The sequence below is a fragment of the Mesorhizobium sp. M0195 genome (assembly GCF_040322115.1).
Classification (GTDB): Bacteria; Pseudomonadota; Alphaproteobacteria; order Rhizobiales; family Rhizobiaceae; genus Mesorhizobium.
Window position 1 is genome coordinate 114,364 of sequence record NZ_JAMYSV010000002.1, and the last position, 114,658, is coordinate 229,021.

A 114,658-nucleotide genomic window follows, 5' to 3' on the forward strand; every position below is an offset into this window, starting at 1 on the left:
TGCCGGCCGGATCATAGGCCTTGATTGCAGCGCCGGCATCCTTGAGGGCCTGGATGATGGCCAATGAGGGCGCATCGCGCATATCGTCGGTGTTCGGCTTGAACGTAAGGCCCAGGATACCGATGGTCTTGCCGCGAACCGAGCCGCCGCAGGCCTCGACCACCTTGCGCGCCATGGCCCGTTTGCGCTGGTCATTTATCGAGACCGTCGTTTCAATGAGCCGCACCGGGCTTGCCGCGTCCTGCGCGGTCTTGACCAGTGCCAGCGTATCTTTCGGGAAACAGGAACCGCCATAGCCCGGCCCGGCATGAAGGAACTTTGCGCCGATGCGGTTGTCCATGCCGATGCCCCGCGCGACGTCCTGCACATCGGCTCCCAACCGCTCGCAGAGATCGGCTATTTCGTTGATGAAGGTGATCTTCATGGCCAGAAACGCGTTGCCGGCGTATTTCGTAAGCTCAGCCGTACGCCGGCTCGTGTAGAATATCGGCGCGACATTCAGCGAGAGCGGGCGATAGATCTCGCCCATGACGGCTTTGGCCCGTTCGGCATCGGTGCCGACAATGATGCGGTCGGGCCGCTTGAAATCCTCGATCGCCGATCCTTCGCGAAGAAATTCCGGATTGGAGACCACCGCAAAATCGGCGGTGGGATTTTGCTCGCGGATGATGCGTTCCACCTCATCGCCGGTCCCGACGGGAACGGTCGATTTCGTCACCACGACCGTAAACCCCTTGAGCGCGCGACCAACTTCGGCGGCCGCGTCATAGACGAAGGACAGGTCGGCATGGCCATCGCCACGCCGTGAAGGCGTGCCCACGGCAATGAAGACGACATCCGATTGAGAAACAGCATCCGCCAGATTGTCGTCGAAACGCAAGCGGCCTTGCGCAGTGTTGGTGGTGACGAGGTCGTCAAGCCCTGGCTCGTAGATCGGTATCTTGCCGAGTTTGAGCATGGCAAGCTTTTCCGCATCCCGGTCGACGCAGCAGACCTGATGGCCAAAGTCGGCGAAACAGGCGCCCGAGACGAGCCCTACATAGCCGGCACCAATCATTGTTATTCGCATACCGCGCACCCTCAATCAGCGCCGACGAGACGATCTCGCCACACAGCGCCTAGTCCCACCGAAGAACGGCTACCGCACTCCCGGGTGAAAAACCCGAGAGCCGATCCTACAACAATTTGCATCGCCTCGCCGCACCTCGGTGCTTACGGCTATGCGATGGCGACGAGATCCCTGGTATCCAGATCGACAGGTATCTCGCCATTGATGATGGCAACCAGAACCCGAGCTCTTCCGGCTGGATCGAGCCGGTCAAGGCGACCGATCATTTCTGCGAAAGGGCCGGAAAGGATCCGAACCGAAGCGCCGGCTGCGAGGCCGCCGCTGAAATCAAGCAGGCCATGCCTGCCGGTCAATGCAATGAAGCGCTCTACCAGACCGGAGGGGACAGGCAAAGGCCGGTCCCCCTGCATGACGAGGGAGCGCACACCGAACGTTCCGTTGATCGAGCGCCAACGTTGCAGCGCGACGTCAAGGGCGATGAACATGTAACCGGGGAAATAAGCCGCAACTCGTGTTTCGAGCCGCCTGGCATGACGCACGGTTTTCTCGCAGCGAGGCACAAAGGGCTGGAACCCCTGGATCCGGAGATGCCGCTCGGCAACGTGCTCCTTTCCGGGAAAGACGCTGGCCGCATACCAGCGGGTTGCCGGCGCGGCGGTCGGCTCAGGCGACGGGATTGTTGCCTTGCTCGTTGTTTTTTCCGCGCTACTCACGTGTCTCCCTTCGGCGGTCGGCGGCATGATCTCAGCTCAACGGTTACGACAGTGTGTGGATACCAGCAAACAACCAAGCCACTAGAGTCAAGGCGGTTGGGTTAAGAATTTCCTACACATTGCCCAGAAATTTAGCTGTGCCTAAATAATCACCGAGCCGCTTTCTTTTTCAGCTGGCTGAGATGCTATGTCGAGCAATTTATTTCCATACGGAAGTGCTTGGTTACGCTGGTCGTGACGAATCGCCCGTTGGTTCTGGTACTTAGTCCGTCGACTTGAAGCTAATGTGACGGATGGCGTCGCGCACAAGCCTGCCGCCAGCGACAAAGATCCTGCACGGCCGCACCAACTACGGCGAAAACCATTCGGCAGATTTTCGCGCAGAACGGGTCACCATCGAGTCATGGGGCTTCAGGCAATAACATGGCGACAGCGATGCAACATGCAGGTCCGTTTTTGACTTAAGTTCCGCTCGACCGGCTTCACGAACGCTTCAGCAGCGACCAGACAGCTGGCACCAGGCTCGCGGCCAGCGCAACCTTGATCAGATCACCGACGATAAAGGGCACCACCCCGAACTGCCAGGATTTTTCCGGGCCGATCAACAGCGCCAGCCAGGCAAAGCCCATTGCCATCATGACGATCTCGGCCACCAGCATGGCATTGAAGAGCTTGATAGGATGGCGATCCCAGCCACGGTCGGCAGCCCAGCCGACGATCGCCGCCATGACGACGAAGCCGGCTAGATAACCGCCGGTCGAACCCAGCATGTAAGCGATGCCGATGCCTTTTTCCGGCGTGCTCTGGAAGACCGGAAAGCCCATCGCGCCCTCAGCCATGTAGAGAAGCAGCGTTGCGACGCCGAGGCGCATGCCGAAGGAGGCAGCGATCAGGAAGACGGCGAGCGTCTGCATTGAGATATCGACCGGACCGAGCATGACCTTGGTCTTGGCCGACAAGACCAGCAGCAGCGTTCCGGCGAACGCCAGCAGAAGCTGTCCCGCCAGGCGGGCTGCGCCCTTTTCGGGCAAAGCGAGAGAAATGAGCGGACGCATCGTCGTTGCAATTGCCATGGTCTTCCCCGTTCCGGATTGCCGCCGAACGCGGCCTTGCGTTTTCCTATATTGGCTTCCGTGCTAAGCGGCAATCGGTTTTGCCCTCGCCCCAAAAAAGGTCGCGACGTTCGCATGGCACTGAAATTCGACACACACTTCGACCCTGCCTACGGCCAGGGCGTAGCCGTTGCACCCGACGTCCTTCGGATCACCGCCAGGAACCCAAGCCCGTTCACCTTTCACGGAACCAACAGCTATATCGTCGGACGTGAGACACTGGCGGTGATCGATCCCGGACCGGATGACGAGGCACATCTTAGAACACTGCTCGAAGCGATCGGGACCAGGCCGGTCAGCCATATCTTCGTCAGCCACACGCATCGCGACCATTCGCCGCTGGCGGCGCGGCTGAAGCAGCATACGGGTGCGGCGGTTCTGGCGGAAGGCCGACATCGTCCGGCGCGGCCGTTGCGTACCGGCGAGGTCAGTCCGCTCGATGCCAGCGCCGACACCGACTTTGCTCCTGGCATCGCGCTGCCAGACGATATGGTGATCGACGGCGACGGCTGGGCGATCCGGACGGTGCTGACGCCCGGCCATACCGCCAACCACGCAGCCTTTGCGCTGGAGGGAACCGGCATCCTTTTCTCGGCCGACCACGTCATGGCGTGGGCAACCACGATCGTCGCGCCGCCGGACGGCGCGATGGCGGACTACATGACATCGCTCGACCGGCTGATCGAACGCGACGACCGGCTGCTGCTGCCCGGCCATGGCGGGCCGGTGACCGAGCCGCGCAACTTCATGCGCGGATTGAAAACGCATCGCAAAATGCGCGAACGGGCAATTCTGGAGCGGATCAACAGCGGCGACCGGGCAATCAAGGACATGGTGGAGGTGATCTATCGAGACACCGACCCGCGCCTGCATGGCGCGGCCGGCCTGTCGGTACTTGCCCATCTGGAAGACCTGGTGGCGCGCGGCCTGGTCCACACCGACGGCGCGCCGGCTATCGACGGCATCTATTCGCCGGTAAAGTAGTACCCTCCCGATATCATTCCGCCGGCGCCACGCCCACCTGGCCGGCGACTTCCTGGTCGAGTTCGGCAAGGAAGTCCGTGATGCGCGCTGCATTGTCGCCAAGATCATGGCGGCCGTAACGCGAGGCCGAGCGCATATCGACGATGACCACGTCGCCGTCGTCGGTCACGCGGATGGCGACATCGGCGGGAAGGCCGAGCAGCAAGCTCTTGGCCAGCGCATCGACCGTCACGTCGCTTTGCCCTGCTGCGTCGGGAAATGGCGCCGTGAGCTGCCAGCCACGTCGATCGAGCACGGTTTTGACCGCCTCCAGAACGCGATCGAAAGGCAAGGTGTAGCTGCGTCCGGTAACAAGCGGATAAGCTTCGATTTGCAAGCGCTGCTCGCCGGGTGTCGGCGGCAAAAGCTCGTTCATGTCCTTTGTCCGGGTAGAAATATCGAGCGCCGGCGGGTCGTCCAGATCCGTCGAGATGTCGCGCAGCGGCGGATAAGTCGCCGCCCAATAGGCCGCGACGCCGTACGGGACGAGCACCAGAAGCGCCAGCAAGGCCCCGGCGGTCAGGTCCTGGCCGCCTCGATCGCCGAAATTCCACAGTCGCGCAAAGGCAAACCCGGCGAACAAAAGCGCAAATGCGGCCAGCAGGGCGACAATGCAAAGCACCCACAGGAATGCGGGCGTCTCGACGAGGTCATAGCGGTGGCCGATGAGAGCGGTCAGCAGCAGGATCGCCGAAAACACGCCGGCGCGCCGCGACCAACCGGCAGCCCTCGACGTTTGTCGCTCGGAAATTCCCGTCATTGTTTTCCGCGCTGCCCCAACCCGAACCAAGGCATAGTGCCTTTCAGCGGCGGCTTGAAGGCGCAAAGACGCCGCATCTCCGGTTAATCCGTCGGCAGGTGATAATCCCGGAACTGCTGGCGCAAGGTAATCTTCTGGATCTTGCCGGCAGCGGTGTGTGGGATTTCGCCGACAAAGGCGACGTCGTCCGGCATCCACCACTTCGCCACCTTGCCGTCCATGAAGGCGAGAATGTCGGTCTTGGTCGGCTCCCTGCCCGGCTTGCGGACGATTACGAGCAAAGGCCGCTCGCCCCATTTCGAATGCGGAATGCCGATGGCGGCGGCCTCCGCCACATCGGGATGGCCGACCGCGACGTTCTCGAGCTCTATGGTCGAGATCCATTCGCCGCCCGACTTGATCACGTCCTTGGCGCGGTCGGTGATCTGCATATAGCCGCCGGGATCGATGTGCGCGACGTCACCGGTATCGAACCAGCCGTCTTGATCGAACTGTTCGGATCCGGTGCCGCCATAATAGGCGCGCGCGACGGCCGGCCCGCGGACCTTGAGCCGGCCGAAGGTCTTGCCGTCCCATGGCAGTTCGTTGCCGGCATCGTCCGTCACCTTCATTTCGATGCCGAACGGTGTAAAGCCTTGTTTCTGCTGGACGCCGAGGCGGGCCTCGCCCTTCAGCCCGGCGTAATCCGGCTTCAGGGTGCACAGCGTGCCGAGGGGCGACATCTCGGTCATGCCCCAGGCGTGGACGACCTGGACATCGTAATTGTCCTGGAACTTCGTCGTGATCGCGCGTGGACAGGACGCGCCGCCTATGACGACTTTCTGGAGATAGGGAAGTTTCTTGCCGGTCTCTTCCAGATACTGGAGGAGCATCATCCATACCGTCGGCACGGCGGCGCTGAAGGTCACCTGCTCGGTGTCGAGCAGCTCGTAGAGCGAAGCGCCATCCATCTTGCAGCCCGGCATGACCAGCTTGGCGCCAATCATCGGCGCGCTCTGGGCAAGGCCCCAGGCGTTGGCGTGAAACATCGGCACGACCGGCAGTATGGTATCGCGCGACGACAGGCCCATAGCATCGGGCATGGCGGCGATCATGGCGTGCAGCACGTTCGAACGATGGCTGTAGAGGACACCCTTCGGGTCGCCCGTCGTGCCCGAGGTGTAGCACATGCCGGCGGCGGTGTTTTCATCGAATGTCTTCCAGGCGAAGTTGCCGTCGGCTTGAGCAAGCCATTCTTCGTAGGCAACCACATTGGGCAACGCTGTCTTCGGCAAATGCACCTTGTCGGTCAGCACAATAACCTGCTTCAGCGACTTGACCGCACCGGCGATCTTTTCGAGCAGCGGCAGGAAGGTCAGGTCGACAAAAACTGCCTTGTCCTCCGCATTGTTCATGATCCAGGTGATCTGCTCGGGAAAGAGCCGCGGGTTGAGCGTGTGATAGATCGCGCCGACACCCATGATGCCGTACCAGGCCTCGATGTGGCGCGCGGTGTTCCAGGCCAGGGTTGCGATGCGGTCGCCAAGCCCGAAACCATCACGATCGAGCCGCTCGGCGACCTTCAGGGCACGATGATGTATTTCGGCATATGTGCTGCGCACGATCGGCCCCTCGATCGAGCGCGACACGATCTCGCGTCTGCCGTGCTGCCTCTCGGCGTTGTCGATCAGCTTATGGCAAAGCAGCGGCCATTCCTGCATCAACCCGAGCATCTTGTTCCTCCCGTTATTTTTTGCGCCATTGTGAGACGAACCGGCGGATTGTCCAGCGGTGACCGGGCTAGAGCGGTGCATAGGGCGAAATGAGGCCGAATTCGCCACAATCCGGCCATGCTCGGCGTTAACGTTGATTAACGGGCGGGGCGCGATTGGCTAATAAAGAGGTGTCGCATGGACGCGCAGCTCGACGACGAAGCCCTCGAAGATACGCTTGCCGAAAGTCTGGCCGATCTGGTGGCAGCCGATGTGGCGCCGGCCGATCTGGTGCCCGACGCCAAAACCGTTTCCGAAGATGAATTCGTCGAGGTCGTCGGTGGCGCCCTCGAAGCGGTCGGCGGCACGCTCTTGTTCAAGATGTGCATCGAGAACGAGGGCGAAGCCCAGCACGTTGCCGCCGCATCGGTCGGCGATGGCGGCAATCGCCAGTTCCTGCTGCTCACCTTGCCGACCAGCGGTGGTTCGCTGAAGGTCGAGACCACCTCGAAAAGCACCAATCCGGTGGCCGGCATTGCCGCCGCCTATGCCGGGCTGATGGACGCCTTCCAGGCCGCCGCCTGAGTTTTCCGCGAAGCGGACGAAAGAGGCGAGACTTCCCCTCACGGGCGACACCCGCCTGGTGGCAGGCAGCTCTTGCGCGAGGCTCTTGCCAGACACATCTTGGGTTAGGCAAGGAGATCCGACATGGACCAGATCGCAAACCCGGCACCAGGCTTTCAGCGCAATCCGGGCAAGGTCATCACCGTCGAGCCTTATAAGGGCACCGTGACGGTGCGCGCCGGCGATGACGTCATCGCTTCGTCCAGCAAGGTCAAGGTGCTGACCGAATCGCCCTACCCTCCGGTTTTCTACATTCCGTTCGACGACATCGACTTCAACCAGCTTGGCAAAACCGAACACTCGACCCATTGCCCCTACAAGGGCGATGCCAGCTATTGGAGCGTGCTGCCCGCCGGCGATGCCGGCGAGGATGCGATGTGGGCCTATGAGCGGCCGTTCGACGAGATGTCAGACATTCGCGATCACGGCGCGTTCTATCCAAACAAGGTGACGATCGAGGCCACGCCCGGCTGATCAGTCGGTGGTGCCTTCATCGCCGATGCCGTCGGCATCGTCGAGCCGCACGAAGGTGAGGCCCTTCGCCTTCAGCGCCAGGAGGCCTTGCACCACGCCTTCGCCGGCCGCATGGGTTGGCTGGTTGATGTGAGCGATGATGACGTCGCCGTCCTTTGCCGCGGCAATGCGCCGGGCGGTCTCTTTTGCACCGAGCAATGAGCCGCCGTCGCCGTTGATCGAGAATCCGGCGATCTTGAAGCCAAGCTTGCGGATCATTGCGATTGCCGACGGGCTGTATTCAGCGGTTGCGCCGCGAAACCATTTCGGCGCCGGTTCGCCGGTCACGGCAAGAGCGGCAGCACCCGATTCGACCTCGGCCAGCACGGCCTCCGGGCTGCCGGCACTGCGAATGCCGTAGATCCTTTGCGGCGTGTCGACGGCCGGAACATGGCGGCCGCCATGGTTTTCCAATTCAAACAGTTCAGGATGCGCCCGCATGATCTCGACGGCGGCGGCGTTGTGCTTCAGCCAGATGCCGGTGACGAAAATGGTGGCGGGAATCTTGTTTTCCACCAGCGCCGAGAGAATCCTTGTATCGGTCCGCCCGCCGCAGGCATCGAGCGTCAGCGCGACGCGGCCGCTGCCCGCCTCGGCCTTGATGTGCAGCGTCGGTTCGACGAGCAACTGGGCGTTGCCGGGAGAGGCAGCCCACAGCGATATTGCAATGGCGCAAAAATGCTTTTGGAACAGGCGCATTGATTATTCCCAGGTCGCCGGATCAAAGTTGAAGGGCGACCCCAAGACCGGCATCAAGGCGGAAATCCGGACGATGCCCCTGCAAAAGCGTCGGCAGCGGCAATTTGACCCCCAGCCTGACCTTTGGCAAGCACGAGGTCACAATGCGTGCTCGACGTCCTTAACCGTACGTGAAAGGATCGCGCGCACCGCGTCGACAACCGCTTTGACCTCTAGTCGCCAGACGCAGCAAGCCTTGCTCGGATCGGGACGGCGGCACAGGTCCCTGGCTATGCACTCGCAAGGCATGGAGGGCCGCAGCGTATCACTGGCCACGCCGACAGGACCCCAGACGGCGGGGTCGGTCAGGCCGAAGAGGCCGACAACCGGCGTTCCCGCGGCGGCGGCCATGTGCATCGGGCCACTCTCGTTCCCCAGAAACAGGCGTGCCTGGCCGAGGACCGCCAGCAGCGTTGCCAGCGACAGCGCCCCGACCACGTTGACGACCGGCGAAGCGGCCTTGGCGACGATGCGCTCGGCGGATGCCCGTTCACCGGGGCCGCCGACAAGCAGGAAGTCCAACCCGGTCTGTCGCGAGAGCTCGTCGATCGCCAGCGCAAAACGTTCCGGTTGCCATTGCCGGCCCCGGAAGCTCGCTCCCGCATGAACGGCTATGAAGGCATTACGCCGGAGATGATGCCGGTCGAGAAGCGCCATTGCCTTGGCGGTCTCCAGCGGCAGCGGCTCAATCTTTGGGACCGGCGCGCGCAACTCCACGCCGAGTGCCTCAAGCGGCGAAAGATAGCGGTAGAGATAATGCTGACCACCAAAGCCAAACGGCTTGGCCAGGACGTTGGCGGGCTGGCGTTCCATCCAGCGCAACGGTTTTTCGGGAGGATCATATCCGACGCGGGTCTTGGCGTTGACGAGCCTGACGATGATGCGTGAGGTTTTGGAATCGGCCAGGTCGATGGTCAGGTCAAACCGGAGCCGGCGCAGAGCGCGCACCATCGCGTAAAGCTCGCGACCACGCTCCAGTGGGGTGCCACGCATCCGGGCGCGCCGGAACGCCACCACGTCCGAGGCGATGCCATGAGCCGTCAGGAAACTGGCAAAGCTCGCCTCGCAAAGGAACACGATCCTGGCCTTTGGATATTCGAGGCGCAGGTTTCTGGCGAGCGCCGAGGCGAGGACAAGATCGCCGATGAATTTCGTCTGGAGGATGAGAATCGAGCGGACGTGCGTGGGCTGGTTCTGCAACATCTGTTTCTGGCACCAGGGCGGGTTCGGGAGCCGGAAACTGGGCAGAAACGATGTCGGGATTTGGAGCCGTCACGCGCACGTTCGCGTGAATTTGGTTACAAATCGGTAAGGTCGGATGCTGGGTGGATTCCAACGCGTACCGCGGCCGTCTTTGCAGCCTGCGCGGCACACCTGTTCCAGATTGAGCAGATCAAAGTCGACGCGGCGATCCCAAAAAGCGCCATCAAAGCGCAAGGTCACAGTGCGTGCTTCGCGTCTGTAACGGCACGTGAAGGAGTCACGTCCACTGTACCAGCAACCGGTTGATCTCGAGCAGTCAAATGCAAGATTGGTCAGACCCGTCTTCACGACAGACTACTGCCACCTGGCTTCCGCCGTCGTGTGCGCCTCCTAGGAATCATGCTGTAATGACCCACTAGTTTACCGAGAGTTGCCCTGTGGCCTTTCCTGGCCTTGAGACGTCGACCACCAGACAAAATAAAGCGAACCCATCTTCATCACAGGCACGCGGCGGTCGCGTTCCCGGGCTCGCAACTCACGATAGGTCTTCATCTTCAGAGTGCCGCCAAGCAACCTGATACGCACTGCCATCGGTCCAACTCCCGTTGTGCAACGCAGCAATAGTGTGCAATGCGGTAAGTAGAGACCTTCCGTTACGGAAGAGTCAACAGCAGCATCATCGACTTATTTTGCGAGCTCGCCTGCGGAGGCTGAGCGGAGCCTTCCCAGGTGCATGCCAGGTCGGAAGAATTGGGACGTCACCCCGGCGGCTGATCGTCAATCAGTCGCTGGCGGTTCGACCACCAAGTGAAATAGATCCGACCGATCTTGACGACAGGTATGCGGCGGGCGCGCTCGCGATCGCGCAATTCGCGGTACACTTTCACCTTCAGCGTACCGCCCGGCATTCTGATACGTACTGCCATCGGTCCCCGCCTGATTGTGCAATGCAGCATCAAGACCTTCCATCGCGGAAGAGTCAACGCCTGCGCGCTGACTATTTCTGGGATTGTCGAGCGGTCTCGGAAGTTTGGCGCGCACGGCGGTTCCTGATCCAGCACCGAGGCATCAGTGCCGGGTCGGGATCGTCGGGTGCCCGGGCTATTTCCTGGGCGAGGACTTGTTGGGCGACGATGGGCGATCGGACATGCCGCTCGGCCACCAGATGACGAAATAATTGCCGACCTGCCAAACCGGCACCTCGCGCTTCTGCTCGCGCCGCCGCAGCTCGTCGCGTTTCTTGATCTTCAAAGTCCCGCCCGGAAGCCTGATTCTTATCGTCACCTGTCCTCCCGTACCCCCCAAGGTACGAACGATAGACTGGAACAGTTTCATCCCGGCTAAGGAATTTTTCGTCCAGGCCAAGCAATTCCGGGTCCGACAGACGCCGGACGCCGGAACGGGAGCGAGATCGCCGGAACCGGCTTCATTTGAAGAAGTCCGCAATGCCGTTGATGGCCAGCACCGCATAGACGATCGGTCCGGCGACAAATGCACAATAGAGGCAGAGGATCGCCGCCAGCACCAGCAGCAGCGGCTTGTCGCGACCGACGGCGCGGAGCTCGGACTTCAACGTCCAGCGCGCCGCAGCCGTTTGTTCATCATCAGACATGCTCACCATCCCGCGCCCATTTCACACGGCGGGTCGAAAACATCAACCTGCGCTTGCTGCGCGGAGCAATCTTCAAGCCCCCAGCTTCGCGGTCTGTACCGCCGCCTGCGCGGCGGCCAGCCTGGCTATCGGCACCCGGTAGGGCGAGCACGAGACGTAGTCGAGGCCGACCTTCTCGCAGAAATGGATCGAGGCCGGGTCGCCGCCATGTTCGCCGCAAATGCCGAGCTTGATGTCGGGCCGCGTCGTCCTGCCCTTCTCGGCCGCCATCCGTACCAGTTCGCCGACGCCCTCTATGTCGAGCGACACGAACGGATCCTGCTCGATGATGCCTTTTTGCCGGTAGGTCTCTAGGAACGAGGCCGCGTCGTCGCGCGAGATGCCGAAGGTGGTCTGGGTCAGATCGTTGGTGCCGAAAGAGAAGAATTCGGCCGCCTCGGCAATGACATGAGCGCGGATCGCGGCGCGCGGCAGTTCGATCATCGTGCCGGTAAGATAGGTGATCTTGACGCCGGTTTCCTCCATCACGCTCTTGGCGACGACATCGATGCGGGCCTTGACGAATTCGAGCTCCTTCGCCAGCCCGACCAGCGGCACCATGATCTCTGGGACCACCAACGCGCCGGCCTTCCTGCCGGCCTCGACCGCTGCCTCGAAAATGGCGCGCGCCTGCATCTCGGCGATTTCGGGATAGGAGACGGCAAGCCGGCAGCCGCGATGGCCGAGCATCGGATTGAACTCGTGCAGCGCTTCGGTGCGCCGCCTGAGCTTGTCCGGCGATACGTTCATGGCAGCGGCGACCTCGGCCACCTCCTCCTCGGTCTTCGGCAGGAATTCGTGCAGCGGCGGATCGAGCAGGCGGATCGTTACTGGCAGGCCGGCCATGATCTCGAACAGTTCGAGGAAATCGGAGCGCTGCATCGGCAACAGCTTGGCCAGCGCCGTTCGACGGTCCTTTTCCGTATCGGCCAGGATCATCTCGCGCATAGCAACGATGCGGTCGCCGTCGAAAAACATGTGCTCGGTGCGGCAAAGCCCGATGCCTTCGGCGCCGAAGGAGCGCGCCATGCGCGCATCGAGCGGCGTCTCGGCGTTTGTGCGCACCTTCATGCGGCGCGCGCCGTCGGCCCATTCCATGATGGCGGCGAAATCGCCCGAGAGTTCCGGCTGCAGCATCGGTACGGCGCCCTTCAGCACCTGGCCGTTGCCGCCGTCGATGGTGATGACGTCGCCCTTGCGGAAGGTCGCGCCCATCGCCATCAGCGTGCCGGCCTTGTAGTCGACGCGCAGCGAGCCGGCGCCCGATACACAAGGCTTGCCCATGCCGCGCGCCACAACGGCGGCGTGGCTGGTCATGCCGCCGCGCGTCGTCAGGACGCCTTCGGCCGCATGCATGCCGTGGATGTCTTCGGGGCTGGTCTCGATGCGCACCAGGATCGCCTTTCGGCCTTGTGTCTTGGCCTCCTCGGCGTCGTTCGAGGAAAACACGACCTCGCCGGTCGCAGCGCCCGGAGAGGCCGGCAGGCCGACGCCGATCACATCGCGCGCCGCCTTCGGATCAATCGTCGGATGCAGCAATTGGTCGAGCGAGGCCGGATCAATGCGAGCGACGGCCTCCTCGTTCGAAATCAGTCCATCCCTGGCCATGTCGACGGCAATCTTTAGCGCGGCCTTGGCGGTGCGTTTGCCGGATCTGGTCTGCAGCATCCACAATTTGCCGCGCTCGATGGTGAATTCGAGATCCTGCATGTCGCGGTAGTGCTTTTCCAGGCGGTCGGAGACGCTGACGAAAGCCTGGAAGGCCTCCGGCATCAGCTTCTGCAGCGACGGCTTGTCGGAGCCGGCGGCAATGCGTGCCGCCTCGGTGATGTTCTGCGGCGTGCGGATGCCGGCGACGACATCCTCGCCCTGGGCGTTGACCAGGAACTCGCCATAGAGCTGCTTTTCGCCGGTCGACGGATTGCGGGTGAAGGCAACGCCGGTGGCCGAGGTGTCGCCCATATTGCCGAAGACCATGGCCTGGACGTTGACTGCCGTGCCCCAGCTTTCGGGAATGTCGTGCAGGCGCCGGTAGGTGATCGCGCGGTTGTTCATCCAGCTGGAAAACACCGCGCCGATGGCGCCCCAGAGCTGCTCGTGCGGATCCTGCGGAAAGGGTTTACCAAGCTCCTCCTCGACTTTGGCCTTGTAGAGCGCGATCACGCCTTGCCATTCGATAGCTGTCAGCTCGGTGTCGAGCTCATAGCCGAGCCCGCCCTTCTGGTCTTCGAGGATTTCCTCGAAGACCTCATGGTCGAGGCCCATGACGACGTCGGAATACATCTGGATGAAACGGCGGTAACTGTCATAGGCGAACCGCGCATCGCCTGAATCGGCGGCCAGTGCTTCCACGGTTTCGTCGTTGAGGCCGAGATTGAGCACGGTGTCCATCATGCCGGGCATCGAAGCGCGGGCACCGGAGCGCACCGACACCAAAAGCAGTTTCGATGGATCGCCGAAACGGCGCCCGGTCAGCCGGCCGATATGGTCGAGGGCGACCGCAACGTCCGCTTCCAGCGAAGCCGGATAGACGTGGCCATTGGCGTAATAGGCGTTGCAGACCTCGGTGGTGATGGTGAACCCCGGTGGCACCGGCAGGCCCAGGCTGCACATTTCGGCAAGATTGGCGCCCTTGCCGCCGAGCAGATTGCGGTCGCCGGCACGGCCTTCCGCGGCGCCGTCGCCAAAGGTGTAGACCCACTTGGTCATGCTTGCTCCCCGGTTCCAGGAGATTGGAAATACAGACAAATCGAGCGATATGATGCTGCAGTGCGAAAGGCAAGGCATCGGCCAAGCCGGCCGGCCTCTACAATCGATTAAGGAAAAGCGGCACAGAAAAGACTTGCTTTTGGAAAGCTTTGTTGTAGAACATAACGAGAACAAAAGGCAGAACGATGAGAATGGCCGGAAAGCTCGATTATCTGCAAATGCCGGCGACAGGCGGAACGCTGGACAGCGTGAAGGCCTTCTACAGCGCAGCCTTCTCATGGTCGTTCACCGATTACGGGCCGACCTATTCAGCTTTTGCCGAAGGGCTGGACGGCGGTTTTCAGGCGGATGGCCAAGATGCGCCGGCCAAGCCGCTGCCCGTGATCTATTCCGAAAGGCTGGAGGAAACACTAAGCGCCGTCGAGAATGCCGGCGGCACCGTCGTCAAGACGATCTTTTCATTCCCCGGCGGCAGGCGGTTCCATTTCGTCGATCCGGCCGGCAATGAAATGGCGGTTTGGGGTGAATAGGTCCGTTCAAAGTGACGACTGCAAAACTGGCGGGTCGGTCGCGCATAGTCGATATGTCGGCATTGAGCTTTCTCGCGGCTCGTCCTATAAGGCCGCGCGCACAGCGGGCACGCTCCGGCTGTTGGGGCGTCGCCAAGTGGTAAGGCATCGGTTTTTGGTACCGACATTCCCAGGTTCGAATCCTGGCGCCCCAGCCAAGCGTACGGGGGTCCGATCCGCAGACATCGAGCAAAATGGCGTTTGCGCCCGCTGGCGTCGGTTGGCGAGCTTTTGAGGCTCAGGCTAAGCTATGATAAGGGGTGATTAGTAGGGCGAGTTGACTGCAAGAAGAGGGGAACGTTTGAGCCGCATTTTGGTAACGGTCATCGCAGCAATCTGCTTCACAATATCGACTGCTTCAGCCGGGCAGGGAGAGCAGCAAAACATCAATTACTTGGCACGTATGTCAGGTAGCAAATTGCATCGGGCTGCAGCAATTTCAGGTAACATCTATGGCGTATTGAAAAGGTGCCCGGCGCTGAGACCAAGCGAAAGTGGAAAAGCCATGATGGCTGTCTCCATCCTTTTGTACGACGGGCTAGATAAACACTTGGTGCCTAATCCGGCTAAATTCGAGAGGGCTATCCGCGTGTTTGAAGGCGCTTGCCGTAAGGCTGCTCTGAGTAAGGTTGCTTGCCAGGCCGCGAAGGCCAAGGACCCAGATAGTTACCGGTAAATGTCTGCCTTGGGGCCAAGAAAGGGCCAGGAGCGCCTAACCTACGCTTGGATTTACCGTGTGCAGGCGCGCAGGAAATACGGTGAATTACGTGAATTAGGTGACAGTGCACTCTTACCAAGACCCAGTTCCTCGTCGAGCATTGCCGTGTCACCGACGTCCTGACTTTCGATGCCTCCTGGCTGAAGGCTTCGCCGACAGATCGGCAAAGCCCGTCAAACCACAAATGAGGTAGGCGGCGAAGAACTAATGCGCTGTCACCGTAATTTCCCCGTGCCGTCGGGAGACGCAGAATCAAGCGTGCAGATAAGCAACCAAGGCCGAGTTCGATGAGGCTGGAGTTATATGGTAAAGCCGTCAGCGGTCGGTCCACCAACCGCTGGCGCGGGCGGCATCGAAGCACACTTTCCTAGGCTGGGGGCTTTTGAGCGCGGCTTTCAGAGCGGCAACGCCACGATTGTACTCTTTCGTTTTGTCATACTTCCCATCCTCAACAAGAAAGTCGCCAAAACGTCTGTCGTTATAGATCGATTGAGAGCAAAACAAATAAGCCGCCATCTGATATCCATGATCGAAGGCAACCGAGTTGGCGCGGGCGGCGGTTGGAACGAACGAGTTTGCGCAAATCACCATTGCCGCGACCGGCATCATGCGTACGCAAGACAATTTCATTGTTGTTGCCCTCTCCCAAGACGCAACGAACCTGCCGAAGTTTTTGCCTTGGTGCAAGACCGTCATGAAATCGTCCTCGAAGGAACTCGTGCTCCACATCCTTCTGTGCAAGCAGTCGCAGATCTCAACCGGCCGTGGCGTCAATAGCTGGTGAACCTGGCAAGATGCGCCGGATGAGGCAATCAGGTTCGAACGCCCGCGATCCTGCCTCTGCAGAATTTCCGGGTTTAAGTCTTATTGCTGCGGCGTGATCGCAAAGCCCGGAAGACCGGTGAAGTTCGCAACACGTCAAATTCTCGGCGACACTCTGACGTTACAGCCCGCCTGTATGCACCCCGCAATGGCTCAGATCTGTCTCGGTTCGGTCCACTCGGCGCCCAAAGAGGCGAAGTTTCCGGATCGAGGCGCATGGGCCACTGCGCCAGGACAGAGCGATCCGATCCGTGTCATACCGTCAGAGGCAAGACACTCGCAATTGGGGGAACAGATGAAGGAAGAGAACGACGTTGAGAGGCTGGTACGCACGCTGCGTGCTCGAGCACCTGATGACGCGGCGGTATTGCTGGCCCGAGAGTCTCCCGAGTTCATCCGGGACACACTAAAGTTGTTGCCAGACCGGCACGCCCGCAAGGTGGCGGAGCATTTGCCGCCGCATATGCGGCCCGTCAAGCCTCATGGCGATGGCAAGGACGTCGCGGTCCCCGAGTCGCTCATCGAACTGACGGACCCGATTCCCGCCAGCGTTCCCGTCGGCACGACAGTAGCCGCCGCAGTGCAGGCCGTCAGACGCACCCCGGTGCCGACCGAGCTCACTTATCTCTACATCACCGACCAGGGCGATAAACTGGTTGGCCTCGTGGTCCTGCGCGATCTGATGCTGAGCGAAGCGGACGCCACGGTGGATCAGATCATGCTGCCGAAGCCGTTCGCCCTCCCCGCCGATCTCTCTTTGAGCGACGCATGCAAGGCGGCGGTACGCCGTCACTACCCTGTCTATCCCGTGGTGGACGCGGAGAACCGGCTGCTCGGGCAGGTCCGCGGCTGGCGGCTGTTCGAGCAGCAAATCATCGAGATTTCCGCCCAGTCGGGCCAGATGGTGGGTGTCCAGAAGGAGGAGCGTTCTTTTACGCCCCTGTTTTCAGCCTTCTTGAAGCGGCATCCGTGGCTGCAGCTCAACCTACTGACGGCCTTCATGGCCGCTTTCGTGGTCAGCTCGTTCACAGGCACGATCGAGAAGATCGTCGCCCTGGCGGCATTCCTCCCGGTCTTGGCCGGGCAGAGCGGAAACACCGGCTGCCAGGCACTGGCTATGACGCTGCGTGGCCTTGCCCTTGGCGATGTGGACAAACGATCGAAGCTGCACCTGGTGATGAGGGAGGGCGCGCTCGGGATCGCCAACGGTGTGCTCGTCGGTCTTGTGGCGGCTGCGGCGATGTGGTTCTACGCCTCGCGGCAACCGGAGTCGGCGGCCCAGGCGCCCATGCTGGCACTCGTGATCCTGCTCGCCATGTCCGGATCGTGCCTCATGTCCGGAATCTCCGGCGTGCTGATCCCGCTGGGCCTGCGCCGGGTCGGCGCCGATCCGGCGGTCGCTTCGGCGATCTTTCTCACCACCGTGACCGACATTGTAGGCATGGGCCTGATGCTGGGGCTGGCCACTATGCTCGTGCTGTAGCAAGGCGCGTCCGGTGACGCGTCCCTGGTAGATGGGGTTCCTAGGCTGACCTCGTCGGCGGTCAACGAAATTTCGAAGGCCAGGCGTAATCGCGCAGGCCGTTGCGAGAAGCATCGCCCTGCGGCTTTCCGACCGCTTGCGTAACGCCACGGAAGACCTTTTGGATGAGCTATACGTGTCAGGCGGCGGCCAGATACGCGCAGAATCGTGCAAACAATATTAATCTTGTCGACTGTGCGATCCATCATTGATGATAATTTGAGTTAGTTGCCACCGGTGCCGAATACTTCAATCCTTTACAGCAACGCTTAGAGTATATTTGGTCAGCCGTCGCAGCAGGGGCACGAATGAACCCGATAGTTTGTTGCGCGGCTGCAACAGCTGTTGAAAACTCGGACGATTTCGTCAAAGTTCAGTCGCCTTTTTTCTTGTGGTCGTGCTAAGTCCTTCGCACTGGTCGGGTTTGGGGTGGTTCTCGGCATGCAATCTTCGTTTCGAACAATCGTCGGCTGCGCCGCGGCGCTGCTTTGTGGCGGCGCATTGCCGGCCGGCGCGCAGGGTCTTTTTTCGGCCTATGACGATGCTTTTTCAGCCCGCATCGGCAGTCCGTCGGACAACGGAACGCTCGCCCAATTCGTCACGGTTGCCGTCAACGCGGGACAATATGATCAGGCGATCTCCTCGATCGAGCAGTATCTGATCAAATATCCCCGCGACGCGCGCGCCCGGCTGGCGGCCAGCCGTTTGTACTATCATGTCGGCTCCTATGAATTGGCCCGGCGGCAGGTGCAGTACGGCATCGAGGTTGGGGGGCTGTCCGCGGCTGAGCAGCAGGAAGCTGCTCGCCTGCTTGCCCGCATCGAGCGCGCGTTGCGTGGCGTCACCTGGGAACTCGCCCTGACCGGCGGCGTGTTCAGCGCATTCACCGATTTTGAGCCGGGTGGGGCGCAGGACGACGACAGCTTCGTCTCGCCCTATGGGCGGGCGGAAGGCTTTGTGCGATGGGACCTCGGCACGCCAAGTGCCGACGCCCTCGTCCTTTCGGGTTCGTTGACGGCGACGCAGCGCTTTTTCACGGAAGACCTGTCGGTTCCGGGCAGCAAGGAGACTTTTGTCCACGGCAACGCCGCTATCACCTGGGACAAGGGGCTGCCCAATAGTGGGATCGATTCGCTGCGCCTGTTACTTTCGGCGTTTACCGTTACAGATCGTTTCGACAGCGACATCCAAGAAACCGGCATCGGCCTCAGTGGACGCTTTCTTGTGCGCCCGACCGTCGAGACGACGCTTTTTGCAGGCGGCGGCTACATCGATCTAAGCGCCTCGCAAGGCATTTTCGCCGATAGCAGGGTTTTCTATGAGGCAGGCGGCAGCTACCGCTTCCGCAATGGCCAGGCGCTCGGACTGCGCTTTGTCGGCTCGAATGACTTCGCCTCCGGATCTGGCGAAATCGGACACAGCTACACGGGCGAGATCCGCTATGGCGGCCTGTTGATGACCGTACCGGATCTTTTCGCATGGTCGCACCAGGTCGCGTTCTCGGCCGGCCACAGCAACACTCCCGATCTGTCCGTTGGCATCGGCACAAATATCAAGAGCGACTTCTGGCGCATTGCCTCGGAAAGCGATTTTCAGCTGACGGAGTCGCAGAAGATCAGCGTCGATCTCGCCTATCGCGAAACCAACTTCGACATCGCCAACCGCGACCGGAAATCGTTCGAAATGCTCATGAGCTACACGTTGACGCTCAATTGAAAGAGGCCGCGATGAGGACCCCGTACCGTCAGATCGCCATTTTTGTCGCCTGCCTTGCCATCGCGGCACCATCCGCCGCTGAAACGATCGGGTCGATGACGGCCTACCAGACCAACATCGTCCGCAACAACGGCGGGACAATGAACGTCGGTGCCGGCGTGGAACTCGGCGATCAGTTGCGCAGCGATCCCACTGGTCTTGGAATGCTGGTGTTCCGGGACGAATCGAGCGCCAAGATTGGTCCGAACACCAGCCTGACGATCGATGAATTCGTCTACAATCCGGGCTCCGGATCTGGAAAAATCGACATCGGGATGAACAGCGGCCTGGCCCGTTTTTATGGCGGCCAGGTTTCGAAAGGCGGCGTCATGCAGGTTGCGACGCCGCATATGGTGCTCGGGGCCAGAGGCGGCATCATCGAAGTGCTGGTGGCAGCCGGCCAGACCGTCGGCATACTGCGCGCCGGCCGCATGACCTGCACGATCAATGGCAAACGGCTGGTCATCACAAACCCGGGCTACGCCTGCACATCGGACGATGGCAAGCTGCTGACCGGCTACGGCGGCATCGACACCTTCCCGATATTGGACAGCATCGACCGGATAGCCGGCACCGGCCTGCCAGGCGCACCGGGTCCTGGATTGGATGTAAGCGCGATTTGTGCGTCGGCACTCGGCGGCTCGCTCAAAGTCTGCGAGTCCACCGACGGCGCATTGCCCGGAGTGGTCATGGAGTTCCCCGACAGCCTAACGCCACCTGTGGGCGGCGGGGTGAAGGATGATGGCGAGTGTGAGGGTGAAGGTTGCTGCTACTACTGCAATTAGGCCTGGCCGCACGACATGAGCCTCTTGGTCGGTTGGCGCTGGGCTGATTGGCGGCAAGCTGGCAGGCGCAAAATATCCGGTCTCCTGGTCGTGCTCTTGCTGCTCGCTTGCCATTTGGCTTTCGACGGGCCGCTGTCGCGCCTGCGCGAGCGTACCTACGACTTCTACCAGTTTCTCGCCCCGCGCCAGGCGACCAGCAATCCTGTCGTGATCGTCTCGATAGACGACGCCAGCCTCAAGGCACATGGGCGATGGCCCTGGAACCGTGGCCTCCTGGCCGATCTGGTCGATGGCATCACCGCATCCGGCGCCTCGGTGATCGGGCTTGCGCTGGTGCTGCCCGAGGCCGACACCTCGCCTGAGGGCATCGCCGGAGACAAGCGCCTGGCAGCGGCGCTGGCCAAAAACCGAACGGCGCTTGCCGTCAGCCTGGGCAACGAGGCGACAGTTTCAGAAGCAGAGCCCAAGGCCGGCTGGTCGATCGTCGGGCAAGTACCCGACACACTTCCCGGCTTCACCGGCCTGACCGGCTCGCTTGCCCAATTCTCGAACGCCGCCGCGGGCCTCGGCGTCATTCGCACCTTGCCCGATCCCGACGGCGTACTGCGCCATGTGCCGCTGCTGTGGCTTCGCAATACCGCTCAAGGCGTGCAGTTGTGGCCGTCCTTCGCACTCGAGCTCCTGCGCCTTTATGCCGGGCAGGACGGCTACATAGCCCGTTTGAATGCCGCCGGGTTCGATGCACTCAGGATGGCCGGTGCCATCGTGCCGCTCGAGCCGGAGGGGAGCATCCGCCTCTGGGAAACCACCACCGATACGCCACGCATATCTGCCAGCACTATCCTTTCGGGCGACAGTGATCAGCGGCTGCGGGATGCCATTGTCATTGTCGATCTGTCGGCCGTGGGACTGACGCAGTACCTGCCCACCCCGACACGTCCAGCGCGACCAGGCGCGGACATCCACGCCGATGCAATCGGCCAGTTGCTTGCCGGGCGCTACCTGGCGGAGCCAATGCACGCGCGCACGGTGGAGCGGCTCTGGTTTGTCCTCACTGCCATCATGTTCATCGGGCTTTCCGGAATGCTCGCCGAACGTGTCGTGCTTGGTGCCCTGGCTCTCGCGCTGCTGGCCGTCACGCCGTTCGTGTTCGGTGCTCTCGAATATAATATGCAGGGTACACTCTATGACCCGCTGCAGCCGGCGCTTGCGACGATCCTGGTAGCCGGCTTCGAAGGCTATGTCCTCTACAGGCGCAGCGAGCAGCGCCGGTCCACCCTGGCACGGCAGTTCTCCCAGTATCTGTCGCCTTCCGTGGTGCAGCGCCTCGCAAGCTCGGACACCGAAGCCATCCTGTCCGGCGAGAAGCGCGAGATCACAATCCTGCTCAGCGACATACGCGGTTTCACGACGATGAGCGAACAACTCGATACCCAGGAAATCGCAAAGGTGGTCAACCACTTCCTCGGCATTGCGACCGATGAGATCCTCAAGCGCGACGGCACCATCGACAAATTTATGGGCGATGCCGTGCTGGCCTTCTGGAACGCGCCGCTTGATCAGCCGGATCATCGCGAGCGCGCGCTCGACGCGGGGCTAGCCCTGATAGAACGGGTAAAGCGCGAAGACGCTGCTTTCACCGCCGACGGCCACCCCTCTATCGCAATCGGCGTCGCCATCGAGACCGGCATCTGCTCGGTAGGCAATTTCGGCTCCGAACGGCGCTTCGACTACACCGCGATCGGCTCGCCGGTGAACCGCACCGCACGGCTCGAATCGACGACCAAGAAGCTGCGCATCCCCCTGGTGCTTGGTCCCGGCTTTGCGAAGGGAGCATCGATGCCAGTTGTCCAGGCGGGCGCCTTTGAGCTCCAGGGTTTCAAGGGCGAGGTCCCGGTTTTCACCGTTCCGGAGATGCGCAAAGGCATGAGCCGCGAACAAGCGATTCAGAATGGCGAGCAATCTGGCGGCCCAGCCCTGGTGGACGGTTCACCGCTGTCCCCAAAAACAGCTCCTGATCCTGCACCCGGAAACTGATCGTCTCCAGCGGTGCGTGGGGTGCCGCCCACTCATGACCTGACTACCCGCTTCGGGAGGCCTCGCAAATTTGCGTGGCCTCCCCGGTTCGTCATTCGCCGCGCATGGTTGCCTGGAAGGCCGGTAGGTGCTTCTTCTGCGCCTCGAGCATTCTCTCGCGATAGACGCCATAAATGACGTCGGTGTCGTGCAGTGTGACGCCGGCAATCGTCGGCGAGGCGAAGACCGGCAGCTCGATGCCGCGCTTCGAAAGCGCCTCGGCGGTGCGGGCGATCAACTCATGCGCCAGGATCATCGCAAGCACGGTCGACGAACCGGAGACCGGCCGGCTCCAGCCCTCGACCGGCACGATGGCATCCTCGATCGGCGAGCAGGTGTCGATGACAAGGTCGGCGGCATCGGCAAGCCGCTTGCCGGAAGAGTGCGTCGCCGGCTTGTCGAGATTGTTCTTGCTGGTCACCGCAACGACAAAGATGCCGCGTTTTTTCGCGTAAAGCGCGGTGTCGATGCCGGACGAATTGCGGCCGCTGTGGCCGAAGATGATGATCGAATCGCCTTTGTTGAGCGGCTGGTGATCTAGGAATTTCTCGGCGTATTTCTCGGTCCGCTCCAGCCACAGAAGTTCGCGCACGCCGCCGGCGCCGAGCACATTATGCCACATGACACGCGGGTCGGTCAGCGGATTGAAGCCGACATAGCTGCCGTAGCGCGGAAACACTTCCTGAACCGGCAACACCGAGTGGCCAGAGCCGTAGAGATGAACCAAGCCACCGCTCTCGAGTGTGTCGGCAAAGCGGCTGGCCGCCTCACCAAAAGCTTCGGCATTGGCTTTCGAGGCCTGTTCGATGAGGGCGGCAAGGCGAGGTATGTAAAGATCGGACACGTCGGTACTCCTGTTATGGGTCGGCTTGGGTATGGCTCAGCTTCTTGCGGTTGGCGCGGCGCGACCGGCACGCAGCGTCGAGCGGATTTCGTAGCGGTCGCCACGCATGACCGAGACGGTGAATTCGAACGGGCCGCGCTCGTCGGTGGTGATGCGCTCGACCACGAAAGCGGGACTCCCCGCGGGCAGATCGAGCAACTCGGCATCCGCCGCCCCGACCGCACCGACACGGTAGTTTTCGCGTGCCGCGACCGGCACGATGCCGTAATGGCGCTCCAGCGCTTCGTAGAGCGAGCCCTGCAGCAGGCCGGCATCGAGAAAGCCGGGCACGCGCGCGGCCGAGAGCTGCGCCGTCTGGATACCGATCGGCTCGTTGTTGCCGAGCCTGAGCCGGCGGACGCGCACCACCGGGTCGCCTTCCTCGATCTCCAGCGCTCCGGCCGCGGCGGCATTGGCGGTGGTCAGGCTGCAGTCGAGCAAGCGCGAGCCCGCGACCACGCCCATATTGCCCATTTCCTGCGTGAAGCTGGTCAGTTCGCGGGTGCCGGCGACCAGCGTGGTGGAGCGCACGAAGGTGCCACGGCCATGTTCGCGCCTGAGCAGCCCGTGCTCCTCCAGATTGCGCAGCGCGTGGCGCAGCGTGATGCGGCTCACCCCGAACAGGGCGCACAGTCTGTCTTCGGCCGGAATCTGGTCGCCGGTTGCCCACTCGCCACTCTTGACGATGGCGCGGATGGCCTCTTCCACCTGATACCAGAGCGGCTCGGGCCTTCGGCGATCGGGTTGCTGGAAGCTCGGCTCGCTCATCTTATCTGCCTCCACTGTGCTCCGGCGAGACCGGCCAGAGAGGCGCCGACGAGACCGGCGCGGGAGCCGAATTCGCCGGACCGCAGAACGACGCCGCGCAGATGCGGCGGCAGCTGACGCCGCAATGCCGCAAGCAGCGGCGGCCCTATCACGTCCAGCGCATCGGCAAGGCCGCCGGAAATCAGGACTGCCTGGGGATCGAGCAGCGCGACCGCACCCGCAAGGGCGGTGCCCAGCCGGCGCGCCGGCAGCTCCAATACGTCAAGGGCGGCCGTCTTGCCAGCCCGGGCCGCCTCGACCAGCCTGCCGCCATTGGCCAGCCCGATCTGGCGTGCCGCGGCGTCGAACGCCCGCCCGGAAGCGAAGCGCTCCAGCCAGCCGCTGCGGTCCTCGCCTTCATCCTCGATCTCGGCGCAGGCCCAGCCGAATGAGCAGGCGCCGCCACGTGCGCCGGCGACGATGCGGTTGTTGGCCAGAACGGCGGAGCCGATGCCGGTGCCGATCGCCAGCAGGATGGCATCGGACAGGCCCTTTGCAGCACCTTCGACCGCTTCGGCCAGCATGGCCATCTGTGCGTCATTGCCAACGGACAAGCGCAGACGAGGAAACAACGCCGCGATGTCGACACCGTCGAGATAGGACAGGTTCGGAACCCAGTGACAGACCGAGCCTTCGACAAGCCCCGGCACCGCCAGGCCAAGGGCGTCGACCGGACCGGCCTCGGCGCGCAACGCGCCGATACGGGCGACGAAGGCATCAAGGCTTGCCGGCGCAGGCTCGCGGCTGAGCATCTCCAGCCAGCGAACATCGCCGGTATGGATTGCGGCGCGCAAATTGGTGCCGCCAAGATCGATGGCCAGAACGCGTGTCATCGAGAGCGGCTCCGATTGGCAGCCGCCCGGTCCTCGGCGCGCCAGTTCCTCACGGTGTCGTCGGCTCTGGTCGGCAGTGCGATACAGACCCCGGTGCACGCGACGGCGAAGCCGCCGATCAGGCTGGGCGCAGCGCGTCGATGAACCATGATCCGTCTCTCATTCGACATCGGCTTCCTTTGCGGCGGGGTAAGTGTCATTATAACGACATGACTTTGTTCGCAAGAGCTCTTGCGGCACGTTTGGGCATTTCCGGCAGTGATAAACAACCCTAGCTATCGCAGCTAATTATCTGTTTTCAATGACATATCTCTCCCTCACAGGCCAGATAAGAAATCGCCCACGGCGCCGGCCAGGAACTCTCCGCGAAGATAGCCCTTGCATCGTTGCTTCAAGTTGTCATAACGTCGTTCATATCGCTGTGCGCCTACGCGGAGGATCCCGGATGTCTTTGGCTTGGATTTCGAAACTGGCATTGGCTGCAGGGCTACTAGCCTCGCCCACCGCTGGATGGGCGCAATCGGTCAGCATCTCCTATCTGACCCACTGGTCGCCCGAAACGGTCGCTTTGCTGGACGCCGCGGCCAAGGACTACGCCAAGAGCAATCCGGATGTGACCGTCACCATCCGCGCCGTCCCCTTCGGCGACCTCCTGACGACACTGCGTTCCCAGGGCGGCAGTTCCGATGGGCCGACGATCGGCGGCATCTACGATTTGTGGCTGCCCGAACTGGCGCGAGACAAGCTGGTCGCGCCGGCCCCCGATACGGTTGCCGGCGAGGTCAAGAGTGCGTGGCCGGCCGGTGTCGTCAGTGCGGCCTCTGTCGGCGGCACGCTCTACGGCATTCCAAACGAGATCGACGTCTATGCGTTGAACTACAACAAGGAGCTGTTTAAGCAGGCCGGCATTACGGCCGCACCGAAGACCTGGTCCGAATTGAAGGATGCCGCCCAGAAGCTGACCCGGAAAGACGCCGGCCAGCAAGGTTTCGGCATGATCAACTCCTGGGCGGCTGGCGTCGTCCACCCGTTCGCCTCGCTGCTGGTCTCCAATGGCGGCGAGCTGGTCAAGGACGGCAAACCGATGCTCAACAGTCCTCAAGCCGGCGAGACTTTCCAGCTCTACGAGGATCTGATCAAGTCGGGCGCCAGCGATCCGGCGATGGCCACCGCCGACGCCAACACCACCGGCCCCTTCCTAGACAATTTCGTCTCCGGCAAGACCGGCATGATCATCATGGCCAACTGGTGGGAAAGCGCATTGAAGAGCGGCATGGGCGACAAGTTCTCCAATATCGCCACCGCACCCATCCCGGTCGGCCCGAGCGGCGACAAACCGCACTCGATCTCTTATTCGTGGATGACCGTCGTCAACGCCAATGCCGGTCAGGCCGAGCAAAAAGCGGCATGGGATTTCCTGGCATGGCTGAACAGTCCGAAGTCCGGCAAGAACGGCGCCTCGGCAATGTCGGATATTCTGATGTCGATGGGCATCCTGCCGACGCGGACCTCCGACATCGAAGCCCACAAGGACAAGCTCGGTTCCGAGTTCCTGTCCGGCTATGTCAGCGTGCTTGCCGACGCCAAGCCCTTCCCTGTCGTCCCGGGAGGGCAGGAGTTCAGCGAATCGCTCCAGCAGACGCTCGAGGCGTTGCAGTATGGGCAGCTCTCGGCCAAGGATGCGCAGGCGAACGCGCAGGCCGATGCCGTCTCGATCCTGGAGCGTGCCGCCAAATAGCGAAGGCGCCGTTTCGTGAGCCCGACGCTTTGGAAGCAGAGCGATGATCAAGACCTATCGTGCCTCGGCGGGCATCATGCTGGCGCCCGCCGTGACATTGATCGGCGTTTTCATCCTGCTGCCGATGCTGCTCACCATCTGGCTGTCATTCCAGGACTGGTCGACGCAAACACCTTTTTCCAGTGCGAGCTTCATCGGCTTCGACAATTTTCGCGCAATATTCGGACCGACCTCGGTCGGGCGGGATTTCAAGCGAGCACTGCTCAACACGGCGATCTACACGGCATTGTCGATGATGCTCATCCTGCCCCTTTCGGTAGTGTTCGGCTTGTTGGTCCACCAGAGCGATGTCGCAGGCGGCGCGGCGCTGCGGACCGTGTTGTTTTCCACCTACATGGTGCCGATGATCGCCGTGACGCTGGTCTGGTCGAAGCTTTATTCGCCGAGCGAAGGGCCCCTCAACCAGATACTCGGCCTGGCCGGTATCGGCCCGCAACCGTGGCTGTCCTCGCCAAGATCGGCGTTGATCTCGATCGTCGTGCTCAATGTTTGGCAGCAGATCGGCTATTTTACGGTGCTGGCGGTTGCCGGGCTGACCCAGATCCCGGGCAGTCTTTATGAGGCGGCGACTCTGGACGGCGCCAACCGGCGCGAACAGTTCCGCTTCATCACCTTGCCACTACTGCGGCGCACGCTTCTGTTCAGCGCCGTCATCGCCATCATCAACGCCGTGCAGGTATTCGAGCCGGTCGCGCTGATCACCCAAGGCGGGCCGGTCGGCTCGACCAACGTGCTGACCTATCACATCCGCCGTGTCGGCATCGAGCGCGCGCAAGGCGGATTGGGCTCGGCCATGGCGGTGATGCTGATGTTGGCGCTGATCGTCGTTGTGTGCGCGCTGTTTGCATTTGCCAACCGGAAGGATGACCAATGAGCGCGCGGGGCCGCTCAGGATCGAGCCTGTGGGCGCGCAAACGCCTGGCGGGCCGCAGAGCCCTGCTCGCCACGCTGATGCTGCTGGTTGCCGTGGCCTCCGCCTTCCCGCTCTTGTGGATGGTACTCTCCAGCCTGAAGACGCCGGCCGAAACCATGCAGGTGCCGCCGGTGTGGATACCGCGCACGCCGAGCCTCGAAGCCTATGAGAAAGTCTCCGGCGTCATCAATGTCGGCCGCTCGATGTGGAATTCGCTGGTGATCGCCTCGATCACCACCGCAGGCATTCTGGTCACCAGCATGATGGCTGGCTACGCCTTCGCCAAGCACCACTTTCCCGGTCGCTCGCTGCTGTTTTCCGTGCTGATCGCCACCATGTTTCTGCCGCCGATCGTCACGCTGATCCCGTTGTACCGGCTCGTCGGATCGATCGGCCTGAATGCCAGCCTTGCCGGCATCATCGTGCCCAATCTCGCCAATGCCTTCGGCATCTTTCTGATGCGCCAGTTCATCGCCGGCGTGCCGGACGATTTGATCGACGCGGCACGGATGGATGGGGCGTCGGAACTTGTGATCCTGTTCAAGATCGTCGCGCCGAGCGTGGCGCCCGCGATCGCAGCATTGGCGCTGTTTGCCTTCGTCTATCATTGGAACAGCTATCTCTGGCCGCTGACGGTTCTACAGGGTAATGCACACGACTATCCGATCGTCATCAGCCTCAGCCGCCTGCTCAGCTACAACAGAGGCGCCCTCAATACTGGACTGGTGATGGCCGGCGCCACACTTGCTGTGCTGCCTCCATTGGTGCTGTTCGTTTTCCTGCAGCGCTTCTTCGTGGATTCGATCGTCGGTTCGGCGATCAAGGGATAGCGTCGGCGGCACTGCCGGCATCCGCCCGGCTGTCATTGGGACGCGCTGGTGCGCATAACGGAGCTACGCTGATAGCCGCGTTCTGAAGCTATCTGTTTATCGGCGAATCCGACGCGAATTCCCCCGCTGCCTACCTTTATCCAGCGCAGCCCCCTCAAGGGGTTCTGTGATGATATTGGTTATGCTTCTATATATGTAACTGTGCTCATCACCCAAGGAGCGGGATATTGCCACTTGCTACAACCACTTCGTTAGGTGGCGTCGGGCTGGTGTCTGGGGCCGTATCATAGACGCGCTTGCCGCTGGGCGGTCCGGCGGCGGCGGTATCGCTCGCCCTGGCTTCGGGTAGAGGCTTCGATCTGACCATGCAGTACGCCGCTCTCATGCTGATATAGCTGGAAGCGGCCGATGTCCTTCGCCACCGGCATGGCCGTTTGGCCACGCGACCGCACTACGCCGCGTCTGTCATGGGAGTGAACGCCTTCCGGCATCCGCGCCCAAAGCAGTTGCTTACGGCGGTGGCCGAGGCGCCAGTTACCGTATCTTGTCGGTAAAGCGACGTTGCGCTCTCTGCTTCCACATCCGGGTATGCCGAAAAGTCCGTCGGTCAAAAGTCGACCAGCGGCGTGTCAACGATCTGGTGCTCGAACAGCGCCCAGAACGGCGATCCCTGGGATTCGGAGTACCAATGCTCAAAAATCGCAAGGGCCTCGCCGATATTGGTGGCGGGTTCGACGTCGGGCAACTTCGCGGCCTGGAACAACGCAAGCGCAACCGGGCCAAAATGCGTGATCGCTTCCGTGCGCGCCTCGCTGTCCGCATTCCAGCCGAGCCGCAAGCGCAAGACGGCCAAAGCGCTGGCCACAGCGATCTCCTCACTTTCGGCCGAGGCCACGGCGTCGGAGATATCCTGCATGAGGTTGAGCCGCCTGAAGGCGAAAGCGCGCTCCTGTTCCAGAACCGCGATCTGATTGGCCGCTTGTCGCCTGAAGCTTGCCTCGGTTGTCCTGGCGGTCTCAGCCGTCGTTTTCAGGTCATTCAGAAAGGAAGCCGTCGGGTTCATCTTGGCTCACTAGGATGGCGGAAGAGAGTGGGAGTCGAACCCACCAGAGACCGACTCGCGGCCCCTCCCGGATTTGAAGTCCGGACGCCCCACCGGGGACGATGCTCCTCCAGAAATTTGCGCCATCGGCGGCTCACCCTCGCCTGTCAGGCGGAACAGGTCCAGCCTGCGCCTGTTCAGACGGCGCAAGTCTCCCCGCCGCAGCGTCACGCCGTGCCGATCGAGAAATTCGAGGATATGGATGGCGACCTTGCGTCCGCTGCCCACGCGATCGCGAAATTGAGCAGCGGTGAACTGCCCTGTGGGCATCGACGCAGCGAGGTCGCGCGCGATCTCGACGATTTGCGCCAATGCCTCGCGCTGGAAGAAGTCGTCATGAGCGACCTCGTGGACCTTCCCCATGCGGCCGGCAAGCTTCAGAAGCCGGCGGATTTCGGTGTCCGGCGAGCCCAGCACCTCGGCAATATCCCACACCCTCGGCGGATGGAATCGTTCGGGTCCGCCAATGAGAGGCTGGATCTGTAGCCAGAGATTTTCATCCTTTGCCGTCAAGTGCGCCTCATGACCGGGTAGTCGCACCCAGGCGCCGTCCAAGGCAACTTCTCCAGCGTGCGAAAGGCTCCGCAGAACTGCTATGAAAGAGGAGGCCGGCAGACGTGGATCAAGCCCAATACGCAGTCTCTCCATTCCTACGCCGGGCAAATCCGGATTGTCGGCATGGAAGGTCCCCAGGGTCGCGGCCAAGTCGCGCTTAAATCGCAACCAGCGCTCCGGCGACAGCACGAGAAGCATTTCTCCGACCTTAAAACGGATAAGCCCGAGTTCATCGATCAGGCCTTCCATCTCGCAGTCACTAAGCGCCCTGTCGCGCGCAAAAGCCTTCAGGTCGAAATAGTGGGGGGGCGCATCAAGGAGTGCGGCGGCGGCCAGTTCGGGCGCCAATAGCGCATGGGCATCGAGTTGGATCAGCCGTTCCGGCGCGCGGCGTTTGCGGCTGGGCGCCCGCAGATCGAGAAAATGTCCGCCGCCGATGGTTCGCTGCGCGGAGGTGTCGCGCACCACGTAAACGTCGCCGGCAGCAGCCGCGATCGGACTGTCCAGCACCAATTGAACATTGGCCGTGCCGCCAGGCCCGATCGGTTCGTCTCCGAGGAGTACGATGCGTGCCCCGACCTCCGTCGCGGCATGGTGGAGCCGCACCGGAAACCATTGGCCGATCGGCTTGCGTTCCCCCGGCAGAACGCGAAGGCTTGCATCGATCCGGTCCGACGGCGCGTGAAGCTCCGGATCGACAATCACGTCGCCGCGCCGGATCGCCTCCTTGAAAACCCTTTCGCCGGTCAGATTGAGCGCGCAGCGGTCTCCTACCCGACCGCGTTCGGCCGGCCGGTTCTGGGCGTGGATCGATCGAGCCCGCGCAAGCAATCCTGACGGGCTTACGACCACGTTGTCGCCAACACCGAGAGAACCCGAAAGCACGGTGCCCGTCACGACGGTGCCCACGCCGCGCAGCGTGAACGAGCGGTCCACCGCTAATCGAAAACGGCCCGAAACTGCACGCCGGGCAAGATGCGACGCCTCCTCGAACAAGAGATACCTGAGTTCATCGATACCTTCGCCTGTAACGACCGAGACGGGAATCAGGTGGGCCTCGGCAAGCATCGTCCCGGCAAGCACCGAGCGGATATCGTTCGTCACCGCAGTACGGCGCTCGGGACCGGCCAGATCGCATTTCGTGAGCAGGACGGCGCCGCGCTTGACACCGAGCAGATCGACGATGGCGAGATGCTCCCGGGTTTGCGGCATCACGCCGTCGTCGGCGGCCACCACCAGCAACACGAAGTCGATGCCGCTGGCGCCGGCCAGCATCGTGTGTACGAAGCGCTCGTGCCCGGGAACATCGACGAAACCGATGCTGTCCCCACCCGGCACCGGCAAATAGGCGAAGCCGAGATCGATCGTCATGCCGCGTGTCTTTTCCTCCTGCAAACGATCGGTGTCTATACCGGTCAGCGCATGCACCAGCGCAGTTTTGCCATGGTCGACATGTCCCGCCGTGCCAACGATCATGATGATGCGGCCTCCGGCCACGGCGCGGCGGCGCGACGCTCGGCCTCGGCGGCATCGCCCGCGCTCAATTCGGCCCGCACCGCAGCCAGATAGCGGCCGGCAAGGGCGCTGCCGCCTGCCTGGGCACGCAGGAGCCAAACCAGCGCCTCGACCGCGTCAGCCGGCACGCCCGAGCCAAGATGGCAGGCGGCACCGAGCATTGCCTGCCCTTCGGCGTCTCCTCGCATGGCAGCACGGCGCCACCAGCGGACAGCCTCGTGGGGATCGCGCGGCACGCCGAGCGCATTGTGATAAAGCATGCCGATCCGGGTCATCGCGGATGCGATGCCTTGATCGGCCGCGGCAAGCGCCCAGCGTCGCGCCTCGCCGACATCGGGAAGCATCACTTCGCCCTCCAGCAGCATCCAGCTCAGCATATCCTGCGCCGGTCCGTCGCCAGTTTCCGCTGCGGCCCGATAGAGCTCGGCCGCCCGGCGAAGGTCCTGCTCGACGCCTTCGCCGCGGAAATAAAGCGACGCCAAATTCCTTTGCCCGACAGGATCCCCTGCCTCGGCGGCGAGCGCCAGCCAGCGAAAGGCCATTTCCGCATCACGCTTGACGCCGAGCCCTTCGGCGAAGCAGGCGCCGATATCGTTCTGAGCGCGGGCAACGCCCCGGTGAGCGAGCGGCTCCCATATGGAGAGAGCCACGGCATGGTCGCCTCGCCGCGCGGCTTCGAGGGCCTCGGTCATGCGTGCGGCCACAGGCGTCTCGGCTGGGCGGCGCGCAAGGCGATCAAGCCAGCGCATCGGTTCCTCCCGGATTTAAGCCGGCAAGATTGGCGATGAAGTTCGCCTCGTCTTCCAGACAGCGCAAATCGAGCACGAGCGCCTGGTTTTCGATGCGCCCGATCACGGGGACGCCCAGCCCACGCAGCGCAGCCGCAAGCGCTTCGAGCGCCCGGCCGCTCCCTGAGCGCGACTTGAGTGCAAGCCCGGCGCTTGGCACAGTTTCGAGCGGGAGCGCGCCGGATCCGACTTGGCTCCGGCACTCCACCGTGTCGACCGCAAAGGCTTCGCCCACGGCGTCAGCAACAAGGGGAGCAAGGCGCTTTGCCTGCGCTGCAATCTCCCTCACCGAGCGCGAGAGCAGCCTTAGCGTCGGCAGGCGCTCGGCCAGGCGGTCTGGGTCGCGGTAGAGCTTCAACGTCGCTTCGAGCGCGGCCAAACGAAGCTTGTCGACCCTGAGCGCCCGCTTCATCGGGTTGCGGCGGATCGCTGCGAGCAGGTCCCTGCAGCCGACGATGAAACCCGCCTGCGGACCGCCGAGCAGCTTGTCGCCGGAGAATGTGACGAGATCGGCGCCGTCGGCGACCGCCTCGCGCACGGTCGGCTCGCGCCCAAGGCCGTAGCGGGCTAGATCGACCAGCGTGCCCGAACCGAGATCATGGACCAGCGGCATCCCATGCGCCTTGGCGATTGCAGCGAGCTCGGGGGCCCGGATCTCTGCCGTGAATCCTTCGACCCGGTAGTTCGATGTGTGCACCTTGAGGATGAGCCCGGTCTCCGGGCCGATCGCCGTGACATAGTCTTTGCGATGGGTGCGGTTGGTGGTGCCGACCTCGACAAGCCTGGCGCCGGCGCGCGTCATGATCTCGGGCATTCGGAAAGAGCCGCCGATCTCGATCAACTCGCCCCGCGAAACGATCGCTTCGCGACCGAGCGCCAGCGTGTTGAGTACGAGAAGGACGGCGGCCGCGTTGTTGTTGACGACGGTTGCATCCTCGGCTCCGGTCAGCTCGCAAACGAGCGATCGAAGATGATCGTCCCGTTCGCCGCGCCCGCCGTTCTCGACATCGAATTCGAGAGCCACCGCTTCGCTCATTGCCAGCCGAACAGCATCGACCGCCTCCTTCGCAAGGAGGGCACGTCCCAGATTGGTATGCAGCACCGTTCCGGTCAGGTTGAAAACGGGGCGCAGGGAAGGTCGTTCGCCATCCCTGAGCTGCAAAAGTGCGTCGCCGGCAAGATCGTTTGCCTCCGGCACGATCGCTCCGGCATTGCGGGAGGCCATTCGCGCATCGGCGACGGCTCGGCGAATGGCCTCCGTCGCGGCCTGCCGTCCGAAGCGCTCGATTGCGGCCACCGCCAGCGGGGTCCTCAGCACTTGGTCGACCGACGGAAGATTGCGTAAAGGGTTTGCGGATGAAGCAGTCATCGTATTGTCAGTAGCCAACCAGGAACGGATTGAACGATCCGCGGCGATGGCCACCCTCGCGGACGAGCAGGTCGAGGCCGAGCGTCGCCACGTCGTCGGCGACCGGATCGAGAGCCGGATCCTTGTGCTGGGATAGGATCTTTACATAGCTGCCGCATGCATCGCAGGTCTCGGCTTTGACCGTGCCAGAGCCTCCCTCGATTTCCTGATAGCCTATCCCCTTGGTCGAGCCGCACAGCGTACATTTGATGCGGACGTGGTTCCACAATGTTCCACACAGCGCGCAGGCGCAGAACCGCGCCCCGTGTGCGCCGTGCCAACCGACGATGATCGAGGATACGGGCGGCCCACCGCAGGCCGGACAGGCGCCGTCGGCAACCGGAACCAGCTTCGAGCTGTCGAGACATGCCGCGAGGCGGGCGAAGTGAACCTGCAGCGCGGCCGCGACATAGACATGCTCGGCAAGCGCGTTCATTGGGATCGCATCGGTGAGCACATTGCGCACCATGGATTCGACCCCGAACGCATCGATATTCGCGAGCCTGTCCAAGGCGGCTGCGGCCGCCTCGGGTTTTTCGATCGTGGCTGCCACTTCGAACAGGCGGCCGAGCGTCATTGCAAGGGCGACATCCGAAGTGAATTGGTTGCGATCGAGCGGCGGCATACTGAAGGTTCGTGCGCGCTCGCGCGCCTCCGCGGTCGGCAATTCGACATCCGGCAATCCGTCCTGGATGCGGTGCTGCGCATCCGCCAGTGCAGCGAGGAAGCGGAGATAGGGGCCGAGCTGGTGGTCATCCGCCAACACATTCAATCGCTCTGAGCGGCGAATGAACAAGGTCCGCGGATCAGGCAGGCGCGCAAAGGGTGGGGCCGAGACCTCGCCGATTACAGTCGGGTCAGGGCGTGACGGATCTTGTTGCTTTGGCATTTCAACCTCACGAACCTCACGGGCCACGTGGTCGGCTTGATACTGCTCCAGAGCAATTCCACGAAAAGTATAACGGCTTTCCGTCCGGAATTGCGTAAAAATAATGCCCGCTCATTCGGCGGGATTCGATCCCGAACGTCCGTCCGGTTTGCGTGCGATCAGTTCACGCAGCCATTTGCGATGATGCCGCCAAGCCCAGCCGCCGGTCACCCGTCCGCGCGTCATGGCTGGAATGGTGCCGCGTACCCAGATGGCCGAATAGAAATGGATAATCCACACGCCGATGATCGCCACGGCAGCGATCGAATGAACAAGCAGCGCCACCCGCTGCTGACTGATCGTGGTGTAAGCGGCGAAATATTGTTGCCAGATGACAATGCCGCTCGAAATCAGGATGATGATGAGGATCGACATTGACCAGAAGACGAGCTTCTGGCCGGCATTGTACTTGCCGACTTCGGGGACGTTGTCCTCGTGATTGGACAATACGTCACGGAAACGTGCGAGCCACGTTCCGTCCTCGGGCCTCCACAAATTGGCCTTCCAGAACCGAAGGAAAAGCCCAAGGAAGCTGAAGAAGAGCAAGACGCCGATCCACGGGTGAATGAAGCGCGTGAACTGGCCGCCGCCAAACAGCCCCGACAGGAAGAACAGGCTCGGGTGAAACATGGCAAGGCCGGACAAGGCGAGCAGGATCAGGCTGGCCGCCGTGATCCAATGGTTGATCCGCGCGCCAACCGTGTAGCGGTCCACGATCACTGGCTTGCCGGGATGTACCTGCTCGTTCGGCTTCACGTCATACGCGGCCATCGTAGTCGCCTTCCGTCAGCTCTTCGGCATGCTCCTCATCCGTCTCGGAGACCCTGTTCGGTCCCATGACCAGATGGTGAAGCAGGCCGACGCCGGCCGCCACGCCGAGAATGGTGAGGCCGGCATATTTGGTCACGCCCTTCCACGCCTCCACGAGCGGGCTGATCTTCGGCTCCTTCGGCAGACCAGAATAGAGTTCCGGCTGGTCGGCATGGTGCAGCACATACATCACATGCGTCCCTCCGACGCCGGGCGGATCGTAGAGGCCGGCATTCGAATAGCCGCGCGATTTCAGGTCCTTGATGCGGCCGTCGGCGTGCTGTTTCATCTCGTCTTTCGTGCCGAACACGATCGCCTGGGTCGGGCAGGCCTTGGCGCAGGCTGGTCCTTGGCCGACAGCCACGCGGTCGGAGCAGAGCGTGCATTTGTAGGCCGTGTGATCGACTTTGGAGATGCGCGGAATGTTGAACGGGCAACCCTTGATGCAATAGCCGCAGCCGATGCAGTTCTCATGGACGAAATCGACGATGCCGTTCGAATACTGCACTATGGCGCCCGGCGCCGGACAAGCCTTGAGGCAGCCCGGGTCAGCGCAGTGCATACAGCCATCCTTGCGGATCAGCCATTCGAGTTCGTTCGTCTCGGGATTGTCCCATTCGCTGTAGCGCATCAGCGTGAACATGTCCGGCGTGAGATCGGCAGGATTCTCATAGACGCCGGCATTGAAGCCGATCTCCGGATGCGTGTCGTTCCACTCGATGCAGGCCGTCTGACACGCCTTGCAGCCGATGCATTTCGAAACATCGATGAGCTTGGCGACCTCCGTCAAGTGCTGCTCGGGTGCGGGAACCCTCGAGGCAGAGCGGCGGATGAGGTCCTTGTCGGAAAAACGCGGTGCGGTATCTGTCGTCGAAGGATTTGGAAGTGGAGGAAACATCGCTTACGCCTCCTACGCTACCGGCCCGGCGATGGGCTCGATGTTGACAAGGAACGCCTTGTATTCCGGCGTCTCGATGTTGGCGTCGCCGACAAAGGGGGTGAGCATGTTCGGGCCAAAGCCTTTCTTCGCCGCTCCCGTGAAGCCCCAGTGCAGCGGTATCCCGACGATGTGGACGGTCTTGCCATCGCAGGTGAGCGGCCTGATCCGCTTGGTCACCATGGCCTTCGCCACAACGGAACCGCGTTTCGACCAGACGCGCACCCAGCCGCCTTTGGTGATCCCCTTCTCGGCCGCAAGCTGTTCCGAAATTTCCACGAAAAACTCCGGCTGCATCACCGCATTGGTGATGACGTGCTTGGTCCAGAAGTGGAAATGCTCGGTCAGTCGGTAGGAGGTCGCCGCGTAGGGGAACTCCTGCGAAGCCGATTCGGCGAACTGGGCCATATCGCCTTCGAACACCCGCGCTGCGGGGTTGCCGCGGACTTTGGGAGCTATCGGGTTCGCGATGGGCGACTCGAATGGCTCGTAATGCGCCGGGAATGGTCCGTCGCGCATCATGCCCCGGGTAAAGAGGCGCGAGACGCCTTCCGGATTCATGATGAACGGGCCTACTTGATCGGGCTTTGCCGTTGGCAAGATGTCGGGGACATCGTAGCCCGACCATTTCGTGCCGTCCCATTCGATCACCTTGCGGCTTGGATCCCAAGCCTTTCCGGCGAGGTCAGCCGACGCCCTGTTGTAGAGAATGCGGCGGTTGGCGGGCCATGAGAACGCCCATTTGGAATAGGCGCCGGTTTCGTCAGGATCGGTGGTGTCCCGCCTGGCCATGTTGTTGCCGTTTTCGTTGAAGCAGCCGGAATAGATCCAGCAGCCGCAGGAGGTGGAGCCGTCGTCGCGCAGCGCGGCGAAGCCCGGCAAGAGCTTTCCGGCCTCGGCCAGCACCTTTGTCGGGTCGGCCGTATCGGTTACCCTGGCGAGCGCCCTGCCATTGATCTCCTGGGCGAGCTCCTCGGCCTTCGGATCGCCGGGATCGGCATAAGGCCAATTGAGCTTGACGATCGGATCGGCGAAGGCACCACCTTCCTTGGTGTAGAGCTCCTTCAGGCGCAAATAGAGCTGCGCCATGATCCAGGTATCGCGTTTGGCCTCGCCGGGGGGCGTGCCGCCGGCCCAATGCCACTGCAGCCAGCGCCCCGAATTGACCAGCGAGCCGTCATCCTCGGCGAAGCAGGTGGAGGGAAGCTGGTAGACTTCCGTCTGAATCTGCGACGGATCGACATCGTTGTACGGCCCGTGGTTCTCCCAGAACCGGCCCGTCTCCGTGTCCAACGGATCCATGATGACGAGGTATTTGAGCTTCGAGAGGGACTCGATCACCTTCTTCTTGTTCGGAGCTGCCTGTAGTGGGTTGAAGCCCTGGCAGAAATAGCCGTTCATCTTGCCCTGGTGCATAAGCTCGAAAGCCCGCAGCAGATCGTAGCCCGGCAGGTCGAGCTTCGGCAGGAAGTCATAGGCGAAATCGTTCTCCGGTGTTGCGGCATTGCCCCACATCGACTTTTGGAAGCTTACGAAGAACTTCCTGTAGTTCTGCCAGTAGCTCATCTGGTTCGGCCGGAGCGGCTTGAAGCCCCGGGTCGACATGTAGGCTGCCAGATCGACCTCCTTCTCAGTCGGCAGCGTCAGATAGCCGGGCAGCAGGTTCGACATCAGCCCGAGGTCGGTCAGCCCCTGGATGTTGGAGTGACCGCGAAGCGCGTTCATGCCGCCGCCGCGTATACCGATGTTGCCGAGAACAAGCTGCAGCATCGCCATGGCGCGGATGTTCTGCGAGCCCTTCGAGTGTTGCGTCCAGCCGAGTGCGTACATCGAGGTCATCGCCTTGGTCGGAGACGACGTCTCGGCGACCATCGCGGCCACCTTCAGGAACCGGTCCTTCGGTGTCCCGCAGATGCGCTCGACCATCTCCGGCGTGTAGACCGCGACATGCTTCTTGAGCAGATTCCAGACGCAGCGGGGATTGGCCAATGTCGCGTCGACAACGGCAAAGCCGTCCGAGCCTATGTCATAGTCCCAACTGGACTTGTCATAGTCTCGCTTCGCCTCGTTATAGCCCGAGAAGAGGCCATCCTGATAGGTGAAGCCCTCCTTGACAACATATGTCGCGTTGGTGAAGGCCTTCAGATAGTCCCATTGCACCTTGTCGTTCTGGATGCAGTAGTTGATCAGCCCGAGCAGGAAGGCGATGTCCGTTCCCTGGCGGATCGGCGCGTAAAGATCCGATACCGAAGCCGAGCGCGTGAAGCGCGGGTCGATGACGATGAGCTTGGCGCCGCGGTTGGCCTTCGCCTCCGTGACCCATTTGAAGCCGCAAGGATGCGCTTCGGCGGCATTGCCGCCCATGATGACGACGAGATCCGTGTTCCTGATGTCGGTCCAGGAATTCGTCATTGCGCCGCGGCCGAATGTTGGGGCGAGACTCGCCACCGTCGGGCCGTGTCAGACACGTGCCTGGTTGTCGAACACCAGCATGCCCGCGCTGCGGACCACCTTGTAGGTCGCGAACGCGGTTTCATTGGTCGAAGCCGAGGCGGCGAGGAAGCCGGTGGTGATCCACCGGTTGACCGTCACGCCGTCATTGTTTGTCGCGACGAAGTTCTTGTCGCGATCGTCCTTCATCAGGCGGGCGATGCGGCTGAGTGCGTCTTCCCAGCTTATCGGCTCGAACTTGTCCGAGCCCGGTTTGCGGATCATCGGATGTTGCAGACGGGTCGGCGACTTGACAAATCCGAGCAGGGCCGACCCTTTGGGGCACAAGGTGCCGCGATTGGTCGGATGATCAGTGTCACCCTCGATATGGGTGATCTCGGCTGGCTCGCCCTTTCTGAGATCACCCTTCGAATACAAGATTATGCCGCAAGCCACCGAGCAGTATGGACAGGTATTGCGTGTTTCGATGGTGTTCGCGAGCTTGAAGGACCGTATGGCCGCCGCGTGTGCGGCCTCGCTATCGCCGAAGCCGAGGGCTCCGAGCGTAGTACCGGCGAGACCCGCGCCTGCTGTTTGCAGGAACGCGCGTCGAGAAAGATCGATGTTCATGGTTTCCTCCCGAAGCCGATGCCCCACAAGGCAACTCGAACCAACGGTTCAATCCGGGTAACTAGTCTCGGACCAAATAAAATCAATGCCAAAGAACGAGGTGCGTACGGTGCAGCAAAAGTGCCCTCCGAACGGCCTTCGCAGCAGGTTCGTGCCCGCAAATCGGCACTGTGTATTATTGTCGAATTTCTTGTCTTGTTTTCGTGACCGCGACTGCGATTGACGAAAACGAACGTATTATCATAAAGTAAAGCGTGGCGATGAAACAGCTCCCGCGGGTCGGGGCGCCTTTCGATCTATACCCAATGACGGCGGTGCCTCGCACGCTGGATACGGTCCTTGCCTTTCCTAACTCAACAAAATCCGCTGAGAGTAAGCGTGCTCCAAACGTGCCGTGCGTCGGGCGATCGTATTTTCCATTCCGGTTGACTTTGATCCCTACTAAAGCGTGGCAGCAGAGGAGGCTCGACGACCATGGCAATCGCCCTCTCGCCTGAAGTCACGGAAGCGCCCGTTGTGCGCCTGACCAGCCTCGCCCATGGCGGCGGTTGCGGCTGCAAGCTGGCGCCGTCAGTGCTGCAGCAGCTTCTCGCCGATCCGGCGGCTGCCAGTCCCTATCATCAGCTTCTCGTCGGCACGGAGACCGGCGACGATGCGGCAGTCTGGCAGCTCGACGGCGCGACTTGCGTCATTGCGACCACCGACTTCTTCATGCCGATGGTAGATAACCCCTACGATTTCGGCCGGATTGCCGCAACCAACGCCCTGTCCGATATCTATGCGATGGGTGGCCGGCCGATCATGGCGTTGGCTATACTCGGCATGCCTCTCGACAAGATCCCGACGCTCATGGTCCGCGAAATCCTGAAAGGTGGCGAAGCTGTCTGCGCCAACGCCGGAATCCCGGTTGCCGGCGGCCATTCAATCGACTCGCCGGAGCCGATTTACGGCCTTGCAGTCATCGGCACATGCCGACCCGAGGATATCCGACGCAATTCTGATACCAGGCCAGGCGACACCTTGATCCTGACGAAAGGGCTCGGTGTCGGCATCTATTCCGCCGCCATCAAGATGCAGGCGCTTTCCGAGAGCGGCTATCGCGAAATGATCGCCTCCACCACCCTTCTCAACCGGATCGGAGCGGAGCTGGCGCAGGACGCGAGCGTCCACGCGGTCACCGACGTGACCGGATTTGGCTTGCTCGGACATGCCCTCGAGATGGCACGCGGTTCCGGGTGCACGCTGATAATTTGCAGCCGCGACGTGCCGCTGTTTTCCGAGGCTGCCTCGCTCGCGGTCGACGGCCACGTTACCGGCGCATCCTGGCGCAACTGGGCGAGTTATGGCGACGCGGTAAGCTTACCTCCCGGCATGCCCGAGTGGCGACGCCACCTTCTCACGGACCCACAGACTTCGGGCGGGTTGCTGGTTGCTTGCGAGACCGACTGCGCAGCCGCGCTCGTCGAGAGGATCGTCGCGGACGGCTACCCTTCGGCTCGCATCATCGGCCATGCCAGGCCCGGCGCGCCGACAATAGTAGTAGAGGCCTGAACGAATCGGCGAACCTCGTGGCGACCATGCTATAAAGCATTGATAAATAATGGTAATGGTGGGCCCGGACGACGTTTGGGGCTTCGCGGCATTCAATTCCAATGTTTTTCGATGTTTTGTCCTATCTACGGCGCTAGATTCCACCCGATCAAACGCCTCGCTCACCGTTAACGGAAAAGAGAGGGCCATGATGTGTTTCAGTCTCAAGTTGGAAGGTCGCATGGCGCATTGACGATACTTTGCGACGAGCAAGGAGGGGTCTCGATTTGGAGCTGGAGGCGGATTGGCAGCTTCGAGGCTCGGATTATCAGAAGCGGGCCTTCAGTAATCACGTGTCTTCCTGTTATTATGGACACGAGGAGATGCCCCCTGTGAGCGAGAACCGCAAGTTAGCCGCGATCCTGGCCGCCGACGTGGTCGGGTACAGCCGGCTGGCGAGCGCGGATGAAGACCGTACTTTGGCCAGGTTGCGGGCACCGCGCAGCGACCTGATCGACCCGACCGTCGCTGTCCACAATGGACGCGTGATCAAGCACACAGGCGATAGCGCATTGGTCGGGTTCCGCAGTGTGGTAGTGGTGCACTAACAACCGCTACGGATGAGGACGGACAAGCAGTGTGCTGGAAGGCGTCAGGCCTCTGTTCACCTGCCAAGCACAGCTCGCACATTCCACGGTGGTTTCAGGCTTTGTCGATAGCCTTGAGGAGCCGCGCACGCCTTATATCTCGCCGAAGCACCTGTCGCAGGCACTGGGTGTGAAGGTGGCCAACCTGGCCCAGTTGACGGTGTCCACCGCAACACGCTCCGTAACCCGTCATCGGAGCGCCTGCAGGGTCGGACGCGCGAGATGGTGAAAGTGATCTCGGCCGCGACGGAACTCACTGGCGACGTCGACTCGCGCTAGGGAAGCTGGTTTATGATCCGTACACTTTTAGACGATTGACCGAAGTACACCGCCGTCGACGCGCAGACCGGCGCCACTCGTCGCTGACGCTTGCTCCGAACAAACGTAAACAACCATGTTGGCAACTTCTTCGGTCGTCGCAAATCGATTGATCAGTGTTGTCGGGCGCATCGTCGTCAAGAACACTTGCTCCGCTTCCTCTTGGCTGATGCCTTGCGAGTGCGCCAGCTCACTCATCATATTCGACAGGATTTCGGACCTCGTTGGGCCGGGGAGGACCGCGTTAACTGTCACACCCGTTCCGGCGACCGCTTCGGCAAGCCCCCTCGAAATAGCGAGTTGCGCCGTCTTGGTCATGCCATAGTCGATCATCTCTTTCGGGACGTTGAGTGCGGATTCGCTGCTGATGAATACGACCCGTCCCCAACCCCGCGCTGTCATCTTCGGCACATAGTGGCGTGCGGCGCGAACACCGCTCATGACGTTGAGCTGGAAGAGGCTCAGCCAGTCGTCATCGGCGAGATCGAAGAAAGTCTTCGGGCGCGCTGTGCCCACATTGTTGACGAGGATATCCGCATCAGGCGCCTGTGCGAACAGAGCTCCGGCCCCTTCGGCTGTCTCCAGATCAGCCGTAACGCCCGTCAGATCAGCCTGTGGGAAAAGCTCGCGAATCTCGCGAAGCGCTGTGGCGACGCGTTCCTCGCCGCGGCCGTTGATCACAACCGAAGCGCCCGCGCGCGCCAGTCCTTCGGCGATGGCGCGACCGATGCCCGCCGTGGAACCCGTTACAACGGCCTTGCGGCCCTTAAGATCGATATTCATGAGTCTATTCCTTCAATTTCGGACTGCGACAGCGACGGCTGTTTTACTTGATGTGTGAGGCAGTGCGTTCGGTTGCGACCTTGGCGAGATCCTCAAGGAGCTTCTCGTGCGTGCGCCAAAAAACGTCGGGGGCCTTCTTGGCCACTTCGATCCAGAACGGGCCCTGCATCGTCTCCTCGGTCCAGAGGTGGCATCCATTCGCCGTGGGTGTGATAATCCATGCGTGATAGGCCTTCGAAGTCACCGCCGCCTTGGGGTAGCCGCCCCACGCGATGCGCGTCATGGGCTCGAACTCCTGCACTGACGCGAAGACGTCCTGGCCGGCCAGGTTGGTTTCGAACCGTGTGCCAAGGCGAAGCGATTCGTGCCCATCAAGCAACTGCACGTGTTCGACGCCCGGGTAGAAGCCAGGCCAAGCGGCGGGATCTACGAGCAACGACCAGATCGTTTCAGCAGAGGCCGCGACCTCAAGTTCGTTGGTGAAATGGATCGGGGATCGGCTGGGCGTCAGGTCTGCCGGCCATTTGATTGCCTCGAACATGTTGTTCTCCGTGTTGGGACAAAAGCGAGAAAAGTGCCGTACCTGCCTGCGCGAAGTGGTCGACCGATGCCGACATTAGCGGCGGCCCCTCAGCGCCAGCGGCCCGGGCTCACACCTGCGCGAAGCCCCCGTCGACGGTCAGCTCGATGCCGGTCACGAACGAACTGTCGTCGGACGCAAGGTAGAGCGCGGCCGCAGCGATATCGTTGGCTTGACCGTTCCTGCCCAGCGGCGTGTCGAGGGCAGTGTGCGCGAAAAAGGCATCGCTCTGCTCCTGGGACAGCCCGGCATTTATGCCGATGGGCGTTTCGGTGTTCCCGGGGGCGAGCGCGTTTACGCGGATATGGCGTGCTTTCAGATCCGAGGTGAGGGTCCGCGCGAGGGAGCGGACCGCAGCCTTGCTGGCCGAGTAGACGCTGAAAGCCGGAGCGCCCTTCGAGCCCGACACGGACGACGTGAGAATGATCGAGGCGCCGTCGCGGAGCACCGGCAACAGCGTTTGCACGGTGAAGAATGTTCCCTTCAAATTGGTCGTGACGGTTCGATCGAACGCTTCTTCGCTCACTTCGCCGACCGGCGCGAACGTAGCGACGCCGGCATTGGCAAACAGGACGTCGGCGAAGCGGTAGGTCTTGGCGACGTGGTCGCGAAGAGCAGCGAGATCCGCCATCTTCGTGATGTTGGCGAGGACCGGATCCAGGCCCCGCCCCAACGCCTGCGCGGCACGTCGAACCTTCTCGCCGTGCTGGTCCACCATCACGACTACTGCGCCCTCGGCCGCAAACCGCTTCGCGGTGGCAAGGCCGATGCCGCTTGCCGCACCGGTAACAACGGCTATTCGCCCATCAAGTCGGCCCATTCCGGTTTTCCTTTTTTGTCCAGGGTCGACGATCATCTCGCCCCCTCGCAAGCAAATGGGATCGAACGCGCTCAGGCGGGATTGACGATTTCTCGACAGCGGCTGTGCGTTGGCGCACCGCCTGTTCCCAGGGGATGGTGTTCGGCACTGGCTGCGAATGCCGCAGAATAGCCGATTGCCGAGGTCTGGGAGCTGCAGCGAAACTAGAATTGTGGGGTCGACGAGAGATTCGCACCATTCATGCTATTTAATACGTGTTTCAACACCGCAGCTTGCGGTGCAAGGTTGCACCACATGATCGACTGGGACGACGTTCGCTACTTTCTTGTCATATCGCGCGAAGGCTCGGTTCGGGCCGCCGCCGAGCGCCTCAAGGTAAACCACTCGACTGTGCTGCGACGCATTGCCCAACTGGAACAGCGCCTCGGCGCGTACCTGTTCGAGAAGCTGCCCTCAGGCTATCGTCTCACGGATGCGGGTGAGGGAGTCCTCGAGTTCGCTGTCCCTGGCCACGGATGTCGACCTCCACTGGGACGCCGAGGCGCGACCAATCCGTGAATGGTGCGCCGATGCACAGCCGCTGTCGAGAAATCGCCAATCCCGGTTGAGGCTCCACGACCTTAGCTAAGCTCCAGAACGTACCGGCAATTCGCCGATCTGGAGATATGAAATGACTTACGCAATCATAGGCGCCGGGGCCGTCGGTCAGGCGCTCGCGAAAATGTTCGCCCGCAAGGATATCGAAGTGGCCATAGCAAGCACACGTGCGCCCAAGGCGCTCGCGCCGCTCGCAACGGCCACCGGAACCACGGTCATCCCCAGCTCCCTGAACGAAGCGATCAAGGCCGACATTATCCTGCTGGCTGTTCCGTTCTGGGCGCACGGGGAGGTTGCGAACACTGCCAAGGACTGGCGGGGCAAGATCATTATCGATGTGACGAACGCCTACGGCGTCTCACCAAGCGATTTGGGCAGCCTCCCGTCTTCGGCCGTGGTCGCCAAGGCGTTTGGCGCTGCCGCGCTTGTCAAGGCGTTCAACCACCTGCCTGCAGGCGTCCTTGCTCAGGAGCCCTCCATCGACGGCTGGCGGCGAGTAGTTTTTCTCTCCGGCGACAATGACAGCGCCCTTCCGGTGGTGTCCACGCTGGTCGAGCAACTCGGCTATGCACCGGTCAACCTTGGAAGGCTCGCAGAGGGTGGGCTGCTCATTCAGGCGCGAGGAAACACCTGGGCGCCTTTAATTTTCAAAGATCTCTTCAAGAAGCAGGCTTGAGCCATGTATGATCGTGTAATATGGCCTGACCATTTCGACCCGAAGATTTCGTCGATCTACGCACTCAATGACATTGACGTGAAAGCCCCGCCTGAAGTGGTGTGGGAGCTGCTGATCGACGCCGAGAACTGGTCGAGCTACTTTCCTCCTGAGGATCAGGTCAAGATCCTGACCGGTGAGCCTAAACTGGCGCTCGGAACCAGATTCAGTCGGGTGACGGTTGGATTTCCGATGAGCCTTGTCGTGACGGAGTGCGAGCCCGGCCACAGGCTCGCGTGGAAAACGGTGGTCGACGGCGACGAGACCGGCTCGACCGCCTATCACGGTTGGGTCATCACTTCCACAGACACGGGTTGCCATGTGCTGACGGAAGAGACGCAGCAGGGCCCTTGGTTCCTCGACGTGCTCGGACACAAGCACCCCGGTGGGCTCTACCGCTATCATCAGCAGTGGGTCGAAGACCTTGCTCGCGCTGCCGAGGCGGAAGTGGCGAGAACTGCACGCTAATTCCGCATCTGCATCTTCTTCGCTCGCGGCTGATTTTAGGGCCTCCGCCTTAGGAACATCCCCGCGATAAGAAGCGGTCACGTGCTTACATGACACGCTCTCTATTGGCGAATGCCCGCTTCGCCAAGGCAGGCGCGCAAGTTGCGGATGTCACGGCTTTGGCACGAACTCGAGCAACGGCGCGTAGGGCGGCCCCACAAGCGGTGGATAGCGGCGGTAGGTGTTGTAGACCGCTCCGCCCTCCATCGCGAAGACGCTCCACCCTGCGCTCACCGACACGGCCGACTGGAGGTCCGGCGCGCCGACGTCGTCGCGGTAGTCCTGCAGCCATTGAGGTGCCTCGCGGAGCAGCTGCTCCATGTCGAACTCGTCGCGGACGATTCCGAACATCTCCTCCCGGCGGAACGCGAAGCCGTAGTCGAACAGGAAGTCGTCGCCGTAGCCCGACACGTAGGGCATCGTCCACCCGCGCTGTGCCTTAGTCGCCACCAGCTTCTCCAGCGGCGCCCGCGACATCGCGATGAGCGTCACGTCGCGGTTGTTCATGTGCGTGACCATGCCGCCCAGCCCATCGCCAACCGAGGTGCAGCCCGGGCACGCCACCTTCCAGTCCTCCCCGTACATCAGGTGGTAGATGAGGAGCTGCGAGCGGCCATCGAACAGCTCCGGCAAGGACTTGGGCCCGTCGACGGTGGCGAAGGTGTAGTGCTTTTCGACCGGGACCCAGGGCAACTCCCGCCGCTGCTTGGTGACACGCTGTTCGTGCGCTGCCAGCTCCTGCTCGGCCGCCAGCAGCTCCTTGCGGGCGACCTGCCACTCCTGCTCAGTTGCGACCTTCATCCGACCTCCCTATGTTTCGACCTCGTCCTTGTTGAAACCGCGCAAGGACCGAAAACCTCATCGGCACCTCGAAGTCGATGGCCTCCGCGACCCATCCGTTCGAGGCGCAGAACGGACAGGGCGAGCGGACGGTAACCCGGCTCGCCCGGCGGGCACAAGAGCAGCACCGTCTGGTTGTCCCGAAGCGGTCGTGCCTGGATGTGGTGCTCATGACCGTCGCGCCAACGGCGCCGGGCACCATCGCCATGCCGTACAGCATTAGCGCCGAGAATCCGAACATGCCGACAGCGCTATCACCGTCACCAGGAACCAATCGTGCAGGGAGAGGTTGCCGATGTCGCGCCAATCGTCCGCGATGAACGGGAACAGCGCCAATACACCGATCGCGACACGGAGAGTCTAAGCGACGAAGACCGGCATGGCCGAGGCAATTATCTTGCTGAGGGTATCTTGCTGATGGGAGTAGACGAGGAGAGAGGAACCGCCCTCTCTCCCCGAGTTCTTACGGACGAACGCTGATGACTGTCTTTCCCGTGCGTCGCTCGGTTGAGTTGAAGGTGGCGACGGCATCATCCATGCTCGAGACCTTGCCGATGTTCGTCCGCAGTCGTCCATCCCGGATCCGCTGAACGATCTCACAAAGCTGGGCTAGCCTCGACGACGAAGTCAACCGTCAGGCCATCTGCAGGTCGAATATCCGTTGGTCCGACGACTGTCACAAGCGTTCCTCCGGCCCGGACCAGCGTTGCGGACCGTTTCTGAATATCGCCGCCGATGACATCGAAAACCAGATCGACACCGCCGACCTCTTCCAAGGTGTCATTCCCGAGATCGATGAATTCATTTGCACCGAAGTCGAGCGCCTTCTGGCGGTCGGCGGCGCGTCCGGTGCCGATGACATAAGCTCCGGCCTCCCTTGCAAGCTGCGCCACCATCGAACCGACGGCACCGGCCGCGCCATGCACGAGAACGCTCTGCCCCGCCCGAAGGCGGCCGTGCTGGAACAGTCCCTGCCACGCGGTCAGGCCGGAGATCGGCAAGCTTGCGCCAACCGTGAAGTCGACGTCGCCGGGCAGCGGTGCGAGATTGCGTGCCTCCATGGCGACATACTCGGCGAGCGTGCCGTCGCGATGCCAGTCGGCGAGGCCGAACACCCGCTGACCGATCGAAAGCCCCGTGGTGCCGTAGCCGAGGGCCGTGACCACACCGGCCAGCTCATGGCCGAGGATCGACGGCGTCCGGTCATGGAAGGCCCGATCGGCCCAGGTCGAAGGCCACTCCAGTTCGGTGTTGACGAATCCCGCCGCATGAACTTGTACGACGACATCGTTTATTGCCGCCTGTGGTTCGGGCCGCTGCCCCAGCTTCATTCCGGCCGTTCCTGCAGCCTGGTCCGTCACTACGATCGCTTTCATGGGAATTGTCTCCTCAGTGATTTGTTGGTTCGGGGTAAATTGCTGGCGTGGAAGGTCTTTTCGATCTCTCACGCAGTTAGACTAGGTCCCCATAAAGGTATGTCATCACGCCGAGCCGCAGCACGCCCTCGTTGCCGGTCGAGTAATACCGCTACTTCAGCGTCGCCGACAGGATTCCAATGACGGTCTCATCGGTATCGGCGAGCCGCGAATCCATGCTAAGCCGCCGCCCTGTATGAAAGGACGACATCTGTGAGCGAACTGACCGTGGCCGAGGCGACCGAAAGTATCTATGCCTCGCTCCGGGCGGGCAATGCCGACATCGACGCAGGTATCGCGACGCTCAAGGCAGCGCTCACACGAGAGGGGATAAAACAGGCGGTGTTCGATCCGACCAAGTTGGCGCAGAACAATCGCTCGGGCCGCAAGTTGATGCAGGCTTATTTTCGGCAGCGCGGCGTGAGCGTGAGGTTTTCGGACCAATAAAACCGAGCGCGGGCGATCTCAGGCGCGCCGTTGGGAGTGATGGCCAATCCGGCGATTTGCCAACTGTAGTCGGGACTGCGCCGCTTACCAGCCATGAGACCGTGCGCCGCTGCACGCTCACAGATGGACCCTCGCAATCCTGAAGCCGGAGGGACCAGCAAGAGCGCCGAGCAGCAGAGGCGCTCGGCCGAAGCGTCTCTCCAGCTGTCGTGCATCAAACTATTGCAAGACGTTCAAATTTGACCTTCCGCATTCATGCTCTGTCGAGCGTATCTCTTAGAGGCGCTTAAACCTTCTGCGCCGTAGGTTTTTGTCGGGCTGAATCGCCGTCAGCGACGATGACGACGAAATAGGAGAACGCAAATGGCTCGCAATCACGTTGAACGTCTTAGAGAATTCAGGGAAATTCTGGTCGCGACTCGACGCGAAGGAGTCCGTAACGTGCACCATACTCGCGACGCAATGCGGGCAAGTGGCTTTCAAATTGGCGACAGCGACGGCTCCAGCTATGGAGTCGAGCTGAAGGTCCTCCAAGAGGAAATCGAGGCAGTCGATCGCGCCATCGAAGACGAGAAGCGGTTGGCCTTGACACTCGAGAGCGCGGCCCAATCCCGCCGGCCGATTAAGCCGAGGGTCGTGAAAGGAACATAGAATCAGGTACGAATCGCTCCTGCTCGTTCGAACCTGTCCAGCATCTTCGCGCGCGCCGGCATGGCCCACACGCCACGTTTGGAAGGCGCGAGGCCGCTCCGTCGCACATCCGCTGTTTGTTCCTGCACGGTGAAGCGCCAATGGGCTCGTAAAAAACAGGGACGTTGCGAATCCTCAATCAGTCTGCGGTCAGCACGACCTTGACACTTTGAGCGCGGTCGGCGCCAAGTCGGAAGGCATCGGGGGCGGAGGAAAGCGTGCGCTCCGCCGTCACCAGCCTCAGGACGTCCACCCCCCGCGACACAATGAGGTCGACTGCGCGACCGAACTCGCTGCCGAAGCGGAAGGTGCCTTTGAGTTCGATCTCTTTGGCCATCACCGCATTGGCGGGCAGCGGGATCTGGCCACCGGGAAGATTGCCGACCTGGACCACCGTGCCGCCGCGCCGGACGCTGGCGATTGCCGCGGCAAGGCCTGCGGCAGTGCCTGAAATCTCGAACGCCACATCAAGCGAACCGCCGGCCGCGAGCGACTGGATCTCGGCGTCCCCGCTGGCAAGGTCGATCGTCCTGTCGGCGCCCAACCTGCGGGCGAAGGCGAGCGGCGCGGCGGCGATATCGACGACGGTCAGTTCAGCGCAGCCGGCAAGCCTGGCCGCGAGCATGGTCAAGAGGCCAATGGGACCGGCACCGAACAGGACGACGTTGCGGCCCCTGATGTCGCCGGCCCGCGCGACGGCGTGCAGGCTGACCGCCAGCGGTTCGGCAAGTGCGGCCGCCTGGTAGGCCACATCAGATGGAACCTTGAAACATTGCGCGGGCGTGACGTCGAACAGACTGGCGAAGCCGCCCTGCATATGCGGCGTCTTCGATGCCGAGCCCATGAAGTAGATGTTTTCGCAGAGATTGGCGCGGCCTTCCAGGCATCGCGCGCAATGCCCGCACCAGCGTGACGGATTGACCGCGACGTGGTCGCCGACGCCCAGGCCGGGTGCCGCGCCGTTGATCTGGACGATTTCGCCGGAGATTTCATGGCCGAGGACAAGCGGCGAGGTCACAACGAAGTCGCCGGTGCGGGCATGGCGGAAATAATGCAGGTCGGAGCCGCAGATGCCCCCGGCCCCGAAGCGCACACGCACCATGCCTGGTGCGAGCGGTTCGAGCGGATGCTCCACGACGCGCAGGTCCTGCGGGCCGAACAGCGTTGCGGCGATCACCTGGCCACTCACCGGATCAAGCCCATCTCGGTCGGCAGCCAAAGCGTGATGGCGGGTATGAAGGTGATCAGAAGCAGCGCCACGATAAGCGGCACCAGCCACGGCAGGATCGCCATGGTGGTGCGCTCGACCGAGAGCTTGGCGACGCGTGACAGCACGAACAGCACCATGCCGAGCGGCGGGTGCAAAAGCCCGATCATCAGATTGAGCGTCATAATCAGCCCGAAATGCACCGGGTTGATGCCGTAGACGGCGGCGACCGGCAGCAGGATCGGCACCAGAATCGTGATCGCGGCGATCGTATCGAGGAAGCAGCCGACCACCAGCATCAGGATGTTGACCAGGATCAGGAAGACCCACTTGTTTTCGGTGAGGGCGAAAATGAAGTTCGAAAACAGCTGTGCCGCCTGGCTGACGGTAAGCAGCCAGGCGAAGATCGATGCGGCGGTAACGATGAACAGTACGGAGGCGGTCGTCTCGATCGTGTCGAAGCTGGCCTTGGCAAGCAAACGCAGCGTCATCGTGCGGTAGCGCACCAGCCCGAGGAAAAGCGACCAGATCACAGCCGCCATTGCCGCCTCGGTCGGCGTGAACCAGCCCATCGTCATGCCGCCGATCAGGATGACCGGCGTCATCAGCGCCATGACCGCGGAGAAATCGAAATACCAGTCCGCGGCGATCAGCAGCAGCAGCGCGATGCCGACCGCGACGTTGATCGACAGGCCAAGCTGCACAAGCACGTAACAGCCAATCGGAAAGGCAGCCACCACCAGCACCTCGCCCGCCGCTTCGGCGAGCCGCCGAAGCTCGAACGGCGTGTCGGAGCCCCAGCCGCGATTGTAGGCAAAGATGGCAACCGTAATCATCATCAGCATGGTCATGACCACGCCGGGCAGGATGCCGGCCATGAACAGCGCACCGATCGAGACATTGGCCATCATGCCGTAGATGACGAAGGGCAGCGAGGGCGGAAAGATCGGCCCGAGAGTGGCGGAAGCGGCGGTGACGCCAACCGCGGCGTCGATCGGATAGCCGTGGTCCTTCATCGCCTTGATCTCGATGGTGCCGATACCGGCGGCGTCGGCGAGCGCGGTACCCGACATGCCGGAAAAGATCACCGATCCGATGATGTTGACCTGCGCCAGGCCGCCTTTCATCCAGCCGACCAGGGCAAGGGCGAAGGAATAGATGCGCCCGGTGACGCCGGCGATGTTCATGAGGTTGCCGGCCAGGATGAAGAAGGGCACGGCGAGCAGCGGGAAGCTCTCGACCCCGGCGATCATGCGCTGGGCCGCGATGATGTCGGGCGCGACGCCGTAGATGACGAGGTAAAGGATCGACGCGGCCGCCATCGAAACGGCGACCGGCACGCCGATGAGCATCAGGACAAGAAAGCCCCCGACCAGAAGCAGCATCGCTCAGACCCCCGCCGTCTCGAACGCACCAGGACGCTCGAGCACCGAATAGCCGCGCCGGTAATTGCCGATAAAGACCTGGATCGAGCGCAGAAGCATCAGCACGAAGCCGGCCAATACGGCGTAGAAGAACCAGCGCCGCGGCAGGTTGACGGTGACCATGCGCTCATGCGCCACGATCGTGACATAGCGCCACATCAGCCAGGATCCGTAGGCGAAGAATGCGATGCGGATAATATCGACGGCGAGAGCCAGCCAGCGGCCGACGCGCTCCGGCAGATAGTGGTAAAGCACGTCGACGTGGATATGGCGCGAAAGGCGCACGCACATGGCGGCGCCGAGAAAGACAACGACGACGAGCGCGTTGATGGCGATCTCCTCGGTCCACGCAAAGCTGTTGTTCAGCGCATAACGGGTGAAGAACTGCAGGAAGACACAGACGACCATGCCCCAGAACACGGCAAGCGTGACCCAGTCCTCGATGCCGTGGTCCGACAGGTCGACGCGCATCGGCACCTCCTCGAAGGCGTGCGCAATCTCTTCGACGGTGATCTCGGTGTGGTGTTCCTCGGCCATTGGCGCGCACTCCCGAAGCTGGTGGATCGTCAAGGATTGGAAGGCCGTCCGGCGCAATTTGAAGCCCGACGGATAGGCAGGTTAAAGCGGCGAATCCGATTGCCGCTTTAACCTCTTGATTGAGCATCCAGTTTCCGATGCTCTACTTGATAGCGCGGATCGCTTCCCAATCGGCCTTGTTGTACCCGAACTCCTCGAAGGTGACCTTCTCCAATACATTCTTCTCGAAGTCGGCACGGTCGACATCCGTTACGGTGATGCCGCGGTCCTTGAATACCTGCACCAGTTCCTTTTCGCGGGCGACGATCTTCGCCGTGGCGCGGGCGGCAGCCTCCTGCATCACCTCGGTAAAGATCTTCTTGTCCTCGTCGGACAGCGAGGCCCAGCGCGACGCCGATATGATGGTGTTGAGATGATCGACGATATGGCCAGTTAGCACGATATTCTTCTGCACCTCGTAGAATTTCTTCGCCTCGATGGTGGTCAGCGGGTTCTCCTGGGCCTCGACCGTGCCGTTCTGCAGAGCCAGATAGACCTCGGCGAAGGCAATCGGCGCCGTGTTGGCCCCGCAGGCACGCGGCATGGCCAGATAGGCCGGCACGTCGGGAACGCGCATCTTCAAGCCCTGCATGTCGGAGCACTTGGCGATCGGCCGGTTCGAGGTGGTCTGCCGCGTCCCGTAATAGGTGGTGGCGACGATGTGATTGCCGGTCTTGTCCTCATAGCCCTTGGTCAGGGCCTTGTAGACGTCGCTTTTGGTGTATTTCAGCAGATGGTCGGCATCGCGGAAAGTGTACGGGAAATAGGTGACGCCGATCGGTGGATATTCGCGCGCCGCGAAGCTCGATCCGGAAATGATGATATCGACGGTGCCGAGCATCAGGCCCTGGTTGATGTCTGCTTCCTTGCCAAGCTGCGAGGCCGGATAGACGTCGATGGCATAGCGGCCCTGGGTGCGCTTCTTGATTTCGTCGGCAGCCCACACGGATTCGGTGTGGAAGGGCTCCGTCGTCTCGTAGACATGTGCCCATTTCAGGACCGTTTCCGCCGAGGCCGACGCCATGGGTATGGCAATTGCGGCGATCGCACCGAGCAGAACTGCGTATTTTCTCAGCATCTAATTCCTCCCTGGTTGAACTTGACGGCCGGATCTCCCCCAGGCCAACTGCTATTCCGCAACCTCCTTGGCTGCGGCTCTCTCATCGAAATTGCGTGAGAATCTGATTTGCGACTGGCGCAGATGCTGCTGCATGGCGGCCTTGGCCCGCTCGGGGTCGCGCGCGGCAATTGCATCGCGCACGGCACGATGTTCCCTTGCCGCGACCTGCCAGGAATCGCTGGTCTCGAAATAGATCGACAGGCGTTCGAAGTACGGGTTCATGCGCTGGTCGAAAAGCTCGCCGATGAAGCGCACCAGCACCGCGTTCTCGAGAATGCCGGCGACAGCGGTATGGAATTCCCGGTCGAGCGTAATGGTCATCTTGTTGGGGTGACGCATGGCCTCCATCCGGCGCAGCACGTCGTCGAGCCGTTCGATGTCTGCAGGCCGGACATGGACGGCCGCTTCGGCAGCGATCGCGCCTTCGACGAATTCGCGCGCGCGCAACAGCTCGAACGGGCCTTCCTCGACTTCGGGTTCGGAGGCGGCGGCGCTCGGCGGATCGGTGACGTAGATACCCGAGCCGACGCGGATGCGTATGCGGCCTTCGACCTCCAACGCTATCAGCGCTTCACGGACCGTCGGGCGGGAAATTCCGAGCTGGTCGGCCAGATCCCGCTCGGTCGGCAGACGGTCGCCGACGGAAAACTCGCCGGCATCGATCAGCTGCCTGAGCTGATCGGCGACCTGTCGGTATAGCCGGCGAGGTTCAACAGCCTGGATCGGCATGCGCGTCTAATTCCCCTCCCCGGCCGCCCTGGTACATTGGTCTGACCCATTGACCGCAGCCTAAACTGACGACCAAGAGAGTCAAGCTGGATAAGCAGACAGAAGAAGAAGGCGCCCTGCCCCATCTATCCGGTGCACCTATGTGGCGGGGCCCGCGCAGCGGAAGGCGGCGCATTGCGACGCATTGCATGCGTCAGCGTCGTCCTCCTCGAATGACCAGGACGTTTCCGGCGGCGACGAGGACGAGCCCGATGATCGCGTACGCAGTCCAGGCATAGCCTTCCAGCGCCGTGGAGATCAAAAGCGCAAAGACGGGAAATATGACGGTCGCATAGCCGGCGCGGGCGCCGCCAATGCGTCCGAGCAGCGTCAGGTAGGCGGCGAAAGCCACGACCGTCGATATGACGGCGAGGAAGACCAGCGAGCCGATATAAGAGGCGGTCGTCGCGAACACGAACGGCTCACCTAGCAGGAAGGCCAGGAACGCCGACCAGCAAGTGCCATAAAGCATGCCCCAGGCGCTCGTTGAAACGAGCGGCAGTCCGCGGCGCTGGTTTGCGACGGAGACGAGATTGCCGGCGCAGAAGCTCAGGGTGCCGCAGAGGCACAGAAGAAGGCCCACCAACGTGCCGCCGGAAAGCCCGTTGGCAGCGATTTCGGGGAAGAACATCAGCGCTATGCCGGCGAAGCCGATGACGCCGCCGGCGAGAATGCGCGGCGCCGGGCGCTCGCCGATGACCAAGGCACCGAGCAGCATGTTGATGACCGAGGCGAGCGAGAAGACGACCGAGAGCAAGCCGCTGACGAGATAGCCGGCGCCATAATAGAAAAACAGGAAGTTTGACGAGAAGATGAGGATGCCAAGCACAGCAAAGCGCAGATGATCGGTGATCGGGAAGCGGAGCCGCCGACCGGAGAAACCCGCCCAGGCAAACATCAGCAGCGTGGCGATGGCGAAGCGCCAGACCAGATTGACCTCGTTCGACACGCCACTGCCGACCTGAAGTTCGATCGCGAACCACGATGCGCTCCAGGCAATGACCGTTAGTGCGTAAAGCCCGTAGTCGACGGGTTCGAAGGGGCGGTCGCGCGTCGTCATGCGCATTTCCGCATTAGCCGGTTCCGCGGCGCCGTTTGGTTCTCCTGTTACTGACATGCTGGCGAGCCTCTTCCGCTCACAAGACGCTTACGGGCCGACTGTCCACCTTCGCCGCTTCTGAACCCAGAAGACGAGACCGAGCAACAGCAGGGCTGGAACCGCGAACCAATAGCGCGACGGCCGCTCCGCGGGCACTAGCACCTGGTTTATTTCGTCGCCGGGCTGCAGGCCGAATTTGGCCGCCTGGCTGCCCAGTCGCACCACGCCGACCGTCACGCTGTCGCCGAGCGCGCTGACGTCCAGCCCCACAGCCTTCAGGCGTTCGGCCGATGAATTTGCGGGCCCGAGTTGTAGCCGGACCAGCTTCGATATCTCATCGCCGTTGAGGTTCAGCGTCGTCAGGCGCAGGCGAACCGCTCCGCCTTCGGCTGTCTCGTCGACGATACGGCCGAGTTCGGAGGCAGGCACTGCCCGATAAGGTTCGCTCACCTGATCGAGCAACAATCCCGGTCTGAACAAGATGAAACAGGCCAGAAGCAAGGCAATCGTCTCGTACCAGCGGTTGCGCACGAGCATCCAATTCTGCGTCGCTGCTACAAACGAGACCATGGCCAGCGTCGATGTGACCACCATCGCCACGAAGTCGAACGGCCCTTCGAGATCTATCATCAGCAGCCCGGTGTTGAAGATGAAGATGAACGGCAAGAGGCCGGTACGGATCTCGTACTTGAAACCCTGAATCCCGGTCTTCACCGGATCGGCGCCGGAAATTGCGGCAGCAGCATAAGCCGCCAGCCCCACCGGCGGCGTCACGTCCGCCATCAGCCCGAAATAGAAAACGAACATATGGACGGCGACCAGCGGCACGGCAAGATCGTTCTGCGCCGCCAAATCGACGATGACCGGCGCCATCAAGGTGGCGACGACGACATAGCTCGCGGTGGTCGGCATGCCCATGCCGAGAATGATGCAGATCACCGCGGTGAACAAAAGCATGACGATGAAGCTGCCGCCCGAGATGAATTCGACGAGCTCGGTCATCACCAGCCCGATGCCGGTGAGCAGGACCGTCCCGACGATGATGCCGGCCGTCGCAGTGGCAATGCCGACCGTCGTCATGTTGCGCGCAGCGGCGGACAGTCCACCGACCAGATCGTCGAAACCGTGAAGCCAATGCCGTGCCAGCGCTCGGTCCTTGCGGAAAAAGGCGGTGAGCGGCCGTTGCGTGACGATCAGCGCCATCAGGGCGACAACGCCCCAGAATGCCGAGAGGCCGGGCGACAGCTCCTCCACCATCAGGCACCAGATCAGCAGGATCACCGGCAGCAGAAAATGCAATCCGGTGCGCGCCGTCTCGCCGAAGTGCGGAATCCTGACGATCTCGCCCTCCAGATCCTCGAGCGGCAGGTCGGGATAGCGCGCCCGGTAGGCGACAAGGCCGATGTAAACGGCGATCAGCGCGGCAGTGATCATCCAGGTCGCGGCCGCGCCGAAAACGATCTTCGTCCAGCCAATGCCGTAATAGACAAGCCCTGCGAGGACGATGAAGCCGCATATGCCCATCAGCCCGCGCAGCGCACCCTGAAATGCGGAGTGCGTGCGGCGTGACGGCAGGCCCTTCATCCCTGTCTTCATCGCCTCGATATCGACGATGTAGAACAATGATCCATAGGTCAGCAGCGCCGGATAGAAGGCGTGCTTGACTACCTCGGCATAGGAGATGCCGACGTATTCCGCGATCAGGAACGCGGCGGCGCCCATCACAGGAGGCATCAGCTGACCATTGACGCCGGCCGCGCATTCGATGGCGCCCGCCTTCACCGCAGAATATCCGACCCGTCGCATCAGCGGGATGGTGAAGGTTCCGGTAGTCACGACATTGGCGATCGAAGAGCCGGAAATCATGCCGGTCAGGCCGGAAGCCACGACACCGGCCTTGGCCGGACCGCCGCGGTATTTACCGAGCAGCGAGAAGGCAAGCTGGATGAAAAAGCCGCCGGCGCCGGCGCGCTCCAGCAATGTTCCGAACAGAACGAACATGAAGACGACATTGGTGGACACACCGAGGGCGACACCGAACACCCCCTCGGACGTCAGCCACATCTGCGAGGCTGCGCGCGATAACGTCGCGCCCTTGTGGCCGAGCAGGCCAGGAAGGTGAGGCCCGGCGAAAATATAGATCAGCATGATCGCCGCGATGACAGTGATGGCAGGCCCGACGGCGCGACGGGCGGCCTCGAGCAGGATGAGGACGCCGGCGATCGATACGACCAGGTCAGCTGTAGTGGGAAGACCCGGCCGGTGGGCGATATCGCTATAAAAGACCAGCAGATAGAGGGCGGACGCCGCCCCGGCGATGCCTAGCACCCAGTCGGGTAGCGGCACCCGGCTGCGCGATGAGGTCTTGAAGGCCGGAAACGTCAGCATCGCCAGAAACAGGGCGAAGGCCAGATGGATGGAGCGGGCGATGCCGTCGCTGACAACGCCGAAATTGAGCATGAACGGAAGGGGCGAGGCATACCAGAGCTGGAACAGCGACCATGCAAGCGATACGCCGAGGATCAGCTTCGCGGTGCGGCCGGTCGGCTTGCGCCCACCGGTGTCGGCTTCCGCGACGATCTCGCTGAGCTTGTCGATGTCGATAACGGGTTGGTCAGGCGCTGCCGCGCGCTGGCTTTGATCTGTCATCGTTCCCCACAATTATTTGCGATGCGAGGCGCCCTTGGCGCCTCGCATTGAAGGCCTCAGAGCCAGCCCTTCTCCTTGTAATAGCGCTCCGCGCCCGGATGCATTGGCGCCGACAGACCGGTCTTGATCATCTCCTTGGGATCGAGATTGGCGAAAGCCGGATGCAGTTTCTTGAAGTCGTCGAAATTTTCGAAGACCGACTTCACCAGCTCGTAGACCACCTCATCGGGCGTGCTGGCATTCGTCACCACGGTGGCGCGGACGCCGAATGTCTTCACGTCGTCCGGGTTGTTGGCGTACATGCCACCCTTGATGGTGGCGACTGAATAGTACGGATGAGCTGCCAACAGCGCGTCCACTGCCGGACCGGTCAGCGGGATGAGCATGGCGCCGCAGGCCGTGGTCGGATCCTGGATCGCGGCGGAAGGATGACCAACGCCGTAGAAGAAACCGTCGATCTTGTTGTCGCACAGCGCGCTGCCCTGCTCGTCCGCCTTCAGTTCCGCGGCAAGCGAGAAATCGCCGAGCGTCCAGCCCATCTGCTTCAGCAACTCCTCCATCGACGAGCGGGTGCCTGACCCGGGGTTGCCGACGTTGAAGCGTTTGCCTTTGAAGTCCTCGAATTTGGTGACGCCGGCATCGGGCCGCGCCAGTACGGTAAACGGCTCGGGATGGACGGAGAAGACGGCCCGCAGATCCTTGAACGGCTTGCCTTCGAAATTTCCGGTCCCCTCATAGGCCTGGTACTGGACGTCCGATTGGGTCAAGCCGAAATCGAGGTCGCCGGTCTGGATGGAGTTGACGTTGAAAACCGAACCGCCGGTCGACTCGGTCGAGCATCGGATGCCGGTTTTCTGCCGGTCCTTGTTCATCAGCCGGCAAATGGCGCCGCCGACGGCATAGTAGACGCCGGTGACCCCGCCGGTGCCGACCGTGACGAAGCGCTGCTCGGCTCTGACGGACGGCAGCGCCAGCAGCATGCAAGCCGCCGCGCCGATCAGGGTTTTCATCGAACTGTACATGGTTGCTACCTCTCTGGTGGGTGTCCCGGCCCATCGCCGATGACGCGTTGGAACTGGTTTGAGGCGGTCCGCGTCGTGCGGGTCAGGCCACTGAAGCGATCGCAGCGTCGATCGCCTCACCGAGCCGTTCGACGATCCGATCGATATCCTGTCTGGAAATGATGAAAGGCGGCGCCACAAGCACATGAACGCCCCGCACACCGTCAATCGTCCCGGCCATCGGATAAATCATCAGGCCGCGGGCCATTGCTTCGCGCTTGATGCGAGCGTTGAGTTCAAATCTCTGGTCGAACGGTTCCTTGCTGGCGCGATCGACCACCAGCTCGATTCCCCTGAACAGACCTCGTCCGCGAATGTCGCCGACGTGATGGTGATTATCAAAGCGCTGGTGCAGGCGCTCGTCGAGCTGCGCGCCCATTGCACTGACGTTGTCGAGCAGGCGGTCGCGCCGGATGACCTCCTGCACGGCGAGGCCGGCCGCCGCCGCCATTGGATGCCCCATATAGGTATGTCCATGCTGGAAAAAGCCCGAGCCCTGAGCAAAGGCTTCGAAGATATGCCGGCCAAGCAGCACCGCGCCGATCGGCTGGTAGCCTCCGCCGAGCCCCTTGGCGATGGTCAGCAGGTCGGGAGCGATGCCGTCCTGCTCGCACGCATGCAGCGTGCCGGTACGGCCCATGCCGCACATCACTTCGTCGAGAATGAGCAGCACGCCGTAGCGGTCGCAGATCGCGCGAATGTGCTTGAAATAATCGGCGACCGACGGCACGGCGCCGAGCGTCGCACCCACCACCGGCTCGGCGACAAAGGCGATGACCTCGTCGGGGCCGAGTTCAAGGATCTTGTCTTCGAGCTGCTGGGCGGCGCGCGCCGCATAGGCTTCGTCGCTTTCGCCATGCTTTTGATAGCGATAGGCGTAACAGGGGTCGATATGGTGGGTCTCGATCAGCAACGGCCTGAACTGGGCGCGCCGCCATTCGTTGCCGCCGGTGGCGAGAGCGCCGAGCGTATTGCCGTGATAGCTCTGCCGGCGTGCGATGAGATGGCGCCGTTGCGGCTCCCCTTTCTCGACGAAATATTGCCTGGCCATCTTGAGCGCGGCCTCGACCGCCTCCGAGCCGCCGCTGACCAGATAGACGTGGTCCAACCCTTTCGGCGCGTCCTCGACCAGCCGATCCGCCAAGCGCTCCGCCACCTCGGTGGTGAAGAAGCTGGTGTGTGCGTAGGCGATGCGGTCAAGCTGGGCGTGCAGCGCGGCGATCACGTCGGGATGACCGTGGCCGAGACAGGACACGGCAGCGCCGCCCGACGCGTCGATATAGGACTTGCCCTCGGCATCGAACAGTTCGATGCCTTGGCCGCGAGCGGCGACCGGCAGCGTCGAGTGGATGGTTCGATGAAGAATGTGTGTCATCGACGGTCCCTCATGGGCATTTTCTTCGGCGGACGCTGGTTCAGATGGGTCTTGAGGGCGGCGCCCTGCTCATCGAAACGTCGCAGCGACTCAACAGCGCCCTCGCCTGCCTGCCCTGCGACAAGAGCACCCAGGACCTCAGCAACGATGAAAGCTGGCGTCATGGTGTGGAAAAAGGACGGGCTGCCGGTCGGCACGACGACCAGGTGATCGGCAAGCAGCGCCAAGGGCGCTACCCCGCTGTCGGTGATCGCAATGACCGGTACGCCGCGGCCGGCAGCGTACTCGACAAGCTCGATGGTGAAGCGCGTGTAGGGCAGGACGCTGGCGGCGATCAGCACGTCGTCCCTGGTCGCATGGGCCAGAGCGTCGCCATCGGTTCCGCCGATGCCGTGCAGCAGCACCGATTTCTCGCCGATCAGCGACAGGATGTAATGCAGATGCCAGGCCACTGCGTGGCTCGAGCGCAGGCCGAGGCAATAGACGCGCCTTGCCGCACTCAGCGCCCTGGCCGTCTCGACCAGACGGTCGATCGACCTGCGTTCGGCGAGATGGGCAAGCTGGCTGGAAATCGAATCCAGAATATCGGCCGCCAGCGCGTGGTCGCCCTTGAGCTTTTGGCTGGCGACCTGAAGGCCCGCCTTGCCGGCGAAACCGATTTCGCCGTCCCGGATCGCGGCGGCGTAGATATCGCGTACCGCCTCGTAGCCATCAAGGCCGAGATGCTGGGCCAGCCGCGTCATCGTCGCCGGCTGCACTCCTGCGTGCCGGGCCTGCTCGCGCATGGACAACAGCGCGACATCATACGGCTTATCAAGGACATAGCGCGCAGCGGACCGAAGCTGCGCCGACATGCCGTCGAAGGCAGTGACGATCTGTCCAGCAAGCTCTTCCTGGTCCATGGATATTGCTAGCTCGCCAGACCAGCGATTGCAACGTCTGTTTCAGTGTGATCAAAGATTGATTCATATGAATCTTGTCGCTTACAGAACGTTCCCATGAAGCCGGCCCATGGTGTCGACCGCATCGCCATAGCCGTCGCCCCGAACGGGGGACGCCGCAGCAAGGCCGACCATCCGGCGATTCCGCTGACACCAGCCGAACTTGCGAGGACGGCCGCGGAATGCGCCGATGCCGGTGCGGCTATGATCCACGTTCATGTCCGCGACCGAAGCGGCAATCATCTGCTCGACGCCGACGCCTACCGCCAGGCGATCGCCGCCATCCGCGGTGCTGCCGGCGACCGCTTGGTAATCCAGATCACCTCCGAAGCACTCGGTATCTATTCGCCGGCCCAACAGATGGCCGTCGTACAAGATGTGAAGCCGCAAGCTGTCTCCCTGGCGCTTCGCGAAATCGTTCCTGATGCCGGATCGGAACTCGCCTTCGTGCGCTTCATGGCCTGGCTGCACACCGAGGGGGTTGCGCCACAGATCATCCTCTATTCGCCCGAGGAGGCCGTCAGGCTTTCGGACATGCAGCAGCGCGGACTGATCCCCTGGGCAAGCATACCGGTTCTCTACGTGCTGGGCCGCTACACGCCGGGACAGACGTCCGTTCCTGCCGATCTCTTGCCATTCCTCGCGGCGAACATGCCGCGCTTCGACCATTGGGGCGTCTGCGCCTTCGGCCGCAACGAAGCGGCGTGCGCGACCGCCGCCGCATTGCTTGGGGGCCATGTCCGGGTCGGCTTCGAAAACAACCTTTTCCTTCCGAACGGCAGCATAGCCTCGTCCAACGCCGAGGCGGTAGCGACGGTCGCACGCATACTCGCCGACTGCGGAGTCCGGCTCGCCTCGGCCGCCGAGTTGGCGGCTCAATGGAACGCGCCGTTTCGTTCCATATGACAAACCAAAGCCTGTTTTCGGCGGCAAGCTCGCATAAGGCATAGAGAGGCGGCTGCAATGTCATCGCCACGGAAGAACGACATGTCCCCGCCCGCGGCGGCGATTGCAACAACAGTGCCGGTCGTTGTAACCATTCCGGCCGCTTGATTTTGGAGGAGACGCAGCATGGACCGATTCACCGGCGGGTGCCTGTGCGGGAACGTCCGAATTGTCGCTTCGGGACGCCCATACCGGGTCGGCCTTTGTCACTGTCTCGACTGCCGCAAGCATCATGGAGCCCTTTTTCACGCTTCCGCGATATTTCCCGAAGATGCGGTGACGATCGACGGCGAAACACGCGACTATGCCGGGCGGTTTTTCTGTCCCCGCTGCGGCTCGACCGTTTTCGCCCGCACCGCCGACGAAGTCGAAGTGAACCTCGGATCCCTGGACGCGCCTGACCAACTGATGCCAACTTACGAAAGCTGGATCATCCGTCGCGAGTCCTGGTTGCCGCCGTTTCCGCTCACGAGACGATACGAGCGCGATCGTGACGCCACGGGTCGCTTTGAGGAATAGGTCGCACGAACCGTGCGACGGCGCCGGCGCGTCACTCCGGAAGGCCGGCCTTACGGAAGCCGTCAACGAAATGCTCAAGCGTCGCAGCGTCGCGGAATGGCTCCGTCGCCGCCCAGTGGCGGGTTATGAAATGCGGGTTGCCGACGAGAAACAGTTCGACCTCTGCGCGCGCCTCGTCGAGCCGGCCGAGTTGGGCAAGGCTTGCCGCCAGGAAACGGCGAGAGCTTGTACGATAGGTCTCGTCCCTGCGCAGTGTCTTGATAGCGGATTCGTATTCGCCGGCTGCATATTGCGCTTGGCCGAGCGCGAGATAATACCAACTTGCCGGAAACGGATTCAGCCGGAACGCCTTGCGAATGTGCTCAAGACCCTCCTCGACCCGTCCGGCCAGGACCGCGATGTCGGACAATGCCGCCCAGGCATCGGCCTCGTTCGGGTCAAGCTCGATCGCCTTGGCGAATTCCGCATCCGCCTCGGCGAAGCTGCGCTCGTAGGCAAGCAGGTAAGCCAAAACCCAGCGGCAGCCGGCATCGTTGGGGTCGATCGCCACGGCTTTGCGCGCGAGTTCCAAAGCAGCGCTACGGGATGTTTCGGTTGGTCCGCCGGAATGCACCCATCCCATCCAGTGGTTCATGGCAAGCCAGCGATAGGCCTCGGCATATTCCGGATCGAGCGAAACCGCGCGGGTGAGCATCAGATGCGCTTCCTGCGCCGTCTGCGGCGAATCATCCATCAGCTTGCGCGCTCGCACGCAGAGATCGTAGGCCTCGAGATTTTGGGGCCGATTGCGCGGCGGCGGTGCACGCAGCCGGCCGAGTAACGCCTCGACGATCTTGCCGGTAACCTCGTCCTGAACGGCAAAAATATCTTCCAGGCTGCGATCGAAGCGTTCCGCCCATACATGATCGCCACTCACCGCGTCGACCAGTTGTGCGTTGATGCGCACGTGCCCTGCGGCGCGCCTTGCGCTACCCTCCAGCAGGTAGCGCACGCCAAGGTCCTCAGCGATCCCGCGCACGTCCATCGCCTTTCCTTTGTAGGCAAAGGCCGAGTTGCGTGCGATGACGAACAGGCCGGAGATCCTGGATAAGTCGGTGATCAGGTCTTCGGTCAACCCATCCGCGAAGGATTCCTGCTCGGGATCGTTGCTGACATTGACGAAGGGCAGCACGGCTATCGATGGTTTGTCGGGCAGCGGCAAAGGTTTTCGCTTCGCGACGCCGAGCTGTTCGACGGCTCCCGTGAAGCGGTAGCCGACGCGCGGAACCGTGGCGATCCATTCACCGCCGTCGGCGGCCGGGCCAAGCAGCTTCCGCAGCAGCGCGATCTGGACGGTTAGGTTGCCTTCCTCGACGGCTGTACCCGGCCACGCCGCGTCCATCAACTCAGCCTTTTCAAGGATTTCGCCGGACCGTCCGACGAGCGCCGCAAGCAGCTTTAGCCCGCGGTAGCTAACGGCAACGGGGACATCGTTCCGAATAAGCGTTCCCGCACCCGGATCAAGCACGAACGGACCAAAGGCAAAGCGCGATCCCTGCATACGGCGCATCTATAGCCCGTTTGCAAGTTTTGAGAACTATTTGGGAGAGCTTAATTACGGCGCGGTTCGTATCCTGCAGAATTCAGCCTCTTTCAGGTCGAGGGCCCCACACTCCCAAAATCGTATGGGCCCCCTCAAACCATATGGAGGTTGCCATGAACGATATTCCCACCTTTGCCTCGGCCCCGCTTGAGGCAACGCGGCCGGCGGAAGCATCGCCTCGGCGCTACAGCCTGGCGACGCTGCGAAGCATTATCGCGGCCTGGCGCGAGCCGACACGCTTTCGCTGGGATCTCAAGCGATTGGCGCAGACCAATCCCCATCTGATCGACGATATCGGTCTGACGAGGCGACAGGCCGAGGAAGAGATCGCCAAGCTGCCCTTCTGGCAGCGATAGGCGGATGCTGCAACAACACCGGATCACCAACGACCAGCGGCTGATTGCAGATGAAGACGAAGCCGCCGCCCCGAAATGATGATCACAGGCTAGTGGTCGCGGCGACAATCAACCCGCCCAAGACGGCAACATTGGTGAAGCCGGTACGAAGCGCTTCGCGTTCATCGCCGCTGTAGGCCAGAAGTTGAGCGCCATGAACGACGCCGTAATGGTGAATACGGCCAAGGCCGCGGCGGGAAAGGGTCCACCAAGGCCGTTGCGAGGCAAACGATCCGGCCGCGAGAAGAGGCTTGGGAGCAGGAAGCCCCGCCCGGCCAGGGACGCTGCAATCGCCCGGAATCTGAGGACATGCTCGGCGCCCTCCCAAATCAAGACGCCGCCGAGCAAAACCAACCCGAGGTGGGAGGAACGCGATCATTCATTGCTGCCATCTTCGGTGTAAACCGCTAGCTCGTAACCGTCCGGGTCCGCGAAATGAAAGCGCCGGCCATCGGGGAACCCATAAATCGGCCTGACGATCTTGCCTCCCGCTTCCTCGACACGCTTGACCGTTCCCGGCAGGTCATCGGCATAGAGAATGACGAGCGGGCCTCCTCCGGACCTCGCTGGGCCAGCAGCAAAGCCACCTGACAAGCGCCCGTCGTTGAACTCGCAATATTGCGGGCCGTAGTCGGTGAAGGTCCAGCCGAACGCCTTTCCGTAGAAGTCGCGTGACCGCTGAATGTCTTTCACGTTGAATTCGACGTAGTCGATCCGTTGGTCGTTTTTGTTGCTCATGACGCATACCTCTCATGTGATGTACGACGCCGAAAGATAAGCACGCATCTCGCTTGCCTTATTGAACAGAACGGCCATTGCCGTATGAGCCGCACACGGCGCTGCCGATGGCGATGCACGTGGCATCGCCCTCCACCTGCCCTCTTCGTTCCGGCCGGAAGAAAACAACCGATTCTTGCAACCGTTCTCGATTGGAAGACGTTGTCTCGAGCGACGGCCGGGCGCAGCCGCTGCGCCGTAGGTTCACCGCCGCTAATCCGAAGGGGAGCGAGATGAGCGATCCCGTCCCAGCGCAGGCAACGGGTTCATTTCAGCAACGTCCAGCGTCGGCGCGGCTTCGCGGGAGCTTTGCTTCGGTGTGGGTGCATCGAATGGACCCGGCGGGCTCACCGCCAATCGTCATCATGCCCGACACGACGATCGATTTGCAATGGATCGGAGGCAGCTTCCGAATTGCCGGCCCTGACAAGGAACCGCAGACCGAGGTTCTAGCGGCGGACGAGGTCGTGATCGGCTTGCGCTTCCATCCTGCCGCGGCGGCGGCATGGCTCGGCGTGCCGCAAATCGAGCTGGTCGGCAAGAGGCTGTCGCTCGACGATTTGTGGGGGGCGCGAGCCCGCCGCCTCGCCAGCCGCGTGCGCCCCGGCGACAGTCTCGAGGATCTGGCCTGCTCTCTCCAACAGGTCGTCGCCGAGGAGGTGCCCGCGCCCGCGACCGACGTTCCCATGCAGGCGGCATATCGTTTGATCGAGCGCGGGCCGCCACCCGACGCGCCGCTCGTCCCTTGGTTGATGCGCGCGCTCGAGATGAGCGAAAGGACGTTGCGCCGGCGCTTCGACACGAGCTTCGGCTATGGCCCCAAGACGCTTGACCGTATCCTCCGCTACCAGCGCTTTCTGCGGCTTTCGAGCCGCTCCAGCAGCTCCACCGCCATGCTGGCGGCCGAAGCGGGCTATTCCGACCAGGCGCATCTTGTCCGCGAGAGCCGCCGCCTGACGGGAAACACCCCGCGACAGATTCATCATCTGCTGCACTGCCAGTGAATTCTCGGCGCGTTCTTCGACCAGAGGAGACTGCTATGAAACCGCACATTCGGTTTTGACTATCGCTGTCGCCGACCTTGGCGGCCAGCACAACCCCGAGGGGCTGACTATGTTGCTCCATCCAGATTGGCCTCGCCTGCATGACGCATCATGCGGCGAAAGCTCATTGAGATATGCGCCCGCCTTATGTGCCCTATGGACTCCCAGTCACCGATCTCGGCGGCGGCAAGGACCTCTTCCATTTCGCGGCGGAACGCGGTGAACTCCTCGACAAGGCCCAATTGCGGCATCATCTTCAGGACGACGCGCGCGACCTGAAAATACAGGCGCTCGCTGATCTCGCGCAGCGGCTGGTTGCCGGTCATCGCCGTGAGCTCGTAGAAAAAATCCATGTTGAGGCGCAGGAAAGCGCGCTGGTCGGGATTGAGTATATCGGCATCGCAACGCGCGATGAGCGCCCGTATCCGGTCGAGATCGTCCGCCGTGCGCGGGATCGGCGAAAGCTTGCCGACGAGGAGCGCCAGCTCCAGGCGCAAATGATAGACCTGCTGCAATTCCTCGATATCGACATCGGTGACGATCGTGCCGACGCCGTGGACGGATTGAACCAGACCCTCGGATTCGAGACGCGCCAGGACACGCCGGACCGGCGTGCGGCTGATCTGGAATTCCTGGGCAAGTTCTTCCTCGGACAGATGGCTTCCCGGCGCATAATCGAGCAGGCAGATGCGGTCGCGCAGTATCCGGTAAATGCGTTCAAATCGCTCCCGGGCCGAGAGCGGACGTGGCGGCGCGGCGGTCACGGCTGTGGGCGTGGCATCTGTCTCAAGCGTCATCCAGCCTCCAGGACAGCGTGCAGGAACTGCCGTGTCCGCTCGTTCTTGGGGGTGCCGAACAACTCGCCTGGCGGCCCTTGCTCGCAGATCTTGCCCGCGTGGAAAAAGCAGACGCGATCGGAGAATTCCTTGGCAAATCCCATCTGGTGGGTGACCATCAGCATGGTGAGGTCATGCTCCCTACCAAGTTTTCGGATGACTTCAAGCACTTCGCCAACGAGTTCGGGGTCCAGGGCCGAGGTCACCTCGTCGAACAGCATGATCTTGGGCCGCATGGCGCAAGCGCGTGCGATGGCGACACGCTGCTGCTGACCACCCGAGAGCTGCGAGGGATAGTGGTCCTTCTTATCCGATAAGCCGACCATGTCGAGCAGTTCGGCGGCACGCGCCTCCGCATCGGCCCGCTTCATGCCTAGCACGGTTATCGGTGCCTCGATGCAGTTCTGCATCGCCGTCATGTGCGGGAACAGGTTGAACGACTGGAACACCATGCCGATCTTGGCGCGGATCTTGCGGATGTGGGCGAGATCGGCGGGAACAAGTTTGCCGTTCCTCTCCATATGGGTCAGCGGCTCGCCTTCAACCCAGATGACACCGTCATTGATCGTCTCCAGCGTCATCAGCATGCGCAGCACCGTCGTCTTGCCGGAGCCGGACGGGCCGATGATGGAGACCTTTTCGCCGCGTGCTATTTCCAGATTAAGCCCGTCGAGAACGGTTAACGTGCCGTAGCGTTTCGATACATTGTCGAAGCGAACCATCGGTTGTTCCGTCATCGCATGGTCCTCCGGTTGAGCAGGCCTTCGAGGGAGCGAATGAGCGCAGCAGAAACCAGGCTCATGGCAAGGAAGAACAGACCGACCAGCGTCATCGGCTCGGTGTAGCGGAAGGTTTCGGAGCCAATGATCTTGGCCGTCTGCATCAGCTCCAGCACGGCGATTGCGGACAGCAATGGCGTCTCCTTGAACAAGGCAACCAGATAGTTGCCGAGCGCCGGAACGATCGGCGGAATCGCCTGCGGAATGATGATGTCGCGGAACGTTGTCCAGGCCGAAAGATTAAGTGCGATCGAGGCTTCCCACTGGCCGCGAGGGATGTTGTCGAAACCGGCGCGATAGACCTCGGAGCAATAGGCGGCATAGTGGATGCCGATGGCCAGCACCCCGGCGGTGAAGGCGTCGAGCACGACACCGAATTTCGGAAAGACGAAATAGAGAAAGAATATCTGGATAAGCAGCGGGGTCGAACGGATCAGTTCGACCAGCACCGAAATTGTCCAGCCGGTCCACGGCACGGCGATACGGACGACGGCCAGCACCAGGCCAAGCGAGGCGGCAAGTGCAAAGCCGATCAGCGTCGCCTCGATGGAGACGATGGCCGCGCGGGCGAGCACCGGCAGGATTTCAAAAGCAAATGCCCAGTCCCAAATCATGCTGCCTTCCCTCGCGCCAGTCCGATCGATGCCCGCCTTTCGAGAAGCCGCATGCCGATGGTCAGAACCAGCGACATTGCCAGGTACATCAAAAGGACAAGTGTGAAGATCGGAATGGTCTTGAACGTATTCTGGTTCATTTGCTGCGCCTTGAAGGCGAGGTCGGAAAGCGTGATCAGCGACACAAGCGCTGTCGATTTCAGAAGCTCGATGAACAGGTTGCCCCAGGGCGGGATCATCGCCACAAAGGCCTGCGGCAGGATGATCCGGCGCAACATCTGTGGCCGGCTCATGTTCAATGCCGTACATGCCTCCCACTGGCCGCGAGCGACCGAAAGGATCGCACCACGCACGACCTCCGACCCGTAGGCACCGACGTTCAGGCCGAGTGCCAGGACTGCCACCACGAAAGCGTTGATCGTGACGCCGAATTGCGGCAGCACGAAAAACAGCCAGAACAATTGTACCAATGCCGACGTTCCGCGGAAGATCTCGACATAGACCGTGGCCAGCCATCTGAGCGGCGTCGGGCCATACATCCGTGCAAGTGCTGCAAGCACGCCCATGACGATTGCGAGCAGGCTGCCGAGGACGGCGATCTCGATTGTCAGGACCGCGCCTTGCAGCAGCCCCGGCATGAACACTCGATAGCTTTCCTGTGTTGCCAAGGCGCCGATCACGACGAGCGCGATGACCAGCATGGCAACGAGCGTACGGATACCCATGCGATTCCCCCGGAGAAAAAAGGGCGGCGCTTTCGCGCCGCCAGCAGTTGGGAACCTACTTGCCCGCGCAAAGCTCCGCGGTGGTCTTGTTGGGGAGGTAGTCCTTGCCGAAGCCGAGCGGCTCGACCAGCGCAATATGCTCCGGCGAACCGATGAACTTCTTCAGCTCGGCGTTGAACGCCTGCTGCAGGTCGGTGTCTTCCTTGCGGAAGCCGAAGCCGCCATGACCTTTCACCGATTTGCCGGCAACCTCGCCGAAGGGCTTGGTCGATTCGACGCCGTCGGCTTTCTTGGCCATATCGGCGATCGAAAGAGCGGTCAGCGCAGCAGCGTCGGCGCGGCCCGACTGGACGGCCGCGACCAGGCTGGACTGGTCGGGCAAGGAGACAATCTGCCCACTGGCAACGCCCGCTTCCTTGGCGAAGCCGCCTTCGACGGCGCCGGCCATCACGGCAAGCTTGAGATCCGGATTATCCTTGATGCTGGAAAAATCCTTGATGCCTTTCGGATTGCCTTTTGCCACCAGCATAGCCTCGCCGATGCCGTAGGACGGCTCGGAGTAGTTGATCTCGGCGCAGCGCTTCGGAGTGATGAACATGCCGGCGGCGATGATGTCGAAGCGGCCGGCCTTGAGACCTGGAATGAGCGAGCCGAATTCGGTCAAAACACCGTCGACCTGCGGTATGCCCATCTTGGCGAGCACCGCCTTGGCGACTTCCGGCGCCTCGCCGGTCAGCTTGCCGTCAGGCGTGGCGTAACCGAACGGCGCCTCGTTGGCGAAACCGACGCGGATGTAGCCGTCCTTCTTGGCCCGTTCGAGGGTGGTTTCCGCGTGAGCGGATAGCGACGTCAATGACGTCGCGGCGAGCGCGATGCAGGCAGCCGCTTTCACGACCATGCGGCGCGATATTGATGAATTGAGCATGCTTTTCTCCCATTGGACAACTGTGGATGGTTCCCAGGGCGCGGCCTTCTTCGAGGTCGACGCCTGCTTGATAAGACGTATACAACTGCCCTAGACATTTCGCAAGCTGAGATATAGAAACCATGAAAATTCGGCGGTAATTCGTAGTTAGCCAACAAATTGACGTCGAGTTGTGCACAATTTGGCCTATTTGCCCATGTTGATCAAAGGGCAAGCGGCGTACCTGGAAGGCAGGATTTCGGTGGCGACCGCGAACGGGTTCGGGACATTCACGCAAGCGGAGTATGGGCAGCGTCTCGCCGGCGTGAAGACACGCATGCAAAAAGCCGGCTTCGATCTCATCGTCTGTCAGGATCCAGCCAACATGTGCTGGCTGACCGGCTATGATGGATGGTCGTTCTATGTTCCGCAGTGCGTCCTCGTCCATCTGGAGGAGGATCGGCCGATCTGGTTCGGCAGGGCGCAGGATGCCAAGAGCGCGCGCCTGACAACCGGCCTGCCGGAGACAAACATCGTGCCGTTCTCGGAGCGGCTGGTGCAGCAGCCCGTCGAACACCCCTATGACGAACTCGCCCGACTGATCCGGTCGCGCGGCTGGGAAAAGGCCAGTATCGGCGTCGAGATGGACGCGCATTATTACACTGCGCGCTGCCACGCCCACCTTGTCGAGGGACTGCCCGACGCGCACTTCGCCAACAACCACGATCTCGTCAACTGGGCGCGGCTGATCAAATCCGAAGCCGAGCTGGTGCTGATCCGCGAGGCGGGTGCGATCTGCACGCATGCCATGAACCGTGCCATCGAGAAAATGCGGCCCGGTGTGCCTCAGAACCACGCCATTGCGGAAATCTATCACGCGCAGATCATGGGCGTGCCCGGATCAGGCGGCGACTATGCCGCGATCTGTCCGCTGATGCCCGTTGGCGAGGGCACTAGCACGCCGCACCTGACGTGGTCCGACGCGCCGCTGCCGGACAGCGGCCTCGCCATTCTGGAGATCGCCGGCGTGCGCCGCCGCTACCATGCGGCGCTGACCCGGACGGTACATTTCGGCAAGCCGCCGCAAGCCATGCTCGACATGGCCAAGGCGATCGTCGAGGGCGTCGACGCTGGCCTCGAGAACGCGCGCCCCGGCAACACCGCCGAACAGGTGGAAGCCGCCTGGCAGGCAGTCCTGCGACGGAACGGGCTGAAGAAAGACAGCCGCGTCGGCTATCCGGTCGGGCTCGCATATCCGCCCGATTGGGGTGAACGCACCGCAAGCCTTCGTCCGGGCGATACTGCCGAGATGCAGCCTGGGATGTGCTTCCATTTCATGGCCGGCGTCTGGCTCGACGATTTCGGCATCGCCATCTCGGAATCGTTCGTCGTCACGGAACGCGGCGGCGAACGCCTCTGCGATGTGGCGCGCGAACTCATCGTCATCGACTGACATGGGGGCCGGGAAACCGCCTGCCGAAAAAGACCATGCCCGCCAGCAAGCCGGCAACAAGCACGAGGACGCCCGATGGACCGCAATCCTTTTTCCGAAGCCGAAATCGCAGGCCGGCTGGCAAAGGTCCGTACTGCACTGGTTGAGCGCGAGCTCGACGCGGCGGTGTTTGCCTCGCCGGAGAACGTCTTCTATCTCACCGGGCTTGATCACTGGGGGTATTTTGCCCCTCACCTGCTGATTGTCCCGCTCCGGGAAAAACCTGTTCTGGTCACCCGCTCGATGGAGAAGGTGACAATCGAGAAGCAGGTGAAGGCAGCGGAATTCCGTGGCCATTCCGACAGCGAAACGGCGGCCGACCTTGCCGCGCGGGTGCTGGCAGAGCTCGGCCTATCCGGCAAGCGGATCGGCCTCGAATACTGGACAGCCGGCCTTAGCCATGGACTTGCCGTGGCACTCCAGATGCAAGCCGATGCAAAGTGGAGCGATGTCTCCGGTCTGATCGACAAAATGCGGCGGGTGAAAAGCGCCGAAGAACAGGCGCTGATGCGGCGGGCGGCACAAGTGACGGACGCCGCCGCCGGTGCCGCGATCGCGGCGATCTCCGATGGCGCTTCCGAACAGGAGGTCGCCGCCCAATGTGTTGCGGCAATGATCCGCGCCGGCGGTCATGCGCCGGGCTTCGGACCGTTCATCCGCCCGGCCGCGCGCCTGGGTGAAGAGCACACAACCTGGGGCGACGGGATCTACCGCAAGGGCGAGCCCGTCTTTGTCGAACTGTCCGGGTGCATCTCGCGCTACCACGCCCCGCTCGGCCGGCTCGTTCGCATAGGCCACATCAGCGATGAAGACGCCACAATGGCGGAGGTGACCGCCAAGGCGTTCAACGCGGTCGTCGAGGCGCTACGGCCGGGCGCCAAGGCGCGCGATGTCTACGCCGCCTGGCAGGCCGTCGCCGACGAGGCCGGTCTTTCCCACTATCGCCGCCATCACTGCGGTTACCTGGTCGGCGCCGGCCAGCCGCCGTCATGGACCGGCGGCAATTCGGTGACCGGCTTGCGACACGATTCCGACCTCGAGATCCAAACCGGGATGAGCTTCCACATCCTGTCGTGGCTGATGGGCACTGGTCGCGGCAATGACTTCGTCTCCAACACGGTGCTGTTGACCGATGCGGGCGCCGAAGTGCTTACCCGCACGCCGGCCGGCCCGATCATTCGATAGGCCTGCACACATGGCGCGCTACTCGGCATTTTCGGTTTTCCGCAACGCGCTGTCAGGCCAGAAGAACTGGCAGCGAGCCTGGCGGGCCGCGGAGCCAAAATCGTCCTATGACGTGATCGTTATTGGCGGCGGCGGACACGGCCTCGCCACCGCCTTCTACCTCGCCGAGAACCACGGCATCCGTGACGTCGCGGTGCTCGAAAAGGGTTATGTCGGCGGCGGCAATGTCGGCCGCAACACCACCGTCATCCGCTCCAACTACCTGCTCGACGGCAACACCCAGTTCTACGAATTCTCGATGAAGCTTTGGGAGGACATGTCTCAGGCGCTGAATTTCAACGTGATGTTCTCCCAGCGCGGTCAACTCGTCACGGCGCATTCGGCCGATCAGCTCGACGGTTTCAGCCACCGCGCCAACGTCATGCGGCTGAACGGCATCGACGCCGACATCGTCGGCCGCGAAGACGTGCGCCGGCTGGTGCCCTATCTCGATTTTTCCGACACCGCCCGCTTCCCGATCCATGGCGCCATCTTTCAGGGCCGCGCGGGCACGGCACGCCACGACGCCGTCGCCTGGGGCTATGCGCGTGCCGCCGACAGCCATGGCGTCGACATCATCCAGAACTGCGATGTGACAGGCTTTGTCCGTGACGGCGACAGGATCGTCGGCGTCGAAACGACGAAAGGCCGGATCGGCGCCGGCAAGGTCGGCCTCGCGGTTGCTGGCCACACGTCCGTGCTCGGCGCCAAGACTGGGCTTGAATTGCCGATCGAAAGCCATGTGCTGCAAGCTTTCGTAACCGAGCCGCTGAAGCCGCTGGTAGATCACGTCGTCGCCTATGGCGCCGACCATTTCTACGTCAGCCAGTCGGACAAGGGGGGGTTGGTCTTCGGCGGCAATCTCGACGGCTATAATTCCTATGCCCAGCGCGGCAATCTCGGCGTCGTGCGCGAAGTGGCGGAGGCCGCGATCGCATTGATGCCGTGCATTTCGCGCGTCCGTCTGCTTCGCCATTGGGGCGGCCTCATGGACATGACCCCCGATGCCAGCCCGATCATCTGCCCGACGCCGATCGAGGGTCTCTATCTCAACGGCGGCTGGTGCTATGGCGGCTTCAAGGCGACGCCGGCTTCCGGCTGGTGCTTCGCCCACACGATTGCCACCGGCAAGCCGCATCCCTTGATCGCGGCCTACGGGCTCGATCGTTTCCGCACCGGCCACACGCTCGATGAGGCCGGCGCCGGCCCTTCCGCCTGGCTGCAATAGGAGGCAGGACAAAATGCTGCGCATCGAATGCCCCTGCTGCGGCCCGCGCGATCATGACGAGTTCCGCTATGGCGGCGATGCCTCGGTCAAGCGTCCGGCCCATGACGATCCCGATCCGGAGGCCTGGTACCGCTACGTCTATATCAGGACAAACCCGGCCGGCCCGCACCGTGAATTCTGGCAGCACGTGACCGGTTGCCGCCAATGGCTGGTGGTCGAACGCGACACCCGCAACCATGCCATCGCAGCCGTCGACTTCGCTAGAAAATTGCGGGCCAGGAAATCAACTCTCAGGAAGTCACCGGCATGAGTTCAAACCGCAAACGGCTGTCGGTGGGTGCCCGCATCATTCGCGAGCAGCCGGTCGAGTTTACCTTCGACGGCCGCAAGCTGGCTGGATATCGCGGCGACACACTTGCCTCCGCGCTGCTCGCCAATGGCGTCACGCTGGTCGGGCGCAGCTTCAAATATCATCGCCCGCGCGGCATTTTTTCCGCCGGACCCGAAGAGCCGAATGCGCTGGTTACGCTCGGGACCGCCGGGAGGCGCGAGCCGAACCTGCCGGCGACCACACTGGAACTCGCCGACGGTATGGTCGTGGAGAGTCAGAACCGCTGGCCATCGCTTGCCTTCGACATGCAAAGCGTCAACGGGCTGTTGGCACCGTTTCTGTCCGCCGGCTTCTACTACAAGACCTTCATGGGCCCGACGCGCCGCGCCTGGATGTTCTACGAGCACTTTATCCGCAAGGCTGCCGGTCTGGGCAGAGCCGGCACCGGCGTGGATCCCGACCACTACGAGGTTCGTCATGCCTTCGCCGATGTCGCCATCGTCGGCGGCGGCCCGGCGGGATTGTCGGCGGCGCGGGCGGCCGCCGCGGCCGGCGCGCGGGTCGCGCTGATCGAGCAGGATTTCCTGCTTGGCGGCCAGCTTCTGGCGGAACCGTCCGACAGCGCAGCGGCCGCATGGCTGAGGCAGGCCGAGGCCGAGTTGGAGGGCTTCGAAACCATCACGCTTATGAAGCGGACGACCGCTTTCGGCAGCTATGACGGCAATGTCCTTGGACTGGTCGAACAGCGCGATCCAACCAATCCGCAGCCGAATGGCGAGACACGGCAAACGGTCACTATGTTGCGCATCCGCTCGATCGTTTTCGCCACCGGCGCCATCGAGCGGCCGATGGTGTTCTCGAACAACGACCGGCCCGGCGTCATGCTTGCCTCGGCCGCCCGGACCTATCTCAACCGTTTCGCCGTCCTGCCGGGCAAGAAAATCGTCGTCGCTACCACCAATGACGGTGCCTGGCGCACCGCCTTCGACTATGCCGCAGCCGGCGCGGAGGTGACGATTGCCGATCTGCGCCCCGTCCCGCCCGCAGCACTTGCCGCAGAAGCCGCACGGCTCGGCGTGGTGGTGCGGGCCGCAACGCGCATCGTCGACCTGCATGGCGGCCATGCCGTCAGGCGCGTAACGCTCAATGGTCCGGAGGGACAATCCTCGGCCGCCTGCGACTTGGTCTGCATCTCCGGCGGCTGGTCGCCAACCGTGCATCTCACCTCACACCTCGGTGTCAAACCTGTGTATCGCGACGACATTGACGGCTTCGTGCCGGGCATCTTTTCAGCCAGCCAGTTCGGCGCCGGTGCAATGATAGGAGCCTATGCGACAGTCGCTGCCATCGAGGACGGCCATCGCGCCGGCATCGAAGCGGCAGCCTCCTGCGGCAAGTCGGCACCAGTGTCCGCTCCATCGAAACTCGATCTCGGTGAGACCGGCTCGAGCGTCCTTCGCGAAGCCCTGCCCGCTGGACGTGCAAAGGCCTTCGTCGATTTCCAGATGGACGTGACAACCGGGGATATCGAGCTCGCCCATCGCGAGGGCTATGAATCGGTCGAGCACCTGAAGCGCTACACTACGCTCGGTATGGGCACCGACCAAGGCAAGACCAGCAATTTTCCCGCACTTGCCGCGATGGCAGCGCTGCGCAACGCAACGATTCCTGAGACCGGCACCACGACCTTCCGCCCGCCCTATACGCCGGTTGCCATCGGCGCGCTTGCCGGGCGCGCCATCGGCCATCATTTCAAGCCGATCCGCCGCACGCCGATGCATAACTGGCACATGGCGAACGGCGCCGAGATGCTCGAGGTCGGGCTCTGGATGCGGCCCTATTTCTACCGGCAGTCGGGACGTGACGTGAACGACGCGTATGTCGCCGAAATGCGGAATGTGCGCCAGGCCGCGGGGCTGATGGACATCTCCACGCTCGGCAAGATCGATGTCCGGGGCCCGGATGCGGCAATCTTCCTCGATCGCATCTACGCCAACGGCTTTGCCAAACTGGCGGTAGGCCGCGCCCGCTACGGCATCATGCTGCGCGACGACGGTATCGTCTTCGACGACGGCACCACGACGCGGCTGGCGGAAAACCGGTTCTTCATGACGACCTCGACCGCCAAGGCCGCGGATGTGCTGTCGCGTCTCGAATTCCTGCTCGACACGGCCTGGCCGGATTTGCGTGTGGCCGTCACCTCGGTCAGCGATGAATGGGCGGCAATGTCGGTTGCCGGGCCTAACAGCCGCGCAATCCTCGGTGCCGCTTTTCCTGCCCTTGACGTTTCCGATGAGGCACTTCCGCACATGGGACTACTCGAAAGCGAGTGGGAGGGCCGTGGGCTCCGCATCTTGCGTCTCAGTTATTCCGGCGAGCGCGCTTACGAAATCTATGTCGGCGCCACTGCCGGTGAACAGCTCTGGAGCTGTCTGCTCGAAGCCGGCAGACTGCTCGAGCTGAAGCCCTACGGCGTGGAGGCGCTTGGCGCGCTGCGGGTCGAAAAGGGCCATGTCGCCGGACCTGAGATCGACGGGCGCACGACGCTCGACGATCTCGGCCTCGGCCGCATGGCCGGCAAGCGCAGCGGCTTCGTCGGCGACGTCCTGCGACGGCGCCCTGCCCTCCAGGCCCCCAACCGACAGCGCCTGGTCGGACTGGAATGCATTGAGGATGGAAAACGCCTGCGCGGCGGCGCCATCCTGTTCCTGCCGGATGAGAAACCCCATGGCCATGGGCGCGGTCGCGTCACCTCCGTCACTTTCAGCCCCGAACGCGGCCATTATGTCGGGCTGGCCCTGCTTGCCGGTGATGTCGCGGCAGAAGGAAGCGAGGTCGTAGCGGTTTATCCGATGAAGGCCGAAACGGTTCGCGCCCGCGTTGTCTCGCCGGTATTCGTCGATCCACAAGGAGAACGGCTGCATGACTAGCTTGACCTCTTCTCGGGATTTCAGCCTGTCCGTGGCAGATTGTCCGCTTATCCAGATCGAGGGCTGGGACGCGACATTGACGCAATTCGAAAAGAGCGTCTCGGCGCCGCTGGGCAAGAGACTTCCCGCTTCGGTCGGAGAGACGGTTCGCCACAAGGGGCTTCTAATTATCCGCGTTGCACCTCGCCGCCTCTGGCTGGCTCTCGACGAAGGCACGCAACCGCCTGCCCTCGTCGTCGACCCCGATCTCGGCTGTTCCGTTCCCCTCGGGGAAGGTCGTGTTCGTTTGAAAATGGCTGGCCCTGATATCGCAAGTCTTCTGTCCGGCTGCATTGCCGTCGACTGGCACGCGCCGGCCGCCGCTCCGGGCCGCGCCGTGCTGACATCCTTCCATCACGTGTCCGTGCTCTTCCTGCGCACCGGGGAGACCGCGTGTGAACTTATCGTGCCGCGAAGTTTTGCCCGCAGCCTCTCGGATTGGATCGCCGACGGCTAGCCCTGGCCGAGATCCGCCAATTCGAGGGCGCAGCTGAGGTCCGCCTAAGTGACGGCAAAGCTGCAACGGGCTACCAGGCCCTCGCCAGGCGCAAGCACCGACAGTCCATTCCATTTGTCGATCGAACCACGATTGTGGGCATCGACAGCATGACTGACCGGTTCAAAACAGAAGAAGTCGCTCTCGTCCGATAGCGAATAGACCAGGTAGAAATTCAAGGGCGATGAAGCTTCAATCCGCAGGCTGCAACTGTGCTCCGGCCACGATATGGTGGCGACGCCGCTCCAACCGGCAAACAGATTGTTTATCCATCCACTCGGCAATACGACTGGGGCGCCGAAATCCCAATCGGCATGGGTTTTGACATCCACAAATCGTTCGGGGAGATGGCTGGGCAGTTCGAGACAAACCTGCGAGGCCAGCGCATGAAGCGCGGTTCGTGCCGTTCTCGGGAACCACGGATGGATGCCAAGCCCGAACGGCAATCTGATCGATGCCTGATTGACGATGCGAAGCTTCAACTCGAGCCCCTGTCCGGCCAGCGCGTAGCTCACCTCGGCGCGATATCGGTATGGGCCGGGCCCGTTGCTGATGAGGGACAGCTTCGCGTTGTCCTGCGCTGCGCTGTCGACGTCCCACTCGCTGGAAAATCCGTTGCCGTGGATGGGAAATGGCTCGCCTGCAACATTGGCAGGCAGTTCGTGGAATTTGGAGTCGAATGTGAACCCGCCGCCCGAGATGCGATTCGACCACGGCAAAAGCAGGTTGCAGGCAAGGTCGAACGGGTTGCTGCTCCCGCCATCCGGCCATGGCCGGAAGAACGGCACGCGCCCATAGTCCAGTCTCGCAAGGCCTGCCCCAAGCGATGGGACAATTTCAGCGGACAGGTCTCCGCTTCTGATCTTGATCGTCCGGACCATCAGTTTCGGACGGTGTCGGCCTTGGCAGCGGCGATCGGCTGTTGACGGCGGCCTTTGCGAGCCACTGCAAGAAGGTCGTTCGACGCGATCCCGATGAGCGCCTTCATCTGATCGTGAGCGTCGTCGGCCCTGCGCATCCTAATTGCCTCCAGCACGTCGCCATGCGCGCTGAGCGTCTGCTGGTAATTGGCGGTGGCCGATGTGGTCAAGCGGAAGGAGAAGCTGAGAGCGGCCGCGAGCATATTGCCGAGATTGGCGAACACCGGGTTGCGGCTGGCACGAAGAATGGCGGTATGAAACCTGACGTCGGCATCGAGACACGCAGCGAGATCGTCCTGCGGAGCAATGCGCATGGCTTCATAGGCCGCTTCGATGACTGCGAGATCGCCTGACGTCGCCATCTTGGCCGCAAGTTGGGCGGCAGCGGGTTCAATGACCAGTCGCGCCTCGATCAATCCGCGGACGAAATCGAGGTCGGGCTCGATATCGCGCATCCATTCCAGAACCTGTGCATCCAGCCTGTTCCATTCGCTCGACGCGCGCACACGCGTCCCGGCCCGCTTGCGTGCCTCGATCAGTCCTTTCGCCGAAAGCGTCAGAAGAGCATCGCGAAGTGCAGTGCGGCTCGCCCCGTAGATGACGCAAAGTTCGGCTTCCGTTGGCAGCACGGAATGCTGCGCGTAGGAACCGGCGAGGATGCGCTGTCCTAGATCGCGTGCGATGCGATCCTTGAGCGATGACGTGGTGCCATCCGCGGCAGGAATGTCCTGCTTGCCCTGGCCAGTCGAAGCGATCGCCGCGTCCATCGTCATGTCCTGTTCAAGTGGTACTCGGCAATTACCACAGCAAGTATCAGCAGCGAGCCCTTGGCAAGCAACTGATAGAAGGTTGGCACGGACGTCAGTATCATCCCGTTGTTGAGGACGCCAATGATGGCGACGCCCAGCAGCGCGCCGATGATCGTACCCTTCCCGCCCTGCAAGGCGCAGCCACCCAGCACGGCCGCTGTGATGGCCTCGAGTTCCAGACCTTGGGATCCGGATACGGGCTGCCCCGAGCCGGTACGGGCAGCCAACAGAATCCCGGCCAATCCGGCCGTCACTCCACTCATGATGTAGATGCCGACGCGGTAGCGGTTGATGTTGATGCCGGAGAAGCGCGCGACAACGGGATTGCCGCCCAGGGCATAGATGTTACGCCCAACGATCGAGCGGGCAAGGAAGAGATGGAACACGATCGCGGTCAGCAAAAGAATCCAGATCAGCAGAGGCAAGCCGAGGATTTTTCCGATCCCGATGAAGCGGAATGTGTCGCTGAAGATCGCGATCGATTGTCCATCGGACATGATGAATGCGATGCCGCGGAAGATCGCCATCGTACCGAGAGTCGCGATGACTGCGTTGACCCGCCCATAGGTGATGATGATGCCGTTCACGAGACCGGCAAGACCGCCCAGGACCAGGCCGGCAACAATGCCCACCGCGGGTGATCCGGTGGCCTGGATGGCCATTGCGGTCGATACTGTGGTCAGACCGACAATTGCGCCGACAGCGATATCGAGCCCTCCGGCGACAATAACCACGGTCTGGCTCATCGCCAGAACGCCCAGGATGGTAATACCTAGACCGATGTTCAGCAGGTTTCGGCTGGAGAAGAACACGTCGCCTCTCAGGATGCCGAAAATGAGCACGAGGATGGCGAGAGCAACCAGAAGGCTTATGTTGTGAATGCCGATGCGCTCCGCGATGCGTAAGGACGCGCGCCTTTTGTCGGTTTGTGCTGTTGCTGTCCTGAGTTCAAGGCTATTCACTGAATTTGTCCTCCGAGCGATGGCACAGATTGCGGCATTGCGTGTTTCAGGATCGTGGCCTCGTCGATGTCGGGGCGGGAAAGTTCGGCGGTGATCCGGCCTCCAGCCATGACGAGCACCCTGTCGGCGAGCCCGATCAGTTCCGGCATTTCCGAGGAAATCAGGATTATGCCGATGCCGCTGGCGGCGAGTTCATCGACCAGGCGATAGATTTCCGCCTTGGCGCCGATGTCGATGCCGCGGGTCGGTTCGTCGAGGAGGAGAAGCATCGGCTGCCGCGCAAGCCAGCGCGCGAGAACGACCTTCTGTTGATTGCCGCCCGACAGTTTCGAAACCTGTTCGTCGAGGTTAGGCGCCTTGATCGACATCTTTGCTGCGAGCGGTGAGACAATCTCCAGCGCCTTGCGCCGGTTGAAGAAGCCGAAGGTCGATGTCCTGTCGGGCACGCAAAGCGAAGCGTTGTCAAGAATGCTGCGGAACAGCAGCAGGGCTTCGTGCTTGCGGTCTTCCGGGGCGAAGCCGATGCCCGCCACGATCGCTGCATGCGGGCTGTTAGAGCCAACGGGCACGCCATTCATCGTTATGGTTCCGCCGAGGCGCCGATCATAGCCGACGATCGCCTTCGCCAGTTCGGATCGGCCCGCCCCCATAAGGCCGGCGATGCCGAGCACCTCCCCGCGGCGGACCTTGAGGCTCACATCGGTGACGTGGTCGGTGGTCAGGCCCGTCACCTCCAGCAACGGTTGCCCCGATTGCCACGTCTCGCGCGTAAACAGATCGGCGATGTCGCGGCCCACCATGAGCTTGGCTATGGTCTGCTCGCTGGCACCGGCAGCGGGGGATTCGTCGACCAGCCGGCCGTCCCGTAAAACGACAATGCGGTCTGCTAGGTCGATGATCTCGTTCAGCCGGTGAGAGATGTAGACGATCGAAGTGCCCTCTTCGCGCAGCCGGCGGATTACTGAAAACAGACGGCGCGCTTCGTCGTCGGTCAGTGACGAGGTCGGCTCGTCGAATGCGATCAACTGGCCGCCGGCACGTATTGCGCGCATGATTTCGATCATCTGACGCTGCGCCGGACCGAGCGTGCTGCAGAGTTGCCGCGGCCGCATATCCTGTTGCATGCCGAAGGTCGCAAGCACCTTATCGGTCTGCTCCTCCAGCCTGTGCCAGTCGAGCAGGACGCCCGCCAGCCGCGGCAGTTCCCCAACGAAAATGTTCTCGGCCACGGTCAGGTTCGGAACGATCTCCGGCTCCTGATGGATGACGCGTATTCCCGCTCTATGGCTGTCGCGCGGTTCGCCGAAAACGATCGGCGTGGAACCGTGCCGCACAGTGCCGCTGTCAGGCCCGAACACGCCCTCGAGAATTCGCATCATCGTCGATTTGCCGGCCCCATTCTCGCCAACCAGGGCGAGCACCTCTCCCGGCCGAAAGGCAATCGAGACGTTGTCAAGCGCCTGCACGACGCCGAAGCGTTTCGATATCCTATCGAGCGAGAAGAAATCCGATTGCATCAAAGCTCACTCCCGAGGATCGATCCCGTGTCGGTGGCGTGTGCGCGCTGACAACTGCGGGCCCAAAAAGCGTCATGCGCCCTGCGGCGCATGACGCGTAGCCGGTTCAGTGGCAGAGCTTGGCTTTGTAGTCCGACGCAAAATTGTCGGCGGTGATGTATTCCGGGTCGGTGAAGGATTGAACCGGCAGCTTCGTTCCATCCTTGATCGAGGCCAAGAGAATCTTCACCGCAAGCGCGCCGTGATTTTCCGAGTTGAGCCACATCGTGCCACGGAATGCCGATGGCTTTCCTGATCCGAAGGCGTCGCAGGCGCGGCTCCCGTCGATGCCTATCCCCATGCCCTGGTCTGCGGTATAGCCGGCATTCTCCAGTGCTCGCGCACCACCCAGCACGCCATCATCGTTGCATGAGTAGAATATCCAGTTCGTGACGCTGGGATTGGCCGTCAATGTGGTGGTCATCACGTCGATGGCGTTGACCATCGTGTTGTCGTAGGGGACGCGCAGGATATTCCCAGGCTTGAAATCGGGCACCGCCTTCAAGAACGCTTCTTCCGCGCCCTTGTTGCGCTGCATGCAGGTATCCGCCTTGCGATCCTCGATCGAGGCGATGCGCACCTCTTTGCCCGCCCAGCCGTCGGCCTTGTAGAGCTTGGCGAGCTCTTCGCCCACCCGCGCACCGATGTTGTAGGCATTCATGCCGACATAGGGGACCTGGGTGCCATCCTGGTAGTAGATATCGTCGTCGACCGCCACCAAGGGAATTTTAGCGGCCTTTGCTTTCTCCGCGATGACTGGTCCCAGCGCCTTGTCGGGGACGACGATGGCGATGCCTTTCACACCATCGCCGACCATCGTATCGAAGGTCGTGATCGTCAAATTGGCGTCGAACTGGACGTCCTGCGACACGAACGCGGCCCCGGCCGCCTCAGCCGCTTTCCTGGCGCCACCAACTTCGGCGACAAACCATGGATGGTCACCCATCTTGTTGATGTAGCCGATCTTGATTTCGTCTGCGCTTGCTGCGCCACTCATCAGTCCGGCAGCCAGTACCGCAAATGTCGCCAAAGCCTTTGTTGTGGTTTTCATGAAGATCCTCCCTGAGAGCTCTTTGGTGATTGCTAGTCGTGGTAGAGAACCGAGCGCCCACCATCGATGGTGATCGTCTCGGCATTTATGAACGGCGCTTCGTCCGAAGCGAGGAAAACCGCCGTCATTGCAACCTCGTCCGGCCGGCCGATGCGCTTGGGCGGATGGAGGTCGTAGGCTCGCCGCTTCTCCTCGGCGGGGTTCGGGAACGTGTTCCAGTAGGCCTCCGCGATCGGCGTCTCGATATAGCCGGGCGCGATCGCGTTCACCCGGATTCCGCGTGCGGCGTATTCGATGGCCAGCGAACGGGTCAGGCCCAAAAGTGCATGCTTGGCGACCGGGTACGGGAACGTATGGGGAATGATCTGGAAGGCGTGACAGCTCGCTATGTTGACGATGGACCCCGAGCCCTTCGCCAACATCGTCGGCAAAACCGCCTTGGCGCAGAACCACGCGGCCTGGAGGTCGAGATTAAGGCAGCGCTCCCATTCCTCATCCGGCATCATCAATGGTTCGTAGAAGACGTTGGCACCGGCATTGTTGACCAGAATGTCGACGCCGCCATAGACCGTGATCGTCCGCGCGACCATGTTCGCGACCGCGGATGCGTCGGTGACGTCAGTCTCGACGAACAGAGCGTCCGCGCCTTGTGCCAGCAGTTCGTCGGCGATCGCTTTCCCGCTTGCCGCATTCAGTTCGGCAATAACGGTCTTTGCCCCATGCATCGCAAAGGCGCGGGCGGTGGCGGCACCAATGCCCTGGCCCGCTCCCGTGACGATTGCGATCTTTCCTTGCAGCCGGCCTGCCATCGCATTCACCAGTCGACCACGGTGCCGTCCGGCATGACGGCATTACGGGCATGCAGCACTTCCTGCTTGAAGGGGTGGCGCGCGATCACGTCCTCATTGACGGTAACGCCAAGGCCCGGCAGTTCGGGCAGATCCCAGCGACCTGGTTTACGCTGAATTGGCCAGGTGACGACGTCGTCGTACCAGGCGACGGCACCGGACATCTCCTCCTGAATGACAACGTTCGGCGTCGATATGCCGAAATGAAGAGCAGCCACACCGGCGATCGGACCAAGCGGGTTGTGCGGCGCAAGGCCGATGCCCGCGGTTTCCGCCATGGCCGCGATCTTCTTCGTCTCGAGCAGACCGCCAGTGTGGCAAATATCAGGCTGGGCAATGTTGAAGGCGCGGGCTGCGATCGAGTGCGTAAATTCGCGGCGCCCGATCAGCCGCTCGCCGGAAGCGATCGGCACGGCCGATCGCGCCGTGATATGCGCCAGTCCGGCAACATCTTCGGGTGGAACGGGTTCTTCCGCGAACATGATGCGGGCCGGCTCGATTGCCTTGAGGTAGTCCATCGCCGCGTTAACCGATGCAGGGCGTCCGTGGAAATCGACCATGATGTCGATATCCGGGCCTACCGCCTCGCGAAGTGAGCCAACCATGTTGGCAACGGAATCGACTGCCTTGGCGGGCGATACGTAGTGGGTGTAGGGAACGCAGACGACCTTGACCGCATCGTAGCCTGCTTGCGTCACGATGCGTCCGCGTTCCACGATGGCATCCGCGGATCCGGTCTCATAGACCGCCTTCATGTCCCCGAGGCCGAGATGCGTGTAGGTGCGCAGATAATCGCGGACCTGACCGCCCAGAAGGCGCCAGACGGGGACGCCCAATGACTTGCCCAAGATGTCCCAGAGCGCGATCTCGATGCCGCTGACGGCAGACATTCCCTCGACGCCAAGACGCCAAAAGCCGTGGCGCGTAAGTATCTGGTAGCACTGCTCCACGTTGCGCGGATCTTGCCCGACGAGCAGGGCCTCAAGATCCTGAAGCGCCCCAACGACGGCTCTGGTCTTCCATTCCAGTGTCGCCTCACCCCAGCCAAATAGCCCGGGCTCGTCGGTTTCGACGCGAACGAAGACCCAGTTGCGCATTTCCGCATTGCAGACGCGCGCCTTGATGGCCGTGATTTTCATCGGTCCTCCCAGACCTGCCGTCTTTTTTGAGGGCAATATGTATGATTTATTATAGATAATATGGACGAGTCAAGCGCAACGTCGCTGTGGACCAAGGCCACGCCTCGATGTTCAGCTCGCAACCATCATGTCCTCGCCGCCCATCCAACGCAGGCATCAGCAGCTCACTCAGCTTGCCTGATCAGTATTCGCCAACGTCGATGACAGCCTGGGCAAAGGCTTGCGGGGCTTCTTGAGGCAAGTTGTGGCCGATACCGCCGGTGATGATCCGGTGCGTGTATCTGTCCGAGAATTTCTTGGCGTAGGAACTGCTGTCCGAATGGGGTGCGCCATTGGCATCGCCCTCAGGGTAATGGTCGGCACTGTGATCACGGGAGCTTCGGCCAGCCGGTTTTCCAGAACGTCATACTCCGGCTCGCCATGTACCAGGCCGAGCCTCCAGCGGTAATTGTGTATGACGATGCTGACGTGATCCGGGTTATCCAGGGCTGCGGCGCTACGCTCGAAGATGTCATCGTCGAAATTCCACTGCGGCGAAGCGAGTTGCCAGATGGGTTTGGCGAAATCGCGCGTGTATTTCTCGTAGCCGGCGCGGCCGCGATCCGTGGCGAAGTAATGAAGTAATACTGATACTACCATTGGCGCTTTGTCTCCGGTGGCAGCGGCACCCTGCCGACCTGTTGATTTCCTATGAGATAGCCGCTCACCGAGACGGTCGCCTTGCAACGCTCAGGCCAGAGCGCGGCAACGACACTGGCCGTTCGAGCGCCCCAGTTGCAGCCGGCGATCGTGGCCTTTTCGATCCCCAGTGCATCCATCAGGGCGATCGCAGCCGCGGCGAGCGCCGACTGCTGGCCGTTGCGTATCGTGTCGTCCGACAGGAAGCGCGTAGTGCCGTAGCCGCGCAGGTAGGGCACAATCACGCGGTAACCCGTTGCGGCAAGCTGGGGAGCGACGTCGGTGTAGGTGTGAATGTCATAAGGCCAGCCATGAAGCAGGATCACTGGAGCACCTTCGGCAGGCCCCAGCTCCGCATATCCGACGCTCAGTTTTCCGGCATTGACCTGTCTGAGCGAGCCGAATGATTCCGGCCTGGCTTGCGTCGCGGACGCCCTCGCCTCAACCACCAAGTGGCTGCCGGCGCGCTCAAGCCGAGTTCGGTGGCGGCGAACGTCATTGCTGTCGCACCGACAATGCGCCGGCGGCGATGATCAACCGTGTCGGGGGCCTTACTCGCATTCATGATGAAGCCTCTATGACGACCAACGAGCGGGAACGACCAGACTCGCCCGCCTCATCGGCCGACAAGAAATATTGCGCTTATTTCGATGGTGACTGCCGCGAATCCAGTATTGCAACCACTCGGCCAGGGGGCAGTGCGGCGAGCTCTGACGGAATGTCCGTAAGGTCCAGCGTTTCCTCGATTTCCCTTCGGAGAAATTCGAGATGTAGGCCGTCCCCGCGCTTGGAAGCGGCAGGATGTAGCATCCGCAGAAACGGCAGCATGAGAATGACTCCTGATCTTCTGTTGGGGCGAGAGAATATGTTGCGTCTGATCTTATGCTCGGGCCACCCCGGCTTCAGACAAGGCCCTCACGATCCATTGCGACGCGCACAGCCGGTCGGGCAGCCATTCGGGCGCGGAGCGCTTGCAAAGGCACGGGAACAGGGACGTGGAAGCGGGCCGCCCAAAGCAGCATCACGAAAAGATAAAAATCCGCGACGCTGGGTTTGTCGCCGAACAGATAGTCGGTCTTGAGCCCGTCTGCGAAGAACTCGAGTTGGCTCGTAATCGTCGCGCTCGCCTTGGCCTTTTCAGCATCGCTGCTTTGGTGCCACATCGGCTTGAAGCTTCGATGTATTTCAGTCGAGACATAGGTCAGCGCTTCGAGAACGCGCGTACGGCCCAACGGCCCTTCCACTCCCAGTGCCGGATATCACGACGCGAGCCAATCGAGGACGGCGATGTTTTCCGTCAGCGTTTCGCCGCTATCCAGCACGAGGGCTGGAACATACCCCTTGCGCGTCACGGTGGTGAAATCATCCCCCGAGGCCGTCCGCTTGGTTTTGAGATTGACGGTTTCGCGCTCGAAGGATGCACCAGCCTCCTCCAGCGCGATGTGGTCCGCAAGGCTGCACGCGAGAGGGCTGTAGTAGAGTTTCACCGCTTTTCCCTTTTCTGAACCCGATTGAATCGCGCTAGTCGTCGTCGGGCGGAAAACCTGCCACGCGAGACAACCGCTCCAAGAACTCGCACTTGGCGGGGACGACGACTACGACACCGACAGCTAGACATGCCTATGCCGAGGTATGGTCGGGCTGAAGTTTGGGATCGCCGTGCGCAATGCCGGGGCATATCGGTTATCTGGAGGAATCCAGAACCTTCCATGATGGCATCATCGCCAGCCCGGCCAGTCCTTCGCTCAGGAAATCCTAAACGAAAGTATTGGACGCGCGTGCCGTTGGCACGATGGCTCACACCCGGCCACGGCCGGCATATTCGGCGCGGCATGAGCAGACTGGAAAGGCGAAAGCCGTGGCCTGCTTTTGCTCGATTGCCACCAACGCGATGACGCAGCTTCCAACAACAGGAGTCGCCATCATGGCCGACCTTTCCGAAACCTCCACAGCCGAGCACACATTGCGCGTCGAAGCGCCCGCCGCGATCGAGGTCGACGTCTCGTCGTTGACGCCAGGAATGTCGCTCGTCGTGAAGTGGCGCGGCAAGCCGGTGGTCGTGCGCAACCGCACCGAAAAAGAGATGAAGGACGCCGAGGCGGTCAATCTCGCCGAACTCAAGGATCCAATCGCCCGCAACGCCAACCTGCCGGCCGATGCGCCGGCAACCGACGCCAACCGAACTGTGCCGGGCAAGGAAGCCTGGATGGTGATGATCCAGGTCTGCACCCATCTCGGCTGCATCCCGCTCGGCCAGGAAGGCGATTTCGGCGGCTGGTTCTGCCCATGCCACGGTTCCGCATACGACACCGCCGGCCGCATCCGGAAGGGGCCGGCACCCGAGAACATGGCGGTACCGGTGTTCCAATTCGTTTCCGACACCAAGATCCGTATCGGCTGAGGCAGGGGCATTTCGATGAGCGGCGACAAATACTCGACCTATACGCCCAAAACGAGAATCGAACGTTGGCTCGATTCGCGCATGCCGCTGCCGCGGCTGGTCTATGACAGCTTCATCGTCTATCCCGTCCCGCGCAACTTGAACTACGCCTATACGTTCGGCGGCATCCTCACGATGATGCTGGTTTCACAGATCCTGACCGGTATCGTGCTGGCGATGCATTACGCTCCTGATACGGGGCTGGCCTTCAATTCGGTCGAGAAGATCATGCGCGACGTGAATTCGGGCTGGCTGCTGCGCTATCTCCATTCCAACGGCGCGTCGTTCTTCTTCATTGCCGTCTACATCCATATCTGCCGCGGGCTCTACTATGGTTCGTACAAGGCGCCGCGTGAACTGCTGTGGGTGCTCGGTTGCACCAACCTCCTGCTGATGATGGCGACGGCCTTCATGGGCTACGTGCTGCCTTGGGGACAGATGTCGTTCTGGGGCGCTACTGTCATCACCAACTTCTTCACGGCCATTCCGCTGGTTGGCGACTGGCTCCAGCAGCTTTTGCTCGGCGGCTTCGCGGTCGACAATCCGACGCTGAACCGCTTCTTTGCGCTGCATTACCTGCTGCCATTTGTGCTTGCGGGCGTGGTGACCTTGCATATCTGGGCGCTTCACGTCGTCGGCCAGAACAATCCGACCGGCATCGAGGTCAAATCGAAAACCGATGTCGTGGACTTCACGCCCTATGCGACCGTCAAAGATGCCTTCGGCATCCTCGTGTTCCTGTTCTTCTTCGCCTACTTCGTCTTCTACTTGCCGAACTATCTCGGCCATCCAGACAACAACAGCATCGCCAATCCGCTGAAGACGCCGGCCCACATCGTGCCGGAATGGTACTTCCTGCCGTTCTACGCGATCCTGCGGGCCATCACGTTCAATATCGGGCCGATCGATTCCAAGCTCGGCGGCGTGCTCGCGATGTTCGGCTCGATCGCGGTGCTGTTCCTTGTGCCGTGGCTCGACACCTCGAAAGTGCGCTCGGCGGTCTATCGCCCCTGGTACAGGGTGCTCTTCTGGCTATTCGTTGCCAATGCCCTCTTTCTCGGCTGGCTCGGCTCCCGGCCGGCGGAAGGCGCATACGTCGTCATGTCCCAACTGGCGACGCTTTACTATTTCGCGTTCTTCATCATCGCCATGCCGGTGCTCGGGCTGATCGAAAAGCCGCGACGGCTGCCGAATTCGATCACCGAAGCAGTGCTCGAAAAAGACAAGGCCAGCGGCAGAGGCCCGATCGCCGGGCCGGAGACCAAACATTGAACTGGGCATTGCGGTGATCGTTCATGAACTGGTGGAACTCTCCTCTGGTCTACATCGTGTTGCTCGGCCTCGCCGGGATCGTCGTTTGGTCTCTCATCCCCAGACGCTTCGCCAATGCGAAGCTGGTCGTCCAACTTGGCTTTTTCCTCGCGATGTCGGCCATGGTTCTCCACCTGCGCGTCGTGCCGTACGAGGCCGCAGGGAACAACGAAACAACCGGGGGAGCGATCCTCATCGGCTCGGTCAAGCTGCTCTGGTGGGTTCACCTTGCCTGGGCGCTGATCGGATTTGTCCGCATCTATCTCGTCTTTGAGCGAAAGCCGCGCGAGGCACGTCTCCTGCAGGACGTCGTGGTCGGAATCGTCTATGCTGGAATGTTCCTGTCGATCCTGGCGTTCGTCTTTGCAGTGCCGGTCGGAACGCTCATTGCCACGTCGGGCGTGTTTGCCGTCATGCTGGGACTGGCGCTCCAGAATACGCTTGGTGACGTATTTTCTGGGATCGCGCTTAACCTCGGCCGCCCTTACGTGCTTGGAAACTGGATCATTCTGGGCGACGGAACCGAAGGCCGCGTTGTCGAGACCAACTGGCGGTCGACTCAACTCCTTACCCCGACCCACAATGTCGTCGCGCTGCCAAACAGCCTTCTCGCCAAGATCGGGGTAACAAATTTAAGCGGTCCGGACGAGAGCCATGGACTTGCCGTCACCGTCAAGGTGGCGCCAACGAAGACGCCGGCGATCATCGTAGATCTCATGCGCACTGTCTTGCTGAGCTGCAATTCAATCCTCCAGGACCCTTCGCCTTCGGTTACCATCAGAAGCCTGGATGCTGCAGCTATCGAGATCGAGTTGTCGTTTCGCGTCGCAAGTATTGACCAGCGAAGTGCCGCTCGGAACGACATCTTCGATCTCATTTATCGCCATTCAAAGTCGACCGGCCTGCTGCTGGCGCAGCCACTTTCGGGCTCGATTGCCATAACCGACCGGCCGAGCGACGAGACGGCAGCCTCGCAAGGCTTCACCCCGATCGAGCTTATCAATTCCATACCGGTATTCTCGGCACTGACGGGTACCGAGCAGGAGTCGCTCGCCAAAGCGGCCTCGGTTCACACCTACCATAAGGGCGAGATCATCGCACGACAGGGAGAGATGCTGCCGTCGCTCATGATCGTACGGACGGGCGTCATCGTCCGGCAAATTGGCGAGGACGACGATCAACTGCAGGAGATCGGCCGGCTTGCACCTGGCGATTTCTTCGGCGAGACCGGCCTGCTCGCCGGCATTGGCGAGATGTCGAGTTTGCGGGCAATGACCCCTGTCACGGTTTACGAGATAGACCAGGAAAGCTTTGCACCGCTGCTGCACGACCGGCCCGAAATGGCCGAAGATCTTGCCGCGGTCCTGTCGATGAGGGTGTCGGCTTCTAATGAAAGCGGCATCGCGGGAGAGCATCACACGAGCTCCAAATTCGCCCTCCTCAAAGCCATTCAGACGGTCTTTCGAGCCGCTCCGTTCAAGCGCGTTCGAGCACCTGGCTGACAAAGCATGCAGAAGGACAGAGATCCATGACCATCCGCCAAAGCGATATCACAGGCATCGATCCAGCCGGCTATCCTTGATTTTGCGGACGGACTGAAGGTAGGGCGCGTATTGCCCTCCTCGAATCGCCTCATGATCGGGCCCTTCGTCCTGTTCGACCATTTCGGCCCCGCTATATTCGACGCAGGTCACGGTTTCGAAATGGCACCGCATGATAAGGCAGCGGATGGTGACCTCTGCGCCGCGACGGCTTTACGCCGCTGGCACGAGCAGACCACTACGACATCAAGTAGAGATCGTTCATCGTTTCCTCATCGAGCAAACCGTCGAACCAGACGTCGAAGCTTGTCTCGAGCAGGAACTCCTCGTTGCTTGCTTCGGAAAACAGCGTGAGGGACGCGTGCAACTTCTTCGCATCAACGTCACCGAAGACAGCGCGAGCGCTCAGGCCCGAGAGCCGTTGCAGGGTACCAACGCATTCCCGATAACGGCCTCCGAGGATCGGAAATGAGAGATAGGCGCTGGCTTCGTCGAGCGATGTGATTGCATATGGCTCAGGCGCTGCACCAGTTCGCCTTATGGCCAACCTTGGGAAGATGAACTCCATGTAGGGAGTGCACATCATCCCTCGACGTAGAATGGCCAGCGCGTCGTCGTAGACCGGATCCTGTGCGCTGACGAACCTCTGCAGATCATACTCGTCAGGCATTTGGATAGATCCTTGGGAAACCCTCAACATTCGTCCCCATGACTAGCCGCAGACGACATCTGCATAGTCCGGGTGCTTGGCGAAAAAGCGGCTCATGAAGGGACATTTCAAGATCGCTTTACGGCCGGTTTTGCGGAGCAGTTCGAAGGTCCCTTGGGCCAATTGCGACGCGATCCCCTGTCCGGAAAATTCCGACGGGACTTCGGTGTGTATCAGCGCAACCTTCCCGCCCTCGAGCCGATAATAGGCCGCCGCAAACATATCGCCGGCGATCGGCAGCTCGAAACGGTGCTGTTGGACGTTTTCGACGACTTGTGCATCCATCTTTATCTCTCGACTGTATGTCACGTTTATCACCAGAGGCAGATTGGCGGGCCGCTATCGCATCGCAGGCAACCGCAGAGTGACGGTCGTGCCTACCCCAAGTGTGCTCTGAATATCGATGCTTCCGCCTGATTGCTCGGCAAAGTGCTTCACCATCGGCAATCCGACGCCGCCGAGGCCTTCGCGTTTGGTGGTGAAGAACGGATCGAAGGCGCAGACCATCGTCTCGCTGGTCATCCCGATACCGTTGTCCGCGACACGGATATCTACCTGACTGGCGGCGGAGTTTTCAGAGGCCAAGCCGGCATCGATCGAGATGAAACCGCCGTCAGGCATTGCATCGCGCGCGTTGAACAGAAGATTCAGAACCGCATTTTGCAATCCAAAGCGATCGCATCGCACCAAAGGCAGGTCGGACCCGACCCGAAGCTCAAGACCGAAATTGGCGTCCAAGGCGCTCCGTACGAGGGTCTCGATCTCAGCCAGGCAAGCACCTACGTTTGTGTATTCGATTTCCGCGTGGCTCTCTCGGGCGAGGCTGATGGTTTGCCGGACAAGGCCCCCGGCCCGTTCCAAAGCCGTTTTGGCGCCGGCTATTACAGGCCCGAGCGCCGGAGCCGCTTGGATGCTCGGATCGCGGGCCAGGTGGTTCAACGCCGACGAGGCGACCTGAATAAGATTGCCCAGGTCATGGACGATGCCGGTCGTCGACATTTGCACGGACATACCACTTCCAGGGCCATCGGGCGGGCCGTCGAAGACATCTTCTTTTATGTCCGGACGAAACATTTCATTCCCCGCTGGCTAAGTCGTCACCTATTTGCTTCAATACGCTATAAATTGCGACCTTTATTTTCTACTATATCTAAGAAGACGCCGATGCATACTTCCGTATATTCAATCGCGAGACCATGCTCTATTGGTAGCCGATCCCGCTGATGTAGTTGGCAAGCAGCCGTTCCTGCAGTTCCTCTTGTTTAAAGAGCGCCTTCATCGCATCACGGATATCTAGGACGCCTAGCGGTTTCGAGTCAGCCCCGAGCACCGGCACATTCTGCAGGCCTTGCGCGGCCATGGTCTGCCAGACTGAATGAAGATCATCATCGGGACCACAGGACACGATGGACCGGCTCATCAATGCCGCAATCGGCGCTTCTGTTGGCCCTGAATTGGCCAGATGGCGGACAAGGTCGGACTTGCTCAGCACGCCTGCCGCCTCCCCACTGCCGTGGCACACCACGACCAGGCCTATTGCGGGCCTGGAAAGTGAGAGTGCCGCACTGCGGAGTGGAGCGTCGACATCGACCACCATAAGACGGGCCGATATTACTGGATGCAGACTGTCAATGCGCATGACGCCCTCCTGAGAGCGCCTCGCGGCCGCGGCCGGGAGGCTGAGATCGGTTCCAGTGTTGGTCGCCGAGCTCGGCGACTTTGCCCGGCGGCTCAGAATGGCGCACAAACAAGCGCCATTCTGACCCATTCCAAAGATTAGCTCAGCGCTGCTTTGCTCAGGCCAAACTTCGCATCGCCCGAGCCCGGGACGGGTTTGAAGCCGATGTTCAGACGGTTCCAAGAGTTGACCGCCATGACAACGAAGGTCAGATCGGAGATTTCCTTCTCGGAAAGCTGCGACCTGACCCGATCGTAGATCTCGTCCGGGACACCCTGCTCGGGCAACTTCGTCAAGACTTCCGTCCATGCCAAGGCTGCACGCTCGCGAGGAACGAACAAGGTCGAATCCCGCCAGGCTGCCAGATGGTAAAGGCGCAGTTCGCGCTCGCCATGAATCTTCGCCTGTTTGACGTGCATATCGAGGCAGAAGGTGCACCCGTTCAGCTGCGCGGCCCGGACGGCAACAAGGTCGCGGATTGGCTCTTCGATCGACCCCTCTCGCGTCGCTCCAAGAAATTCGATAAATTTCTTCAGAAGTTCGGGCGACTGCTCGGCATAACTCGCGCGTTGGGCGGCGGCTTTTCCCTTCGGAGCGACCGGTGACGCTGCAATATTCATTACTTTATCTCCTTGAGGTGTTTGCAATCCATTGCCGCGTAAGGATGACCGGCGAGCCAAATTGTTGCTATCGCGCCCGATGATATGTACTGCCATTCATTAGGTCGGGGCGCCTAAACCGAAGTATAGGAGGTGGAAATTGGCACCTGACCGCGCCCCTCGGCAATTCGCTTTGGCGCAGGCATGCGACAGGCGCACAGCGTTTGGGTCACTTGAAGGGCGAGGCTGAACCGACCGGTGTCGATTGAACCTGGATCGAAACTGCGTTCACTCTTCGAAGGGAGCGTTCATCACAAGATCAACTGCCGAAGTCGCCTTGTAGCCTGAAACAAAGCGCTCGCCGAAGTCCCGGGCAAAGTTGTCGTAGGTGGTTTCCGGCCTGATCTCGGCGATATGACAAAAGCATCGCGTCATCCGCCGCTTCATCCCGAGGCGCGGAAATTCGCCAACGATCTTTGCAATCTCGGCTGACGAAACGAGGCTGTATTGCAAGCCGACGACATCGAGACAGATGCCGACTGTGCAAAGCGCCACCTCAGCCTCCTTGTAGAGGCCGATCGACGGCGTCGAGTTGAGGGCGACGCTGTCCCAAATCAATTGGGCGCGCCGCTCGTCGAAGCCGCCGTCCCGAACGAAGGTGCGGGCAAGATCGGCGCCTTCCACTTCGAAACGGCGCGGCCCGGCGAAGTCCTCATTGAGCGTGATGTCATGCAACAGGGTTGCAACGGCGACAACCTCCGCGTCGTGCTGGATATTCTGAATCTGTCCGATCCGGGCCGCGAAAAGCCAGGATCGGACAACGTGGTTGAACAAGTAGGGTTCACATCGCTGGCGGGCATGTTCGATCGCTCGGCCAACAAGCGGTGTATCGGGGACCGAAATCCCCGCAAGTGTGCGGCTGGCGATCGAATTCATGTCACTGACCGTCCTTTCGCATACGATGGTCCGGGGGCCACGATTTCATTTCGCGTTCGTCGTCAGTTCCGTCTCGCTGGTGTCGACGACGAAAATAGCAAGCAGACGAGCGCCTTCCGTCTTGCTGGCGTTTTCGCTGACGGCATGACGGTCGCCCGGGAATTCGGAGAAACTCTCGCCGGCGCGATAAGTCTTCACCGGCCCATCGTTGACCTGGCTTCGGATCGCCCCCTCCAGAACCGTGGCATAGATGAACGCGGATTTGGGATGGGTATGGGCCGGCGACGTACCCCCCGGCGCGTACTCGACGAGCACGGCCTTCATGCTCTTGCCGGGCACGTTTGGAAGGGCCTGGTCGTAGACAAGCTTCACGCTGGCGGCGTCATTGGCCATTGCTGCGGTGACGGAAGTGGCGGTGAGCGCGGCACAGAGAAGTGTTTTGATCATGTCTGGTCTCCTTGTTGTGAGAATGGCCTATCCGATGATTGCTTATTTCGGTGGCGTGTATCGGCTGAGCCAATCATCGAAACGCACGGCGCCGATGCGCGCATTCTCGCCGGGCACCAGCGTTCGGTCGTCGATTGCCACTTGGCCGTAGTAGAGCGCGCCGGGATCCGGGACGACTTTGCGCGGGTCGTTGGTCGCCTTCAGGAAGCGCTCGACAAGTTCGCTCATGCGAACACGCTCCGGGCCGGCAATTTCGATCATGCCGTTCAACGGCGCGGCAAGCGCGACGTCCGCCATCGCATCGGCAACATTATCAGCCGCCATGGGTTGGAAGTAGGCCGGCGACATATGAATGGTATCCCCGACGGCGCCCGTGTTTGCGATGGCGGCGGTGAATTCGAAGAACTGAGTGGCGTGAACAATGGTGTAAGGAATTCCGGATTCCCTGATCAGCTTTTCCTGAAGCAACTTGCCGCGGAAATAGCCCATGCCCTGTAGCCGGTCGGTACCGACGACCGACAGCGCCACGTGATGACGGACGCCGGCGGCCGTTTCGGCGGCAAAAAGATTACGCCCGGATGCCCCGAAGAACTCCAGGGCAGCCTTTTCCTCGAACGACGGCGAGTTCGCCAGGTCGACGACGACCTGCGCACCGGCAAGCGCGGCCGTCAGACCCTCTCCCGTAACGGTGTTGACGCCCGAATTCGGCGACGCCGCAAGCACGTCGTGTCCTTTATTTCGCAGCCTCTCCACGGTCTTTGAACCGATCAGCCCGGTTCCGCCGATGACGACGATCTTCATGTCTAGTCTCCTGGTGTTGCGTGTTTATTTTCGTTGCTCGATCGGATGCAGGCGCTTCCAGCCTGCTACTGACTGACCGATGCAGCAGCATCCTCGATGAGTGACGTGACCTCGTCGGGATGCGAAACCATGAGCGCGTGGGACGCACCCTCGATGACGACGGTCTTTACCGCGTGCGCACGCTTGGCCATGAAGCTCATGACGGCTGCCGGGACGTTGCGGTCATCCGAGCCGTAGATCATGTAGGACGGCAGCGTCTTCCATGAGGCGACGCCCGAGGTTTCAGCCAGAGCCGCCTGAGTAACGGGACGTTGAGTGGCAGCCATCAGCAAAGTCTGCTCTTGCGGAACGTCGGCGGCGAACTGGGCGCGGAACTTGGCCGGCTCGATGAAGAGGTCTTGCCCGCCGTCCGGCAACGCTACCGGAGCAAGCGCGCTCCCCAAGGTGCTGCCGGGAAACATGCTGGACAACGTAAGGCTCGATTCGCCGGTATCCGGCGCGAAACCCGCCACGTAGACCAACGCCTTTACATTGGGATTGCCATTGGCGGCCTCGGTGATGACAGGCCCGCCGTAGGAATGCCCCACCAGCACGACCGGCCCCGAAACCGACCGGACGATGGCTGAGACTGCTTTCGCATCGCTGGCAACGCCGCGGAGCGGATTAGCTGCGGCTATCGCTACATAACCGTCTTTGCTGAGCTTGGTGATGACTGCGTCCCAGCTCGACGATTCCGCGAAGGCGCCGTGCACCAGTACGATCGTCGGCTTGGGCTGAGAATTGGCGGCCTGCGCCATCCCGCCGCTCGACGCGGCCAGCGCTGTGGCGAGCGCCAGGGCTCGAGTTATGTTTCGCATTTGCTTTCTCCCGTGTGGCCTGTGGTGACCAATGCTCAGGAGAATGCGCCGACGCAGCCCGCCAACCTATTGTGCGGAAGGGTCTGTCATACAATGCCAAGGTGCAGGGTAGGTCACCGGGGAGATCAGGTGCCCTGCAGCATAATTGAGGTGTCTATGCCGGGTGTGCATTGTCGGCGGACGCCGGAACAGACACTGGGGGCGCGCGGCCGGAGAGCTGTGTTTGCAAGACGCCGCTGCCGCCGTGGCGAGACCTGGCGATCCGACTTCTCTTGCGCGTCGATCCCTGCAATGCCACTTGCTATTTACGTGGCTCAATTTGCGCCACGTCGACAAAACGTGTCGCCTCCGACCTATTTGGCGCGACTCGTGCGGCAGCTTCCCAAAAAATTTTCGTGAGGAAGACCGATTGCTCAGCCGATAACCGGCAGTCTATTGGCGCGATCTCGCTGTGATGGCTCAGAGCACGGCCATCCCGCCATCCACCCGCAGATTGATGCCCGTGACGAAACTGCTCGCGTCCGAGGCAAGGAACAGGGCGGCTTTTGCCAGCTCGTCCGGCTGCCCCATGCGGCCCAGGGGTATTGCCTCCGCCATCGCCTTTTCAAACAGCCCGCGCTGCTCAAACGGTATGCCTAGCTTATCGAGAATAGCCGTATCCACCGGACCTGGGCTGAGCACGTTGACCCGGATGCCGCGAGACTTCAGTTCGATCGCCCAAGCGCGCGCAAAGGCGTTTATGGCCGCCTTCGAGCCCGCGTAAACAGCATGACCGTCCAGAACCTTCTCGCTGGCGAGCGAGCCTGTGAGGATGATTGCGCCGCCGTTCCGCATGATCGGAATCAGCTTCTGGACGCCGAAGAAGACGCCTCGCGTGTTAACGGCAAATTGCGCATCATATTCTGCCTCGGAGACGTCGGCCGAGTGCGTGATGGTGTTTATGCCGGCGTTCGCCATATAGATGTCGAGCGCCCCGAACCTCTGGCGGACCTGCTGCGCTACCTCGTCATGGTGCGACACGTCGGCCACATTTCCCTGAATGCCCAGCGCGCCTGCCCCGATCTGTGCGACCGCTTCCTCGACCGCCTGCCGCCGGCGGCCGGTAATGACGACTTGCGCGCCCTCGGCCGCAAAGATTTTTGCAGCCGATAGTCCGATCCCGCTGTTTCCGCCGGTGACCACCGCGATCTTACCTGAGAGTGCGCCCATGTCGTTCCTGCCTTCGAAAAATTGTGCCGGTGCTGCTGCGATGGTCGCAACTGCTGGCCAAGAAAATTTCACGCCGAATTGAGACCGCCAAAATGAGCGGCAATCGCAAACGGCTACCGATTGATAAACTCCCGGCGATTAGCCAGTTTGACGTCCTCGAGAGCGCTTTGGCCTTCAAGGCGCGGCGGCGACCCCCGACAGCGCGACGTAGTGTCGAACGCCAGCGATCGCCTCCGCGCTGCACAGGCGCAGTTGCCCGAAATGGCAGCCCTGTCGCAGCATATGTTTGCCGCCTTTGCCAGCGCTCCAACTCGATGGCGCAGTGGTTCGGTTCCACAATCCGGGACATGAGCCGACAGACCGGCATTCAGGCCACCGCTCGGCTATGCGAGCGCACAAGGTTTGACCTAGCGCGCCACCTGAAATGCTGTTCAGGGCGCGCGAAATATTGCCAAAGGTGGTCATCGGCGGCTCCAAGGAAGTGCGGACAACATGCGGTCGTGTCTGAGGGCGTACTATCCTTTGATGAAGGCGAGCAGGTCAGCATTGACCTGATCCTGGTGCGTGGCCGTGATCCCGTGGGGCGCGCCGGGGTAGTAGATATCCTTTGCGCCTTTGATCAGTCGGGCCGACTTGACTGCCGAGTCCTTGACGGGGACGATCTGGTCGTCCTCGCCATGCAGGACCAGGGTTGGTACGTCGAACTTTTTGAGGTCCTCGGTAAAATCGGTCTCGGAGAACGCCTTGACGCTTTCGTACGCGTTGACGAGACCCGCCTGCATGCTCCAGAGCCAGAACTGATCCAGAGTCCCCTGGGAAACCTTAGCGCCCGGCCTGTTCGCGCCATAAAACAACGGTGCGAGGTCCCGGTAGTACTGCGAACGATCCTTGACGAGGCCAGCCCTTATGCCGTCGAATACCTCGATCGGCAGGCCTTCCGGATTGGCCGGCGTCTTCACCATGATCGGCGGAACAGCGGCGATAAGAACAGCCTTGGCCACCCGCTTCGTCCCGTGCCGTCCGATATAGCGAGCAACCTCGCCTCCTCCGGTGGAATGGCCGACCAGCGTGGCGTCCCGGAGATCCAGCGCCTCGATCACGGCTGCAAGATCGTCCGCATAGCCGTTCATGTCGTTGCCGGACGTCGCCTGGCTCGATCGGCCATGGCCGCGCCGGTCATGCGCAACGACGCGAAAGCCGTTATGGGCAAGAAAGAGCATCTGGCCGTCCCAGGCGTCGGAATTCAGCGGCCAGCCGTGCGAAAATGTGACGACAGGACCCTTGCCCCAATCCTTGTAGTAGATTTCGGTGCCGTCCTTGGTCGTGATGGTGCTCATCGTCTTGGTTCCTTTGATTGAGGGGGGAAGAGGAAAGCTTTTGTTTTCGGCTCGTTGCCGAAGCAGCGCGGGGCAGTCCGGCGGCTACCGTAGAGATCAGGCCTGCCAACAAGACATCGCGGCGAGATCCGCCGACGGAGAAAAGTCCGTCTTTGTTCATCATGTCCATCCATGTGCTTTGAACATCATGCTCACCATCACGACCGTCGAGTCGGCCTGTGCGGTCGCGTTCGGGGAGGAGCGAGCGAGGAGCGGTAGAAACGCGACGGTCGTGATGGCTTGCGAGGAACAGGATGCACCGATCCGGGCCGCGAACCTATTCTACGGAAGCATCTGTCATACGATGCCAAGGTGCAGGGCAGGCACGCCGAGGATAGGGGCGGGCCAAGGCAAGCTCTTATAGACAGACGTCAATTTAGGCTTGGGTAGCGGCGCGGGGACCGACGCGGCATGGCCGGCGTCAGTTGTTGTTGCATGGAATGTTGCGAGTTTGTCGGTCAGGCTGGGGCCGCCAGGGAGCGCCGCTCAATGGTAACCGATGTTGGCGCGGGCCTTGCCGCGAAACACCCAACAGGACCACCGATATACATCAGGATCACCCGCATCAGCACGAGCGTACCGACAGCAGGAAGGCCTGGGCGCGCAGAGGAAGCAATTTCCCGCAGCCTAAAGCAGCCGGGCGCGCCGGGCGATCCTATTGGATGGGGCATGGATCGGCTTGTGCCAAATTCTAGGCCTGGCGCATCGGCGCGGGCAGCGTTTCCCATGTCCTGATCAGCTCACCGATGGAAGCGGCCTCCATCTTGCGCATGACATTGCCGCGATGCAGCTTGACCGTCACTTCACTGATCCCGAGGTCGAAGGCGATCTGCTTGTTGAGGCGTCCGCGCGCCACTTCTCGCAGAACCTCGCGCTCGCGCGGCGTCAGCGTCTCGACCCGCTCTACATTGCGCTTGACGATCACCGCATCCGCCCGCCGCTTGGCGTCCACCGCAATGCCCGTGATCACGGCGTCAAGCAGCGTTTGATCCCGCACCGGCTTGGTGAGAAAGTCCACGGCGCCGGCCTTCATCGCTTGGACAGTCATCGGGATATCGCCATGCCCGGTCAGGAAGATGATGGGTTTGGGGTTGCCGTTTTTCGCAAGATGGTGCTGCAGATCGAGACCGCTCGTCCCTGGCATGCGCACGTCGAGGATCAAGCAGCCGGGACTTTCCAACACATCGGCGTCAAGCAATTCGCGGGTCGAGGTAAAGCTGACCGGCAGGAAACCCGCCGACAGGATCAATTCCGACAGCGCCTCCCGAACAGAGGCATCATCATCAACAATAATGACCAGCGGCTGCTCGGCTTCAGCCCTCCGCTGCTGTGATGACGGCGTCGATCTCCGTAATGGCAATTGGTCAACTGTCATGTTTAGGCTCCGTTTTTGGGTTGCGTAAAGCATCGCCGATCGCCGCAAGCAGGGCCTGGCCATCGAAGGGCTTGCAGAAAAGCCCGCCCCCAATGCCCTTGGCGCGGTGCTGATCCACTATCTCGTGGCGACCGGTGATCAGGAACACAGGCAGGTCCGGACGCGCCTTCTTGACCAGGTCACGAAGTTCAAAGCCGTCCATGCCGGGCATCCCGATGTCGGTGATGAGCATGTCCAATCCAGACAGGCCGCTGACCAGCAATGCCCCCGGCGACGAGAAGCTGCGGGCCACATAGCCGGCGGACTCCAAGAGGTCCTCCAGCGACTCGAGCAGTCTTGGGTCATCGTCGACAATCGCAACGACAGGCCTCCGCTTGCTCACCCTCAGCTCCCCCCTGCCCGGCGCGAGTGCGTGATCGGTATTCCCAATCGCTCGGCGATGCGCACTAGGTCGGCGAGCGACGCCGCGATCATCTTCTGCATGACGTTCCTTCTATGAATTTCCAGCGTAACTTCGCTGATCCCTAGTTCAGCGGCGGCCTGCTTGTTGAGCAGGCCGCTGACCACCAGCGGCAGCACCTCACGTTCGCGCGGCGTCAGCTCAAGATAACGTTGCTTCAACACGCCCAGCTCGGCGCGCTCCGATCGCTGTACCCGATCCTGGGCAATCGCCGCATGGATTGCGGCCATGAGGTCTGCATCGCTGAAGGGCTTGGTCAGGAAATCCACGGCGCCGTGCTTGATCGCACGCACCGAGGACGGGATATCGCCATGTCCTGTCAGGAAAACGATCGGCGGATGATCGCCCTCGGCAATCTGTCGCTGCAGATCGAGGCCGTTAATATCCGGCAACTCGATATCGAGGATGAGGCAGGCAGGGACGTCCGGCTTGTCAGCGCGGATATAATCGCCCGCCGATCCGAACGCTGTGGCACGCAGGCCATGTGCGGCCAGCAGTTCACTAAGCGCCTCCCGGATGCGTTCATCGTCATCTACGATAAAGACAATTTGGCCGTCCGTCGTCATGACGCCGCTTCCATTTCAACCGGCAACGTGAAGATAAACGTCGCTCCACGTGGTTCGTTCTTCTCGACCCATAGACGCCCGCTGTGCGACTCGATGATCGAACGGCAGATCGCCAGTCCCATGCCCATCCCTTGCTCTTTCGTGGTAAAGAACGGTTCGAATATCCGGTCGGGAAACTCGACGCCCCGGCCGCGATCTCTGACTTCGGCCTGGACAACATCCCCGATATGGCGCACGCGGATGCTGATAACTCCGTCATCCGCACCAGAGTCCATCGCCTCGATGCCGTTGCGAATGAGATTGACCAGAACCTGCTGGATCTGGACGCGATCGAGCGCGACTAGCGGAACGTCGCTTTCGACATCAACGCTGATGCGAACGCCCCGCCGCATCGCTTCCTCGGTCACGAGGTCGCGTGCCTCTGCGATGACACTGCTGAGCGCGGCATTGGTCCTCGTCTCGGTGGATTGCTTGAACAGCGCGCGGATGCGGCCGACGACGTCCGCCGCCGAATTGGCGTCCCGGATAATGCGCTCGGCCGTAATCTTCGCGCGTTCGACGTTCGGCGGGACGGCGCCCAGCCAACGGTGGCATGCATGGGAATTGGCGACGATCGCGGCCAGCGGCTGATTCACCTCGTGCGCGATCGAAGCGGAAAGCTCGGCGAGACTTGCAGCCTGAGTGGCTTGCGCGAGTTTGTCGGAGGCTTGTCGCAGCGCTTCCCGCGCGCGCACCTCTTCGTCGATGTCGAGGGAAACCCCGTACCATTGCACAACCGCCCCGTCTTCATCACGCCGCGGCTCGACCCTGCACTCCGCCCAGCGATAGCCGTCTGTTTCGCGCCAACGAAACCGCATCGCGGAACCGCCGCCTGTTTCGAAACAAGTCAGCAACGTGCGCAGCACCTCGGGAGCATCTTCGGGATGAACCAGTTCTTGCAGCAATTCCTCGATGCGCGGCTCTCCGAGTGTTTCGACATTGGCGATGACGGCGCGGAAATGGTCTTGGTATCGCTTGTTGAAGTAGACCGGCCCGCCGGTCGGCACCGCGCTCCAAATGCGGACCGGCACAGCGTCGATCATCTGCTGAAGCTGCAATTCGCTCCGCCGCAGCGCCTCTTCGGCTTGCATCTGATCGTCTATGTCGTGACAGAGGCCGTACCACTGCACGATCAGGCCAGCGTGATCGCGCATCGGCTCTGCCCGGCTCGACATCCAGTGATAGACGCCATCGGCGCGGCGCAGGCGATACCTCATGGAGAAGCGCTCGCCGGTAGCAAGGCAGTGACTGAGCGTGTCGCCGAATGCTGCTGCGTCGTCCGGATGGACGGTGGCCGCTATCATCGCCGCCAGCCGGCCGATGCCCTGTTTGTCCAAATCCGTTACGTCAAGGCCGAGAAAGTCGACCATTCGCTTGTTGAAAAAGGTCGGCTCGCCGTCCGGCGTCAGGCGCCAAACGTGGCTCGGAACCATGTCGACAAGCTGCGAGAGCTCCCGCTCCCGGTCGCGCAATGCCTCCTGCGCGCGCACCTCATCGTCGATGTCGATGCTGGCCGTGTACCATTGGACGATCGCTCCACTCTGGTTCCGCAGCGGCTCGGCGCGGCCCTCCCTCCAGCGGTAGACACCGTCAGCGCGACGCAGGCGATACCGTATGGGATAGGGTTCGCCGGTGGCGAGTGAGCGGCTGAGCCATTCTCTCATCCTGGGTCCATCGTCGGGATGGACGGCTGCCGCGACTACGGTCGCCAGGCGGCTCGTGCCCGGCTTGTCCCAGCCCGCGATGTCGTTGAGGCCGATATAGTCTGTCGTGCGCTTGCTGAAGAAGGTTGGTTCGCCGTTGGGCGCCATGCGGGCAATGTGAGCGGGGATCATTTCGACCAGCAACGAGAGTTCTCGCTCCCGCTCCCGCAAGGTCTCCACACTTTGGCGCAAAGTGAGCACCGCCGCCTGATGCTGCCTGGAAATGGCGGCCACGACGAGCGCCGAAAATGCAGAGATGCCCAGAAAAAGCTGCAGCATGATCTGGTTGTGCTTCTGGGACTCGGGATCGCCGGCAAATTGGCTGGCGCCGGATATCGTGAATACTGCCGTGATCAGAGCGAGAACGGTCAATGCTACGGCGGCGCCTCGGAACTCAAAGCGCACCGCGGCCCAAAGAAGAGGCGGCATGATGATGTAGGCGAACGGCAGATAGCCGCTCAAGGAAAGGGCGGCGATCCCAAGAAAGATCAGCCCTAGGACGCAAGCTTCCATCCACCGCGCTGCCGAGAGCTGCGCCTTGCCGCGCCAGTTCTGGAACACGACCAGCGCCAGTGGCGCTACGATCAGGACTCCTGTCGCGTCTCCGATCCACCACAGCGGCCAAGCCGTCGCAAAGCTTTGCGATTGTATGCCAAACCACGCAAGCGCCGCACTTCCGACCGTGGCGCTTGCAACCGGCGCAACTCCAGCGGCCAGTACGACGAACGCGAGGACGTCCCGCAACGTTTCCAGCCGAACTGGGCGCTTGCAGGTCTGGTTCACAAGCCATGCGCCGGTCACCGCTTCAAGAGCGTTGCCGGCAAAGATCAGGAAGGCCGCGGGCAGCGGAGTGTGGAACCACAAGAAGTTGCTGAACAGTTCTGCCACACAGGCCCCCAGCACCCACCACGGCCAGCTATACCTGGAGGCGAAGACAAGCGTAGCGATGAAAAGCCCGCTCGGAGGCCAAATGGAAATCCCTGTTCCAGGTATGATTGCGAGCGACTGGGCGAAGCCGCAGCCCAGGACATAGGCCGTAATAAAAAGCCCCAGATGCAAGAATTGAGGACGGTGCGACCAGACGCGCGACAACCTGCCTCTTTCAAGATCGCTGATCATGTTGCCGCGAATCAGGCCCGGTTCATTCGTCGCGAAAGGTCGGCCACTTCCCGGTCCGGATCGGTCCAACTCATGCGTTAACGCGAGCGTTGCGTTGGAATCGGTCTCGCCAAGTGAGTTGGGCGCTATCGTCATCGGGTGCCCCTGACGGACAAACAAAATCTGGAGATTGTCGGCGCTTCGTGTAGCACTTGTTCTTGATAGCTGGACTGGGCGGACGGACTCACGTCGCCACCCTAATCCCGCCATGCCCCAACCGCACCTCATGGAAATCCATGCATTGCACGCGGCGGCGCCCCTTCACCGAGAGCCGAAAAACCAAGCGCTTACTGAGCGCCGCCGGTGGCCGAGGTGTCGCCCGACTTATTGCGCAGCTTTCGCTTCAACCGGGAGAGTGAAGATGAATGTCGCCCCACGCGGCACGCTATTTTCCACCCAAAGGCGTCCGCCGTGAGACTCAATGATCGAACGGGAGATCGCGAGCCCCATGCCCATCCCGTTTCCTTTCGTTGTAAAGAACGGCTCGAATATCTTGTTAGGACGTTCGATACCCGGGCCTCGGTCGCTGACCTCGGTCTGGATCGTGTCCTCTATCCGGTGCACGCGCATCCCAAGAACCTTGTCGCCCGCGGTGGTGTCCATCGCCTCCATGCCGTTGCGAATGAGGTTGACCAGGACCTGCTGGATCTGGACGCGATCGAACGCAACCAGCGGAAGGTTGCTTTCGACGTCGATGTCCATGCGAACGCGACGCCGCATGGCTTCCTCGGCCATAAGGTCACGGGCTTCCGCAACGACGCTGGGGATCGGCGTACTGGTTCTCATTTCAAGCGAAGGTCTGAACAAGGCACGGATGCGGCTGACGACATCCGCCGCCGAGTTGGCGTCGCGGATGATGCGCTCGGCCGTGATCTTCGCGCGCTCGACGTTCGGGGGCTCGGCGGACAGCCAACGGTGGCATGCGTTCGAGTTGGCGACGATGGCGGCCAGCGGCTGGTTCACCTCATGAGCGATGGATGCGGAGAGTTCGGCAAGGCTCGCCGCCTGACTCGCACGCGCCAGTCTCTCTTGTGCCAGTCGAAGCTCCTCTTGTGTCCGCACCTCATTTTCGATGTCGAGGCAGATAACGTTCCACTGCACTATGGCGCCTTCAGCATTGCGCATCGGCGCGGCACGCGTCTCGACCCAGCGATATTCACCATCGAAGCGCCGCAGACGGTGCCGTCGCGCATACGGCTCGCCTGTGGACAGACAATGGGCATATCTTTCCTTGACACCTGTCAGGTCGTCGGGATGAACACCGGCGTCGAGTGTGCCAGCCAGCCGCGACTTTCCCGCTTCGTCCAATTCCTCAAGATTGTATCCGAGGAATTCGCGGAGCTGCTGGCTGCGGTATATCGGTTCGCCATCCGGCGCGGCGCAATCGATCATTGCCGGCAGCGTTTCAACGAGCTGCCAGAGAGCGCGTTCTCTCTCGCGCAGCGCCGCTTCGACGCGCAGCTGATCGTCGATGTCGTGCGTAAGACCGTACCACTGGACAATGCGTCCGCCGTGATCCCGCAGCGGCTCCGCGCGGCCCTCCATCCAACGATAAACGCCATCGGCACGGCGCAGGCGATACCTCATGAAGAAGCGCTCGCCGGTGGCAAAGCAGCTGTCGAGTGCTTCCTTCAGGCTGGCTGCATCGTCGGGATGGACGACGGTGGCAATGAAGGCCGCCAGCAGGCTCATGTCCGGCTTTTCCGCGTCCGCTATGTCCAGGCCGAGAAAATCTATCAGGCGCTTGTTGAAGAAGGTCGGCTCACCGTTGGGGGACAGCCGCCAGAGGTAGCTCGGAACCATGTTGACGAGTTGCGAGAGCTCTCGTTCCCGGTCGTGCAAAGCCGCTTGCGTGGTCACCAGGTCATGGATGTCGACGCTCACACCGTACCATTGGAGAATGCTGCCATCTTCGTCGCGCAGCGGCTCGGCGCGAGTCTCGGTCCAGCGATAGCCGCCGTCGGCCCGCCGTTGGCGATATCTCTGAACGTAAGGCACGCCCGTTGCGAATGAATGGCGGATCGCCTGCCGTGCGGTGTCGATATCGTCTGGATGGATGACGCTCAGCGACGGCGAGCCGTCCGGGGCCGTGATGTCATGGAGCGTGGCCCCGGTTACATCGGTGAACCGCTTGTTGACGTAGGATGGCGTCCCTTCCGGTGTCGTACTCCAGATCAAAGCGGGCACGGTGTCGATAAGCTGCTGAAGGCGCCGCTCACTTTTGCGCAACGCCGCCTGCGCACGCACCTCATCGTCGATGTCGAGAGAAACCCCGTACCACTGCACAACCGTTCCGTCGTCATCGCGCCGCGGCTCGACCCTGCACTCAGCCCAGCGATAGGTGCCGTCTTTTTCGCGCCAGCGAAACCGCATCGCGGAGCCGCCGCCAGTTTCGAAACAACTCAGCAACGTGCGCTGCACCTCGGGAGCATCTTCGGGATGAATCACCTCGTACAGCAACGTTTCGATTCCCGGCTCGCCGAGCGCGTCAAAGTTGGCGATAACGGAGCGGAAATGGTCCTGGTATCGCTTGTTGAAGTAGACCGGCCCGCCGGTCGGCATCACGCTCCAGATACGGACCGGCACGGCGTCGATCATGTGCCGAAGTTGTTGCTCGCTCTGCCGCAACGCCGCTTCGGCGTGCATCTGATCGTCTATATCGTGACAGAGGCCGTACCACTGGACGATGCGGCCGGCGTCATCGCGCATCGGCTCCGCCCGGCTCGACATCCAGCGATAGACGCCATCGGCACGGCGCAGGCGATAGCGCATGGCGAAGCTCGCACCGGTAGTGAAGCAACCGCGGAGTGCATCGCCGAATGCTGCCGCGTCGTCCAGATGAACGGCGGCCTGTATCATCGCCGCCAGCCGGCTCATGCCCGGTCGGTCCAGATCCGCTACGTCGAGGCCAAGAAAGTCAACCATGCGCCCATTGAAGAAGATCGGCTCGCCGTCGGGATCGAGCCGCCAGATGTGACTCGGGACCATATCCACGAGCTGCGAGAGTTCCCGCTCCCGGTCGCGCAATGCTGACTCGGCCCGCTTCTGGTCCTCAATGTCTATTGTCGTGCCGTACCATTGAATGATGCGCCCCTGGCTGTCGCGAAAAGGTCGTCCTGAGCTTCGAAACCAGCGATAGACGCCATCGGCGCGCCGCAGGCGATGCTCGGTATCGTAGGGATCGCCGGTTTCGAGGCAATGCCGCCATCTGGCGGCTACAGGATCATAATCGTCGGGATGGACAGCTCGACACCAGCTGAACTCATCGTTGTCTTCGGAGGTGTTGAGACCTTCATGCGTGTTGCCCATGAACGCCAGGGTATTTGGGCTGACATAGGTGAACCTTCCGATGGCATCGGCTGCCCACGCGTTGCCGGGCATGCTCTCGATGATTTGCAGCGCGAGCGTTGCTTCGGGGTCGATTTCGCCAAGTGAGTCGGATGCTGCTGTCATTGGCTTCTCCTGTCGGACAAAAAAGCCTGGGGAGGGTCAGCGCTTGATATAGCACTTGTTTTCAATATCTGGACAGGCGAACTCACCGCCTAAATCTAGTTCCGCCATGCCTCGGCTGCATCTCATGGAAATCCATGTATTGCGCGGAGATATCGCCGCTACGAGGCCCCTAACGATGGCCTTGCGTGAGGCTAACGCGGTGGAACGCGCAGCCCGGCGGCATCGAAGAGATGCATGCGCTCCGGCGGCAGAGCGAGGTTGATCGGCGGCCCTTGCGTTTCAACGCCCTGCTGCTTGAGAACGGCGATCAGTTTGCTGTCGCCGGCAATGGTGGCGTGGACAACGGTTTCCGGTCCCAACGCCTCGGCCAGCGTTACCCGCGCTTCCACCGATCCCTTGCTGCCATTCGAAAGTTGGATGTCGTGTGGCCGGATGCCAAGCGTCGCGTCGTCTCCCGGTTTCAGCGCGACCCCATCGGCCGGGATCGAGGCTGAGAGCCCGCCTGGACCTTCGACACGCACCTCGGCGCCGCTTGCCGAACGCACCTTCACCGGCAGCAGGTTCATCCGCGGCGCGCCGATGAAGCCGGCGACGAACAGGTTGGCCGGCGCGTTGTAGAGATCGAGCGGCCGGCCGACCTGTTCGATCCGCCCCGAGCGCATGACCACGATGCGGTCCGCCAGCGTCATCGCCTCGATCTGGTCATGGGTGACGTAGATCATCGTGGTTGCCAGCCGCCGGTGCAGGCCCGCCAGTTCAGCGCGCATGGTGATGCGCAGTTCGGCATCGAGGTTGGACAGCGGTTCATCGAGTAGAAAGGCGGTCGGATTGCGCACCACCGCACGGCCGATCGCCACGCGCTGCTTCTGGCCGCCCGACAGTTGACCGGGCCGGCGGTCGAGATAGGGAGCGATTTCCAGCATGCGCGTCGCTTCCGTGATCCGCGCGTCGATCTCGGCTTTGGGCATACGGATGTTTTCGAGGCCGAAGGCGAGGTTCTGGCGCACGCTCATGTGCGGGTAGAGCGCGTAAGACTGAAACACCATTGCCAGACCGCGCTGTGCGGCCGAAACGTTGGTGACGTCGACCCCGTCGATCTCGATCTTGCCGTCGGTCGGTCGATCGAGCCCGGCAATCAGCCGCAGCAACGTGGACTTGCCGCAACCCGACGGGCCGACGAGGACCAGCATCTCGCCGTCACCGACGTCGAGGTTGATGCCGTGCAAGATCTTCATCTTGCCGTAAGCGCGATCGATGTTGGTCAGCGTTATCCGTCCCATGACATCCTCACTTCAGCCCGGTGCCGGCAATGCCGGAAGTGATGTAACGCTGCAGGAAGACGAAGACGAGGACGACGGGGATCATCGTCACCACGGTCATCGCCAGGATGTAGTGCCACTGCACGTTTAGCTGGCCGGCATAGGTATTGAGGCCGACCTGGAGTGTGTAGAGTTCCTTGCGCGACAGCACCACCAGCGGCCACAGAAAGTCGTTCCAGCGCCAGACGACCGAGAAGATCGCCAGCACGGCGAGCGCCGGTGCTGCAAGCGGCAACACGATGCGCCAGTAGATCTGCCATTCGGAAGCGTTGTCCATGCGCGCCGCATCGAGCAGCTCGTCGGGGATGGTCAGCATGTATTGGCGCAGCAGGAAGACGCCGGTTGGCGTCGCCACGGTCGGCAAGATCACGCCCCACAGCGAATCGAGCAGCCCAACGGCGCCCACCACCGAATAGAGCGGCACCAGGATGACCGACAGCGGCACCATCAGCGTACCGACGATAACAAGCATCGTCAGATCGCGACCGCGGAACTTGTATTTCGACAAGGCGAAGGCGGCCATCGAATTGGTGAGCAGCGTGATCAGCGTCGCCATTGCCGTCACAAAAATCGAATTGCGCAGATAGCGCAGGAAGTCGAAATGGACGAAGGGCTCGGTGTAGTTCTCCGTCGCGAAGCCGATTTCGCGCACCGGCTGCCGGTCGGCGATGTTGATCTTGACGACATCGTTCGGCGCCTGCGGGTCCACCATCTGCGCCATGATGCCGATGCGCCGCACCTCGGCCAGCACCTTGGTCGAACCATCCGGCAACTTCACCCTGTATAGGGCCAGCGGCTTGTCGTAGCCTTCGACCGTCGCCTGTTGGCTGACATAAGGCATTATGGTCGGCGGGAACTCGGCGAGCTGTGCCGGCGTCTTGAATGACGAACCCACCAGCCAGACGGCCGGGCCGAACATGATGACAACACCGCCGAGCAGCCACAGCCAGCTCACGATATCCGTCCAGTGCCAGCCGCGACCGCCGCGCCGGCGGGTCAGGAATGTCACGACCCGGCTCATTCGCGGGCTCCTTTCCGCTCACCCCGGCGTCCGACCTGCAGCTGAACCAAGGTGAGCACGACCAGCACCAACCCCATCAGGATCGAAGCCGCCGAAGCCAGCCCCGGATTGCGCAACAGGGAGGCGAAGCCGATCTCATAGATGTACTGCGTGATATAGAGGGTCGAGGTTCCCGGCCCTCCACCCGTCAGCACATAGACTTCGTCGAAGATCTGCACGGCGCGGATCAGCGTCAGTACGATGACGACAAGCAGATTCGGCATCAGCAGCGGCAGCGTGATGCGCCAGAACACCCGCGCCGGCTTCGTGCCGTCCATCTCGGCCGCTTCGTAAAGGTCGCGCGGGATCGCCTGCAATCCGGCAAGCAGGATGAGCGTGTAAAAGCCCATATGTGCCCAGACCGAAACGCTGACGGCGGCGGTGAAAGCCCAGAAACGGTCCGTCAGCCAGTTGTGCGGCTCGCCGCCCAGATCATGGACGATCAGGTTGAGCAGGCCTTGGCGCTGCAGGATCCAACGCCAGATCAGGCCGGTGACGACAGGCGACAGCAGCACCGGAAAGAAGAACACCGCGCGCCAGAAGCTGCGCCCGACGATCTCGCGGTTGAGGATCAGCGCTGTCGCCATCGACACGGCCGTCATCAGCGCCACCTGCACGACGACGAACAGGCCCGTATTGTGCACGGCCTTCCAGAAGAGATCCTCGTGGCAAGTGGCAGTGTCCAGGTAGTTGCCGCAATCGAGCAGGCGGCGGTATTGCTCGAGCCCCACATAGGTTCGGTCCTGCAGGAAGTAGGCCGTTCCCGACGTGGCCGAATAGAAGAAGTTGATGATCATCGGCACCAGGACGAAAATGCCGAAGATCGCCATGTTTGGCGCGAGGAAGAACGCGGCCATGCCACCGGTGCCCGTCGCGCGCTGCCAGAACTTCAGCGGCACGTTGACGATCGATGCCAGCCAGACGACTGGCGCCGCGAGCGCGGCGCCAGTCCATGCCTTTAGTGTCGCGGCGGCGGTCACTTCGCCTCGGCAACCTTGTCGGCGATATCCTGGTCGATTCTGCCCCAGGCATCGTCGAGGCTGAGTTCGCCGGCCATCACTTGGCTGACGCGCGTCACCAGCGCGGCGAAGTAAGCGTTGGCCCACTTCCACGGCGGCAGCGCATCGGCCGCCGGCAGGGTTTCACCCGCCGCCTTGACGAACTTGTCGAGCGCCGGACCGACGTTCTTGTCGGCCGAGACCCATTTCAGCCCGCCCTTGTCTACGACGCCCTTGTGCGCGGGCAGAAACAGCGTGCGCTCGCTGAATTCTTTCACCACGTCTTCACGGGCCAGATAATCCATGACCTTGGCGACGTCCTTGGGATTCTTGGTGTATTTGATGGCAACCAGCGCCGCGCCGCCCTTCACGCCCGAACATCCTGCGGTACCGCAGGGCGAGCCGGTTGCCACCCAGTCGAAACTATCGCCGATCTTGGTCGACAGATTGGCGACCTGCCAGCTGCCCGAATAGTAGAACGGGATCTGGGCGTTGATGAAGTCGTCGGCGGCCGCGCGATAGGTCGAGCCTGCCGCCGACACCCAGGTATCCTTCAGCATCAGGCCCTTGGCGGTCCAGTCGACGAGCTTGCCGACGAACGCCTTGGTGCCGTCGTCCACTTTCGCCGGCATGCCATCGGGGCCGATATAGTTCGCTCCGAAGGAGACATTCGGACCCGAAATGCGGTGACCGGAACGGTCGATGGCGAAGGCAGCCGGAAGCTGCTGGCTCTTCGCCACCTCGGCGGCGGCGGCGATCCAGTCGTCCCAGGTCGCTTTGTCACCGGGCAGCGGCACGCCGGCCTGTTCGAACAGCGTCTTGTTGGCGAAGCCGCCAGTGAGCGTGAGCTGGGTCATGAAACCCGGGATGGCGTTGGAGCCATCGGGGCGCATCCAGTCCAGCGTGTCAGCGAAATTGGCCTCCCAATATTTCGGATCGGCCACCAGTGGCCTGAGATCGAGCCAGTGCTGGGCAAGCTCCTTGATGTTCGTGACGCGAGCGATGTCCGGCCCCTGGCCGGCTTCGAGCTGGATGGGCAGCTGCTCCTGGATCACCTTGTAGGCGACGTTGTCGAGCGTGACGTGGATCTCGGGATTGTCCTTCATGAAGCGGTTCAGAATGTCCTGGATGACATCGCCCTCGACACCGTCCGAATACCACATGATGCGCACGTCACCGGCAAACGCGCTGGTCGATGCGAGCAGACTGACCGATAGCGCGGCCAGCAAAGTGCGGGTCTTATTCATGCTTGGTCTCCTCCTTTAGCGGGGCGGCGCCCCGATGGTTCAAGCGGCCACGCCCTCTCCTCTTGAGCGTCGCAGCCGATTTCCTCCCTACTCTCTTTGCTTCATGCGCATCGCCTCACCGCGCACGGTCCAATTGGCCGGATCGAGTGTACGTCCCTCAGCCACAATCCTTGCGTCGGCCAGGAAATGCACCGTGCCGTACTCCGGATCCTCGGCGGTCAACTCGCCGTCTGGACCCGACCGCACAGACAGGCCGGCAAAGGCGCCCGCCCACGCGTCGAGCGCCGGCAGATTGGCATTCCGATCACCGAGGCGGACGATCCATGTCGTCCTGCGTCCCGCCGCCCGCAACTCGTTGCCGGCGGTCGGGCCGGCCACGACCTGCGTGAGCGGAACATCCGTCTTCAACATGACGAAGGCGTCGCCAGATTGCGCGAGCGCCCGATCGCCACCCACTTGCACGGCATCGAAGGCACTTGCGGGGAACCAGGCGTGTGAAAAGTCGGGCTGTTCATCCGAGCAGGAGAAGCTGACTATGGCGAGGTCGCGGTATTGGTGAAGCCGGGGCAAAGTGCCTGAGCCGCCCCAATATGATGGTCTGCCATATCCCGACTGCAGCACTTCGCCGGGGTGGTTGATCCAGATCTGCGCATCCGGATTCTTGCCCAGCCGGGCGTGAATGACGGTTTCCTGATAGCCCCATTGGTTCCAGCGGTAGCCAGCGGCGCTGCCCATCGCATGGTTGCGCGTCTTATAGTGGTAGAGCCGCGCGAAGCGGTCTTGTCCCTGCGCGAAAGTCCATTCCCACGCCGTATCGTCGGTGAGGGAAGCAATTGCAGCCAACCCATCGGGAACGCTCAAATCGTGATCCCGCAGACAGAGTGCCAGCTGCGGCAGCGCGTGAAAGCGCATGCCGTAATTGCCCTTGCCCCAAAGCATGCGGCAGATGCCGGATAATTCCAGGGAACGCGCGGCGCGCAGCGTGTGCTCATAGGAGCGGCCCTGCGCCCCGGTGAGAATGCCGCGGTGCGCCGAGCGGGCGACGAGTTCAAGCAGGCGTATGATTGCCTTGCCGACACGTTCGGCGATGTCCTTGTCCGGGGCCAGCGCGTAGAGCGCGCACAGGCCCTTGAGGTCGATCGGGAAATAAGGCGCCGAGTTGAACTCGGCCATCTCCCATGCCTCGAAATGGTCGAGCCAGGCGCGTACACGCGCGGCTCCAACC

At 61.8% G+C, this 114,658-nt stretch carries 102 protein-coding genes, 2 tRNA genes and 7 pseudogenes (2 of these 111 running past the window's edge); 34 read left to right on the forward strand and 77 right to left on the reverse strand.

The window, feature by feature from the left end:
* The 3 genes from NKJ12_RS05370 to NKJ12_RS05380 form a co-directional block, all read right to left on the reverse strand.
* Positions 1–1,069, reverse strand: the 5' portion of a protein-coding gene (locus NKJ12_RS05370) for a UDP-glucose dehydrogenase family protein (RefSeq protein ID WP_352701508.1). The gene continues 251 nt to the left of window position 1, outside the view; only the first 1,069 of its 1,320 coding nucleotides appear in the window; its start codon is at positions 1,067–1,069; the stop codon falls past the left edge of the window.
* 149 nt (positions 1,070–1,218) lie between these two features.
* Complete coding sequence (gene nusG, locus NKJ12_RS05375) at positions 1,219–1,809, reverse strand: transcription termination/antitermination protein NusG (RefSeq protein WP_352701509.1); 591 nt, start codon at positions 1,807–1,809, stop codon at positions 1,219–1,221.
* A gap of 455 nt (positions 1,810–2,264) precedes the next feature.
* Positions 2,265–2,855, reverse strand: a complete 591-nt coding sequence (locus NKJ12_RS05380) for a biotin transporter BioY (protein ID WP_352478465.1) — start codon at positions 2,853–2,855, stop codon at positions 2,265–2,267.
* Positions 2,856–2,969: 114 nt separating this feature from the next.
* Between NKJ12_RS05380 and NKJ12_RS05385 the strand changes: the two genes are divergently transcribed.
* Positions 2,970–3,878, forward strand: coding sequence for an MBL fold metallo-hydrolase (locus tag NKJ12_RS05385; protein ID WP_352701510.1), 909 nt, complete (start codon positions 2,970–2,972; stop codon positions 3,876–3,878).
* A 13-nt stretch (positions 3,879–3,891) separates the two neighbouring features.
* On the opposite strand, the gene NKJ12_RS05390 is transcribed toward NKJ12_RS05385, so the two are convergent.
* Complete coding sequence (locus NKJ12_RS05390) at positions 3,892–4,677, reverse strand: DUF1499 domain-containing protein (RefSeq protein WP_352701512.1); 786 nt, start codon at positions 4,675–4,677, stop codon at positions 3,892–3,894.
* Positions 4,678–4,760: 83 nt separating this feature from the next.
* Positions 4,761–6,389, reverse strand: a complete 1,629-nt coding sequence (locus NKJ12_RS05395; protein ID WP_352701513.1) for a fatty-acid--CoA ligase — start codon at positions 6,387–6,389, stop codon at positions 4,761–4,763.
* A gap of 177 nt (positions 6,390–6,566) precedes the next feature.
* On the opposite strand from NKJ12_RS05395, the gene NKJ12_RS05400 reads away from it, so the two are divergent.
* Both NKJ12_RS05400 and NKJ12_RS05405 read left to right on the forward strand, forming a co-directional pair.
* On the forward strand, positions 6,567–6,953 hold the full coding sequence (locus tag NKJ12_RS05400; RefSeq protein WP_352701514.1) for a hypothetical protein: 387 nt from the start codon (positions 6,567–6,569) through the stop codon (positions 6,951–6,953).
* A gap of 123 nt (positions 6,954–7,076) precedes the next feature.
* Positions 7,077–7,466 (forward strand): DUF427 domain-containing protein, encoded by a 390-nt coding sequence (locus NKJ12_RS05405; RefSeq protein ID WP_352701515.1) that lies wholly within the window; start codon positions 7,077–7,079, stop codon positions 7,464–7,466.
* On the opposite strand, the gene NKJ12_RS05410 is transcribed toward NKJ12_RS05405, so the two are convergent.
* From NKJ12_RS05410 to ppdK, 6 genes are all read right to left on the reverse strand, one after another.
* Entirely contained in the window at positions 7,467–8,204 is a 738-nt protein-coding gene (locus NKJ12_RS05410) for a polysaccharide deacetylase family protein (protein ID WP_352701516.1), read from the reverse strand.
* Positions 8,205–8,342: 138 nt separating this feature from the next.
* Complete coding sequence (locus NKJ12_RS05415; RefSeq protein WP_352701517.1) at positions 8,343–9,446, reverse strand: glycosyltransferase family 9 protein; 1,104 nt, start codon at positions 9,444–9,446, stop codon at positions 8,343–8,345.
* 758 nt (positions 9,447–10,204) lie between these two features.
* Positions 10,205–10,372, reverse strand: coding sequence for a hypothetical protein (locus tag NKJ12_RS05420; RefSeq protein ID WP_352701518.1), 168 nt, complete (start codon positions 10,370–10,372; stop codon positions 10,205–10,207).
* A gap of 175 nt (positions 10,373–10,547) precedes the next feature.
* Positions 10,548–10,730, reverse strand: a complete 183-nt coding sequence (locus tag NKJ12_RS05425; RefSeq protein WP_031194824.1) for a hypothetical protein — start codon at positions 10,728–10,730, stop codon at positions 10,548–10,550.
* Between the two features lie 142 nt (positions 10,731–10,872).
* Positions 10,873–11,058, reverse strand: a complete 186-nt coding sequence (locus tag NKJ12_RS05430; RefSeq protein WP_352701519.1) for a hypothetical protein — start codon at positions 11,056–11,058, stop codon at positions 10,873–10,875.
* Positions 11,059–11,130: 72 nt separating this feature from the next.
* Complete coding sequence (gene ppdK, locus NKJ12_RS05435; RefSeq protein ID WP_352701520.1) at positions 11,131–13,806, reverse strand: pyruvate, phosphate dikinase; 2,676 nt, start codon at positions 13,804–13,806, stop codon at positions 11,131–11,133.
* Between the two features lie 185 nt (positions 13,807–13,991).
* Here ppdK and NKJ12_RS05440 point away from each other — a divergent pair, with 185 nt between their 5' ends.
* The 3 genes from NKJ12_RS05440 to NKJ12_RS05450 all read left to right on the forward strand — a co-directional run bounded on the left by NKJ12_RS05440 (position 13,992) and on the right by NKJ12_RS05450 (position 15,051).
* Positions 13,992–14,336 carry a VOC family protein gene (locus NKJ12_RS05440; protein ID WP_352701521.1) on the forward strand — a complete coding sequence of 115 codons (345 nt, stop codon included), beginning with the start codon at positions 13,992–13,994 and terminating at the stop codon, positions 14,334–14,336.
* Between the two features lie 122 nt (positions 14,337–14,458).
* Positions 14,459–14,533, forward strand: a tRNA-Gln gene (locus tag NKJ12_RS05445).
* Positions 14,534–14,676: 143 nt separating this feature from the next.
* Complete coding sequence (locus NKJ12_RS05450) at positions 14,677–15,051, forward strand: hypothetical protein (RefSeq protein WP_352701522.1); 375 nt, start codon at positions 14,677–14,679, stop codon at positions 15,049–15,051.
* 357 nt (positions 15,052–15,408) lie between these two features.
* On the opposite strand, the gene NKJ12_RS05455 is transcribed toward NKJ12_RS05450, so the two are convergent.
* Complete coding sequence (locus NKJ12_RS05455) at positions 15,409–15,789, reverse strand: hypothetical protein (protein WP_352701523.1); 381 nt, start codon at positions 15,787–15,789, stop codon at positions 15,409–15,411.
* Between the two features lie 421 nt (positions 15,790–16,210).
* Between NKJ12_RS05455 and NKJ12_RS05460 the strand changes: the two genes are divergently transcribed.
* The 4 genes from NKJ12_RS05460 to NKJ12_RS05475 all read left to right on the forward strand — a co-directional run bounded on the left by NKJ12_RS05460 (position 16,211) and on the right by NKJ12_RS05475 (position 22,014).
* Positions 16,211–17,398 (forward strand): magnesium transporter, encoded by a 1,188-nt coding sequence (locus NKJ12_RS05460; protein ID WP_352701524.1) that lies wholly within the window; start codon positions 16,211–16,213, stop codon positions 17,396–17,398.
* Positions 17,399–18,184: 786 nt separating this feature from the next.
* Complete coding sequence (locus tag NKJ12_RS05465) at positions 18,185–19,153, forward strand: hypothetical protein (RefSeq protein ID WP_352701525.1); 969 nt, start codon at positions 18,185–18,187, stop codon at positions 19,151–19,153.
* Positions 19,154–19,164: 11 nt separating this feature from the next.
* On the forward strand, positions 19,165–19,977 hold the full coding sequence (locus NKJ12_RS05470; protein ID WP_352701526.1) for a FecR family protein: 813 nt from the start codon (positions 19,165–19,167) through the stop codon (positions 19,975–19,977).
* A 15-nt stretch (positions 19,978–19,992) separates the two neighbouring features.
* Positions 19,993–22,014 carry a CHASE2 domain-containing protein gene (locus tag NKJ12_RS05475; protein WP_352701527.1) on the forward strand — a complete coding sequence of 674 codons (2,022 nt, stop codon included), beginning with the start codon at positions 19,993–19,995 and terminating at the stop codon, positions 22,012–22,014.
* 91 nt (positions 22,015–22,105) lie between these two features.
* Here the strand turns inward: NKJ12_RS05475 and NKJ12_RS05480 are convergent, their stop codons facing one another.
* The 3 genes from NKJ12_RS05480 to NKJ12_RS05490 are packed head-to-tail and all read right to left on the reverse strand — an operon-like array spanning position 22,106 to position 24,576.
* Entirely contained in the window at positions 22,106–22,897 is a 792-nt protein-coding gene (locus NKJ12_RS05480) for a sugar isomerase domain-containing protein (RefSeq protein ID WP_352689879.1), read from the reverse strand.
* 36 nt (positions 22,898–22,933) lie between these two features.
* Positions 22,934–23,704 carry a GntR family transcriptional regulator gene (locus NKJ12_RS05485; RefSeq protein WP_352507657.1) on the reverse strand — a complete coding sequence of 257 codons (771 nt, stop codon included), beginning with the start codon at positions 23,702–23,704 and terminating at the stop codon, positions 22,934–22,936.
* The gene (locus NKJ12_RS05490) at positions 23,701–24,576 is read right to left on the reverse strand and encodes an ROK family protein (protein ID WP_352701528.1); all 876 of its coding nucleotides are present in this window, start codon (positions 24,574–24,576) and stop codon (positions 23,701–23,703) included. The genes NKJ12_RS05485 and NKJ12_RS05490 overlap by 4 nt, the downstream gene beginning before the upstream one ends.
* A gap of 445 nt (positions 24,577–25,021) precedes the next feature.
* On the opposite strand from NKJ12_RS05490, the gene NKJ12_RS05495 reads away from it, so the two are divergent.
* The 3 genes from NKJ12_RS05495 to NKJ12_RS05505 are packed head-to-tail and all read left to right on the forward strand — an operon-like array spanning position 25,022 to position 28,117.
* Positions 25,022–26,314 carry an ABC transporter substrate-binding protein gene (locus NKJ12_RS05495; protein WP_352701529.1) on the forward strand — a complete coding sequence of 431 codons (1,293 nt, stop codon included), beginning with the start codon at positions 25,022–25,024 and terminating at the stop codon, positions 26,312–26,314.
* Between the two features lie 43 nt (positions 26,315–26,357).
* Positions 26,358–27,248, forward strand: coding sequence for a carbohydrate ABC transporter permease (locus tag NKJ12_RS05500; RefSeq protein ID WP_352701530.1), 891 nt, complete (start codon positions 26,358–26,360; stop codon positions 27,246–27,248).
* The gene (locus NKJ12_RS05505; protein WP_352701531.1) at positions 27,245–28,117 is read left to right on the forward strand and encodes a carbohydrate ABC transporter permease; all 873 of its coding nucleotides are present in this window, start codon (positions 27,245–27,247) and stop codon (positions 28,115–28,117) included. The genes NKJ12_RS05500 and NKJ12_RS05505 overlap by 4 nt, the downstream gene beginning before the upstream one ends.
* 607 nt (positions 28,118–28,724) lie before the next feature.
* Here NKJ12_RS05505 and NKJ12_RS05510 read toward each other — a convergent pair.
* From NKJ12_RS05510 to fdnG, 9 genes and pseudogenes are all read right to left on the reverse strand, one after another.
* A complete protein-coding gene (locus NKJ12_RS05510; protein ID WP_352701532.1) occupies positions 28,725–29,033 on the reverse strand; it encodes a hypothetical protein in 309 nt (102 codons plus the stop codon).
* 162 nt (positions 29,034–29,195) lie between these two features.
* Positions 29,196–29,291: transfer RNA gene (locus NKJ12_RS05515), tRNA-Sec, on the reverse strand.
* 123 nt (positions 29,292–29,414) lie between these two features.
* Positions 29,415–31,250, reverse strand: a pseudogene (gene selB, locus NKJ12_RS05520) (selenocysteine-specific translation elongation factor); the annotation flags it as partial.
* A complete protein-coding gene (locus tag NKJ12_RS05525; protein ID WP_352701533.1) occupies positions 31,247–32,038 on the reverse strand; it encodes a tetratricopeptide repeat protein in 792 nt (263 codons plus the stop codon). The pseudogene selB and the gene NKJ12_RS05525, both read right to left, overlap by 4 nt.
* Complete coding sequence (selA, locus tag NKJ12_RS05530; protein WP_352701534.1) at positions 32,025–33,446, reverse strand: L-seryl-tRNA(Sec) selenium transferase; 1,422 nt, start codon at positions 33,444–33,446, stop codon at positions 32,025–32,027. Before selA ends, NKJ12_RS05525 begins: the two co-directional genes overlap by 14 nt.
* A gap of 7 nt (positions 33,447–33,453) precedes the next feature.
* Positions 33,454–34,374 (reverse strand): formate dehydrogenase accessory protein FdhE, encoded by a 921-nt coding sequence (fdhE, locus tag NKJ12_RS05535; RefSeq protein ID WP_352701535.1) that lies wholly within the window; start codon positions 34,372–34,374, stop codon positions 33,454–33,456.
* A 111-nt stretch (positions 34,375–34,485) separates the two neighbouring features.
* Complete coding sequence (locus NKJ12_RS05540) at positions 34,486–35,184, reverse strand: formate dehydrogenase subunit gamma (RefSeq protein ID WP_352507612.1); 699 nt, start codon at positions 35,182–35,184, stop codon at positions 34,486–34,488.
* A complete protein-coding gene (gene fdxH, locus NKJ12_RS05545; protein ID WP_352701536.1) occupies positions 35,171–36,121 on the reverse strand; it encodes a formate dehydrogenase subunit beta in 951 nt (316 codons plus the stop codon). The genes NKJ12_RS05540 and fdxH overlap by 14 nt, the downstream gene beginning before the upstream one ends.
* 12 nt (positions 36,122–36,133) lie before the next feature.
* Positions 36,134–39,220, reverse strand: coding sequence for a formate dehydrogenase-N subunit alpha (gene fdnG / locus NKJ12_RS05550; protein WP_352701537.1), 3,087 nt, complete (start codon positions 39,218–39,220; stop codon positions 36,134–36,136).
* A gap of 474 nt (positions 39,221–39,694) precedes the next feature.
* Here fdnG and selD point away from each other — a divergent pair, with 474 nt between their 5' ends.
* From selD to NKJ12_RS05565, 3 genes and pseudogenes are all read left to right on the forward strand, one after another.
* Positions 39,695–40,771: a selenide, water dikinase SelD gene (gene selD / locus NKJ12_RS05555; protein ID WP_352701538.1), complete on the forward strand. Its 1,077-nt coding sequence runs from the start codon at positions 39,695–39,697 to the stop codon at positions 40,769–40,771.
* Positions 40,772–41,142: 371 nt separating this feature from the next.
* Positions 41,143–41,346 (forward strand): annotated as a pseudogene (locus tag NKJ12_RS05560) (adenylate/guanylate cyclase domain-containing protein); the annotation flags it as partial.
* A 46-nt stretch (positions 41,347–41,392) separates the two neighbouring features.
* Positions 41,393–41,664: pseudogene (locus tag NKJ12_RS05565) on the forward strand (hypothetical protein); the annotation flags it as partial.
* A gap of 39 nt (positions 41,665–41,703) precedes the next feature.
* Here the strand turns inward: NKJ12_RS05565 and NKJ12_RS05570 are convergent.
* The 3 genes from NKJ12_RS05570 to NKJ12_RS05580 all read right to left on the reverse strand — a co-directional run bounded on the left by NKJ12_RS05570 (position 41,704) and on the right by NKJ12_RS05580 (position 43,898).
* Positions 41,704–42,498, reverse strand: a complete 795-nt coding sequence (locus NKJ12_RS05570) for an SDR family NAD(P)-dependent oxidoreductase (RefSeq protein ID WP_352701539.1) — start codon at positions 42,496–42,498, stop codon at positions 41,704–41,706.
* A gap of 43 nt (positions 42,499–42,541) precedes the next feature.
* The gene (locus NKJ12_RS05575) at positions 42,542–43,039 is read right to left on the reverse strand and encodes an SRPBCC domain-containing protein (protein WP_352701540.1); all 498 of its coding nucleotides are present in this window, start codon (positions 43,037–43,039) and stop codon (positions 42,542–42,544) included.
* Between the two features lie 109 nt (positions 43,040–43,148).
* Positions 43,149–43,898 carry an SDR family oxidoreductase gene (locus NKJ12_RS05580; protein ID WP_352702062.1) on the reverse strand — a complete coding sequence of 250 codons (750 nt, stop codon included), beginning with the start codon at positions 43,896–43,898 and terminating at the stop codon, positions 43,149–43,151.
* Between the two features lie 294 nt (positions 43,899–44,192).
* Between NKJ12_RS05580 and NKJ12_RS05585 the strand changes: the two are divergent.
* From NKJ12_RS05585 to NKJ12_RS05595, 3 genes and pseudogenes are all read left to right on the forward strand, one after another.
* Positions 44,193–44,399 (forward strand): annotated as a pseudogene (locus tag NKJ12_RS05585) (LysR family transcriptional regulator); the annotation flags it as partial.
* A 154-nt stretch (positions 44,400–44,553) separates the two neighbouring features.
* Positions 44,554–45,171 (forward strand): NADPH-dependent F420 reductase, encoded by a 618-nt coding sequence (locus tag NKJ12_RS05590; RefSeq protein WP_502905698.1) that lies wholly within the window; start codon positions 44,554–44,556, stop codon positions 45,169–45,171.
* 3 nt (positions 45,172–45,174) lie between these two features.
* Positions 45,175–45,678, forward strand: coding sequence for an SRPBCC domain-containing protein (locus NKJ12_RS05595; protein WP_352701542.1), 504 nt, complete (start codon positions 45,175–45,177; stop codon positions 45,676–45,678).
* Positions 45,679–45,828: 150 nt separating this feature from the next.
* Here the strand turns inward: NKJ12_RS05595 and NKJ12_RS05600 are convergent, their stop codons facing one another.
* Complete coding sequence (locus tag NKJ12_RS05600) at positions 45,829–46,518, reverse strand: DUF899 family protein (RefSeq protein WP_352701543.1); 690 nt, start codon at positions 46,516–46,518, stop codon at positions 45,829–45,831.
* 502 nt (positions 46,519–47,020) lie between these two features.
* Positions 47,021–47,933 (reverse strand): annotated as a pseudogene (locus tag NKJ12_RS05605) (NADP-dependent oxidoreductase).
* Positions 47,934–48,185: 252 nt separating this feature from the next.
* Between NKJ12_RS05605 and NKJ12_RS05610 the strand changes: the two are divergent.
* Positions 48,186–48,419, forward strand: a complete 234-nt coding sequence (locus tag NKJ12_RS05610) for a hypothetical protein (protein ID WP_352507602.1) — start codon at positions 48,186–48,188, stop codon at positions 48,417–48,419.
* 363 nt (positions 48,420–48,782) lie between these two features.
* The gene (locus NKJ12_RS05615) at positions 48,783–49,070 is read left to right on the forward strand and encodes a hypothetical protein (protein WP_254818635.1); all 288 of its coding nucleotides are present in this window, start codon (positions 48,783–48,785) and stop codon (positions 49,068–49,070) included.
* Positions 49,071–49,248: 178 nt separating this feature from the next.
* Here the strand turns inward: NKJ12_RS05615 and NKJ12_RS05620 are convergent, their stop codons facing one another.
* The 10 genes from NKJ12_RS05620 to NKJ12_RS05665 all read right to left on the reverse strand — a co-directional run bounded on the left by NKJ12_RS05620 (position 49,249) and on the right by NKJ12_RS05665 (position 61,290).
* Positions 49,249–50,298, reverse strand: a complete 1,050-nt coding sequence (locus tag NKJ12_RS05620) for an L-idonate 5-dehydrogenase (RefSeq protein ID WP_352701544.1) — start codon at positions 50,296–50,298, stop codon at positions 49,249–49,251.
* Positions 50,295–51,701 (reverse strand): TRAP transporter large permease, encoded by a 1,407-nt coding sequence (locus NKJ12_RS05625; protein ID WP_254818544.1) that lies wholly within the window; start codon positions 51,699–51,701, stop codon positions 50,295–50,297. The genes NKJ12_RS05620 and NKJ12_RS05625 overlap by 4 nt, the downstream gene beginning before the upstream one ends.
* Before the next feature lie 3 nt (positions 51,702–51,704).
* Positions 51,705–52,277: a TRAP transporter small permease gene (locus NKJ12_RS05630; RefSeq protein WP_254818543.1), complete on the reverse strand. Its 573-nt coding sequence runs from the start codon at positions 52,275–52,277 to the stop codon at positions 51,705–51,707.
* Between the two features lie 142 nt (positions 52,278–52,419).
* Positions 52,420–53,394 (reverse strand): sialic acid TRAP transporter substrate-binding protein SiaP, encoded by a 975-nt coding sequence (locus NKJ12_RS05635; RefSeq protein ID WP_502894239.1) that lies wholly within the window; start codon positions 53,392–53,394, stop codon positions 52,420–52,422.
* A gap of 51 nt (positions 53,395–53,445) precedes the next feature.
* The gene (locus NKJ12_RS05640; protein WP_352701546.1) at positions 53,446–54,165 is read right to left on the reverse strand and encodes a FadR/GntR family transcriptional regulator; all 720 of its coding nucleotides are present in this window, start codon (positions 54,163–54,165) and stop codon (positions 53,446–53,448) included.
* Between the two features lie 193 nt (positions 54,166–54,358).
* A complete protein-coding gene (locus NKJ12_RS05645; protein WP_352701547.1) occupies positions 54,359–55,264 on the reverse strand; it encodes a DMT family transporter in 906 nt (301 codons plus the stop codon).
* Between the two features lie 87 nt (positions 55,265–55,351).
* Positions 55,352–57,952 carry a TRAP transporter permease gene (locus NKJ12_RS05650; RefSeq protein ID WP_352701548.1) on the reverse strand — a complete coding sequence of 867 codons (2,601 nt, stop codon included), beginning with the start codon at positions 57,950–57,952 and terminating at the stop codon, positions 55,352–55,354.
* A 56-nt stretch (positions 57,953–58,008) separates the two neighbouring features.
* The gene (locus NKJ12_RS05655; RefSeq protein ID WP_352702064.1) at positions 58,009–58,962 is read right to left on the reverse strand and encodes a TAXI family TRAP transporter solute-binding subunit; all 954 of its coding nucleotides are present in this window, start codon (positions 58,960–58,962) and stop codon (positions 58,009–58,011) included.
* 94 nt (positions 58,963–59,056) lie between these two features.
* Positions 59,057–60,388, reverse strand: a complete 1,332-nt coding sequence (locus NKJ12_RS05660; protein WP_352701549.1) for an aspartate aminotransferase family protein — start codon at positions 60,386–60,388, stop codon at positions 59,057–59,059.
* Positions 60,385–61,290, reverse strand: coding sequence for a MurR/RpiR family transcriptional regulator (locus NKJ12_RS05665; protein ID WP_352508688.1), 906 nt, complete (start codon positions 61,288–61,290; stop codon positions 60,385–60,387). The genes NKJ12_RS05660 and NKJ12_RS05665 overlap by 4 nt, the downstream gene beginning before the upstream one ends.
* A 96-nt stretch (positions 61,291–61,386) precedes the next feature.
* Here NKJ12_RS05665 and NKJ12_RS05670 point away from each other — a divergent pair, with 96 nt between their 5' ends.
* Entirely contained in the window at positions 61,387–62,235 is an 849-nt protein-coding gene (locus tag NKJ12_RS05670) for a beta-keto acid cleavage family enzyme (protein ID WP_352508687.1), read from the forward strand.
* A 165-nt stretch (positions 62,236–62,400) separates the two neighbouring features.
* Positions 62,401–62,793, forward strand: a complete 393-nt coding sequence (locus NKJ12_RS05675) for a GFA family protein (protein WP_352508686.1) — start codon at positions 62,401–62,403, stop codon at positions 62,791–62,793.
* Positions 62,794–62,824: 31 nt separating this feature from the next.
* Here the strand turns inward: NKJ12_RS05675 and NKJ12_RS05680 are convergent, their stop codons facing one another.
* Positions 62,825–64,333: a winged helix-turn-helix domain-containing tetratricopeptide repeat protein gene (locus tag NKJ12_RS05680; RefSeq protein WP_352702067.1), complete on the reverse strand. Its 1,509-nt coding sequence runs from the start codon at positions 64,331–64,333 to the stop codon at positions 62,825–62,827.
* A gap of 155 nt (positions 64,334–64,488) precedes the next feature.
* Between NKJ12_RS05680 and NKJ12_RS05685 the strand changes: the two genes are divergently transcribed.
* Positions 64,489–64,731: a DUF1127 domain-containing protein gene (locus NKJ12_RS05685; protein ID WP_352476747.1), complete on the forward strand. Its 243-nt coding sequence runs from the start codon at positions 64,489–64,491 to the stop codon at positions 64,729–64,731.
* Positions 64,732–65,145: 414 nt separating this feature from the next.
* Here the strand turns inward: NKJ12_RS05685 and NKJ12_RS05690 are convergent, their stop codons facing one another.
* Entirely contained in the window at positions 65,146–65,508 is a 363-nt protein-coding gene (locus tag NKJ12_RS05690) for a VOC family protein (protein WP_352508685.1), read from the reverse strand.
* Positions 65,509–65,780: 272 nt separating this feature from the next.
* Between NKJ12_RS05690 and NKJ12_RS05695 the strand changes: the two genes are divergently transcribed.
* Positions 65,781–66,551, forward strand: coding sequence for a helix-turn-helix domain-containing protein (locus NKJ12_RS05695; RefSeq protein WP_352701550.1), 771 nt, complete (start codon positions 65,781–65,783; stop codon positions 66,549–66,551).
* A 107-nt stretch (positions 66,552–66,658) separates the two neighbouring features.
* On the opposite strand, the gene NKJ12_RS05700 is transcribed toward NKJ12_RS05695, so the two are convergent.
* From NKJ12_RS05700 to ehuB, 5 genes are read right to left on the reverse strand one after another with little or no spacing between them, the layout of a single operon-like run.
* A complete protein-coding gene (locus tag NKJ12_RS05700; RefSeq protein WP_352701551.1) occupies positions 66,659–67,387 on the reverse strand; it encodes a GntR family transcriptional regulator in 729 nt (242 codons plus the stop codon).
* Positions 67,384–68,163: an ectoine/hydroxyectoine ABC transporter ATP-binding protein EhuA gene (gene ehuA, locus NKJ12_RS05705; protein ID WP_302895675.1), complete on the reverse strand. Its 780-nt coding sequence runs from the start codon at positions 68,161–68,163 to the stop codon at positions 67,384–67,386. Before ehuA ends, NKJ12_RS05700 begins: the two co-directional genes overlap by 4 nt.
* Positions 68,160–68,819, reverse strand: a complete 660-nt coding sequence (gene ehuD, locus NKJ12_RS05710) for an ectoine/hydroxyectoine ABC transporter permease subunit EhuD (RefSeq protein WP_254818530.1) — start codon at positions 68,817–68,819, stop codon at positions 68,160–68,162. Before ehuD ends, ehuA begins: the two co-directional genes overlap by 4 nt.
* Positions 68,816–69,544, reverse strand: coding sequence for an ectoine/hydroxyectoine ABC transporter permease subunit EhuC (gene ehuC, locus NKJ12_RS05715; RefSeq protein ID WP_352476742.1), 729 nt, complete (start codon positions 69,542–69,544; stop codon positions 68,816–68,818). The genes ehuD and ehuC overlap by 4 nt, the downstream gene beginning before the upstream one ends.
* Positions 69,545–69,599: 55 nt before the next feature.
* Complete coding sequence (gene ehuB / locus NKJ12_RS05720) at positions 69,600–70,469, reverse strand: ectoine/hydroxyectoine ABC transporter substrate-binding protein EhuB (RefSeq protein ID WP_352476741.1); 870 nt, start codon at positions 70,467–70,469, stop codon at positions 69,600–69,602.
* A gap of 235 nt (positions 70,470–70,704) precedes the next feature.
* On the opposite strand from ehuB, the gene NKJ12_RS05725 reads away from it, so the two are divergent.
* From NKJ12_RS05725 to NKJ12_RS05750, 6 genes are all read left to right on the forward strand, one after another.
* Positions 70,705–71,901 (forward strand): M24 family metallopeptidase, encoded by a 1,197-nt coding sequence (locus tag NKJ12_RS05725; RefSeq protein WP_502905699.1) that lies wholly within the window; start codon positions 70,705–70,707, stop codon positions 71,899–71,901.
* Positions 71,902–71,976: 75 nt separating this feature from the next.
* The gene (locus NKJ12_RS05730) at positions 71,977–73,125 is read left to right on the forward strand and encodes a M24 family metallopeptidase (RefSeq protein ID WP_352508680.1); all 1,149 of its coding nucleotides are present in this window, start codon (positions 71,977–71,979) and stop codon (positions 73,123–73,125) included.
* A 10-nt stretch (positions 73,126–73,135) separates the two neighbouring features.
* On the forward strand, positions 73,136–74,392 hold the full coding sequence (locus tag NKJ12_RS05735; RefSeq protein ID WP_352508679.1) for a sarcosine oxidase subunit beta family protein: 1,257 nt from the start codon (positions 73,136–73,138) through the stop codon (positions 74,390–74,392).
* A 13-nt stretch (positions 74,393–74,405) separates the two neighbouring features.
* A complete protein-coding gene (locus NKJ12_RS05740) occupies positions 74,406–74,702 on the forward strand; it encodes a sarcosine oxidase subunit delta (RefSeq protein ID WP_502900920.1) in 297 nt (98 codons plus the stop codon).
* Positions 74,699–77,653 carry a sarcosine oxidase subunit alpha family protein gene (locus tag NKJ12_RS05745; RefSeq protein WP_352701553.1) on the forward strand — a complete coding sequence of 985 codons (2,955 nt, stop codon included), beginning with the start codon at positions 74,699–74,701 and terminating at the stop codon, positions 77,651–77,653. The genes NKJ12_RS05740 and NKJ12_RS05745 overlap by 4 nt, the downstream gene beginning before the upstream one ends.
* Positions 77,646–78,149, forward strand: a complete 504-nt coding sequence (locus NKJ12_RS05750; RefSeq protein WP_352701555.1) for a sarcosine oxidase subunit gamma family protein — start codon at positions 77,646–77,648, stop codon at positions 78,147–78,149. Before NKJ12_RS05745 ends, NKJ12_RS05750 begins: the two co-directional genes overlap by 8 nt.
* Positions 78,150–78,193: 44 nt before the next feature.
* On the opposite strand, the gene NKJ12_RS05755 is transcribed toward NKJ12_RS05750, so the two are convergent.
* The 10 genes and pseudogenes from NKJ12_RS05755 to NKJ12_RS05800 form a co-directional block, all read right to left on the reverse strand.
* Entirely contained in the window at positions 78,194–79,069 is an 876-nt protein-coding gene (locus NKJ12_RS05755; protein WP_352701556.1) for an aldose 1-epimerase, read from the reverse strand.
* Positions 79,069–79,875: a FadR/GntR family transcriptional regulator gene (locus NKJ12_RS05760; RefSeq protein WP_352688840.1), complete on the reverse strand. Its 807-nt coding sequence runs from the start codon at positions 79,873–79,875 to the stop codon at positions 79,069–79,071. Before NKJ12_RS05760 ends, NKJ12_RS05755 begins: the two co-directional genes overlap by 1 nt.
* A 2-nt stretch (positions 79,876–79,877) precedes the next feature.
* Complete coding sequence (locus NKJ12_RS05765) at positions 79,878–80,879, reverse strand: ABC transporter permease (protein WP_352688843.1); 1,002 nt, start codon at positions 80,877–80,879, stop codon at positions 79,878–79,880.
* On the reverse strand, positions 80,876–82,396 hold the full coding sequence (locus NKJ12_RS05770; protein ID WP_352701557.1) for a sugar ABC transporter ATP-binding protein: 1,521 nt from the start codon (positions 82,394–82,396) through the stop codon (positions 80,876–80,878). The genes NKJ12_RS05765 and NKJ12_RS05770 overlap by 4 nt, the downstream gene beginning before the upstream one ends.
* 106 nt (positions 82,397–82,502) lie before the next feature.
* Positions 82,503–83,486 (reverse strand): substrate-binding domain-containing protein, encoded by a 984-nt coding sequence (locus tag NKJ12_RS05775; RefSeq protein WP_352701558.1) that lies wholly within the window; start codon positions 83,484–83,486, stop codon positions 82,503–82,505.
* A gap of 32 nt (positions 83,487–83,518) precedes the next feature.
* The gene (locus NKJ12_RS05780; RefSeq protein ID WP_352701559.1) at positions 83,519–84,295 is read right to left on the reverse strand and encodes an SDR family oxidoreductase; all 777 of its coding nucleotides are present in this window, start codon (positions 84,293–84,295) and stop codon (positions 83,519–83,521) included.
* A gap of 5 nt (positions 84,296–84,300) precedes the next feature.
* Positions 84,301–85,473, reverse strand: a complete 1,173-nt coding sequence (dgoD, locus tag NKJ12_RS05785) for a galactonate dehydratase (RefSeq protein ID WP_352505161.1) — start codon at positions 85,471–85,473, stop codon at positions 84,301–84,303.
* 181 nt (positions 85,474–85,654) lie between these two features.
* Positions 85,655–86,716 (reverse strand): annotated as a pseudogene (locus tag NKJ12_RS05790) (alpha/beta fold hydrolase).
* 337 nt (positions 86,717–87,053) lie between these two features.
* The gene (locus tag NKJ12_RS05795) at positions 87,054–87,383 is read right to left on the reverse strand and encodes a glutathione binding-like protein (RefSeq protein ID WP_352701561.1); all 330 of its coding nucleotides are present in this window, start codon (positions 87,381–87,383) and stop codon (positions 87,054–87,056) included.
* 27 nt (positions 87,384–87,410) lie between these two features.
* On the reverse strand, positions 87,411–87,638 hold the full coding sequence (locus tag NKJ12_RS05800; protein ID WP_352701562.1) for a thioredoxin domain-containing protein: 228 nt from the start codon (positions 87,636–87,638) through the stop codon (positions 87,411–87,413).
* 437 nt (positions 87,639–88,075) lie between these two features.
* On the opposite strand from NKJ12_RS05800, the gene petA reads away from it, so the two are divergent.
* The 3 genes from petA to NKJ12_RS05815 are packed head-to-tail and all read left to right on the forward strand — an operon-like array spanning position 88,076 to position 91,404.
* Positions 88,076–88,552, forward strand: coding sequence for a ubiquinol-cytochrome c reductase iron-sulfur subunit (gene petA, locus NKJ12_RS05805; RefSeq protein ID WP_352701563.1), 477 nt, complete (start codon positions 88,076–88,078; stop codon positions 88,550–88,552).
* 15 nt (positions 88,553–88,567) lie between these two features.
* Positions 88,568–89,863, forward strand: coding sequence for a cytochrome b (locus NKJ12_RS05810; protein WP_352701564.1), 1,296 nt, complete (start codon positions 88,568–88,570; stop codon positions 89,861–89,863).
* 23 nt (positions 89,864–89,886) lie between these two features.
* Positions 89,887–91,404: a mechanosensitive ion channel family protein gene (locus tag NKJ12_RS05815; RefSeq protein WP_352701565.1), complete on the forward strand. Its 1,518-nt coding sequence runs from the start codon at positions 89,887–89,889 to the stop codon at positions 91,402–91,404.
* A gap of 277 nt (positions 91,405–91,681) precedes the next feature.
* Here the strand turns inward: NKJ12_RS05815 and NKJ12_RS05820 are convergent, their stop codons facing one another.
* The 21 genes and pseudogenes from NKJ12_RS05820 to NKJ12_RS05920 all read right to left on the reverse strand — a co-directional run.
* Positions 91,682–92,113 (reverse strand): DUF1810 domain-containing protein, encoded by a 432-nt coding sequence (locus tag NKJ12_RS05820; protein ID WP_352701566.1) that lies wholly within the window; start codon positions 92,111–92,113, stop codon positions 91,682–91,684.
* 42 nt (positions 92,114–92,155) lie between these two features.
* Positions 92,156–92,437 carry a GNAT family N-acetyltransferase gene (locus NKJ12_RS05825; RefSeq protein WP_254818510.1) on the reverse strand — a complete coding sequence of 94 codons (282 nt, stop codon included), beginning with the start codon at positions 92,435–92,437 and terminating at the stop codon, positions 92,156–92,158.
* 54 nt (positions 92,438–92,491) lie between these two features.
* Positions 92,492–93,226, reverse strand: coding sequence for a sensor histidine kinase (locus NKJ12_RS05830; protein WP_352701568.1), 735 nt, complete (start codon positions 93,224–93,226; stop codon positions 92,492–92,494).
* Positions 93,227–93,353: 127 nt separating this feature from the next.
* Positions 93,354–93,791 carry a CBS domain-containing protein gene (locus tag NKJ12_RS05835; protein ID WP_352455793.1) on the reverse strand — a complete coding sequence of 146 codons (438 nt, stop codon included), beginning with the start codon at positions 93,789–93,791 and terminating at the stop codon, positions 93,354–93,356.
* Between the two features lie 137 nt (positions 93,792–93,928).
* The gene (locus NKJ12_RS05840) at positions 93,929–94,450 is read right to left on the reverse strand and encodes a carboxymuconolactone decarboxylase family protein (RefSeq protein ID WP_254818507.1); all 522 of its coding nucleotides are present in this window, start codon (positions 94,448–94,450) and stop codon (positions 93,929–93,931) included.
* Positions 94,451–94,717: 267 nt separating this feature from the next.
* The gene (locus NKJ12_RS05845) at positions 94,718–95,365 is read right to left on the reverse strand and encodes an HD domain-containing protein (protein ID WP_352701569.1); all 648 of its coding nucleotides are present in this window, start codon (positions 95,363–95,365) and stop codon (positions 94,718–94,720) included.
* A gap of 45 nt (positions 95,366–95,410) precedes the next feature.
* Entirely contained in the window at positions 95,411–95,812 is a 402-nt protein-coding gene (locus NKJ12_RS05850) for a cupin domain-containing protein (RefSeq protein ID WP_352476719.1), read from the reverse strand.
* A gap of 42 nt (positions 95,813–95,854) precedes the next feature.
* A complete protein-coding gene (locus tag NKJ12_RS05855) occupies positions 95,855–96,613 on the reverse strand; it encodes an SDR family oxidoreductase (protein WP_352701570.1) in 759 nt (252 codons plus the stop codon).
* Positions 96,614–96,678: 65 nt separating this feature from the next.
* Positions 96,679–97,470: an alpha/beta fold hydrolase gene (locus tag NKJ12_RS05860; protein WP_352701572.1), complete on the reverse strand. Its 792-nt coding sequence runs from the start codon at positions 97,468–97,470 to the stop codon at positions 96,679–96,681.
* Positions 97,471–97,929: 459 nt separating this feature from the next.
* Positions 97,930–98,679, reverse strand: a complete 750-nt coding sequence (locus tag NKJ12_RS05865; protein WP_352701573.1) for a glucose 1-dehydrogenase — start codon at positions 98,677–98,679, stop codon at positions 97,930–97,932.
* A 515-nt stretch (positions 98,680–99,194) separates the two neighbouring features.
* Positions 99,195–100,176 (reverse strand): annotated as a pseudogene (locus NKJ12_RS05870) (alpha/beta fold hydrolase).
* Between the two features lie 570 nt (positions 100,177–100,746).
* On the reverse strand, positions 100,747–101,430 hold the full coding sequence (locus tag NKJ12_RS05875) for a response regulator transcription factor (protein ID WP_254818664.1): 684 nt from the start codon (positions 101,428–101,430) through the stop codon (positions 100,747–100,749).
* Positions 101,420–101,812, reverse strand: coding sequence for a response regulator (locus NKJ12_RS05880; RefSeq protein WP_352701574.1), 393 nt, complete (start codon positions 101,810–101,812; stop codon positions 101,420–101,422). The genes NKJ12_RS05875 and NKJ12_RS05880 overlap by 11 nt, the downstream gene beginning before the upstream one ends.
* Before the next feature lie 2 nt (positions 101,813–101,814).
* Positions 101,815–102,456: a response regulator transcription factor gene (locus NKJ12_RS05885; protein ID WP_352505175.1), complete on the reverse strand. Its 642-nt coding sequence runs from the start codon at positions 102,454–102,456 to the stop codon at positions 101,815–101,817.
* The gene (locus NKJ12_RS05890) at positions 102,453–105,290 is read right to left on the reverse strand and encodes a sensor histidine kinase (protein ID WP_352505449.1); all 2,838 of its coding nucleotides are present in this window, start codon (positions 105,288–105,290) and stop codon (positions 102,453–102,455) included. The genes NKJ12_RS05885 and NKJ12_RS05890 overlap by 4 nt, the downstream gene beginning before the upstream one ends.
* 390 nt (positions 105,291–105,680) lie before the next feature.
* A complete protein-coding gene (locus NKJ12_RS05895; protein ID WP_352701575.1) occupies positions 105,681–108,809 on the reverse strand; it encodes a PAS domain-containing protein in 3,129 nt (1,042 codons plus the stop codon).
* A 191-nt stretch (positions 108,810–109,000) separates the two neighbouring features.
* Positions 109,001–110,089 carry an ABC transporter ATP-binding protein gene (locus tag NKJ12_RS05900; RefSeq protein ID WP_352505177.1) on the reverse strand — a complete coding sequence of 363 codons (1,089 nt, stop codon included), beginning with the start codon at positions 110,087–110,089 and terminating at the stop codon, positions 109,001–109,003.
* 7 nt (positions 110,090–110,096) lie between these two features.
* Positions 110,097–111,149, reverse strand: a complete 1,053-nt coding sequence (locus NKJ12_RS05905; RefSeq protein ID WP_352505178.1) for a carbohydrate ABC transporter permease — start codon at positions 111,147–111,149, stop codon at positions 110,097–110,099.
* The gene (locus tag NKJ12_RS05910) at positions 111,146–112,168 is read right to left on the reverse strand and encodes a carbohydrate ABC transporter permease (RefSeq protein WP_502896023.1); all 1,023 of its coding nucleotides are present in this window, start codon (positions 112,166–112,168) and stop codon (positions 111,146–111,148) included. Before NKJ12_RS05910 ends, NKJ12_RS05905 begins: the two co-directional genes overlap by 4 nt.
* Positions 112,165–113,433 (reverse strand): ABC transporter substrate-binding protein, encoded by a 1,269-nt coding sequence (locus NKJ12_RS05915; RefSeq protein ID WP_352701576.1) that lies wholly within the window; start codon positions 113,431–113,433, stop codon positions 112,165–112,167. Before NKJ12_RS05915 ends, NKJ12_RS05910 begins: the two co-directional genes overlap by 4 nt.
* Before the next feature lie 87 nt (positions 113,434–113,520).
* Positions 113,521–114,658, reverse strand: the end of a protein-coding gene (locus NKJ12_RS05920; RefSeq protein ID WP_502899788.1) for a hypothetical protein. 1,382 nt of this gene lie beyond the right edge of the window; only the last 1,138 of its 2,520 coding nucleotides appear in the window; its start codon lies off the right edge, out of view — the gene reads right to left on this strand; it ends in the stop codon at positions 113,521–113,523.

Bases quoted from the DNA above. Each gene is read 5' to 3' on its own strand.
- nusG (WP_352701509.1), bottom strand. From the start codon at position 1,809: ATGCCGCCGACCGCCGAAGGGAGACACGTGAGTAGCGCGGAAAAAACA.
- NKJ12_RS05380 (WP_352478465.1), bottom strand. From the start codon at position 2,855: ATGGCAATTGCAACGACGATGCGTCCGCTCATTTCTCTCGCTTTGCCC.
- NKJ12_RS05385 (WP_352701510.1), top strand. From the start codon at position 2,970: ATGGCACTGAAATTCGACACACACTTCGACCCTGCCTACGGCCAGGGC.
- NKJ12_RS05390 (WP_352701512.1), bottom strand. From the start codon at position 4,677: ATGACGGGAATTTCCGAGCGACAAACGTCGAGGGCTGCCGGTTGGTCG.
- NKJ12_RS05395 (WP_352701513.1), bottom strand. From the start codon at position 6,389: ATGCTCGGGTTGATGCAGGAATGGCCGCTGCTTTGCCATAAGCTGATC.
- NKJ12_RS05400 (WP_352701514.1), top strand. From the start codon at position 6,567: ATGGACGCGCAGCTCGACGACGAAGCCCTCGAAGATACGCTTGCCGAA.
- NKJ12_RS05405 (WP_352701515.1), top strand. From the start codon at position 7,077: ATGGACCAGATCGCAAACCCGGCACCAGGCTTTCAGCGCAATCCGGGC.
- NKJ12_RS05410 (WP_352701516.1), bottom strand. From the start codon at position 8,204: ATGCGCCTGTTCCAAAAGCATTTTTGCGCCATTGCAATATCGCTGTGG.
- NKJ12_RS05415 (WP_352701517.1), bottom strand. From the start codon at position 9,446: ATGTTGCAGAACCAGCCCACGCACGTCCGCTCGATTCTCATCCTCCAG.
- NKJ12_RS05420 (WP_352701518.1), bottom strand. From the start codon at position 10,372: ATGGCAGTACGTATCAGAATGCCGGGCGGTACGCTGAAGGTGAAAGTG.
- NKJ12_RS05430 (WP_352701519.1), bottom strand. From the start codon at position 11,058: ATGTCTGATGATGAACAAACGGCTGCGGCGCGCTGGACGTTGAAGTCC.
- ppdK (WP_352701520.1), bottom strand. From the start codon at position 13,806: ATGACCAAGTGGGTCTACACCTTTGGCGACGGCGCCGCGGAAGGCCGT.
- NKJ12_RS05440 (WP_352701521.1), top strand. From the start codon at position 13,992: ATGAGAATGGCCGGAAAGCTCGATTATCTGCAAATGCCGGCGACAGGC.
- NKJ12_RS05455 (WP_352701523.1), bottom strand. From the start codon at position 15,789: ATGACGGTCTTGCACCAAGGCAAAAACTTCGGCAGGTTCGTTGCGTCT.
- NKJ12_RS05460 (WP_352701524.1), top strand. From the start codon at position 16,211: ATGAAGGAAGAGAACGACGTTGAGAGGCTGGTACGCACGCTGCGTGCT.
- NKJ12_RS05470 (WP_352701526.1), top strand. From the start codon at position 19,165: ATGAGGACCCCGTACCGTCAGATCGCCATTTTTGTCGCCTGCCTTGCC.
- NKJ12_RS05475 (WP_352701527.1), top strand. From the start codon at position 19,993: ATGAGCCTCTTGGTCGGTTGGCGCTGGGCTGATTGGCGGCAAGCTGGC.
- NKJ12_RS05485 (WP_352507657.1), bottom strand. From the start codon at position 23,704: ATGAGCGAGCCGAGCTTCCAGCAACCCGATCGCCGAAGGCCCGAGCCG.
- NKJ12_RS05490 (WP_352701528.1), bottom strand. From the start codon at position 24,576: ATGACACGCGTTCTGGCCATCGATCTTGGCGGCACCAATTTGCGCGCC.
- NKJ12_RS05495 (WP_352701529.1), top strand. From the start codon at position 25,022: ATGTCTTTGGCTTGGATTTCGAAACTGGCATTGGCTGCAGGGCTACTA.
- NKJ12_RS05500 (WP_352701530.1), top strand. From the start codon at position 26,358: ATGATCAAGACCTATCGTGCCTCGGCGGGCATCATGCTGGCGCCCGCC.
- NKJ12_RS05505 (WP_352701531.1), top strand. From the start codon at position 27,245: ATGAGCGCGCGGGGCCGCTCAGGATCGAGCCTGTGGGCGCGCAAACGC.
- NKJ12_RS05510 (WP_352701532.1), bottom strand. From the start codon at position 29,033: ATGCAGGATATCTCCGACGCCGTGGCCTCGGCCGAAAGTGAGGAGATC.
- NKJ12_RS05525 (WP_352701533.1), bottom strand. From the start codon at position 32,038: ATGCGCTGGCTTGATCGCCTTGCGCGCCGCCCAGCCGAGACGCCTGTG.
- selA (WP_352701534.1), bottom strand. From the start codon at position 33,446: ATGACTGCTTCATCCGCAAACCCTTTACGCAATCTTCCGTCGGTCGAC.
- fdhE (WP_352701535.1), bottom strand. From the start codon at position 34,374: ATGCCAAAGCAACAAGATCCGTCACGCCCTGACCCGACTGTAATCGGC.
- NKJ12_RS05540 (WP_352507612.1), bottom strand. From the start codon at position 35,184: ATGGCCGCGTATGACGTGAAGCCGAACGAGCAGGTACATCCCGGCAAG.
- fdxH (WP_352701536.1), bottom strand. From the start codon at position 36,121: ATGTTTCCTCCACTTCCAAATCCTTCGACGACAGATACCGCACCGCGT.
- selD (WP_352701538.1), top strand. From the start codon at position 39,695: ATGGCAATCGCCCTCTCGCCTGAAGTCACGGAAGCGCCCGTTGTGCGC.
- NKJ12_RS05570 (WP_352701539.1), bottom strand. From the start codon at position 42,498: ATGAATATCGATCTTAAGGGCCGCAAGGCCGTTGTAACGGGTTCCACG.
- NKJ12_RS05575 (WP_352701540.1), bottom strand. From the start codon at position 43,039: ATGTTCGAGGCAATCAAATGGCCGGCAGACCTGACGCCCAGCCGATCC.
- NKJ12_RS05580 (WP_352702062.1), bottom strand. From the start codon at position 43,898: ATGGGCCGACTTGATGGGCGAATAGCCGTTGTTACCGGTGCGGCAAGC.
- NKJ12_RS05595 (WP_352701542.1), top strand. From the start codon at position 45,175: ATGTATGATCGTGTAATATGGCCTGACCATTTCGACCCGAAGATTTCG.
- NKJ12_RS05600 (WP_352701543.1), bottom strand. From the start codon at position 46,518: ATGAAGGTCGCAACTGAGCAGGAGTGGCAGGTCGCCCGCAAGGAGCTG.
- NKJ12_RS05615 (WP_254818635.1), top strand. From the start codon at position 48,783: ATGGCTCGCAATCACGTTGAACGTCTTAGAGAATTCAGGGAAATTCTG.
- NKJ12_RS05625 (WP_254818544.1), bottom strand. From the start codon at position 51,701: ATGCTGCTTCTGGTCGGGGGCTTTCTTGTCCTGATGCTCATCGGCGTG.
- NKJ12_RS05630 (WP_254818543.1), bottom strand. From the start codon at position 52,277: ATGGCCGAGGAACACCACACCGAGATCACCGTCGAAGAGATTGCGCAC.
- NKJ12_RS05635 (WP_502894239.1), bottom strand. From the start codon at position 53,394: ATGCTGAGAAAATACGCAGTTCTGCTCGGTGCGATCGCCGCAATTGCC.
- NKJ12_RS05640 (WP_352701546.1), bottom strand. From the start codon at position 54,165: ATGCCGATCCAGGCTGTTGAACCTCGCCGGCTATACCGACAGGTCGCC.
- NKJ12_RS05645 (WP_352701547.1), bottom strand. From the start codon at position 55,264: ATGACGACGCGCGACCGCCCCTTCGAACCCGTCGACTACGGGCTTTAC.
- NKJ12_RS05650 (WP_352701548.1), bottom strand. From the start codon at position 57,952: ATGACAGATCAAAGCCAGCGCGCGGCAGCGCCTGACCAACCCGTTATC.
- NKJ12_RS05655 (WP_352702064.1), bottom strand. From the start codon at position 58,962: ATGAAAACCCTGATCGGCGCGGCGGCTTGCATGCTGCTGGCGCTGCCG.
- NKJ12_RS05660 (WP_352701549.1), bottom strand. From the start codon at position 60,388: ATGACACACATTCTTCATCGAACCATCCACTCGACGCTGCCGGTCGCC.
- NKJ12_RS05665 (WP_352508688.1), bottom strand. From the start codon at position 61,290: ATGGACCAGGAAGAGCTTGCTGGACAGATCGTCACTGCCTTCGACGGC.
- NKJ12_RS05670 (WP_352508687.1), top strand. From the start codon at position 61,387: ATGAAGCCGGCCCATGGTGTCGACCGCATCGCCATAGCCGTCGCCCCG.
- NKJ12_RS05675 (WP_352508686.1), top strand. From the start codon at position 62,401: ATGGACCGATTCACCGGCGGGTGCCTGTGCGGGAACGTCCGAATTGTC.
- NKJ12_RS05680 (WP_352702067.1), bottom strand. From the start codon at position 64,333: ATGCAGGGATCGCGCTTTGCCTTTGGTCCGTTCGTGCTTGATCCGGGT.
- NKJ12_RS05685 (WP_352476747.1), top strand. From the start codon at position 64,489: ATGAACGATATTCCCACCTTTGCCTCGGCCCCGCTTGAGGCAACGCGG.
- NKJ12_RS05690 (WP_352508685.1), bottom strand. From the start codon at position 65,508: ATGAGCAACAAAAACGACCAACGGATCGACTACGTCGAATTCAACGTG.
- NKJ12_RS05695 (WP_352701550.1), top strand. From the start codon at position 65,781: ATGAGCGATCCCGTCCCAGCGCAGGCAACGGGTTCATTTCAGCAACGT.
- NKJ12_RS05700 (WP_352701551.1), bottom strand. From the start codon at position 67,387: ATGACGCTTGAGACAGATGCCACGCCCACAGCCGTGACCGCCGCGCCG.
- ehuA (WP_302895675.1), bottom strand. From the start codon at position 68,163: ATGACGGAACAACCGATGGTTCGCTTCGACAATGTATCGAAACGCTAC.
- ehuD (WP_254818530.1), bottom strand. From the start codon at position 68,819: ATGATTTGGGACTGGGCATTTGCTTTTGAAATCCTGCCGGTGCTCGCC.
- ehuC (WP_352476742.1), bottom strand. From the start codon at position 69,544: ATGGGTATCCGTACGCTCGTTGCCATGCTGGTCATCGCGCTCGTCGTG.
- ehuB (WP_352476741.1), bottom strand. From the start codon at position 70,469: ATGCTCAATTCATCAATATCGCGCCGCATGGTCGTGAAAGCGGCTGCC.
- NKJ12_RS05730 (WP_352508680.1), top strand. From the start codon at position 71,977: ATGGACCGCAATCCTTTTTCCGAAGCCGAAATCGCAGGCCGGCTGGCA.
- NKJ12_RS05735 (WP_352508679.1), top strand. From the start codon at position 73,136: ATGGCGCGCTACTCGGCATTTTCGGTTTTCCGCAACGCGCTGTCAGGC.
- NKJ12_RS05740 (WP_502900920.1), top strand. From the start codon at position 74,406: ATGCTGCGCATCGAATGCCCCTGCTGCGGCCCGCGCGATCATGACGAG.
- NKJ12_RS05745 (WP_352701553.1), top strand. From the start codon at position 74,699: ATGAGTTCAAACCGCAAACGGCTGTCGGTGGGTGCCCGCATCATTCGC.
- NKJ12_RS05750 (WP_352701555.1), top strand. From the start codon at position 77,646: ATGACTAGCTTGACCTCTTCTCGGGATTTCAGCCTGTCCGTGGCAGAT.
- NKJ12_RS05755 (WP_352701556.1), bottom strand. From the start codon at position 79,069: ATGGTCCGGACGATCAAGATCAGAAGCGGAGACCTGTCCGCTGAAATT.
- NKJ12_RS05760 (WP_352688840.1), bottom strand. From the start codon at position 79,875: ATGGACGCGGCGATCGCTTCGACTGGCCAGGGCAAGCAGGACATTCCT.
- NKJ12_RS05770 (WP_352701557.1), bottom strand. From the start codon at position 82,396: ATGCAATCGGATTTCTTCTCGCTCGATAGGATATCGAAACGCTTCGGC.
- NKJ12_RS05775 (WP_352701558.1), bottom strand. From the start codon at position 83,486: ATGAAAACCACAACAAAGGCTTTGGCGACATTTGCGGTACTGGCTGCC.
- NKJ12_RS05780 (WP_352701559.1), bottom strand. From the start codon at position 84,295: ATGGCAGGCCGGCTGCAAGGAAAGATCGCAATCGTCACGGGAGCGGGC.
- dgoD (WP_352505161.1), bottom strand. From the start codon at position 85,473: ATGAAAATCACGGCCATCAAGGCGCGCGTCTGCAATGCGGAAATGCGC.
- petA (WP_352701563.1), top strand. From the start codon at position 88,076: ATGGCCGACCTTTCCGAAACCTCCACAGCCGAGCACACATTGCGCGTC.
- NKJ12_RS05810 (WP_352701564.1), top strand. From the start codon at position 88,568: ATGAGCGGCGACAAATACTCGACCTATACGCCCAAAACGAGAATCGAA.
- NKJ12_RS05815 (WP_352701565.1), top strand. From the start codon at position 89,887: ATGAACTGGTGGAACTCTCCTCTGGTCTACATCGTGTTGCTCGGCCTC.
- NKJ12_RS05820 (WP_352701566.1), bottom strand. From the start codon at position 92,113: ATGCCTGACGAGTATGATCTGCAGAGGTTCGTCAGCGCACAGGATCCG.
- NKJ12_RS05825 (WP_254818510.1), bottom strand. From the start codon at position 92,437: ATGGATGCACAAGTCGTCGAAAACGTCCAACAGCACCGTTTCGAGCTG.
- NKJ12_RS05830 (WP_352701568.1), bottom strand. From the start codon at position 93,226: ATGTTTCGTCCGGACATAAAAGAAGATGTCTTCGACGGCCCGCCCGAT.
- NKJ12_RS05835 (WP_352455793.1), bottom strand. From the start codon at position 93,791: ATGCGCATTGACAGTCTGCATCCAGTAATATCGGCCCGTCTTATGGTG.
- NKJ12_RS05840 (WP_254818507.1), bottom strand. From the start codon at position 94,450: ATGAATATTGCAGCGTCACCGGTCGCTCCGAAGGGAAAAGCCGCCGCC.
- NKJ12_RS05845 (WP_352701569.1), bottom strand. From the start codon at position 95,365: ATGAATTCGATCGCCAGCCGCACACTTGCGGGGATTTCGGTCCCCGAT.
- NKJ12_RS05850 (WP_352476719.1), bottom strand. From the start codon at position 95,812: ATGATCAAAACACTTCTCTGTGCCGCGCTCACCGCCACTTCCGTCACC.
- NKJ12_RS05855 (WP_352701570.1), bottom strand. From the start codon at position 96,613: ATGAAGATCGTCGTCATCGGCGGAACCGGGCTGATCGGTTCAAAGACC.
- NKJ12_RS05860 (WP_352701572.1), bottom strand. From the start codon at position 97,470: ATGCGAAACATAACTCGAGCCCTGGCGCTCGCCACAGCGCTGGCCGCG.
- NKJ12_RS05865 (WP_352701573.1), bottom strand. From the start codon at position 98,679: ATGGGCGCACTCTCAGGTAAGATCGCGGTGGTCACCGGCGGAAACAGC.
- NKJ12_RS05875 (WP_254818664.1), bottom strand. From the start codon at position 101,430: ATGACAGTTGACCAATTGCCATTACGGAGATCGACGCCGTCATCACAG.
- NKJ12_RS05885 (WP_352505175.1), bottom strand. From the start codon at position 102,456: ATGACGACGGACGGCCAAATTGTCTTTATCGTAGATGACGATGAACGC.
- NKJ12_RS05895 (WP_352701575.1), bottom strand. From the start codon at position 108,809: ATGACAGCAGCATCCGACTCACTTGGCGAAATCGACCCCGAAGCAACG.
- NKJ12_RS05900 (WP_352505177.1), bottom strand. From the start codon at position 110,089: ATGGGACGGATAACGCTGACCAACATCGATCGCGCTTACGGCAAGATG.
- NKJ12_RS05905 (WP_352505178.1), bottom strand. From the start codon at position 111,149: ATGAGCCGGGTCGTGACATTCCTGACCCGCCGGCGCGGCGGTCGCGGC.
- NKJ12_RS05915 (WP_352701576.1), bottom strand. From the start codon at position 113,433: ATGAATAAGACCCGCACTTTGCTGGCCGCGCTATCGGTCAGTCTGCTC.